The sequence below is a fragment of the Aquabacter sp. genome (assembly GCF_965279295.1).
Lineage (GTDB): Bacteria > Pseudomonadota > Alphaproteobacteria > Rhizobiales > Xanthobacteraceae > Aquabacter.
This window is the reverse complement of record NZ_CBDIHQ010000018.1, coordinates 563770-676191: the sequence shown is the minus strand read 5'-3', so window position 1 is coordinate 676191 and position 112422 is coordinate 563770. Positions and strand designations below refer to the sequence as shown.

At 64.3% G+C, this 112422-nt stretch carries 102 protein-coding genes, 3 tRNA genes and 1 pseudogene (2 of these 106 cut by a window edge); 50 read left to right on the top strand and 56 right to left on the bottom strand.

Annotation, left to right across the window (positions count from 1 at the left end; translation table 11 throughout):
- Both ADADO0_RS21095 and ADADO0_RS21090 read right to left on the bottom strand, forming a co-directional pair.
- On the bottom strand, positions 1–25 hold the 5' end (the start) of the coding sequence (locus tag ADADO0_RS21095) for a hypothetical protein (RefSeq protein WP_511307155.1). Its footprint begins 488 nt before the window's first position; only the first 25 of its 513 coding nucleotides appear in the window; its start codon is at positions 23–25; its stop codon lies off the left edge, out of view.
- Positions 26–37: 12 nt separating this feature from the next.
- Positions 38–1036: a P1 family peptidase gene (locus tag ADADO0_RS21090; protein ID WP_511307154.1), complete on the bottom strand. Its 999-nt coding sequence runs from the start codon at positions 1034–1036 to the stop codon at positions 38–40.
- A 195-nt stretch (positions 1037–1231) separates the two neighbouring features.
- Between ADADO0_RS21090 and ADADO0_RS21085 the strand changes: the two genes are divergently transcribed.
- Positions 1232–1963 (top strand): cytochrome c biogenesis CcdA family protein, encoded by a 732-nt coding sequence (locus tag ADADO0_RS21085; protein ID WP_511307153.1) that lies wholly within the window; start codon positions 1232–1234, stop codon positions 1961–1963.
- Positions 1964–1990: 27 nt separating this feature from the next.
- On the opposite strand, the gene ADADO0_RS21080 is transcribed toward ADADO0_RS21085, so the two are convergent.
- From ADADO0_RS21080 to ADADO0_RS21040, 9 genes are all read right to left on the bottom strand, one after another.
- Positions 1991–2611 carry a glutathione S-transferase family protein gene (locus ADADO0_RS21080; RefSeq protein WP_511307152.1) on the bottom strand — a complete coding sequence of 207 codons (621 nt, stop codon included), beginning with the start codon at positions 2609–2611 and terminating at the stop codon, positions 1991–1993.
- 154 nt (positions 2612–2765) lie between these two features.
- Positions 2766–3872: a branched-chain amino acid ABC transporter substrate-binding protein gene (locus tag ADADO0_RS21075; protein WP_511307151.1), complete on the bottom strand. Its 1107-nt coding sequence runs from the start codon at positions 3870–3872 to the stop codon at positions 2766–2768.
- 108 nt (positions 3873–3980) lie between these two features.
- Positions 3981–4448: a DUF6867 family protein gene (locus ADADO0_RS21070; RefSeq protein ID WP_511307150.1), complete on the bottom strand. Its 468-nt coding sequence runs from the start codon at positions 4446–4448 to the stop codon at positions 3981–3983.
- Positions 4445–5167 carry an ABC transporter ATP-binding protein gene (locus tag ADADO0_RS21065; RefSeq protein WP_511307149.1) on the bottom strand — a complete coding sequence of 241 codons (723 nt, stop codon included), beginning with the start codon at positions 5165–5167 and terminating at the stop codon, positions 4445–4447. The genes ADADO0_RS21070 and ADADO0_RS21065 overlap by 4 nt, the downstream gene beginning before the upstream one ends.
- On the bottom strand, positions 5164–6075 hold the full coding sequence (locus ADADO0_RS21060) for an ABC transporter ATP-binding protein (protein WP_511307148.1): 912 nt from the start codon (positions 6073–6075) through the stop codon (positions 5164–5166). The genes ADADO0_RS21065 and ADADO0_RS21060 overlap by 4 nt, the downstream gene beginning before the upstream one ends.
- Complete coding sequence (gene livM / locus ADADO0_RS21055; RefSeq protein ID WP_511307147.1) at positions 6072–7496, bottom strand: high-affinity branched-chain amino acid ABC transporter permease LivM; 1425 nt, start codon at positions 7494–7496, stop codon at positions 6072–6074. The genes ADADO0_RS21060 and livM overlap by 4 nt, the downstream gene beginning before the upstream one ends.
- Positions 7496–8413: an ABC transporter permease subunit gene (locus tag ADADO0_RS21050; RefSeq protein WP_511307146.1), complete on the bottom strand. Its 918-nt coding sequence runs from the start codon at positions 8411–8413 to the stop codon at positions 7496–7498. The genes livM and ADADO0_RS21050 overlap by 1 nt, the downstream gene beginning before the upstream one ends.
- Positions 8414–8557: 144 nt before the next feature.
- A complete protein-coding gene (locus tag ADADO0_RS21045; RefSeq protein WP_511307145.1) occupies positions 8558–9325 on the bottom strand; it encodes a COG3904 family protein in 768 nt (255 codons plus the stop codon).
- A 6-nt stretch (positions 9326–9331) separates the two neighbouring features.
- On the bottom strand, positions 9332–10609 hold the full coding sequence (locus ADADO0_RS21040; RefSeq protein WP_511307144.1) for a hypothetical protein: 1278 nt from the start codon (positions 10607–10609) through the stop codon (positions 9332–9334).
- 403 nt (positions 10610–11012) lie between these two features.
- Here ADADO0_RS21040 and ADADO0_RS21035 point away from each other — a divergent pair, with 403 nt between their 5' ends.
- The 3 genes from ADADO0_RS21035 to ADADO0_RS21025 are packed head-to-tail and all read left to right on the top strand — an operon-like array spanning position 11013 to position 14744.
- Positions 11013–11507, top strand: coding sequence for a (2Fe-2S)-binding protein (locus ADADO0_RS21035; RefSeq protein ID WP_511307143.1), 495 nt, complete (start codon positions 11013–11015; stop codon positions 11505–11507).
- Between the two features lie 53 nt (positions 11508–11560).
- Complete coding sequence (locus ADADO0_RS21030; protein ID WP_511307142.1) at positions 11561–13936, top strand: xanthine dehydrogenase family protein molybdopterin-binding subunit; 2376 nt, start codon at positions 11561–11563, stop codon at positions 13934–13936.
- Positions 13937–13946: 10 nt separating this feature from the next.
- A complete protein-coding gene (locus ADADO0_RS21025; protein ID WP_511307141.1) occupies positions 13947–14744 on the top strand; it encodes an FAD binding domain-containing protein in 798 nt (265 codons plus the stop codon).
- A gap of 26 nt (positions 14745–14770) precedes the next feature.
- On the opposite strand, the gene ADADO0_RS21020 is transcribed toward ADADO0_RS21025, so the two are convergent.
- Positions 14771–15250 carry an Lrp/AsnC family transcriptional regulator gene (locus ADADO0_RS21020; protein ID WP_511307140.1) on the bottom strand — a complete coding sequence of 160 codons (480 nt, stop codon included), beginning with the start codon at positions 15248–15250 and terminating at the stop codon, positions 14771–14773.
- A gap of 228 nt (positions 15251–15478) precedes the next feature.
- On the opposite strand from ADADO0_RS21020, the gene trxB reads away from it, so the two are divergent.
- The 4 genes from trxB (at position 15479) to ADADO0_RS21000 (ending at position 18809) form a co-directional block, all read left to right on the top strand.
- Positions 15479–16438 carry a thioredoxin-disulfide reductase gene (trxB, locus tag ADADO0_RS21015; RefSeq protein ID WP_511307139.1) on the top strand — a complete coding sequence of 320 codons (960 nt, stop codon included), beginning with the start codon at positions 15479–15481 and terminating at the stop codon, positions 16436–16438.
- Between the two features lie 112 nt (positions 16439–16550).
- On the top strand, positions 16551–17441 hold the full coding sequence (locus ADADO0_RS21010; RefSeq protein ID WP_511307138.1) for a LysR family transcriptional regulator: 891 nt from the start codon (positions 16551–16553) through the stop codon (positions 17439–17441).
- 453 nt (positions 17442–17894) lie between these two features.
- Positions 17895–18104, top strand: coding sequence for a hypothetical protein (locus ADADO0_RS21005; RefSeq protein WP_511307137.1), 210 nt, complete (start codon positions 17895–17897; stop codon positions 18102–18104).
- 21 nt (positions 18105–18125) lie between these two features.
- Entirely contained in the window at positions 18126–18809 is a 684-nt protein-coding gene (locus tag ADADO0_RS21000) for a M15 family metallopeptidase (RefSeq protein WP_511307136.1), read from the top strand.
- A gap of 12 nt (positions 18810–18821) precedes the next feature.
- Here ADADO0_RS21000 and ADADO0_RS20995 read toward each other — a convergent pair whose 3' ends face one another.
- The 11 genes and pseudogenes from ADADO0_RS20995 to fdnG form a co-directional block, all read right to left on the bottom strand.
- A complete protein-coding gene (locus ADADO0_RS20995) occupies positions 18822–19037 on the bottom strand; it encodes a SlyX family protein (protein WP_511307135.1) in 216 nt (71 codons plus the stop codon).
- 29 nt (positions 19038–19066) lie between these two features.
- On the bottom strand, positions 19067–19504 hold the full coding sequence (locus ADADO0_RS20990) for a hypothetical protein (protein ID WP_511307134.1): 438 nt from the start codon (positions 19502–19504) through the stop codon (positions 19067–19069).
- The gene (locus tag ADADO0_RS20985) at positions 19491–19946 is read right to left on the bottom strand and encodes a hypothetical protein (RefSeq protein WP_511307133.1); all 456 of its coding nucleotides are present in this window, start codon (positions 19944–19946) and stop codon (positions 19491–19493) included. The genes ADADO0_RS20990 and ADADO0_RS20985 overlap by 14 nt, the downstream gene beginning before the upstream one ends.
- A 41-nt stretch (positions 19947–19987) precedes the next feature.
- Positions 19988–20083, bottom strand: a tRNA-Sec gene (locus tag ADADO0_RS20980).
- Positions 20084–20239: 156 nt separating this feature from the next.
- Positions 20240–22060: pseudogene (selB, locus tag ADADO0_RS20975) on the bottom strand (selenocysteine-specific translation elongation factor); the annotation flags it as partial.
- Positions 22057–22851 carry a tetratricopeptide repeat protein gene (locus tag ADADO0_RS20970; protein ID WP_511307132.1) on the bottom strand — a complete coding sequence of 265 codons (795 nt, stop codon included), beginning with the start codon at positions 22849–22851 and terminating at the stop codon, positions 22057–22059. The pseudogene selB and the gene ADADO0_RS20970, both read right to left, overlap by 4 nt.
- Entirely contained in the window at positions 22838–24262 is a 1425-nt protein-coding gene (gene selA, locus ADADO0_RS20965) for an L-seryl-tRNA(Sec) selenium transferase (RefSeq protein WP_511307131.1), read from the bottom strand. The genes ADADO0_RS20970 and selA overlap by 14 nt, the downstream gene beginning before the upstream one ends.
- Before the next feature lie 6 nt (positions 24263–24268).
- Positions 24269–25186 carry a formate dehydrogenase accessory protein FdhE gene (fdhE, locus tag ADADO0_RS20960; RefSeq protein WP_511307130.1) on the bottom strand — a complete coding sequence of 306 codons (918 nt, stop codon included), beginning with the start codon at positions 25184–25186 and terminating at the stop codon, positions 24269–24271.
- Positions 25187–25326: 140 nt separating this feature from the next.
- Positions 25327–26016: a formate dehydrogenase subunit gamma gene (locus ADADO0_RS20955; protein ID WP_511307129.1), complete on the bottom strand. Its 690-nt coding sequence runs from the start codon at positions 26014–26016 to the stop codon at positions 25327–25329.
- A complete protein-coding gene (fdxH, locus tag ADADO0_RS20950; protein WP_511307128.1) occupies positions 26013–26954 on the bottom strand; it encodes a formate dehydrogenase subunit beta in 942 nt (313 codons plus the stop codon). Before fdxH ends, ADADO0_RS20955 begins: the two co-directional genes overlap by 4 nt.
- A 14-nt stretch (positions 26955–26968) precedes the next feature.
- Positions 26969–30055, bottom strand: a complete 3087-nt coding sequence (gene fdnG, locus ADADO0_RS20945; RefSeq protein WP_511307127.1) for a formate dehydrogenase-N subunit alpha — start codon at positions 30053–30055, stop codon at positions 26969–26971.
- Between the two features lie 461 nt (positions 30056–30516).
- Here fdnG and ADADO0_RS20940 point away from each other — a divergent pair, with 461 nt between their 5' ends.
- The 4 genes from ADADO0_RS20940 to ADADO0_RS20925 all read left to right on the top strand — a co-directional run bounded on the left by ADADO0_RS20940 (position 30517) and on the right by ADADO0_RS20925 (position 33856).
- On the top strand, positions 30517–31056 hold the full coding sequence (locus tag ADADO0_RS20940; protein WP_511307126.1) for a TlpA family protein disulfide reductase: 540 nt from the start codon (positions 30517–30519) through the stop codon (positions 31054–31056).
- Complete coding sequence (locus ADADO0_RS20935) at positions 31053–32153, top strand: transglutaminase-like domain-containing protein (RefSeq protein ID WP_511307125.1); 1101 nt, start codon at positions 31053–31055, stop codon at positions 32151–32153. The genes ADADO0_RS20940 and ADADO0_RS20935 overlap by 4 nt, the downstream gene beginning before the upstream one ends.
- Positions 32154–32372: 219 nt before the next feature.
- Positions 32373–33428 (top strand): selenide, water dikinase SelD, encoded by a 1056-nt coding sequence (gene selD / locus ADADO0_RS20930; protein WP_511307124.1) that lies wholly within the window; start codon positions 32373–32375, stop codon positions 33426–33428.
- 101 nt (positions 33429–33529) lie between these two features.
- Positions 33530–33856, top strand: coding sequence for a hypothetical protein (locus tag ADADO0_RS20925; RefSeq protein ID WP_511307123.1), 327 nt, complete (start codon positions 33530–33532; stop codon positions 33854–33856).
- An 11-nt stretch (positions 33857–33867) separates the two neighbouring features.
- On the opposite strand, the gene ADADO0_RS20920 is transcribed toward ADADO0_RS20925, so the two are convergent.
- Both ADADO0_RS20920 and ADADO0_RS20915 read right to left on the bottom strand, forming a co-directional pair.
- Positions 33868–35361 carry a carboxypeptidase M32 gene (locus ADADO0_RS20920; RefSeq protein WP_511307122.1) on the bottom strand — a complete coding sequence of 498 codons (1494 nt, stop codon included), beginning with the start codon at positions 35359–35361 and terminating at the stop codon, positions 33868–33870.
- A gap of 132 nt (positions 35362–35493) precedes the next feature.
- Positions 35494–35844 (bottom strand): hypothetical protein, encoded by a 351-nt coding sequence (locus tag ADADO0_RS20915; RefSeq protein ID WP_511307121.1) that lies wholly within the window; start codon positions 35842–35844, stop codon positions 35494–35496.
- Between the two features lie 262 nt (positions 35845–36106).
- Between ADADO0_RS20915 and ADADO0_RS20910 the strand changes: the two genes are divergently transcribed.
- Complete coding sequence (locus tag ADADO0_RS20910; RefSeq protein ID WP_511307120.1) at positions 36107–36811, top strand: outer membrane protein; 705 nt, start codon at positions 36107–36109, stop codon at positions 36809–36811.
- Between the two features lie 390 nt (positions 36812–37201).
- Positions 37202–37546 (top strand): hypothetical protein, encoded by a 345-nt coding sequence (locus ADADO0_RS20905; protein ID WP_511307119.1) that lies wholly within the window; start codon positions 37202–37204, stop codon positions 37544–37546.
- 838 nt (positions 37547–38384) lie between these two features.
- On the opposite strand, the gene ADADO0_RS20900 is transcribed toward ADADO0_RS20905, so the two are convergent.
- The 21 genes from ADADO0_RS20900 to tssH all read right to left on the bottom strand — a co-directional run bounded on the left by ADADO0_RS20900 (position 38385) and on the right by tssH (position 66693).
- Positions 38385–39944, bottom strand: coding sequence for a methyltransferase regulatory domain-containing protein (locus ADADO0_RS20900; RefSeq protein ID WP_511307118.1), 1560 nt, complete (start codon positions 39942–39944; stop codon positions 38385–38387).
- Between the two features lie 37 nt (positions 39945–39981).
- Positions 39982–41076, bottom strand: a complete 1095-nt coding sequence (tssG, locus tag ADADO0_RS20895; RefSeq protein ID WP_511307117.1) for a type VI secretion system baseplate subunit TssG — start codon at positions 41074–41076, stop codon at positions 39982–39984.
- Positions 41040–42863 (bottom strand): type VI secretion system baseplate subunit TssF, encoded by a 1824-nt coding sequence (gene tssF / locus ADADO0_RS20890; RefSeq protein WP_511307116.1) that lies wholly within the window; start codon positions 42861–42863, stop codon positions 41040–41042. Before tssF ends, tssG begins: the two co-directional genes overlap by 37 nt.
- Positions 42863–43309, bottom strand: coding sequence for a type VI secretion system baseplate subunit TssE (gene tssE, locus ADADO0_RS20885; protein WP_511307115.1), 447 nt, complete (start codon positions 43307–43309; stop codon positions 42863–42865). Before tssE ends, tssF begins: the two co-directional genes overlap by 1 nt.
- The gene (locus ADADO0_RS20880) at positions 43306–44106 is read right to left on the bottom strand and encodes a type VI secretion system accessory protein TagJ (RefSeq protein ID WP_511307114.1); all 801 of its coding nucleotides are present in this window, start codon (positions 44104–44106) and stop codon (positions 43306–43308) included. The genes tssE and ADADO0_RS20880 overlap by 4 nt, the downstream gene beginning before the upstream one ends.
- Before the next feature lie 21 nt (positions 44107–44127).
- Complete coding sequence (gene tssC / locus ADADO0_RS20875) at positions 44128–45690, bottom strand: type VI secretion system contractile sheath large subunit (RefSeq protein ID WP_511307113.1); 1563 nt, start codon at positions 45688–45690, stop codon at positions 44128–44130.
- Positions 45691–45723: 33 nt separating this feature from the next.
- Complete coding sequence (gene tssC, locus ADADO0_RS20870; RefSeq protein WP_511307112.1) at positions 45724–47214, bottom strand: type VI secretion system contractile sheath large subunit; 1491 nt, start codon at positions 47212–47214, stop codon at positions 45724–45726.
- Positions 47215–47217: 3 nt separating this feature from the next.
- Entirely contained in the window at positions 47218–47730 is a 513-nt protein-coding gene (gene tssB, locus ADADO0_RS20865; RefSeq protein ID WP_511307111.1) for a type VI secretion system contractile sheath small subunit, read from the bottom strand.
- Between the two features lie 89 nt (positions 47731–47819).
- Positions 47820–48971, bottom strand: coding sequence for a type VI secretion system protein TssA (gene tssA, locus ADADO0_RS20860; RefSeq protein ID WP_511307110.1), 1152 nt, complete (start codon positions 48969–48971; stop codon positions 47820–47822).
- Between the two features lie 98 nt (positions 48972–49069).
- Positions 49070–52585 carry a type VI secretion system membrane subunit TssM gene (gene tssM / locus ADADO0_RS20855; protein WP_511307109.1) on the bottom strand — a complete coding sequence of 1172 codons (3516 nt, stop codon included), beginning with the start codon at positions 52583–52585 and terminating at the stop codon, positions 49070–49072.
- Between the two features lie 57 nt (positions 52586–52642).
- A complete protein-coding gene (gene tssL / locus ADADO0_RS20850; RefSeq protein WP_511307108.1) occupies positions 52643–53992 on the bottom strand; it encodes a type VI secretion system protein TssL, long form in 1350 nt (449 codons plus the stop codon).
- Positions 53993–54263: 271 nt separating this feature from the next.
- Positions 54264–55595, bottom strand: coding sequence for a type VI secretion system baseplate subunit TssK (gene tssK, locus ADADO0_RS20845; protein WP_511307107.1), 1332 nt, complete (start codon positions 55593–55595; stop codon positions 54264–54266).
- On the bottom strand, positions 55592–56563 hold the full coding sequence (locus ADADO0_RS20840; protein ID WP_511307106.1) for a type VI secretion system-associated FHA domain protein: 972 nt from the start codon (positions 56561–56563) through the stop codon (positions 55592–55594). Before ADADO0_RS20840 ends, tssK begins: the two co-directional genes overlap by 4 nt.
- Entirely contained in the window at positions 56560–57162 is a 603-nt protein-coding gene (locus tag ADADO0_RS20835; protein WP_511307105.1) for a DUF6931 family protein, read from the bottom strand. The genes ADADO0_RS20840 and ADADO0_RS20835 overlap by 4 nt, the downstream gene beginning before the upstream one ends.
- Positions 57163–57175: 13 nt before the next feature.
- Positions 57176–59212 carry a type VI secretion system Vgr family protein gene (locus tag ADADO0_RS20830; protein WP_511307104.1) on the bottom strand — a complete coding sequence of 679 codons (2037 nt, stop codon included), beginning with the start codon at positions 59210–59212 and terminating at the stop codon, positions 57176–57178.
- Positions 59213–59359: 147 nt separating this feature from the next.
- Complete coding sequence (locus ADADO0_RS20825; protein WP_511307103.1) at positions 59360–59836, bottom strand: Hcp family type VI secretion system effector; 477 nt, start codon at positions 59834–59836, stop codon at positions 59360–59362.
- Positions 59837–59880: 44 nt separating this feature from the next.
- Complete coding sequence (locus tag ADADO0_RS20820; protein ID WP_511307102.1) at positions 59881–61896, bottom strand: hypothetical protein; 2016 nt, start codon at positions 61894–61896, stop codon at positions 59881–59883.
- A 27-nt stretch (positions 61897–61923) separates the two neighbouring features.
- Positions 61924–62400 carry an Hcp family type VI secretion system effector gene (locus ADADO0_RS20815; protein ID WP_511307101.1) on the bottom strand — a complete coding sequence of 159 codons (477 nt, stop codon included), beginning with the start codon at positions 62398–62400 and terminating at the stop codon, positions 61924–61926.
- Between the two features lie 184 nt (positions 62401–62584).
- Entirely contained in the window at positions 62585–63649 is a 1065-nt protein-coding gene (locus ADADO0_RS20810) for a methyltransferase domain-containing protein (protein ID WP_511307100.1), read from the bottom strand.
- Between the two features lie 2 nt (positions 63650–63651).
- A complete protein-coding gene (locus ADADO0_RS20805) occupies positions 63652–64035 on the bottom strand; it encodes a PAAR domain-containing protein (RefSeq protein ID WP_511307099.1) in 384 nt (127 codons plus the stop codon).
- 18 nt (positions 64036–64053) lie between these two features.
- Positions 64054–66693 carry a type VI secretion system ATPase TssH gene (gene tssH, locus ADADO0_RS20800; protein ID WP_511307098.1) on the bottom strand — a complete coding sequence of 880 codons (2640 nt, stop codon included), beginning with the start codon at positions 66691–66693 and terminating at the stop codon, positions 64054–64056.
- A gap of 268 nt (positions 66694–66961) precedes the next feature.
- Between tssH and tssJ the strand changes: the two genes are divergently transcribed.
- On the top strand, positions 66962–67507 hold the full coding sequence (tssJ, locus tag ADADO0_RS20795) for a type VI secretion system lipoprotein TssJ (RefSeq protein ID WP_511307097.1): 546 nt from the start codon (positions 66962–66964) through the stop codon (positions 67505–67507).
- 24 nt (positions 67508–67531) lie between these two features.
- On the opposite strand, the gene ADADO0_RS20790 is transcribed toward tssJ, so the two are convergent.
- Entirely contained in the window at positions 67532–68212 is a 681-nt protein-coding gene (locus tag ADADO0_RS20790; RefSeq protein ID WP_511307096.1) for a hypothetical protein, read from the bottom strand.
- A 185-nt stretch (positions 68213–68397) separates the two neighbouring features.
- Positions 68398–68473: transfer RNA gene (locus tag ADADO0_RS20785), tRNA-Ile, on the bottom strand.
- Positions 68474–68623: 150 nt separating this feature from the next.
- On the opposite strand from ADADO0_RS20785, the gene ADADO0_RS20780 reads away from it, so the two are divergent.
- Entirely contained in the window at positions 68624–69361 is a 738-nt protein-coding gene (locus ADADO0_RS20780; protein ID WP_511307095.1) for an SIMPL domain-containing protein, read from the top strand.
- Between the two features lie 3 nt (positions 69362–69364).
- Here ADADO0_RS20780 and mazG read toward each other — a convergent pair whose 3' ends face one another.
- Positions 69365–70195, bottom strand: a complete 831-nt coding sequence (gene mazG, locus ADADO0_RS20775; RefSeq protein WP_511307094.1) for a nucleoside triphosphate pyrophosphohydrolase — start codon at positions 70193–70195, stop codon at positions 69365–69367.
- A gap of 72 nt (positions 70196–70267) precedes the next feature.
- Between mazG and ADADO0_RS20770 the strand changes: the two genes are divergently transcribed.
- Both ADADO0_RS20770 and ADADO0_RS20765 read left to right on the top strand, forming a co-directional pair.
- Entirely contained in the window at positions 70268–70732 is a 465-nt protein-coding gene (locus ADADO0_RS20770; protein WP_511307093.1) for an SAM-dependent methyltransferase, read from the top strand.
- A gap of 29 nt (positions 70733–70761) precedes the next feature.
- On the top strand, positions 70762–71337 hold the full coding sequence (locus ADADO0_RS20765; protein WP_511307092.1) for a hypothetical protein: 576 nt from the start codon (positions 70762–70764) through the stop codon (positions 71335–71337).
- On the opposite strand, the gene ADADO0_RS20760 is transcribed toward ADADO0_RS20765, so the two are convergent.
- From ADADO0_RS20760 to ADADO0_RS20750, 3 genes are read right to left on the bottom strand one after another with little or no spacing between them, the layout of a single operon-like run.
- Entirely contained in the window at positions 71295–72371 is a 1077-nt protein-coding gene (locus ADADO0_RS20760; RefSeq protein ID WP_511307091.1) for a YcjF family protein, read from the bottom strand. The two genes, ADADO0_RS20765 and ADADO0_RS20760, sit on opposite strands and share 43 nt — an antisense overlap.
- A gap of 9 nt (positions 72372–72380) precedes the next feature.
- Entirely contained in the window at positions 72381–73829 is a 1449-nt protein-coding gene (locus ADADO0_RS20755) for a YcjX family GTP-binding protein (protein WP_511307090.1), read from the bottom strand.
- 4 nt (positions 73830–73833) lie between these two features.
- Positions 73834–74352 (bottom strand): SixA phosphatase family protein, encoded by a 519-nt coding sequence (locus ADADO0_RS20750; protein ID WP_511307089.1) that lies wholly within the window; start codon positions 74350–74352, stop codon positions 73834–73836.
- Between the two features lie 257 nt (positions 74353–74609).
- Between ADADO0_RS20750 and ADADO0_RS20745 the strand changes: the two genes are divergently transcribed.
- From ADADO0_RS20745 to ADADO0_RS20685, 13 genes are all read left to right on the top strand, one after another.
- On the top strand, positions 74610–75881 hold the full coding sequence (locus tag ADADO0_RS20745) for an NAD(P)/FAD-dependent oxidoreductase (protein ID WP_511307088.1): 1272 nt from the start codon (positions 74610–74612) through the stop codon (positions 75879–75881).
- A gap of 155 nt (positions 75882–76036) precedes the next feature.
- Positions 76037–76888 (top strand): MipA/OmpV family protein, encoded by an 852-nt coding sequence (locus ADADO0_RS20740; RefSeq protein ID WP_511307087.1) that lies wholly within the window; start codon positions 76037–76039, stop codon positions 76886–76888.
- A gap of 202 nt (positions 76889–77090) precedes the next feature.
- Positions 77091–77507, top strand: a complete 417-nt coding sequence (dksA, locus tag ADADO0_RS20735) for an RNA polymerase-binding protein DksA (protein WP_511307086.1) — start codon at positions 77091–77093, stop codon at positions 77505–77507.
- A gap of 141 nt (positions 77508–77648) precedes the next feature.
- Positions 77649–77954: an ETC complex I subunit gene (locus ADADO0_RS20730; RefSeq protein ID WP_511307085.1), complete on the top strand. Its 306-nt coding sequence runs from the start codon at positions 77649–77651 to the stop codon at positions 77952–77954.
- Between the two features lie 116 nt (positions 77955–78070).
- Positions 78071–78147: transfer RNA gene (locus tag ADADO0_RS20725), tRNA-Arg, on the top strand.
- A gap of 96 nt (positions 78148–78243) precedes the next feature.
- Positions 78244–78462 carry a hypothetical protein gene (locus tag ADADO0_RS20720; protein WP_511307084.1) on the top strand — a complete coding sequence of 73 codons (219 nt, stop codon included), beginning with the start codon at positions 78244–78246 and terminating at the stop codon, positions 78460–78462.
- Positions 78463–78698: 236 nt separating this feature from the next.
- Entirely contained in the window at positions 78699–78860 is a 162-nt protein-coding gene (locus ADADO0_RS20715; protein WP_511307248.1) for a hypothetical protein, read from the top strand.
- A gap of 10 nt (positions 78861–78870) precedes the next feature.
- The gene (gene kdpF / locus ADADO0_RS20710) at positions 78871–78957 is read left to right on the top strand and encodes a K(+)-transporting ATPase subunit F (protein ID WP_511307238.1); all 87 of its coding nucleotides are present in this window, start codon (positions 78871–78873) and stop codon (positions 78955–78957) included.
- Positions 78958–79006: 49 nt separating this feature from the next.
- Positions 79007–80716 (top strand): potassium-transporting ATPase subunit KdpA, encoded by a 1710-nt coding sequence (gene kdpA / locus ADADO0_RS20705; protein ID WP_511307083.1) that lies wholly within the window; start codon positions 79007–79009, stop codon positions 80714–80716.
- A gap of 18 nt (positions 80717–80734) precedes the next feature.
- Entirely contained in the window at positions 80735–82786 is a 2052-nt protein-coding gene (gene kdpB, locus ADADO0_RS20700) for a potassium-transporting ATPase subunit KdpB (RefSeq protein ID WP_511307082.1), read from the top strand.
- 177 nt (positions 82787–82963) lie between these two features.
- Entirely contained in the window at positions 82964–83527 is a 564-nt protein-coding gene (gene kdpC / locus ADADO0_RS20695; protein ID WP_511307081.1) for a potassium-transporting ATPase subunit KdpC, read from the top strand.
- A 149-nt stretch (positions 83528–83676) separates the two neighbouring features.
- Entirely contained in the window at positions 83677–86349 is a 2673-nt protein-coding gene (locus ADADO0_RS20690) for a DUF4118 domain-containing protein (RefSeq protein ID WP_511307080.1), read from the top strand.
- Positions 86346–87029 carry a response regulator gene (locus ADADO0_RS20685; RefSeq protein ID WP_511307079.1) on the top strand — a complete coding sequence of 228 codons (684 nt, stop codon included), beginning with the start codon at positions 86346–86348 and terminating at the stop codon, positions 87027–87029. The genes ADADO0_RS20690 and ADADO0_RS20685 overlap by 4 nt, the downstream gene beginning before the upstream one ends.
- A gap of 375 nt (positions 87030–87404) precedes the next feature.
- Here the strand turns inward: ADADO0_RS20685 and ADADO0_RS20680 are convergent, their stop codons facing one another.
- A complete protein-coding gene (locus tag ADADO0_RS20680) occupies positions 87405–87605 on the bottom strand; it encodes a hypothetical protein (protein WP_511307078.1) in 201 nt (66 codons plus the stop codon).
- Between the two features lie 248 nt (positions 87606–87853).
- Here ADADO0_RS20680 and ADADO0_RS20675 point away from each other — a divergent pair, with 248 nt between their 5' ends.
- The 10 genes from ADADO0_RS20675 (at position 87854) to ADADO0_RS20630 (ending at position 100375) form a co-directional block, all read left to right on the top strand.
- Positions 87854–89653 carry a potassium/proton antiporter gene (locus ADADO0_RS20675; protein WP_511307077.1) on the top strand — a complete coding sequence of 600 codons (1800 nt, stop codon included), beginning with the start codon at positions 87854–87856 and terminating at the stop codon, positions 89651–89653.
- Between the two features lie 57 nt (positions 89654–89710).
- Positions 89711–90013 carry a hypothetical protein gene (locus ADADO0_RS20670; protein WP_511307076.1) on the top strand — a complete coding sequence of 101 codons (303 nt, stop codon included), beginning with the start codon at positions 89711–89713 and terminating at the stop codon, positions 90011–90013.
- Positions 90014–90143: 130 nt separating this feature from the next.
- Positions 90144–91343 (top strand): aminotransferase, encoded by a 1200-nt coding sequence (locus tag ADADO0_RS20665; protein ID WP_511307075.1) that lies wholly within the window; start codon positions 90144–90146, stop codon positions 91341–91343.
- Positions 91344–91517: 174 nt separating this feature from the next.
- Positions 91518–92654 (top strand): efflux RND transporter periplasmic adaptor subunit, encoded by a 1137-nt coding sequence (locus tag ADADO0_RS20660; protein WP_511307074.1) that lies wholly within the window; start codon positions 91518–91520, stop codon positions 92652–92654.
- A gap of 4 nt (positions 92655–92658) precedes the next feature.
- Complete coding sequence (locus ADADO0_RS20655) at positions 92659–95778, top strand: efflux RND transporter permease subunit (RefSeq protein ID WP_511307073.1); 3120 nt, start codon at positions 92659–92661, stop codon at positions 95776–95778.
- Between the two features lie 246 nt (positions 95779–96024).
- Complete coding sequence (gene hemP / locus ADADO0_RS20650; protein ID WP_511307072.1) at positions 96025–96213, top strand: hemin uptake protein HemP; 189 nt, start codon at positions 96025–96027, stop codon at positions 96211–96213.
- 458 nt (positions 96214–96671) lie between these two features.
- The gene (locus tag ADADO0_RS20645; RefSeq protein WP_511307071.1) at positions 96672–98405 is read left to right on the top strand and encodes an ArnT family glycosyltransferase; all 1734 of its coding nucleotides are present in this window, start codon (positions 96672–96674) and stop codon (positions 98403–98405) included.
- Entirely contained in the window at positions 98402–99289 is an 888-nt protein-coding gene (locus ADADO0_RS20640; protein ID WP_511307070.1) for a phosphatase PAP2 family protein, read from the top strand. The genes ADADO0_RS20645 and ADADO0_RS20640 overlap by 4 nt, the downstream gene beginning before the upstream one ends.
- On the top strand, positions 99286–100044 hold the full coding sequence (locus tag ADADO0_RS20635; protein WP_511307069.1) for a glycosyltransferase family 2 protein: 759 nt from the start codon (positions 99286–99288) through the stop codon (positions 100042–100044). Before ADADO0_RS20640 ends, ADADO0_RS20635 begins: the two co-directional genes overlap by 4 nt.
- The gene (locus tag ADADO0_RS20630) at positions 100034–100375 is read left to right on the top strand and encodes a lipid-A-disaccharide synthase N-terminal domain-containing protein (RefSeq protein WP_511307068.1); all 342 of its coding nucleotides are present in this window, start codon (positions 100034–100036) and stop codon (positions 100373–100375) included. Before ADADO0_RS20635 ends, ADADO0_RS20630 begins: the two co-directional genes overlap by 11 nt.
- Positions 100376–100404: 29 nt before the next feature.
- On the opposite strand, the gene metC is transcribed toward ADADO0_RS20630, so the two are convergent.
- A complete protein-coding gene (metC, locus tag ADADO0_RS20625) occupies positions 100405–101583 on the bottom strand; it encodes a cystathionine beta-lyase (protein WP_511307067.1) in 1179 nt (392 codons plus the stop codon).
- Positions 101584–101747: 164 nt separating this feature from the next.
- Between metC and ADADO0_RS20620 the strand changes: the two genes are divergently transcribed.
- The 4 genes from ADADO0_RS20620 to ADADO0_RS20605 all read left to right on the top strand — a co-directional run bounded on the left by ADADO0_RS20620 (position 101748) and on the right by ADADO0_RS20605 (position 106369).
- Complete coding sequence (locus ADADO0_RS20620; RefSeq protein WP_511307066.1) at positions 101748–102767, top strand: amino acid ABC transporter substrate-binding protein; 1020 nt, start codon at positions 101748–101750, stop codon at positions 102765–102767.
- Between the two features lie 129 nt (positions 102768–102896).
- Positions 102897–104189, top strand: a complete 1293-nt coding sequence (locus ADADO0_RS20615) for an amino acid ABC transporter permease (RefSeq protein WP_511307065.1) — start codon at positions 102897–102899, stop codon at positions 104187–104189.
- A 10-nt stretch (positions 104190–104199) separates the two neighbouring features.
- Entirely contained in the window at positions 104200–105579 is a 1380-nt protein-coding gene (locus ADADO0_RS20610; protein WP_511307064.1) for an amino acid ABC transporter permease, read from the top strand.
- A 13-nt stretch (positions 105580–105592) separates the two neighbouring features.
- Positions 105593–106369: an amino acid ABC transporter ATP-binding protein gene (locus ADADO0_RS20605; protein WP_511307063.1), complete on the top strand. Its 777-nt coding sequence runs from the start codon at positions 105593–105595 to the stop codon at positions 106367–106369.
- Between the two features lie 566 nt (positions 106370–106935).
- Here ADADO0_RS20605 and ADADO0_RS20600 read toward each other — a convergent pair.
- Positions 106936–107460 (bottom strand): DedA family protein, encoded by a 525-nt coding sequence (locus tag ADADO0_RS20600; RefSeq protein WP_511307062.1) that lies wholly within the window; start codon positions 107458–107460, stop codon positions 106936–106938.
- A gap of 370 nt (positions 107461–107830) precedes the next feature.
- Here ADADO0_RS20600 and ADADO0_RS20595 point away from each other — a divergent pair, with 370 nt between their 5' ends.
- Both ADADO0_RS20595 and infA read left to right on the top strand, forming a co-directional pair.
- Complete coding sequence (locus ADADO0_RS20595; RefSeq protein ID WP_511307061.1) at positions 107831–109345, top strand: DEAD/DEAH box helicase; 1515 nt, start codon at positions 107831–107833, stop codon at positions 109343–109345.
- A gap of 181 nt (positions 109346–109526) precedes the next feature.
- Complete coding sequence (gene infA, locus ADADO0_RS20590; protein WP_127089831.1) at positions 109527–109802, top strand: translation initiation factor IF-1; 276 nt, start codon at positions 109527–109529, stop codon at positions 109800–109802.
- A gap of 96 nt (positions 109803–109898) precedes the next feature.
- Here the strand turns inward: infA and ADADO0_RS20585 are convergent, their stop codons facing one another.
- Positions 109899–110219, bottom strand: coding sequence for a hypothetical protein (locus tag ADADO0_RS20585; RefSeq protein WP_511307060.1), 321 nt, complete (start codon positions 110217–110219; stop codon positions 109899–109901).
- A 243-nt stretch (positions 110220–110462) separates the two neighbouring features.
- Between ADADO0_RS20585 and ADADO0_RS20580 the strand changes: the two genes are divergently transcribed.
- The 3 genes in view from ADADO0_RS20580 to ADADO0_RS20570 are tightly spaced (at most 22 nt apart) and all read left to right on the top strand, a layout consistent with a single transcriptional unit that may run on beyond the window.
- The gene (locus ADADO0_RS20580; protein WP_511307059.1) at positions 110463–111308 is read left to right on the top strand and encodes an ABC transporter ATP-binding protein; all 846 of its coding nucleotides are present in this window, start codon (positions 110463–110465) and stop codon (positions 111306–111308) included.
- Positions 111305–112114, top strand: a complete 810-nt coding sequence (locus ADADO0_RS20575) for an ABC transporter permease (RefSeq protein ID WP_511307058.1) — start codon at positions 111305–111307, stop codon at positions 112112–112114. Before ADADO0_RS20580 ends, ADADO0_RS20575 begins: the two co-directional genes overlap by 4 nt.
- A 22-nt stretch (positions 112115–112136) precedes the next feature.
- Positions 112137–112422, top strand: the 5' portion of a protein-coding gene (locus ADADO0_RS20570; RefSeq protein ID WP_511307057.1) for an ABC transporter substrate-binding protein. It continues 752 nt past the right edge of the window; only the first 286 of its 1038 coding nucleotides appear in the window; it begins with the start codon at positions 112137–112139; the stop codon falls past the right edge of the window.

The following is a 112422-nucleotide window of genomic DNA, read 5'->3' as shown; positions in this document are numbered from 1 at the left end:
GCTGGATCGGCGGCAAGGCGGGCATGGCTCGAAATCCTCAGGTGAAAAGGTCGCGCCAGGCGGGCTGCGCGTTCGGGAAGGGCAGGGACGTGGCGGCGTGGATGGCCCGCGCCACCGCCCGCGCCATGACATGGGCGGCGGCGGCGCCGAGCAGGCTTTCCGCAGCGAGCGTCGGCTCAAGCGGCTTTTGTCCGGTGGCGAGTGCAAAAACGCAGTCGCCGTCGAGCGGGGTATGGACCGGGTAGATCGACAAGGCAAAGCCGTCCTGCGCCATCACCGCCAGTCGCCTGGCCTGACGGGAAGACAGCACCGCATCGGTGGCAATGATTGCGATCGTTGTGCTGGTGCGCGCGGCGGTGCCCTTCAGCGGTGGGGCGGATGCCTCGTCAGGCCAGGATTGGGGAAACCCGAGCCCGCCGAATTCCCCATCACGCTCATAAGGTGCCGCGCGAAAATGTGGGCCGCCGCCAATCAGCGGCGAGCCCACGGGATTTGCCGCCACCAGCGCGCCCACCACATGGCCGGTCGCCGAAATCATCGAGGCCGAGCCGAGACCGCCCTTCACCCCGGCGCACGCGGCGCCGATGCCCGCGCCCACGGTGCCAAGCGGAAAGTCGCCGTAACGCGCGGCAGCGGCGGCCGTATATCCAAAGGCGCGGTAAGGAGGGTCCGCGCCCCATGCCTTGTCGCCGCCGTTCAGGAGGTCGAACAGGATGGCGGCGGGCACGATGGGCACGCGCGCCGCGCCCACCGCGAAGCCGCGCCCCTCGCTCGCGAGCCAGGCCATTGCGCCGCTCGCCGCATCCAGGCCGAAAGCCGATCCGCCGGAAAGAACGATGGCGTCCACGAGATCGACGCTGGCCGACGGGTCGAGCAGGTCGGTCTCGCGCGTCCCGGGGCTGCCGCCGCGGACATCCACCGCGCCGATGGTGGGCGCGTCGCACAGAACGACGGTGGTCCCCGACCCGAGCGCGAGGTCCCCGGCATGGCCGACGCGGATGCCCGGCACATCGGTGATGAGATTGTGGCGCACCATGATATCCGCGCGAGGGTTCTTTCCCCTGTGTGCACGAAGGCGGGGCTTGCGATCAATGGCTTCCTTGCGGGCTGCACATCAGGATTGGCCTTCACATAAGGGGGAGGGGGCTGCGGAAGGGTTGCCGCCGGCGTCACGAGAGGCCATGAAGCCTCATTGCCGTGGCCCCGCCACAGCTTCTCCTTCAGGGTCCAGATGGCCGACGTTACCCTTCCCGCCGCGTTTCTTGCCGGTCTCGCAAGCTTCCTTTCGCCCTGCGTCCTGCCGCTGGTGCCGCCCTATCTCTGCTTCATCGGCGGCACCACGCTCGAGGACCTGACCAATTCGCGCCCGCTGGAACGCGTGGCGGCGCGCACCTTTGCCGGCGCGTTGCTGTTTGTGGCCGGCTTTTCGACGGTGTTCGTGGCGCTGGGCGCCGGAGCGTCCGCCATCGGTGACGTGCTGCGCGCCCACATCGAGGTGCTATCGATCATCGCCGGTCTCGCCATCATCGTGATGGGATTGAACTTCCTCGGGGTCTTCCGCATCACCCTGTTGTCCCGCACCGCGCGCAAGGATGTGGCGCCGCCTACCGGCATCTGGGGCGCGTTCGTGATGGGGCTGGCGTTTGCCTTCGGCTGGACTCCGTGTCTCGGGCCGGTCCTCGGCGCGATCCTGGCGGTGGCCGGGTCCGAGGCGACCGTCGCCAAGGGGGCGCTGTTGCTCGCGGTCTATTCCGCGGGGCTGGGCGTGCCGTTCCTTCTGGCGGCCCTCGCCGTGCGCCCGTTCCTGAACGGGTTGCGGCACATGCGGCGATTCCTGCCCGTCATCGAGAAGGTGATGGGCGCGATGCTCGTGCTGACGGGCATCGCCTTCATGTCCGGCTGGATCGCCAACGCCTCCTATTGGCTTTTGGAGACGTTTCCGGCGCTTTCGACCATCGGTTAGATCATCAGCCGAACACGCCGTGGTGCGTCAGGTCAGCGGGAGAGCGACCGCCCGCTTGAAGGCCGGCCGCGCGCTGATGCGCGCGTACCAGGCGGCGAGGTGCGGCAGGTCGGGGCGCTCGATGGCCAATTCGAACCATCCATAGGCGAAGCACCCGACAGGGATGTCGCCCATGCGGAACGTGTCCCCGGAGAGATAGGGCTGCTCGGCAAGCGCCTGATCGACCCGTGCGAACAGCGTGCGGCAGATCGGCAAACACCGTTCCACCAATTCGTTGTCGCGGGTTTCCGGTGTCCGCCGCACGAGGTTCCAGAACACTTCGCGAAACGGTGACGCAAGTGTGGAGGGCGCCCAGTCCATCCATTTGTCGCCCACCGCGCGCAGCGCCGGGTCTTCCGCCCAAAGGCCGCCGGCATCGTGCTTGGCGCAGAGATAGCGGACGATGGCGTTGGATTCCCACATCAGGAGGTCGCCGTCTTTGATGAGCGGCACCAGCCCATTTGGATTCATGGCGCGGTAGGCCTCCAGGTCCACCAGCCCAAAGGCGCCGCCGGCATCCACCCGCTCATGGGGCAGGCCGAGTTCCTCGACCGCCCACATCACCTTCTTCACATTGACCGAATTGGTGCGGCCCCAGATCTTGAGCATGCTCGTCTCCCTGCTCCCGCTTCGGCCGGCGACGTAACGCACTGGACCGGCGAGTGGTTTTTGATTTCCGCGTTCAGGCGCTGCGCTCTCGCGGGTGCCCTCAAACAAAAGCCCGCGCCAAAGCGCGGGCTCTGTTCTTAATAAAAGGCGGGGCTCACAGTTCGCTGTAAGCGCCGTCCTTCCACACGTAGACCACATAGTCCTTCTTGGTGATGTCGCCCTTCTTGTCGAAGGCGAGCGGGCCAAGAACGGTCTGGAAGGTGGCGCCGGAGTGCATGTACTCGGCGACCTTCTTCGGGTCGTTGGACTTGGTGGCTTCCATCGCCTGCTTCATCACCTGAACGGCAGCGTAGGAATAGAGAACGTAGCCCTCGGGATCGACGCCCTTGGCCTTGAACTTGTCCACCACTTCCTTGGCGGCCGGGCTCTTGCGCGGGTCCGGGCCGAAGGTCATGAGGGTACCAGCGGCGCCGGGGCCGGCGATGGTCCAATATTCCTTGTCGGTAATGCCGTCGCCGGAGAACAGCGTGGCATTCACGCCCTGGTCGCGCATCTGGCGCACGATCAGGCCAGCTTCAGGGTGCAGGCCGCCGAAATAGACGAGATCGACACCGGCTGCCTTCAGCTTGGAAACGAGGGCGGAATAGTCCTTCTCACCGGGATTGACGCCCTCGTAGATGACTTCCTTCACGCCGGCCTTGTTCATGGCCTTCTGGGTCTCGTCGGCAAGGCCCTTTCCGTAAGGGGTCTTGTCGTGGACGATGGCAACCTTCTTGCCCTTGAAGTTCTTGGCGATGTAATCGCCAGCGACCGCGCCCTGCTGGTCGTCACGGCCGCAGGTGCGGAACGTGTTCCACAGCTTGCGCTCGGTGAACTGCGGGTTGGTGGAGGCCGGGCTGATCTGGAGGACGCCCGCCTCTTCATAGTCCGTCGAGGTCGGGATTGAGACGCCGGAGTTGAAGTGGCCGACCACGTATTTCACGCCGTCGGAGATGAACTTGTTGGCGGCCGACTTGCCCTGCTCGGGCTTGGACGCGTCGTCGCCGACAAACAGCTCGATCTTCTTGCCGTTGATGCCCCCGGCCGCATTGATATCAGCCACGGCCTGTTCGGTGCCGGTCTTCAATTGCGCGCCGAAGGCGGCATTGGCGCCGGTCATTGGGCCGCCGACGCCCATCTTCACGGTATTCTGGGCGTTCGCCGGGATTGCCATGGCGAGGCCCGCGCTCAGCGCGAGACCGGCCAGCAAGAGCTTTTTCATCGAGTTCTCCTCTGTCTGCCCTAGGGGGCGTGTTTGCTTGTTCCGCCGGTGAAGATGGTTCCCCGGGATATTCTGCCTGTTTTCCGCAGACTGTCGATGGTTGCCGGATCAGCGCGGCGCGCTCTCCCCTGCATCGCTGCGGCTGCGCCAGGAGAGCGGGCCGGCGGCCTCGTAGAGCCAGGCGTAGCGTTGGGTCATCTGCTGCTTGCGCACCGAGCGAAAACCCAGCGTGGCGATGGCGAAAAGCAGAACCAACTCAAGCAGATAATAGTCCAGCGCGCGCAGCGTCCCCTGGAAGAGGGCGAAGTGGCAGAAGCGGACCACCGCCGTCAGCAGGGCGGAGTAGACCAGCACCTGCCAGAACGGGCTCCAGCTTTTCGCCACCGACCGCCCGGTGAGCCAGGCCGTGCCGCCGCCGAGAAACAGCGTTACCAGCATGAAATCTCCGGTGGAGACCTCAACCACCGCGCGCGGCCGGATGATGAACAGCACCAAGATCGCGAGCAGTGTCAGGGCTGGCAGCACCACCATGGGCGCCGTGGACCGGCCGGGTTCGGCGGGCGTCGTGGCCATCATGCGCCCCCTTCCAGGTATGCGGCTTTCACTTCCGGATTCTCCAGAAGCGAACGGCCGCTGCCGGCCATGGTGATGTTGCCGTTGACCAGCACATAGCCGCGATGCGCCAGCTTCAGCGCATGATAGGCGTTCTGCTCCACCAGGAACACGGTGAGACCCTCGGTGGCATTGAGATCGCGGATCACATCGAAGATCTGCCGGACCACCAGTGGGGCAAGGCCGAGCGAGGGTTCGTCCAGCAACAGCAAGCGCGGCCGGCTCATCAGGGCGCGGGCGATGGCGAGCATCTGCTGCTCGCCGCCGGAAAGGGTGCCGCCGCGCTGGTGCAGACGTTCCTTCAGGCGGGGAAACATCTCGAACATGCGTTCGAGGTCGTCGGCAAAATGCGCATAGCCGTCCATGGCCGCGCCCATCTGCAGGTTCTCGTACACGCTCATTCGCGGAAAGATCCGCCGCCCCTCGGGGGACTGGGCGATCTTGAGACGCATGATATCGTGGGTCGGCAGATGGGTGATATCCTGACCCTCGAACAGGATGCGTCCTGCGCTGGCGCGGGGGGCGCCGCAGATGGTCATCATGAGGGTCGACTTGCCGGCACCGTTGGCGCCGATGAGGGTGACAATCTCGCCCTCGTTGACGTCCAGATCGACCCCATGAAGGGCGATGATCTTGCCGTATTGGGTCTTCACACCCTCGATATGAAGCATGGGCTGGCTCATACGCCGACCTCCGCCTCGACGGCCTCGACCGCCTCCTCGTCCACGCCAAGATAGGCGGCGATGACGCGCGGGTCGGTGCGAACTTCCATCGGCGTGCCGTCGGCAATCTTGCGCCCGTATTCCAGCACGATGACATGGTCGGAAATGCCCATCACCACCGACATGTCGTGCTCGATCAGCAGGACCGATGTGCCGAATTCGTTGCGGATCGACAGCAGCAGTTCGTTGAGCGCGTGGGATTCGCGGGGGTTAAGGCCGGCAGCCGGTTCATCAAGGCAGAGCAGCACCGGCTGCGAGCACATGGCGCGGGCAATCTCCAGGCGCCGCTGGTCGCCATAAGGCAGATCGCCGGCCGGGTCGTCGGCGCGGTCGATCAGGTTGATGCGCTCCAGCCATTCTACGGCGCGGGTGACGGCCTGGGCTTCGCGCCGGCGCCAGGAGGGCAGGTTGAGCAGAGCAGCGGGCGAGAGCAGGCCGGTCTCAGTGAGACCCATATGCTGGGCCACCAGCAGGTTTTCCAGAACCGTCATGCCCGAGAACAGGCGAATGTTCTGGAACGTGCGGGCCACCTTGGCGGCGGAGGCCACCTTGTGATCCGGCAGGCGCTCCAGCAGGTAAAGCGCGCCGGTGGATGTGCGGGCGGAAGGGCGACCTGCGCGGGTGAGGGCGTCCAGTTCACCGGGTGTGGCGGCGCTGCCTTGAGACAGCGCAATGCGACCTGCGCTCGGCTTGTAGAAGCCGGTGATACAGTTGAAGACCGTGGTCTTTCCGGCACCGTTCGGGCCGATTACGGCTGTCACCTCGCCGCGCCCGGCGTCGAAGGAGACATCGCCCACGGCGATCAGGCCGCCGAAGCGCATGCTGAGCCGGTCGACGGTGAGAATGGGATCGCGTTCCCAGGACTTCATCCGTGGCCCTCCCGGACCAGGTCGCCCGACACTTTCTTGCGCTCCTTCAGGAAGATGGTTGCGAGGCGGCTGGACACGAGGCCGCGCGGTCGCCAGGCCATCACGGCCACCATGGCAAAACCGAAAATCAGCATGCGGTAGAGGCTGGGGTCGAAATCCGGGCCGAGCAGCCAGGGGTCTTTCAGGAAGGTCAGGTTGCGCAGCATCTCCATGCCGCCGATGAGAAGGATCGCCGAGATGGCGACGCCGATCTGCGAGCCCATGCCCCCCAGCACCACGATCGAGAGGATGACGGCGGATTCCATGAAGGTGAAGGATTCCGGCGAGACAAAGCGCACGCGCACCGCAAAGAAGGCGCCCGCGAAGCCGCCGAACATGGCGCCGATGGCGAAGGCGGTGAGCTTGGTGAGGGTGGTGTTGATGCCGAGCGAACGGCAAGCGATCTCGTCTTCCCGAAGGGCTTCCCAGGCACGGCCCACCGGCATGCGCCGAAGCCGGATGGTGGCGAGCGCGGTGATGGCGGCGAGCACGAGGATGACGAAATAAAGGAAGATGTTGCGATGCATGGGGTCGAATTCGAGCCCGAACACGCTGGCAAACCCGCTATCGCCGTTTGAGAACGGAATGCCGAAGAAGGTGATGGGGGGAATCGAGGAGATGCCCGCGCCGCCGTTGGTCAGGTCAACCCAGTTGATCAGCACCAGACGGATGATCTCGCCGAACGCGAGTGTGACGATGGCGAGGTAATCACCCCGCAGCCGCAGCACCGGGAAGCCCAGGATCAGGCCCCAGAGCCCCGCCAGAATACCTGAAATCGGCAGGCAGACCCAGAAGCTCCAGGCTTTCCAGAAATCCTCTCCCAACGCGCCAGCGAAGAAATCCGAGATCGGAATAGAGGTGGAGAGCAGGGCAAAGGTATAGGCGCCGACCGCGTAGAAGGCGACGTAGCCGAGATCGAGAAGACCGGCGAGGCCGACCACGATATTGAGGCCCCAGCCCAGCATCACATAGGTGAGGATATAGATGCCAAGGTCGATCCAATAGCGGCTCGGACCAAGGCCACCGCTCGCGAGCACCGCGAACAGCGGGTAGAAAATCAGAATGGCGAAGAAAGCCGGCTTGGCGAACCCGCTCGCCGCCTCACTGAACTGCGTCATGGCCGGCGAGGGGGCCTTGCGCGCCTTGACCCGTCCCGGTCGCCAGAGGGTGAGGTTCAGCACCAGCCGCATCACGGCGACGATACCCGCGAAGATCGCGACCAGGCCGAACCTGTAGGTGAGGATCAGCGGCCCGCCGGAGGTCTCGGTGGCGCGCATGCCGACAAGCGGCGTCAGGAGCAGCGCGGTGATGGCGGCGCTGATGACCGCATCCTTCAAGGCCGGCAGAAGCGCACCAGCCGGGCGCGCCGCGTCGGCGGCCATCACACCTTCTCCACTTCCGGACGGCCGAGCAGGCCTTGAGGCATGAACACAAGGGTGATGGCAAGGATGGAGAAGGCGGCCACATCCTTGTATTCAATGGAGAAATAAGCGGACCAGAAGGTCTCGATGAGGCCGATCAGCAACCCGCCGAGCACCGCGCCGGGCAAGGAGCCGATGCCGCCGAGCACCGCTGCGGTGAACGCCTTCACGCCCGGCACGAAGCCGTCGGCGAAGTTTACGACGCCGTAATAGGTCAGGTACATGACGCCCGCGACGGCGGCGAGCGCGGCGCCGATGACGAAGGTGAGCGAGATGGTGCGGTCCACGTCGATGCCGAGCAGCGCGGCCATCTTGCGGTCCTGCTCGCAGGCGCGCTGGGCGCGGCCGAGCGGGGTCTTCTGAACCAGCCACCAGAACGCGGTGAGCAGCACCGCCGTGACCACCATGATGAGCAATTGCTTATAGGCCAGCGTCACCTGATAGCTGCCATTGTCCATCACCACGATGACATCCGTCACCATGGGAGGCAGCGCCTTGTTGCGCGGACCCTGGGCAACCTGCACGAAATTCGAGAGCAGGATCGACATGCCGATGGCCGAGATCATCGGGGCGAGGCGGAATGATCCGCGCAGGGGCCGATAGGCCACGCGCTCGATGCTCCAGTTCACCAGTCCGGTAAAGGCCATGGCGATGACCAGCACGATCGCCAGCACGAGGAAGATTGAGGTGATGCCAAGGACGGTGGTGATGAAGAGGAAAGCGATGAGCGCTGTGAAGGTGCCCACCATGAACACGTCGCCGTGGGCGAAGTTCACCATGCCTATGATGCCAAACACCATCGTGTAGCCGATGGCGATGAGGCCGTAGATGGAGCCAAGAGTCAGGCCGTTAATAAGCTGCTGGAGAAAAATATCCATGCGGCTTCAAACCCCTCAATCTGGAAGCGCCTATTGCTTGAACTTGCCTCATGAATGGGCGGCGCCTTATAATCGAGTCATAGCGCGGCCGGGGACGGGTGACAAATAGATGTCACCTCATGCTTTCGATGGGGGAGGGCGCCTTCAGGCCGTCGTCAGTTTCAGCCGCCGCATCTCTTCGGGGGTGAAATAGAACAGCTTTTCCTTCGGGGTCTCCATGGCATGCAGCCAGACCTCCTGGTCTACCCCCATATCCCTGAGATAACGCTGGCATTCCGCGGAAATTCGCTGGGCGCTGTCCATACCGTCTGGCCGGGTGCGACCCGCGGGGCGATCGGCGGAATAGACTTGATGCACGCCTAAAGCGCCCTTGGCACCCACCCGCCGTTCGGCACCACCTGAGAAGGTGAGCGGACAGGAGGAGGCGCAATAAGCGCCCGCTGCGACTTCCGTGCCGAAGCCCTTAGCGCGAATCAGCCGCCCCATGGCGAGTGCGTCCTGCACCGATCCGCCGGGCGAATGCAGCACCACGGTGCGCACGTAGGAGCCGCGCTTCTCGACTTCAGCGGCGAAGGCGGCGGCTGTTCCCGAAACGATGCTGCCGGTCGCATATAGCCGTCCGTCAGCACGCAACTCGAACGACATGGGTTCCCTCAGCGCGGTGTCGGACGCGGGCACGTCGTGCTCGGTGCCCGGTCGCGCCGGAGACAGCGGCGTTGCGGGCACATCGTCCGGCACGTTCCTGCGGACGGCGGGACGTGTCCCCCCATCCAGCTCGGCTGCGAAACGCTGCGCATCCTGGGCCAGCATGGCGGCGGTGAGGCACAGCAGGCCGGCGAAGACGAGGTGCAGCAGCGCCTCGTCGGGCCGCTCGCGCCAATTCCGTAGAGCGGAGATGAAGAGCGATGGCATGGGGCCTCAGTCGCGCAGGGCCAGCGGGCGCAAGGCGGTTACGTTCGCATCCTCGCTCGATAGCGTGGCGTCCGGTTCAAGTTCAGGAGCGAGAGGAGCGCGCAGAGCCGCATTCGCGGTCTCGATCTCGCGCGCCATGCGCAGCGCGGCGAGGAGTTCTCCGCTCGTCATACCCTCGGCGCTGGCCTGCGGCGCGCCCTCGCGACGAATGGCGGCGTGGACGATGCACAAGATCAGCACGAGAACGCCCGGCAAAAGATCGATGGAGACCGCACCCGCCCAGCTCGGAATGAAGTCGCCAGCATAGCGCAGCACAGCCTCGGCCGGGGATATCTGCTGATAACGCGGCGCGGTGACATGGGGGAGGGCGACCACGGCGTCCGCTGCCTTGGCCAGCGCCTTGGACTGGGCCGCGACCGCCGTCTGAACCCGGCCGACCACCTCGTTCTGCCGGCTGATGACGTCGGGCGTGCGCCCATCCGCGGCGGGAGCGATGAAGCTGCTGCCGAGATCGGAGGCGATGCGCTTCACCGATGGAGCGATGGAGGACTGCTGCATGGCAGTGATGAGCGTGGAAAGCTCCGCCGCCTCATTGCCGAAATCCTCCGTACGGGGCGCGATGGACCCGCCGGCGGCAACCAGTTCGCGCATCGCGGCGAGATGTTTGGCGCCTTTTTCTTGCAAGTCCGAGAGCTTCTCACCCGAAGCCGCGATCTCCTTTGAAAGCCCAGTCAACTGGCTCGACATCTGCCCCAGCAATTGCACCACGGTGCCCGAACCTGTGGTTCCAGTCAGCGACCCAGTGCGCTCGGCCTGCGCCAGTTCCGCGAACCTCCCGGCCGCAAGTTGGATATCCGGGGCGAGCCCCTGTGCAGCAAGGGCATTGCTGTGCGCGCGCTCAAGGTCGCGTTCGTATTGGGTGAGGGTGACGCCGAGATGCTGCTCCAGCGCGGCCGATCCGGCCAGGGCGCTGGCATTGAGCCAGGACGACATGGCCACGATCATCAGGCTGCCGAGCGCCATCGCGCCAAACATCATGAGCCTGCTGGTGGCATCCGTCATATGCGGCATGAACCGCATCAGGAACGCCCAGAATGCGTAGATCGCCACCGACACGGCGGTGGAATAGATGATCGCGGCGAAAAAGGTCGCCGCCGGGCTGCCGTCTAGCAGGTCGCGCACGCCAAGATAGGTGTAGACGCCGCTCGCGAGGGCGAGCACGAGCAACGAAACGCGGGCGGTGGTCTCGAGATGACGCACGCCGTCGCGCAAAGCGGTAGCCATGACTTGCTCCCCCGGGTCGCGAAGACCAGCTTGGAAAATTCGGACGATATTTTTGGGTTGATGGTGACCTAACGGAAAAATTCGACTGCAATTTGTTGAATTTGCGCCGTTTTGTGCATTGCAGCGTTCGCGCTTGACGGGCTCTCTTGCCAGTTGGCGATACGGGAGGAGGATGGGGCGCAGATCGGCGCGGGCTCAGCGTCGCCTTGAGCGGACGCTTCCATCGCCCGGCGCACGACCTGCCGATCGAAAAACGCACGCCTCTGTGCCTTGACCACGGCTTATGCGCGGCGTCAGACTGGAAATGATAAAATGAAGATCGGGGAGTTTGCCCGAGAGACCCGATAACTCACGACGCCATGTCGGTGGTTCGCGTCTCTCGCCACCCGAAGGGAGGTCGCGCATGACGCAGATTTCAATGAGCGTGAACGGCCGCGCGGTTTCTGCCGATGTGGAGCCGAGGACCCTGCTGGTCCAGTTTCTCCGTGAAAAGCTCTTGCTGACCGGCACGCATGTGGGCTGCGACACCAGCCAGTGCGGCGCCTGCGTCGTCCATCTGGACGGCGAGGCGGTGAAGTCCTGCACTCTGCTGGCCGTGCAGGCTGATGGCGCAGCCGTCACCACCATCGAGGGGCTTGCGATTGCGGGGCGGCTGCATCCCATGCAGGAAGCTTTCCGCGAGCATCACGGACTCCAGTGCGGCTTCTGTACGCCGGGCATGATTATGACTGCTGTAGATCTCGTCGGCAGGCTTGGACCGCACCTCGACGAGAAAACCATCCGCGAGAATCTCGACGGAAACCTTTGTCGCTGCACCGGCTACCATAACATTGTGAAGGCGGTCGCCGCAGGCGCCGAGGCCATGGGCACGCAGCCCGCGAAGGCGGCGGCGGAATAAATCCGCCGCATCTCCCGATAGAAAAAGACAGATCGTCCTTCAGGGAGGACACGATGAACGCCAGCAACGTCACCCCCATTGGCGCCGCCGTTCGGCGCAAGGAAGACCACCGCTTCATCACCGGCAAGGGCCGCTATACCGACGACCTCTCCCGTCCCGGTCAGGCGCATGCCTACTTTTTGCGCTCCCCCTATGCCCACGCCCGGATACGCAGCGTTGATATCTCCGCTGCCGAGGGCATGCCCGGCGTGGTGGGAATTCTCACCGGCAAGGAATTGGCGGAAGACGGGCTGGGCGGCCTCATCTGCGGGTGGATGATCAATTCCAAGGACGGATCGCCCATGAAGGCGGGTGCGCACCCGGCGCTCGCTCTCGATACCGTGCGCTATGCCGGCGACCATGTCGCTGTGGTGATCGCCGAGACCCTCAACCAGGCGAAGGACGCCGCCGCTGCGGTGCGCGTGGACTACGACGTGCTGCCGGCAGTCGCCGACCTTGCCCATGCGCAGGATGCAACGGCGGCGCAGATCCACGAGGTCGCGCCGCGCAACACCGTGTTCGAGTGGGAGTTGGGCGACAAGGCAGCCACCGACGCGGCGTTCGCCGGCGCCGCCCATATCACCGAGATCGATATCGTCAACAACCGCCTCGCGCCGAACCCCATGGAGCCGCGCGCGGCGGTGGGTGAATATGATGCGGGCGATGAAGCCTACACTTTATGGACCACCAGCCAGAACCCGCATGTGGCGCGGCTCGTGCTCTCGGCTTTCGTCGGCCTCGCGCCGGAAAACAAGCTGCGGGTGATCGCGCCGGATGTCGGCGGCGGCTTCGGCTCTAAGATCTTCATCTATGCCGAGGAGACGGTCTGCGCCTGGGCGTCCAAAAAGGTTGGGCGGCCGGTGAAATGGACCTGCGAGCGGGGCGAGGCTTTCCTGTGCGACGCCCACGGCCGCGATCACATCACCAAGGGCCGGATGGCCCTGGACAAGGATGGAAAAATCCTCGGCTTCAGGGTGAAGACCAGGGCCAACATGGGCGCCTATCTCTCCACCTTCGCCTCGTGCGTGCCGACCTATCTCTACGCGACGCTGCTCTCCGGCCAATACGCCATCCCGGCGATCTATTGCGAGGTGGACGCGGTCTACACCAACACCTCCCCCGTGGACGCCTATCGCGGTGCCGGCCGCCCCGAGGCGACGTTCCTGGTGGAACGCATCGTCGATAAAGCGGCGCGGGAGATGGGCATCGACCCGGCCGAGTTGCGTCGGCGTAATTTCATCACCGCCTACCCGCATCAGACACCGGTGATCATGTGCTACGACGGCGGCGACTATGCCGCCTCGCTCGATCTGGCGCTGAAGATGGCTGACTATTCCGGCTTCCCCGCCCGCAAAGCGGAAGCCGAGCGGCGGGGCAAGCTGCGGGGCATCGGCCTGTCCAACTACATCGAGGCATGCGGGATTGCCCCGTCCGCCGCGGTGGGCTCGCTGGGCGCGGGCGTCGGCCTCTGGGAAAGCGCCGAGGTGCGCGTCAATCCCACCGGCAACGTGGAGGTGCTCACCGGCTCCCACAGCCACGGCCAGGGGCACGAGACCACCTTCGCGCAACTGGTCTCCGCGCGGCTTGGCATTCCCATCGACCAGGTGACGATCGTCCACGGCGACACCGATAAGGTGCAGTTCGGCATGGGCACCTATGGCTCACGCTCCGGCGCGGTGGGCATGTCCGCCATCGTCAAGGCGCTCGACAAGGTGGAGGCCAAGGCGAAGAAGATCGCCGCCCATATCCTCGAAGCGAGCGAGGGCGACATCGAGTTTAAGGATGGTCGCTTCACGGTGGCCGGCACCGACCGCGGCCTCGCCTTCGCAGAGGTGGCGCTCAACGCCTATATCGCGCACAAATTTCCCACCTCGGAAATCGAGCCGGGGCTGAAGGAGGGGGCATTCTACGACCCCACCAACTTCACCTTCCCCGCAGGCTGCCATATCTGCGAGTTGGAAGTGGACCCGGACACCGGCGTCACGCAGATCGTCAACTGGGTCGCCGTGGATGATTTCGGCACCATCATCAACCCCATGATCGTAGAGGGACAGGTCCATGGCGGCATCGCCCAGGGCATCGGCCAAGCGCTCATGGAGAGCGTCAGCTATGACGAGGAGGGGCAATTGGTGACGGGATCTTACATGGACTACCAACTGCCGCGCGCGGAGGATCTTCCCTCATTCACCCTCGGTCTCACAGAGACGCGGTGTCCTTCAAATCCCCTGGGAATGAAGGGTTGCGGCGAGGCTGGCGCCATCGCCGCACCGCCAGCGGTCATCAACGCGCTGACCGACGCGCTGGGGACACAGGACATTTCCATGCCGGCCACGCCCGCCAAGGTGTGGGCCATTGCGCAGGCGCGTCTCGCGCGCCGCGCCGCAGAGTGAGGAGCATTCCATGTATGCCTTCGATTATCAGCGGCCCTCCGCCGTCGATGAAGCCATTTCGCTGCTTCAGTCCCTGGACGAGCCGAAACTGCTGGCCGGCGGGCAGACCCTGCTGCCGACCCTGAAGCAGAGGCTGGCACAGCCGGGCACCCTGGTGGACCTCTCCCGCATTCCCGGCCTCTGCGCCATCGAGCGCAGCGGGGAGGGAGTGCGGATCGGCGCCATGGCCCGCCACGCAGCCGTGGCGACCTCCGAAGTGGTGCAATCCGCCATTCCCGCGCTCGCCGAGCTTGCCTCGGTGATCGGCGACCCGGCTGTGCGCCATCGCGGCACCATCGGCGGTTCTGTCGCCAATAATGATCCGACTGCCGACTATCCCGCCGCATGCCTCGCCCTCGGCGCGACCATCGTCACCAACCGCCGGCGGATCGCTGCGGCGGATTTCTTCACCGGCCTGTTCGAGACTGCGCTTGGCGAGGATGAGGTAATCGTGGCGCTGGAATTTCCCAGGCCCGTACGCGCTGCCTATCGCAAGTTCCGCAACCCGGCCTCGCGATATGCCATGGCAGGTGTGTTCGTGGCCGAAACCGGAGATGGCGTGCGGGTGGCGGTGACGGGCGTGGGGCAGAGCGGCGTGTTCCGTTGGAGAGAGGCGGAAGCGGCGCTCTCCGCATCCTTCTCACCTTCGTCCATCGACGGTCTGACTCTCGACCCCGACAATGTCATGAGCGACCTGCACGGCAACGCCGTCTACCGCGCCCAACTCGCCAAGGTGATGGCCAAGCGCGCCGTTGAGGCGGCGGTCTGAGTCAGGGAGAGCAAGCGACGCCGGATTTAAGTCGGCGTCTTCGCTTCCAGTGGAACGATGGGTGCGTTCTTGGCCTGCTTGAGGCTCAGCGCGGTGCGTACGTTGCGCACGTTCGGGGTCGCGGTGATTTCGTGCACGAAGGTCTGGAACGTGCGCAGGTCCGGCGCGACGCAAAGCATCAGAAAGTCCACTTCGCCCGAAAGCATCCAGGCGCCGCGCACCAGTGGCCACCGGTCAATCTGCTCCTGGAAGGCGGATAAGTCCGTTTCCGCCTGGCTGATGAGATGCACCATGGCGAAGGCCATGAGGTCATAGCCCAGCCGCTTTTCTTCCAGCAGGGCGCGATATCCCTCGATGAACCCCTGTTCCTCCAGGTTGCGAACCCGGCGCAGACATGGAGGAGCGGAGATGCCCACGCGGCGGGACAACTCCACATTGGTCATCCGCCCATCGCGCTGGAGTTCGGTGAGGATTTTCCAGTCCACGGCGTCGAGATGAACGGGCAAGGGAATCCTCCAGCACAAGCGTGCGCACCATAGTTCAGCCTGACCGGGGCGCAACGAAATATTATTGCGCACTCAGTTGAGGATTACCCCGCCCGCGGGCCACTTCGCCTTGTGGCAAACGGCGCCGGTCCCTACATTGGCGCATAGCTCGCTACGGAAGGCATATAATGTCCTGGCCGGTGCAGCGCGAGCCGAGGCGTTGGAAGCGCCGCCTGTCTTGAGGTTTCCATGACCGCCCACCACGCCAAGGTCGTTATCATCGGGTCGGGTCCGGCCGGATATACGGCTGCTATCTATGCGGCTCGCGCCATGCTGGAGCCGATCCTGTTCGAGGGCATCCAGCCCGGCGGGCAGCTGACCATCACCACCGATGTCGAGAATTATCCGGGCTTCGCCGACGTCATCCAGGGACCCTGGCTGATGGAGCAGATGCGTGCCCAGGCGACCCATGTGGGCACCCGCATCATCTCCGACCATGTGTCGAGCATCGATCTGTCCCATCGTCCGTTCCGCATCGTCACCGATAGCGGCGCCGTCTACATCGCTGAAACAGTCGTGCTGGCAACGGGTGCTCAGGCGCGGTGGCTCGATCTGCCCTCGGAAGAGGTCTATCGCGGCGGCGGCGTTTCGGCCTGCGCCACCTGCGACGGCTTCTTCTATCGCGGCAAGGAAGTCGTGGTGGTGGGCGGCGGCAACACGGCGGTGGAAGAGGCGCTGTTCCTCACCAATTTCGCCAGCAAGGTCACGCTGGTTCATCGGCGCGACCGACTGCGCGCGGAGCGCATTCTTCAGGACCGCCTGTTCGCCCACCCCAAGGTGGAAACAGTGTGGAATGCCGAGGTCGAGGAAGTGGTGGGTGTTCCCGACCCCAACCGCGTCACCGGCGTCAAGCTAAGGGACGTGCGCACCGGTGCGCAAAGTGTCGTGAAGGCGGATGGCTTCTTCGTCGCCATCGGCCATGCGCCCGCCACCGCTCTGGTGGAAGGGCAGGTGCGCCTGAAGTCGAATGGCTATGTCTGGACCGCGCCGGATTCCACCTCAACCTCCGTGCCAGGCCTGTTTGCGGCGGGCGATGTCGCGGACGATACCTATCGCCAGGCGGTGACAGCTGCCGGGCGCGGATGCATGGCGGCGCTGGAGGCGGAACGCTTCTTGACGCTGAACGAGACTTCGCTGGCTGCGGAGTGAATGGACGGCGCTGTCACCGCCTCAAGCGGTGCTGGCGCCGGACGGGACAAACGGGACGGGATGACAACCGGGGACGCACGTCCGGGTCATCCCCTCCAGGGGCGGGCCAAAGATGGACTGGGACAAGCTTAAGGTCTTCCACGTCGCGGCGGAGGCCGGCTCATTCACCCATGCCGGCGAAACGCTTGGGCTGTCGCAATCCGCTGTCAGCCGGCAGGTGTCCGCCCTGGAACTGGAGCTTAAGGTTCCGCTGTTCCACCGCCACGCGCGCGGGCTCATCCTGACCGAGCAGGGCGAATTGCTGTATCGGACCGCGCACGAGGTCTTCCTCAAGCTGGAATCAGCCCGTGCGCAACTGACCGACAGCCGGGAAAAGCCGAACGGCGAATTGCGCGTCACCACCACCATGGGGCTGGGCACCCATTGGTTGACAGCCCGCGTGGGCGAGTTCGTGGACCTTTACCCGGATATTCGCATCCAGCTCATCCTCACAGACGAGGAGCTGGACTTGGCGATGCGCGAGGCTGATGTCGCCATTCGCATGCGCCAGCCGGTTCAGCCGGATCTGGTGCAGCGCAAGCTGTTCACTGTGCATTTCCACGCCTATGCCTCGGCCGACTACATCAAGCGCCACGGCCACCCTCGAAGCCTGGATGAACTCGACAAGCACCGAATCCTGCTGCTTGGCGGCCCCATACCCAGTTATTTCCAGGGGCTGAACTGGCTGGAGCATGCCGGCCGGGAAGGCGGCGCGCCGCGTGTCCCAGCCTTCGAGGTAAACAGTGTCCTTGGCCTGCGGCGCGCGGTGGAGCGGGGCGTGGGAATCGGCACGCTGCCGGACTATCTGACCGACGACGCCACCTCGCTGGTTCAGCTTTTCACCGATCGTGAAACGCCTCAATTGGAGGCATATTTCACCTATGCTCAGGAAATGCGCTCGGTTGCGCGTATCCAGGTGTTCAGAGACTTCCTGATCTCCAAAGCTCAACGGTGGAATTACTGATTTATGACGTTGGATGCGCCGATTTCGGCGTCCGGTGACCTTTAGCCAAGCGTCAGGCACATGCCTGATATGCAGTCAGTTTTGATTGTGTTCTGCTCAAAGAGGGGGCATCTTGCCTTTGCACTGCTTGCACCTTGTGCGGTGCAGCAGCTGTTCCCCTCTGGAAGGTTCGCCGCTCTGCGGCGATACTTGCCGGGCCTTGCAAAAGGTCCGGCATTTTTTTGTGCCGTCGCCAAACTGGGCGCATCATACTTCTGCACATACGATTTGCGGTCGTCACGGGGAACCCGAGGTGGCCTCGGCGCGTTTCAACGGATTGAAAATCCGGGAAAGCGGCAGATGGTTTCGTCACTCATGCGTGCAGAAAGAACTCGGGTCGAAACCCGGGTCGCAAAAATTTGGGTGCTGGGTCCATTTCCGGGGTCTGATCCTGTTCGCCCGCCTGAACCTCCTATGCTTCCTCCCGAACCGATCGAAGAACCCGGCCTTCCAGCACCCGGCCCCGACCTGCCGCCCCTGCCGGAAGGCGATCCCTCGCGCGAACCGCGCCGCGAGCCATTCCCGGACTTCCCTCCCGTTGACGATCCGCAGCCCGGGCGGCACGATCCGCTTCAACGCCTGTTCTATGCCGCCGCTTATCGGTCGGACCTCTGGATGGGCTGAGGCATCCAATAGGGTCATCGAATGGACCGTCAGACGGTGGGCGCGGCCTTTGCTTTGGGACTGGCCAGCCTTTCCCCGAGTCCCGCGCTGAGCGAGATGCCGGCGAGCTTCGTCGATGTTTCGAAGGTTGTGCCAAACGCCCGTTTCGACGTCCGCTATTTCACCTCCAATAATTTCGTCGGCGCGCGGATTGATGGATATGAGGCCCCGCGCTGCTTTCTAAGCTTGCCGGCCGCCACAGCATTGCGGGCTGTCGCTGCCGACGCAGAGCGGGCGGGGCAGGGTCTCCTGATCTTCGATTGCTATCGCCCTGCGCGGGCGGTGGCGCATTTCGCCCGCTGGGCGGCGGATCTGACCGAGCAGTCCACCAAGACGGCTTATTATCCTGACGTCGAGAAAAGCCACCTGTTCTCGGAAGGCTACCTCGCGGCGAGGTCCGGCCATTCGCGCGGTTCCACGCTGGATCTGACCCTGACCGACATGACGAGTGGGCATGAACTGGACATGGGGACGCCTTTTGATCTGTTCAGCCCGCGCTCCTGGCCCAATTCGCGGGCCGTCACGCCGGCGCAGCGCGCCAACCGGCTTGCTCTTTCCACCCTGATGGAGCGCAACGGCTTCAAGGCATTCGACAAGGAGTGGTGGCACTTCACCCTAGCGAACGAGCCGTTTCCCGACACCTATTTCGATTTCCCCATCCGCTGAAACTGGCGCTGTTCAATAGTGCGGGGGCGGGGGCTCCGGGCCGTCGCGGGAAGAGCCCATGTATTGGATTTCCTCCCGCAATTGCGCGAGCTTTCTGTCCAGCAGGTCGATCTTTCCCCACTGCGCGGTGATCACATCGTTCAGCTCCGAAATTGTCTTGTCCTGATGCGCGATGCGGATTTCCAGCGCATCGAGCCGGTCGCGGGTTTCAGGCTCATCGCCGCTCATCATGGGTTTTCCCAAATTCTCTTTCCCGGTCAGTTGGCCGGGACCTCCTCTATCTTAAGCCGCCGCCCCCAGGTGTCGAAGAACTGGCCCTCATTCAGGGTCAGCCGATCCTCACGCACCCGCGCCTCCAGTGCCCGGAGGCGGGTACGAGCTTCTGCATTCGGCAGCAGGCCCCCGGCATCAAGCGCCGGGAAGAACGCGGCACCGTCCCATGTCTGACCCGACCCCGCGAACAATGTCACGATTTCCGGCCAGCGAACCTCGTCGCCGATGATGTTCAGGAAGGTGGAGGCCAGAGGACTCACCTCCAATGCGCCGATGCGCACCAGAACCACAAGTGCCGTGAATGACCCCTCCACGGCGAAGGCTTCCGCCAGCCACGCATCGAAATCGGTGGCGGGGTCTTTTCCGCCCGGCTTCGGCTTCTTGAAGCGGGCCTGCTCGGGTTTGCGCCTAGAAGTCGACAAGCGGCGTCTCTTGCATGTAGTGCTGGAAAAGGTACCAGAACGGCGTTTCGCGGGTCTCTAAATACCACGCTTCAAAGGCCGCCATGGCAGTGGGCGCATCCTTCGCTTCGCCCTCGGGAGACACCTCCTTGAGAGCCGCGTGGATCGCCTGCGCGACCGGTGCGAAGCGCGCCAGAACCTCCTGGCGCGCCGGAGTGTCCTCATCCCACCCGAGCCGGGTCCGAAGGTAGGCCTGGGCATAGCGCACGGCCCCATCGGGGTCGTCGGCACCATTCAGCGTTTCTGCGAGGCTCCGCAGGAAATTCACACGGCGGTACGCCTCGGCCCGTCCCGCGGCCAATGCCTTCGCCTTTGCTTCCGCTTCGACACGGAATGCGCGCTCGGCCTCCTCGGCCGCCTCGGCGGTGGCCTGTAGGGATTGCAGATAGGTTGAGAGGCTCATCAGCGTGGTCCGCTTCGCGGTGCGGCCCGCGCGTGTGAATTTGGCGGAAGAGAGTGGGAGTCGAACCCACCAAGGACCGGCTCGCGGCCCCTCCCGGATTTGAAGTCCGGACGCCCCACCAGGGACGCTTCTCTTCCCTCGATCCCAGCCGGCGGTGGCGCCGTGCCGGGGATATCTTGCGCCGGCGCATCATCGGCCAGCGCGCGGAACAGGTCCAGCCTATGCGGGTTCACGCGGCGCAGATCTCCACGCCGCAGCGTCAATCCGTGGCGGTCGAAAAACTCCAGAATCTGGATTGCGACCTTGCGGCCGTTCTCCACTTCGTCCCGGAACTGGGCGGCGGTGAACTCGCCGTGAGCGGCGCCCAGCCGCACCAGTATTCCCACCATCTCCCCGACTGTATTTCGCAGGAAGAAGTGGTCGTGCGCCACCTCATCCACGCGCCCCAGGCGGCTGAGCAGTTTCATCATCCGGCGGATGTCGGTTTCCGGCTCGCCCAGCGTGCCAGCGATATCCCGCACACGGGGCGGACGGAACCGCTCCCCACCGCCAATGAACGGCTTGGTTCGCTGCCAGAGTGCTTCATCGTGCGCGGTGAGGCGCACCTCGAACCCGACCCGCCGCACCCAGGCGCCATCGAGCGCGATCTCCCCGTCGCGGGCCAGACGCTGAAGCGCCGTCGCGAACACGGCACCGGGAAGCCGGGGGAGCGACTGGAGGCGCAGGCGCTCGATCCCAACACCGGGAAGATCAGGATTTTCCGCGTGGAACGCATCTAGCCGGGCCAGCAGGGCGATGCGGAATGTGTCCCAGCGATCCGCCGAGAGCACATGGCAGGTTTCCCCGACATCCAGGCGCGCAAGTCCGAGACGGTCAGCGATGGCGTCTACCGCGTCCGGTGCCATCGCGCGGTCACGGGCGAAGGCGGTGAGGTCGAGAAAGAAGGGTGCCGTTTCCAGCAAGGCGGACACGGCCGCGCTGGGGTCCGCGCGCATATTCGCGGCGAGTTGTGCGAGGCGCTCCGGTGTGCGGCGCTTGCGAGCTGGGGCGCGCAGGTCGAGCAGCCGTCCCCCGCCGATGGTGCGTTGGGCGGAGGTATCGCGCACCACGAAGCGATCCCCCGATGCCACGGCGATGGGCTGTTCCAGCACCAGTTGCACAAGACCCATTTCGCCCGGCGCAATGGGGTCGCCCAGCAGGACGATGCGGGCGCCGACCTCGCACGCGGCGGTGTGCAGCCGCACCGGTAGCCATTGCGAGATCGCCTTGCGCTCGCTCGCGAGGACCCTGAGGGTGGCGTCGATGCGGTCCGTGGGCAGATGGAGCGCGGGATCGAGCACCACGTCGCCGCGGGCGATCGCCTCCTTCGATATGTCTTCGCCGGAGAGGTTCAGGCCGCAGCGGTCCCCCGCCTTGCCACTCTCCGCGGGGGTGTCCTGGGCGCGGATCGAGCGCACGCGGGCCTGGATGCCGGTGGGGCTGACGATAATCCGGTCCCCGGCCTTAACTTTTCCCGACAGCACGGTGCCCGTCACCACCGTCCCCGCGCCGGAGAGGCTGAAAGAGCGATCCACCGCCAGCCGGAAGCGGCCGGTATCGGGGCGCGCTGCGAGGATCCGCGCGGCGGTTACCAGGCGATCTCTGATCTCCGCGATACCCATGCCCGTGGCGCTAGAGGCGGGAATGACCGGCGCCCCCTCCATTGCGGTTCCGGACAGGGACCTAGCGATCTCGGCGGTCACGGCATTCAGCCGGTCTTCGTCCACGATATCGGCTTTGGTGAGGGCCACCAGAGCGTGAGAGATGCCCAAGAGATCGATGATCGCGAGATGCTCGCGGGTCTGGGGCATCACACCATCGTCGGCTGCGACCACCAGCAAGGCGAAGTCGATGCCGCTCGCGCCGGCCAGCATGGTGTGCACGAATTTCTCGTGCCCCGGCACGTCGATGAAGCCGAGCGTCGCGCCGTCCTCCTGGGGCAGGTAGGCAAACCCAAGGTCGATGGAGATGCCGCGCGCCTTCTCCTCCTTCAACCGGTCCGTATCGACACCCGTGAGCGCCCGCACCAGCGAGGTCTTGCCATGGTCGATATGTCCTGCGGTGCCGATAATCATGTGCTCGGCTCCGGCAACTTCTGCTTCGCATGCCGCTCGATGCGGGCAATCTCCTCAAGCGAAAGCGTCGCGCGCACGGCTTCCAGAAACGGACCTGCCAAACCGCTGCCGCCGGCATAGCCGCGCAGCAGCCACTCATAGGCCAGAGCCGGGTCGCGGGGCACGCCGGAGCCCAGGTGATAGGCCGCACCCAGCATGGCCTGGCCGTCGGGGTCTTCGCGCTCTGCGGCGGCGCGCCACCAGCGGGCAGCCGCCTCGGGGTCGCGCGAAACACCGAGAGCGTTGTGGTGGAGCATGCCAAGCCGGGTCATGGAGGATGCCACGCCCTGGTCGGCGGCCGCCTGTGCCCAAAGTCGTGCCTGTCCCATGTTGGCGGGGATGACCTCGCCTTCAAGCAGCATCCAGCTCAGCATGTCCTGAGCCGGCGCATCGCCCTGTTCGGCGGCGGCGCGGTAGAGTTCGGCTGCGTGGGCATAGTCCTGCGGGGCGCCTTCGCCTTTGAAGTAGAGCGCGGCGAGGTTGCGCTGGCCTACGGGGTCGCCGGCCTGCGCCGCTAGCGATAGCCAGCGTTGCGCCAAAGCGGGGGCGCGTTCGACACCGATGCCCTCGGCGAAGCAGGCGCCGATATTGTTCTGCGCCCGCGCCACCCCTTGCCGGGCGAGCCGTTCCCACAGATTGAGCGCGGTGATGTAGTCACCGGCCTGCGCCGCTGCGAGCGCCTGGGGCATGGCGACCTTTTCGTCGAGAACCTGCTCCGGCGGGGCCCGGCGCAGGCGGTCAAGCCAGCCCATGGGGAAGATCCAGGGCAGCGAGGGAGGCCAGGAAGGCGCCTTCATCCTCCAGGCAGCGCAGGTCAAGAACCAGCGCGCCATCCTCGATGCGTCCGATGATCGGAACGGGCACGGCGCGTAGGGCGCGGGCGAGGGCATCGAGCGCATGCCCGCCGCCCTCGGGGCGCAATGCGATAGCGAAGCTTTCCAGCGTTTCCGTCGGTAGCGCCCCCGATCCGATCTGGCTGCGGCAGGCGCGCGCGGTGACCGCCACGCGCGGGCCGAAACGCATCGCCAGCAGCGGCAGGAAACGGTTGGCCATGGCCTCCATCTCGGCCGCCTTGCGCGCCAGCAGGCGCAGGGTCGGCAGGCGGGCGGCGAGGCGATCGGGATCGCGATAGAGCTTCAGGGTGGCTTCCAGCGCGGCCAGGCGGATCTTGTCCACCCGCAGCGCCCGCTTCATCGGGTTCTTGCTGATCGCTGCCAGCAAATCCTTGCGCCCAACGATGAAGCCGGTCTGCGGGCCGCCCAGCAGCTTGTCGCCGGAAAAGGTGACGATGTCCGCCCCATCGGCCACCGCTTCCCGCACGGTGGGCTCGTGGGTGAGGCCGTAGCGGGTGAGGTCGCACAAGGTGCCGGAGCCGAGGTCGTGGAAAAGCGGCACGCCTCTCTCGTGAGAAAGCGCCGCGAGGTCGTTTGGCGCCACCTCTTTGGTGAAGCCCTCGATGCGGTAGTTCGAGGTGTGCACCTTCACCACCAGGCCGGTCTGCGGACCGATGGCACCGATATAATCTTTCGGGTGCGTGCGGTTGGTGGTGCCCACCTCCATAAGCTTGGTGCCAGCGCGGGCCATGATGTCAGGCATGCGGAAGGCGCCGCCGATCTCGATCAGCTCGCCGCGTGAAACGATGGACTCCTTGCCCAACGCCAGGGTGTTCAACACCAGCAGCACGGCGGCGGCGTTGTTGTTGACGACGGTCGCGTCTTCCGCGCCGGTCAACTCGCAGAGCAAGTCGCGCACATGGTCGTCCCGTTCGCCGCGCCCGCCCTCGACCAGATCATATTCCAGCGTCACCGCCTGCTGCATGGCACGGAGCGCCGCCTGCTGCGCCTCCTCCGCCAGCAGCGCGCGGCCAAGATTGGTGTGGAGCACGGTTCCGGTCAGGTTGAATACGGGACGCAGGCTCGGCTGCGCCTGTGCATCGAGCTGTGCGAGTGCCGCCGCCGCGAGGTCGTCGGCAGATGCGCCGCTTGTGCCTCCCGCGCGTGCGGCGCTGCGCGCGCTGTCAAGCACGTCGCGGACTGCGCCGGTAAACGGTTCGCGGCCGTGCTGCTCAATGCCGGCGCGCGCGACCGTGCATTTCAGCACCTGATCGACGGAGGGGAGGGCGCGAAGCGCCTCTGCGATGGTGTTCGGCTCGACGGCGGCCATGGGCGCTCAATAGCCAAGCAGGAAGGGATTGAAGGCGGCGCGGCGGTATGGGCCGTCTCGCATCAACAGGTCGAGGCCGAGAGAGGCGACATCATCCGCCAAGGGCTCTGCCTCCATGTCCTTGGCCTGGTAGAGCACCTTCACGTAGGAATGGCATTCGTCGCAGGTTTCCGCCTTCACCGTGCCGCTGTCGCCTTCGATCTCCTGGAGGCCGATGCCCTTGGTTTCGCCGCAGACCACACAGCGCACGCGCACATGGTTCCAGAGCGTGCCGCACAGGGCGCAGGCGCAATAGCGCGCGCCCGGCGCGGTCGGCCAGCTCACCACAAGGCTCGCCAGAGGCGGGCCACCGCAGGACGGGCAGGCGCCCTCAGCGACCCGCGCCAGGCGCTCCGCATCGAGGCCCGCCGCGAGGCGCGCGAAATGCACCTGAAGGGCGGCCGCCACATAGAGATGTTCCGCCAGCGTCTCGACGGGGAGGGAGTCCGCGAGCACGTTGCGCACCATGGCATCGCGCGATGCCGGGCCTGCTGAAATCACGCGCTCAAGCGCAGCTTCCGCAGCTTCCGGCTTCTCAACCGCACGGGCGGCTACCAGCAATGAGTCCAGCGTCACCTCGAACGCCGCATCGAGAGTGAACCGCCCACGGTCGAGAGGCGGCATAGCGAATTCCGCAGCGCGGGCGAGGGTTTCGTCGTCGGGCCCCTCAACCGGAGGCAGATCGGCGAGGACGCGATGCTGCGCATCCACCAGCGCGGACAGAAAGATCAGGTAAGGCTTCAATTCACTGCCCTGCGCCAGGGTGGCGAGGCGGCGGGCGCGATGGGCGAACAGACGATCGGGCTGAGGAAGCTGCGCATAGGGCGGTTGGGCAATGCCGCCGATCACGCTCGGATCGGGCAGGATACTGGAAGCATTCGACATGGTTTCCTCACGAACCCCACGGGTCACGCGGTGGGACAATCGTCACGCGCGGCAGCGTGTGAACGAAACGATTTAAACGGCATTTCACCGCCGGATTTGGGAGCGTGCAAGGTGGGACCCCCCCTTGCACGCCGGGCCGGCTATTCCGCCGGGGTTTTGCTCGAAGGCTTACGAGCGACCAGTTCGCGCAGCCACTTGCGGTGGTGGCGCCACGCCCACCCGCCAGTGACCTCGCCTTTGGTCATCGCGCCGATGGTGCCGCGCACCCAGATGGCGGCATAGACGTGCACGATCCACACGCAGATGATCGCGATCGCCGCCAGCGCATGCACCAGGATGGCGATGCGTTTCTGGGGGATGGTGGTGAACTGATAGAAATACTGATCCCACACAGCGAAGCCCGACGAAATCAGCACGATGATCAGAAAGGACATGCCCCAGAAGACGAATTTCTGGCCGGCATTGTACTTCCCCAGTTCGGGCAGATTTTCTTCATTCCCCGCCAACACGTCTCGGATGCGCCGCAGCCAGGTCCCGTCCTCGGATTTCCAGAGATTGGCTTTCCAGAAACGAAAGAACAGCCCGGCGAACGAGAAGAACAGCACCACACCGATCCAGGGATGGATGGCCCGCGTGGCCTGCCCGCCGCCAAACAGGGCGCTAAGGAAGAACAGCTTGGGGCTGAACAGCGCCATGCCGGAAATCGCCAGCAGAATGAGGCTGATGGCGGTGATCCAGTGGTTGATGCGCGCCGCCAGGGTGTAGCGGCTCACGACGACGGGATGCCCCTTGCGGACCCCGTCGCCCTTTTCCAGGTCGTAGGCGCTCATGTCCGGTCACTCCCGGTCAGCTTCTCGGCGTTCTCCTCATCCTCGGAGCTGACCTTGTTGGGGCCGGCAACGAGGTGATGAAGCACACCGGCCACGGCGGCGAGGCCGATGGCGGCAAAACCGAAATACTTGGTCGCGCCCTTCCAGATTTCCACGATGGGACTGATGCGCGGATCACTGGGGAGGTTGGCGTAGATCTCGGGCTTGTCGGCATGCTGGAGCACGTACATCACATGCGTGCCGCCGACGCCGGGCGGGTCATAGAGACCGGCGTTCTTGTAGCCGCGCGACTTCAGATCGGTAATGCGACCCTCCGCCCACTTCTTCATGTCGTCCTTGGTGCCGAAGGCGATGGCTTGGGTGGGGCATGCCTTGGCGCAGGCAGGCCACTGGCCTACCGCCACGCGATCCGAACACAGCGTGCATTTGTAGGCCTTGTTGTCTACCTTCGAGATGCGCGGAATGTTGAACGGACATCCCTTGATGCAATAGCCGCAGCCGATGCAGTTCTCGTGAACGAAATCCACGATACCGTTGGAATATTGCACGATGGCGCCGGGCGCCGGGCAGGCCTTCAGGCAACCCGGGTCTTCGCAATGCATGCAGCCGTCCTTGCGGATCAGCCATTCCAGATTGTCGGTCTCGGGATTCACCCATTCTGTGAACCGCATCAGGGTCAGACTCGCCGGGGTGAGATCCGGTGGGTTGGTATAGGAGCCGTTGAAGGTACCGATCTCCTCATGGAGATTGTTCCATTCAAGGCACGCCGCCTGACAGGCCTTGCAGCCGATGCACTTCGACACGTCGATGAGCTTGGCGACTTCGGTCTGGCGCGGTGACGCCGGCGTTATGGTGGACGCCGAGCGCCGGATCAGGTCCTTCTCCCCGAACTTTGTCGGGGTCGGAGCGATCGGGGGATTTGGGGCTGGAGGGAACATCTATTTCATCTCCCTCATGCCACCGGCCCGGTCGAGGGCTCGATATTGACCAGGAACGCCTTGAACTCCGGCGTCTCGATGTTGGCGTCGCCGACGAAGGGCGTGAGCACATTGGCCCCAAAGCCTTTCTTGGCGGCACCCACGAAGCCCCAATGAATGGGGATGCCGACAATGTGGACCGTCTTGCCGTCTACGGTGAGCGGCCGGATCCGCTTGGTCACATAGACCTTGGCGATCACCGAGCCCCGCTTGGACCAGACGCGGACCCAGTCGACATTCTTGATGCCCTTCTCCTTTGCCAGTTCCTCCGAGATCTCGACGAAGAATTCCGGCTGAAGGACCGAGTTCACATGGTTGTTCTTGGTCCAGTAGTGGAAATGCTCCGTGAGGCGGTAGGAGGTCGCCGCATAAGGGAATTCCGGCGAGGCCACGTCCGCGAACTGCGCAAAGTCGTCCTTGAACACCCGCGCCACCGGATTGCCGCGCACCTTGGGTGCGATGACGTTGGCGACCGGGGATTCAAAGGGCTCGTAATGCACAGGGAAGGGGCCTTCCCGCATCATGCCCCGGGCGAACAGGCGCGACACGCCTTCCGGGTTCATGATGAAGGGGCCGACATCCTGGGGCTTGGCGGTCGGCGCGATGTCGGGGACATCGTAGCCGATCCACTTGCTCCCATCCCACTCCAACAGCTTGCGTGAGGGGTCCCACGGCTTGCCGTCGATATCGCAGGAGGCGCGGTTGTAGAGGATGCGCCGGTTGGCAGGCCAGGCGAACGACCACTTCAGGAAGGCGCCGGTGTTGTCGGGATCGGAATTGTCCCGCCGGGCCATCATGTTGCCGGCCTCGGTGTACGAACCGGAATAGATCCAGTTCGCACACGCAGTGGTGCCGTCATCACGCAGCACGCCGAAGGTGGCGACCTGCTTTCCGGCTTCCAGCAGCTTCTTGGTGGGATCGTTCGGGTCAGCGACATCGGAAACGACGTAGCCGTTCAACTCCTTCGAGAGTTCCTCGGGGGAGGGCTCGTTGGTGTCTTTATAATTCCACGTCAGGTTGAGGATCGGACCGGGGAGGGCGCCGCCCTCCTTGCGATACAGCTCCTTAATGCGCAGGTGGATCTGCGACATGATCCAGATGTCGGTCTTCGCCTCGCCCGGAGGCGAGCCGGCGGGCCAGTGCCACTGAATCCAGCGTCCCGAATTCACCAGCGAGCCTTCATCCTCCGCGAAGCAGGTGGTGGGAAGCTGGATGACCTCGGTGTCGATTTTCGAAGGATCGGTCGGATTGTAGATGCCGTGGTTTTCCCAGAAGCGTGCCGTTTCGGTCTGAAGCGGGTCCATGATGACCAGCAGCTTCAGCTTGCTCAGTGCATCCGCAAGCTTGGCCTTGTTGGGAAATGCCTGGAGCGGGTTGAACCCCTGGCAGATGTAGGCCGTCATCTTGCCCTGCTTCATCAGCTCGAAAGCCCGCAGGATGTCGTAGGCCGGCACGTCGAGCTTGGGCAGCCAGTCGAAGGCAAAGTTGTTCTCCGCCGTCGCCGCCGGACCCCACATGGCCTTCAGGAAGCTCACCATGAACTTCTTGTAGTTCTGCCAATAGCTCATCTGGTTCGGCCGCAACGGCTTGAAGCCGCGGGTCGACATGTAGGTGGCGAAATCCGCCTCCCGTTCCGTGGGCAGGGTGAGATAGCCGGGGATCATGTTGGACATGAGCCCGACGTCTGTCAGTCCCTGAATGTTGGAGTGGCCGCGCAACGCATTCATGCCGCCGCCGCGCACGCCGATATTGCCCAGGATGAGCTGGAGCATCGCCATGGTGCGGATGTTCTGCGACCCCTTGGAATGCTGGGTCCAGCCAAGCGCATACATCGAGGTCATGGTCTTGGTCGGCGAAGAGCATTCGCCGATCATCTCCGCCACCTTCAGGAACTTGTCCTTTGGGGTGCCGGTGATGCGCGAGACCAGTTCAGGCGTGTACTGCGCGACATGCGCCTTCAGCAGGTTCCAGACGCACCGGGGATGCTGGAGCGTGTCGTCCACCACGGCAAAGCCGTCGGTGCCGATCTCGTAATCCCAGGTCGAGCGGTTGTAGTCCCGCTTGGTTTCGTCATAGCCAGTGAAGAGACCATCCTGGTAGGTGAAACCCTCCTTGACGATGTAATTCGCGTTGGTGAACGCCTTCATATACTCCCACTGCACCTTGTTGTTCAGGATGCAGTAATTGATCACGCCCAGCAGGAAGGCGATGTCGGAACCCTGCCGGATCGGCGCGTAATAGTCAGCAACCGCCGCCGACCGCGTGAAGCGCGGATCGACCACGACAAGCTTCGCTCCACGGGTGGCTTTCGCCTCCGTGACCCATTTGAAACCGCAAGGGTGCGCTTCGGCGGCATTGCCGCCCATGATGACCACGAGATCCGTGTTCTTGATATCGGTCCACGAATTGGTCATCGCGCCACGGCCGAAAGTCGGGCCCAAACTGGACACCGTGGGGCCGTGTCAAACCCGCGCTTGGTTGTCGAACACCAGCATGCCAAGGCTGCGGACAGCCTTGTAGGTACACCATGCCGTTTCATTGGTGGTTGCCGAAGCGGCGAGGAAACCGGTCGTCACCCACCGGTTCACGGTCACGCCGTCATTGTTCTTGGCGATCAAATTCTTGTCGCGATCGTCCTTCAGGACCCGCGCGATCTTGTCCAGCGCCACATCCCAGCTCACCCGCTCGAACTTATCGGAGCCGGCTTTGCGCATCATGGGGTAGTTGAGGCGCGTCTCGGAATGGACGATGTCCAGGAGGGCCGCGCCTTTCGGGCACAGCGTGCCGCGATTGGTCGGGTGGTCGACGTCCCCCTCGATATGGGTGATCTGCGCCTTCTCGCCCTTCTTCAGGTCGCCCTTTGCGAAGATCAGGATGCCGCAAGCCACGGAGCAATAGGTGCAGGTATTGCGGACTTCGGTTGTGTTGGTCAGTCTGAAGGGCCGGATCGCGTCCGCATATGCTTGCTCTACGCCGCCGAAGCCGAATGCTCCGAGCGATGTCCCCGCGATCCCCGCACCCGCCGTTCGCAAGAACTGGCGCCGCGAGAGTTCCATGTTCATCGAAGATGACCTCCGATTGGAGCCCCCAACGGGGGACGTGCAAAGGCAGACAAAGCCTTTCCGCCGGGATTCCGACTTGCCAAGAAGGCTATTTTGTAAATGGAATCATGTCAAACTGAGGCTGAGCAAAAGAATGTGTTCGCCAGCGTTTTCGTCTTATACTTTTGGGTGAATTTTCTTCCGGTCCATTGTCTACGCTGCGGAAGCGAAGGGAGTTGGAGAAGTTTATGCTGCAACTGCGAACAGGCAGATAGATTTGGCCGCCGGATTTTCCTGTCTTGTATTTCACGGGAACATCGATTGACCCCTTAAGCGTTGCAGCGCAAAGTCATCGTGTGAGCCCACGCCATGCTCCCGAGTTTCGGGGCGCATCATATCTAAGATCGACCCTCCATTCCGCACTCGCCTCAGGCGGGGCGCTGATAAGGCTCGCGAATTCGGACAAGGGGTGGCTGGCGGCTTTGGTCCTGGCTAGCTCGGCGACCGTGCTGGCCGCTTCGCCTGTCACGCCGAGCGCCTATGACGGACCGGTCCCAGCATTCACCCTTGATCGCCTCGTGCCGGAACAGGCGCCGCCCGCGCCGCTACACCTCGCCGTTTTGAAGGGCCGCGTGGTGCTCGTGCACTTCTTCGCCACCTGGTGCGAGCCGTGCCGCGAGGAACTGCCCTTGCTCGCGCGCCTTGCGGAGCGGTTCGCGGGCCGGCCGGTGACGATCATCGCCGTGGATGTGGGCGAGGTTGACGCGCGCGTGCGCCGCTTCCTCACTGAAACGCCCGTTCCCTTCGATGTGCTCATGGATCGCGACCGCGCGGTCTCCAAGGCTTGGCGGATTTCCGGGCTCCCCAGCACAGTGGTGCTCGACGCCAACCTGCGCTCGCGCCTGATGGCCGAGGGCGACGTGGACTGGGACGCCCAGGATGCGGTGCTCTCTGCTCTGGCAGGCGAAACAATCCCGAAAACCACCGATAAAATCGGTCAGACTGGAGGAAAGCTGCAATGATTAACCGTCGCTTGCTTCTCGCGGGAGGCGCCGCCTTGACCGGCGCCGCACTGCTGCCGCGTTTCGCCGCCGCCCAAACGGTGTTTGCGCCCACCCCCGGCGCGTGGCGCAATTTCCAGGTCGTGACCCGCCTGGAAGTGGTGAAGACCGGCGGCGGCGCGAAGGCTTGGGTTCCGCTTCCCGCCTTCAGCGAGGCGGACTGGTTCAAGCCCGCCGGCAGCACCTGGACCACCAATGCCGCTTCCGCCAAGGCGGTGGGCGACCCTGTCTATGGCGCTCAGATGCTGGAACTGGAATGGACGCCTGCCGAAGGCGCGCCGGTGGTTGAAATCACCAGCAAATTCGCCACCCGTGACCGCTCGGTAGATTTCGCCAAGCCCGGTATGGCGGCTGCGCTCGGCGACAAGGAGCGGGCCTATTATCTGGCCGCCACCGATTTCATCCCAACCGACGGCATCGTCAAGGAGACCTCGGACAAGATCACCACCGGAGCGGCGGGCGATCTGGAGAAGACCCGCGCCATCTATCAATGGGTGGTGGAGAACACCTATCGCAACGCCGCCACGCGCGGCTGCGGGGTGGGGGATGTGGGCTCACTGCTCAAGAGCGGCAATCTTGGCGGCAAATGCGCCGACATCAACGCGCTGTTCGTCGGGCTGGTACGGGCGGCAGGCATTCCGGCGCGCGATGTCTACGGGCTGCGCGTCGCACCTTCCAAGTTCGGCTACAAGAGCCTCGGCGCAAATTCAGACGTGGTGACCAAGGCGCAGCATTGCCGCGCAGAGGTCTATCTCTCCGGCTTCGGCTGGGTGCCGACCGATCCGGCGGATGTGCGCAAGGTGATCCTTGAGGAGCCCCCGGGAAAGCTCGCCGTGGACGATGCCAAGGTCACCGCCGCCCGTGCAGCCCTGTTCGGGAGCTGGGAAGGCAACTGGATGGCCTACAACACCGCCCATGACGTTTCTCTGCCGGGATCGAGCGGGCCGAAGCTGGCCTTCCTCATGTATCCCCAGGCCGAAACGGTGGCGGGCCGCCTGGACTGCCTGGATCCGGATACGTTCCGCTATTCCATCAAGTCGGCCGAGATTTCGGTGTGATGCTCTCGGCCTCTTCCCTGCTTGCAGTGCGCATTCCCTCTCCCGCTTGGGGGAGGGCTCGGGAGGGGAACGGGTGAGAAATGGCGGGGTGCGGAGCCTGCTATGAAGCTCCGACCCCCTCCCCAACCCTCCCCGGCAAGCGGGAGAGGGGGCCACCGTGCATGATGCTGCGGCTGGTCGGCCAACCATGATCATATCCACAGAACCGAAAGACCAAGCATGCCCGACCCCGCCTTCCGTCTCACCAGCCTGGCCCATGGCGGCGGCTGCGGCTGCAAGCTCGCCCCGTCCGTGCTCCAGGAGCTTCTCTCCGGCCAACCGGCGGCGGGGCCGTTCGCGCGGCTTCTGGTGGGCACCGAGACCGGGGACGATGCCGCCGTGTGGGATCTGGATGGCGACACCTGCATCATCGCCACCACGGACTTCTTCATGCCGGTGGTGGACGATCCCGACCATTTCGGGCGCATCGCCGCCACCAACGCGATTTCGGATGTCTACGCCATGGGCGGCACGCCGATCATGGCGCTTGCCATCCTCGGCATGCCGCTCGGCAAGGTGGAGACCACGATGGTCCGTTCGATCCTCCAAGGCGGGGCGGCGGTGTGCGCACAGGCGGGGATACCGGTCGCGGGCGGGCACTCCATCGATAGCGTGGAGCCGATCTACGGTCTTGCGGTAATCGGCACAGTGAAAAAGGCTGATATCCGCCGCAACAGCGACGCGCAGCCCGGCGACGCGCTGATCCTCACCAAGGCGCTGGGGGTCGGGGTGTATTCCGCCGCCTTCAAGAAGGAAGCCCTCTCGCCCGACGCGTATGAGGAGATGATTGCTTCGACCACGCTTCTCAACAAGGTCGGCGCCGCGCTGGCGCGCGATGCAGACGTGCACGCCGTGACCGACGTGACCGGCTTTGGCCTCTTAGGCCATGCGCTGGAAGTGGCGCGCGGCTCCGGCGTTGCGATCGAGCTTGATGCGGCGCGCTTGCCGCTTCTGTCCCATGCCCAGGCACTGGTCCGGCAGGGATTCGTCACCGGCGCTTCGCTTCGCAACTGGGCCAGCTACAGTTCCGGCATTCGGCTGCCCGACGACTGCCCTGATTGGCAAAGGCACCTGCTGACCGATCCCCAGACCTCCGGCGGCCTATTGGTTTCATGCACCGAGGACGCAGCGGACCGCCTTGTGGAGCAAATTCATGCGGCCGGATATCCGTTCGCGCGCCGCATCGGCCGGGTGATTGAGGGCCGGCCGCGTGTAGAGGTCTTCGGTACTCTTTGAGGCGAGGCGGCTCGTCCGCTTTCCTATCATTGACAAGGCAGCGGAACGGGCAAGCCACAGCAGCGTTTCCCTCGAAAGGAACCAGCGCCGAGGAAATGCTCATGCTCAACCGCCAAATCCGCTCCATCGCCTGCGTAGGGGCGGCTCTGCTCGTCCTCGGCACAATCCCCGCCGTGGCGCAAAAGCTGGGACCGGCAGCAGGCTGCGAGGCGACGCCCGACAAGGCGGCGCCCACGCCCGCCAAACAGGGGGGAAGCTCGGGCACGGATCCCGGAAATGCCGGCTCCACCGGATGGTCCGGCGGCACCGGCGGCTCCAACATCGGAACCACGCCGGGTTCGCCGACCCCCGGCTCACCGACCGAACATCCCGCCACCGTCCAGGGGGTCAACCCTTCAGTCGTAGGACCGACCCGCAAGGACTGCTGACGCGCGGATGATCAGTGTTCGCTGGTGTAACGCCGGCGAAGGTGGGCGATGAACACCGAGGCGTCGAGCGGGCGCCCGGTTGCGCGGGTGAGGAGTTCGTCGGTCTCGTAGAGCGAGCCGAGGCTGTGGATGTTGGTGCGCAGCCAGCGGACCAGCGGGGCGAAATCTCCCTTGGCAATGCTCGGCATCATCTCGGGATCGGCCCGCTTGGCGGCGTCGAAAATCTGCGCTGCCGTCATGGCCCCGAGGCTGTAGGTGGGGAAATAACCCCATCCCCCGCTCGGCCAGTGGATATCCTGAAGGCAACCTAGCCGGTCGTTCGGCGGAACGATGCCGAGCAGATCCTTCATCATGCTGTTCCAGGCGTGCGGCAGCTCGGCGAGCGGCAGTTCGTCGGCGATCATCGCCTTTTCCAGCCGATAGCGCAGGATGATATGGGCGGGATACGTCACCTCGTCCGCTTCCACGCGGATGAAGCCACGCTGCACCTTGGTGTAATGGCGCAGCACCGCGTCCGCTTCCCACGCCGGCCCGGTGCCGCCGAAAGTTTCGCGCATGCGGGGCGCGGCGAAAGTGATGAATTCGCGGCTGCGGCAGGCCTGCATCTCCATCAGCAGCGATTGGCTTTCGTGAACGCTCATGGAGCGGGCCGCGCCCACCGGCTGGTGGAGAAATGCCTGCGGGCGGCCCTGCTCATAAAGAGCGTGGCCAGTTTCGTGCATCACACCCATGAGGGCGCGGGCGAAATCGCTTTCGTCGTAGCGTGTCGTGATGCGCACATCATTGTCCGCCCCGCCGCAGAACGGATGGGCCGAGACATCAAGACGGCCGCGCTCGAAGTCGAAGCCGAGCACATTCATCATGGCAAGGCCGAGCGCCCGCTGGGAGTCCACAGGGAACGGACCTTCCAGCGGGGCCACAGCCGGTAAGCGGGCTTGATATTCCAAGACCTCCTCGGTGAACCCGGGAAGAAAGGCGGCGAGATCGTCGAAAATCCCGTCGATCCGCGCGGACCGGCCGCCCGGCTCGTAGTCATTCAGCAGGGCATCATAGGTGGAGAGGCCGAGCCGCTCGCCTTTGGCGCGGCCGATCTCCCGCTGAAGACGCAACACTTCGCCGAGATACGGCAGGAGGGCCGGGAAGTTGGAATCTGCCCGCGCCTGACGCCATGCCATTTCGCAGGCGGACACGGCCTTGCTGGAGGCTTCCACCAGATCTGCCGGCAGCACCGTATCCACGGTCCAGACGCGACGAATCTCGCGCAGGTTCGCGCGCTGCCAGTCGTCGAGGTTGGTATCCGCGTCGGCTGCTTCCAGCCAATCTCCGATGCGCGGGTCGGTAACGACGCCGTGCTGCATCACCCGCAGCAGCGCGAGGCTGTCAGCCCGTGTGCCGATGGAGCCTTTCGGCATCATCGTGTCGCTGTCCCATTGAAGAATGCCGATGGCGTTCGACAGCGCCGATGCGCGGCCGAAATGGGATGAAAGCTCGGAATAGGCGGTCATCATCTCTCCCCGCCGGCTTAAGCCGGACTGTCAGCCTCAGGCTGCTTTGTGGTTCCCTATGAGGCTGGGTGAAGCCTTTATCTGGATGCGCAGCCGGGCAGGGCGCCCGTCGCAGCCGGAATTGGTGTGTGTTCAGGCGGCCTTGGGTGACTTCGAAGCGAGCAAGGCCGCCTCGATGGCCTTGATGAGGCCGGCGAATGCCTCGGGGTTGGTGGCCGCGTTGGTGAGTTCCGTCGCCCAGTTCGGATTGCGCAATGTGTAGGTGGTGAACGCCGAATGCGCGCCCGTCTTGGTCAAAAGATGGTCGGACACGCGGGAGGGGAGCGCCTCCTGCACGAAGAACAGAAGGCTGTGATGCGCCTTAGCGAACTGCGCGATCGCCGCCGCGGCGCCCTCATAGTCGTCGGCGCGGATGAGATCCGAAACCTGATCGATGAACGCGAGGACCTCGGGCTTCCGCCCGGAGACGCTTGAGCCAGCCATTTCAATCTCTCCCACACATATTGGGCGCCGGCCGTTTATGGCGGCGCCAAAGCCTTAAGCCATGATGCGTCATAGCTGAAGGATTGTGCCAGCGCACTTACGCTCCCGGCAGGAGCCGCACGCCGGCTCCACCTAAGCTGTACGCGCTGAGAGTGTGGCAAAAATATCAACGCCCGTGAAAATGACATGGAAGGCATGAAACCAATGCGACCAACTTCCGTGCTAGGACGTTCCCATCATGATCGCACTTGAGGATCTCCAAATGAAAAAAATTCTTCTGTCTGGCGTCGCACTCGCCGTTCTCTCCTTCCCGGCCGCTGCCGCCGACCTCGCACGGGCCTATCCCGTGAAGGCTGCCCCTGTTCTGGTTCCGGTGTTCTCCTGGACCGGCTTCTACATCGGCGGCAACGTCGGTTGGGCATGGCAGAACAACGACCTTTCCATCTCCCCAGTCTTCGGCGCCCCCACCAACTCGGTGAACATCGGTGATGCCAACGGCTTCACCGGCGGCTTCCAGGCCGGCTACAATTGGCAGTTCGCCAACAATGTCGTGCTCGGCATTGAGGCTGACGTTCAGTGGGCCGATATCGGTTCCAACAGCGCCGCCATTGTCCCGTTTGGCCCGTTCGCGGCCGGCGTGACCAGCAGCAGTCTCGACACCTACGGCACGATCCGTGCCCGCGTCGGTTATGCCTATGATCGCCTGCTGCCCTACATCACCGGCGGCGCCGCTTGGGGCCGTTCGGATTACGGCAACATCTATGGCGTCAGCACCTCGGAGACCAACTGGGGTTGGGTCGTCGGCGCTGGCCTGGAATACGCCTTCACCAACAACTGGACCGCGAAGATCGAGTACCAGTACATCGATCTCGGCGGCAGCAACTATACCATTCCCTCCACGGGCGGTTCGATCAGCGCAGACAGCCAGCTGAACGTTCTGAAGGTGGGCGTGAACTACAAGTTCTGATCCTATCGCATTGCAGCAAACGCGACCGCCTCCGGAAACGGAGGCGGTCGTTTTTTGTGCATAGACTGAGTGGCGCATTCTTAGGCACAAGGATAATCAACCTAAACTGGACTTGGTCCACTGTAATCGGCTATGACGCGGAAATAGAGTTCACCGCTGCCTGTGTTTTTTCGCTGGCAGAGGGGAAACGTCGGTTTCGCTCATACAAACGAGGCCGAGGAATCGGACTTTGAAGACCATGGAATGACCATTCGGAACAGGCTGGAACTGCACGTTTTTCTGTGATCCGCACAGGTTGCGGCCGACCGAAAATCAGCACTCTTGCCGTGGCCGATTGAACGACATTTGACGTCTTCAAAAAACCAAGACTAGAACCTTAGGGGATAAGACATGAGTGAAGATAAGACGGCGGTTGACGCCATTGTTGATGTTTCGATCGATGTGGAGCGTGGCCTCGACCGGCTGAAAGACACCTTCCGTGATCGCAAGTTCCGCGAAGCGGTGGAGCTTCTGAACGACGAGCAGAAGGCCGAACTTCTGTCAGCCGTCACCACGCTTTCGGACGCACTGGCGGCCCGGAACACTGAGTTCTCGGCCCTGTTCGAGAATTGGGAAGCCTTTGACGCCGAGCGCGAGAAGCAACTCGCTGCCGAGCCCGAAGTGCCCGTCGCTGCCGCGCCCGAGCTTCAGCCGGAACCCGCGTTCCAGCCGGAACCGAACGTCCAGAATTCCTGAGACCAGGTTTCCGTCCTGGGGACGGAATGACCGCGAGTTTGTGATTAGTGCCCGGCCGGAAACGGTGTCGGGCACTTTTCATTTGCGAGGCAGCATATGCACGTCTGGCGTCTGTACGTGATTGCCTCCACGCGAGAGGGAGAGGGGACCACCTCGGGTTAGCCACGTTACGAGCCCGTATGTCAGACGTGCCAGCCGGGAGGGCGGAGGAAGGGGTCGGTACGCTCCGTCATCGCATCTGTCCCCCCAGAATGCCGCCTTCATTTTGCGGGGTGCCTAAGATCGCTCGAGCATGCCGTATTTTCTGGGAGCCCGGAACCAAGTCTTCGGCTTCAGCGTTTTGCGCGCGGTAAGCCGGGATATTGACGATGCAATCTGGACAGGACAGGCCGCTTTTCATGTCGCTTATGCAGCATCTGAGGATTGGTCGGGCCAAGAGTCTCGCGTCAGCCATCGCTGCATTTCTGGCGGCTCAAAAGGATCGCCCGATTTACGTGACGCAGCCCAATTCCCCTGTAAAGCAGCGCGCTCAAGTAAGCCGTTAGCTCACCGGTTCTAAGACGGAAGGGTGCTGGGCGAGGATGCGAAATCGCGTCATGCAATCCATACCACACGGCACAATAGCCACGCCCATGCTCGGTCCGCTATCCGTCATTTCAGCGACGAAGCTGCTCGGTTCCAACGCTGAACAGCATGGTGGCGGCGAACACGGCTGCGATAATGCCAAACGCTGCGATTTCCATTGGCAGACCCCATCGGCTTGTTGCCAATGCTTAACAATGGATTGACGCCTAAGTTCCGGCTTAGTTCAGGAAAAGATGAGGTAGAGCGGCGCCCCCTAGAAAACCTTTAGCTGGTCCCATAGGGGTAGCCGCCGGGCGAAACACCAGTCGACGCTTTCAGCCACGACCGCAAGCTGAGCTTCCGCGCTATCTATGGTCTTTCCATCCTTCTGCAGTGGCACGCCGCCTGCCCGCACTCGCGCGGCGACGTGGGATATAACGGCATCTGAGTTGCGCGCCGTCCCGGTGGCGATGGCGTCGAACACAAGGGCCTCCATGGTCTGCAAGGTCAGGCCTGAGCCCGTTAGCGGTGCAGCGATGGAGGCGAAGGCGGCTCTCTGCTCCGCCACTTCGCGCGTCGCCGCGCGGTTCAGTGCGCTGGCACCGGCGTTCCGTCCAGTTCCCAATCCCCATGGTACGATCTGGGCCTGGCCTGAGCCGACCAGGATGCCGGCGATTTCCAGGGCCGACGGGGCGCCCGTGAGGTCCGAGAGGGCCGGAAGGTCTACCAATTCCCCCAGAGTGTGCGGCCGCTGCGCGAGCGCGGTGAAGATCGGCTCGTAATGGTGTCTGGGCAGTTCGGCCTTGCCGACGGGAACGTCCAGCGAAAACTGGACGTCATCCGGCGGTATGGTCAAGACCATGGCAAAAGCCTTGAGCTTGGCATCCCGCACGGCATCGGACAGCTTGCGAGCCCCGCGAACATAGACATCGCGGCGAAACGGCTTGTTGACCAGATAGTCCTTCAACGTCTCGCGCAGCGGGCCGGGCGGAACCTGTTCAAGCGCCTGCTTCTGATCGGGACGGAAAGACAGGTCCGAAAAGGCATCCAGCACGCCGGACGAGCCGACATAGTTCAGTTTGGCCGGAATGAGCTGCTTTGCAGTGTCCATATGATACTGCGGTTGCCAGCCGCTGTTGATGTATTCATGCGCCAGATACACCGCGCGGTGAGGCCCTGCGGCTTTGCTGTTCGCGCCATTGCGTATGTAGTCGATGAGATCCTTGTTCCCCAGCGCGCCGGCGCCGCATTTCTGAAGCTCCTCGATCCAGTCCAGGCCTTTCAGAATGGCCTCGTCGCTGCGCGCGTGGCCAAGATTGGCGTGTTCGTAGAGCAGGCGCTGGATCGGGAGCAGCGTGGTCCACCCGGGCATAGCGTTGTAGGTAATCGAAACCAGTCCGCCGGGCTTGACCTTCTGTTTGAGAAACTGGGTGATCTGTGCCCGCTCGGCAGCGCCGATCCAGGACCAGACGCCGTGCATCGTGACCATGTCGAAATCCGGCAGGTCGCGTTTTTCCAGCATCTCCTCGAAACTGAGTTCGAGGAACTCGATGTTCGCAAGGCCGGCGTCGCGCGCCACCTGACTGCCACGCGCGATGTGGGCCGGATTGAAGTCCATGGCCACCACATGCGCCTTGGGGTTGGCGGCTGCGATGATGTTCGCGGTGACGCCCTGGCCGCACCCGAGTTCGCAATAGGAGAAGGGGCCGCCGATGTCAGGTGGTTCGACCCCGTTCAGAAGGCACGCAAGAGCAAGATGCGCGGGCGTCTGCTCGACATAAAGGCCCGGCAGATACTCGATATCGGAAACGTAACCGGACGCCCAATTGGCCATGGCGCTTCTGTCCCTTTGACGATGTTGTTTTGTGGGCTCAGCCGAGGCTGCCGATAGAAAAGATTGCGTCGGAGCGGTCCACGGGGCTGTCCGCGCTCAATATCCAAGCCATTTGCCCGAGCCTCGCACCGCCGAGATCGTCCTCGTCGACCGCGAGCCGAGCGGCTGGAACGTTCCTGGCCTTGACGATCACATTGACGTCGAAGCTGAACTCCAGCCCGCAGAACATCTGAACGAGATCCGCTACGAGGTTGGCGCGCGGCTGGCCGGGAAGCAGCGAAATGAGTTGCTCCTGGCTCACAGGCCCGACAGTGATGCGAAAATGGTCCTGCGCCACCCAACTGCGGTCGCCGACCATGGCGCTGGCGTCGAGCTGGGTGTGAAGCCCGCTTCCCTCATACGCGCCGCCGAGGCGGGTCTGTTCCAGAGGGGGCACGGACACCCAGCCGCCGACGAACGGGAGAACACGCACCTCTTGTCCCAGTTCGCTGGTCAGCAAGGCTTCCAGCGCGGCCAGCGACCGGGTCTGCGCGCTGAACAGTCCGGCATGGTGGACGATGGTGTCGTCGGAAATCGCCAGGCGGTTGGACATTCCGGGCGAAAAGATGCCGGCCAAAGCCTTCAGTGCGACGGTGAAGGAATTGGCCTCCTCGCTTGTCAGCGAATCTACGTGTTTTCGGGACAGGGCGATGCGGTATTTGGAGGAGGCGTTGCAGAACAGCGTCACCGCGCGGTGGTGGAAGATGTCGATGAAATTGCGCAGCGCCTCGTCGTTGTTGTGCGTCGAGGAGACCACATGCGTCGTGTAGCTGTAGGGCAGGACGCCCATCGGCCCGAGCAGGCCGATCAGCGAGATGGTGAGTTCCAGATTGCCCCGCGCCGTCTCCTTTGCCCGCGTGATCGCGCTGCCGGGATAACGTAACGAGGTGTCGCTTACAAACTTGACGGCATGCAGGTCCATGCGGCCGTCCTCGTCCGTGGGCGCCATGTCCTGCGGCTCCCCGGCCGCCTCGGATTGAAACGCCTGCACCCCCTCCAGCACCCGGACCGCCTGCACAAGATCGAAACTGTGCGGCGCCTCCAGGAGGGAGCGGATTACAGGAGAGGACGATAGCCTACGCGCGCCGGCCATGTGCGAAGCGTTCCTGGTTTCCCCTTCACCGTGGCGGTGAGCCGGGTGAAGGAATTGATGGATACGTGCAGCCCGAAGAACTGGTCCAGGACCATTCCGAACAGGAACAAGCTGCTGCCGGTGAAGTTCGCGGGATCGAACTCGACGGTGAGATCGATGCCACGGCAAATGGCGTCGCCCCAGGTGACGTCGCCCGGCCGGCGCGGTGCACGCGCGGTGCCACGGGTGGCGGACAGGGCTGTTATGCCCTGGATCATCCGCTTGGTCTCGGGAGAGCCACGGAAATCATAGAGCTGCAGAATTTCCTGCAACGCCTCCAGGCCCTCGGGCCCCACCAGCGACAGATGGTTTAGCAGCAGATGCGACATGAGGCGCCAGTTGCGCCCGCCGGCATCGCTCACGCGCAAGGTCGGGGTCAACGGGGATAGGCAGTGGACGCTTTCCACCGTGGCCCGTCCCTGGACCGGCACGAAGATGGGATGGCCGCCGCCATATGGCAGCTTGGAGGGCAAGTCACGGTTCAGGCAAAGGGTATCGGCCGAGACCACGAGATCGGTGCGCGTGAAGCCCGGATTAAGGTCGGAGAAGGAGAGATAGGCCTCCGTGCCGGGAATACGCCCCTCGGCACGGCGCCGGGACATGGACCAATAGGCGGGGCGCTCCGTCTCGTCGGTATGCAAGGAGCGGGAATAGAACGGCTGGATCGGCCGTCGCCGTCCGTCGGCATCGCTAGCAGTCACGCCGAGAAGAGAATGAACCTCCAACGCCTCCTGCCGGCGGGCGTCCGGCATGACGCGGTATTCCAGCCGGTTCTGGGCCGCGATGACCGGCTCCGCCCTTTGCCGGAACAGATTGACGATCGGCGTGCACCCGAGCGCGAACGCATCTTTCGAGAGGCCGCGCTCCAGCGTCATGTCGCTCTTGTTGAAATAGAAGAAGACGTGCAGCTCGGAGCCGGCACCGCGCAGCACCTTCGCCGAGAGGTCGATGTCGAAATACAAAAACTTGTCCGGGAAGACGAAGAACTCGGTGAGCGTCCGATACGCCGGCTGGGACTGCGGCGCGTAGGGCAGGATTGTCTCATCCGGCGCAAAACCCACAGGCTGAACAGCGCTGGGCGGCAGGAACACGGGATTGGGGTCGTTCGGCGAATCCGCGAGCGCGATCGAGATGGTGTGGTTGAAGATCATCTCGTGGAGGGTGTAGGCGTGCGACGCCTGCCCCCGCAGGAAGACCCGCAGGCGGTCCGGCTGAAGGTCCGAGAATGTGGTGTCCGGCGCGGTGCAAGTGAGTGAGAGGCGCAGCGTCGAATAGGCGCCCTGGGCCCTCGGATTGGGCGGCGCGATGATGGGACGTCCCCGCAGCGCCGCCTCTGAAATGGTGATTGGCCAGAGGGTGACGGGATATCGCGTCCTGAACCGGCAGGTCTCGCCGTCTACGGGTTCGGAATCCAGCTCTGTATCAACTGGGATCTCCTGCGGAACCGTGACTTCCGCCTTCTGCTTGAACTGCACCGTCGCCATGGACGGGATCGGCGCGAGATAATGGGGGTAGAGAACCTCCAGGAGCGTGTCGACCAGTTCGGGAAATTCGTCGTCCAGCTTGCGGGCAACGCGGGCGTTCAGAAAGGCAACGCCCTCCACCAAACGCGCCACATGCGGGTCGTCGATGGCATCTCCGCTCAGGCGCAGGTTTCCCGCGATCTTGGGATGGCGGGCCGCGAACTCCTCCGCCATTCGGCGCAGATAAAGCAGTTCCTTATTGTAGTACGGAAGCAGTTCGTCCATCAGGCCCCCGCAGTGGTCAGCGTGACCATATTGCTGATCGGGTCGATAATGGTGTTGAAGAACACGGGCTCGGCTTCCGACTCCACCATGATCTGAACCTCAATCCGCATGCGCAGCGAGCGGTCTGCAGGGTCCGCATTGGGGAGAGCGAAGATTTTCATGTCGGCCAGGCGTGGCTCAAGGCGCCGGATGGTTTCTCCGATCTGCTCCACCACCGCGGCCCGCATCTGTTCCGTCGAAAGGTTGGAGGTGGAGAGTTCGACAATGCCGTAATTGAACAGCGACGCGTCGAGTTCGCCCAGTTCCGCACCCCAGCCGATAACGCGCTGGGGTGTGTTCAGCAGGTCTTCAAGATCGCGTTTAAGCCCATCACGGACGCGCTTCACCACATGCCCGTCATCTCCGTAGAGGCGGTCGAGCAGCGAAGGGCCAATGGCGGGGCTCATGCGGCGTTGAATATGAGGTGGCGCAGTTCACCGATGCTCACGCTCTCGTCCCCCACCAGGAAGCAGCGCAGGCCCTCGCCGCGCACGCAATCCGGTGCGACGTCCAGCCAATTGCTCTCGCGGCCGAGAAGGATGGCATCGCGCGGAGCCGCCTCGGTCACGGGATAGATGGCGGGGATGACCACTTCACCTTCAGGGCCGCCACGCACGCTGATCTGCGCCGTGCACCATGCGGCGTCGAGGGCGCGCGCACGGGGTTTGAACTCGATTTCGTCGACCTGCTCCATCGGAACCCAATAATATTTGCCGGTGGTGGTCATCACCTCGAGGATGCCGGCGGTCAGGTCGTCGAGGTCGCGGAAGTCGCTGAAGGGCACATCATTGTGGGTTCCGGTGATCACGGGCCGGGCCGCCTCGGCACGGGCAAGGTTCGCGCCCGCTTCGGCGGTACGGCCCGCGCGCAGATGCATAAGCGCCTCAAGGCGGATCACCACATGCTCCGGCGGGGCGGCGAGCAATTCCGGCGCGCGGCCTTCGGTCCACACCTGGCGGCGCGCCTGGTCCGCCCGCACCAGTTGGCGCAGAGTGTTGACCTGAAGCGCGGTGGTCATGTCCTGCTGGGCGATCGCCTCGAACTGGCGCTCCGCGCGATCAAGCTCGCCGGCGACGCACAGCAGTTCGGCCAGCTGGCTGCGAAGCTGGATATCCAGCGGCGCGGCCTTGACGGCGTCGTTCAACGCCAGGATCGCATCGCGAAGCCGGCCTTCTTCAAACATAAGCTTGGCTTTTGCGGACATCTGAAGAGACCCTGTTTTGAGCTAGTTGCGCGCCGATGCGATTGCGATATCGGTGATGAGCTTGAAGGTTGTGAAAATCTGGTCGAGCTGGAAATGCGGCCTAAGGTGCAGGGAGCAGGAGAAGGCGCCGGGACGCCCCGGAACAGCTTTCACCTCCACCCTGGCCTCGCGAAGCGGAAACCGCGCCTTCATCTCAGGTCCTGCATCGTCGTTGCCGAGGCAATAGCTATGCAGCCACGTCTGGAGGTCGTTCTCGCACGCTTCGGCTGTGATGTAGCTACCGATCCGGTCACGGACCCGAACCTTGGCGAAATGGGCGAAGCGCGACACGCACAGAATGTAGCGCAGCATGGCGGAAATGCGGGCGTTCACATTGGCGATCGGGCTGTCGTAAGTGGGCACTGACTGCATGGACACGCTGGTCTGGAACACGAGCCGGGACGTGTCCTTGCAGACCTTGAGGTTCATCATCCCCAATTCCCAAAGGTCCTGCTCGATCTCGGCGGGGATAGCCAACTCACAGGCGAAGCGTTCCACCAGGCCGGGCGCATCGGTTTCCGCGCTTGGTGCGACGAGGCGGGCGACGATGCCGTGGTCCACCTCGTCGCGGCGGGAGCCGCAAATATCCGCGAACCAGCCATGCAGGTGGAACGAGCGGATCAGCACTTCGCCGAAGGCGTAAACCGCGCTGCCCCAGCACCATTGGTCATGGCTCAGCCCGTGCAGATCCTCCCGATAGCGGAAGGCGAGCCCGTGCGCGACATCATGGGTATAAGGCGCGCGCATCAGGACGCGCGGCAGAACCAACCCTAGGAAACGGGCGTCCTCCATCTGCCGCAAGCGGGCAAAGCGCAGGTATTCGGGGGAGCGAAACAGCCCGGAGAGCGTGGAAACGTGGTCGAGATCGCAGAAGCTGTCGAGGCCGAGAAGGCGAGGCGATGCCCCGAGAATGGCGGGCGCGAACGCGGCGGCGGCGACACCTGCGAGGCCCGTGAGCGTCGCGACGTCGTCCACCGGTAGTTCCTTCGTCGGGCGATGGCGAATTTCGTAGTCGCAGAGCAGCACTCCGAAGGGCAGACCGCCCGGCATGCCGAACTCGTTGCTGTAGACCTTCTGGAAAAGGTGGCTCTGGTCGAAATCCGCCGCGCGCTCGAAATCGACGGCAACTTCGTGCCACGAGATATTGAGAGCCTTGATCACGACCGACTGTGCCGCGCTCGCGCACGCCGCGAGATAGGACAGGCCGCGCCAGGAGGCTTCCAGCTTCTGGAACCGAGGCTGGTGGAGAACGGCATTGAGCTGCTCGGACAGCATTTCGTCGAGGAATGCGATGTCGCGCTCGATGGCACCGATCAGCGCATCGGTGTTGGCGAGGTTGTCGATATCCCCCTTGAACCAGTCGCGAAGCGCAACCAGCGGGTCCTTGCTTGAGAGAAAGGCGTCGAGCCTTTGAGACGGCAGGCGGCCGAGCGCCATGTCCACGGCCAAACGCCGCAAGGCGCGCCGGGGCGCGCCTTGCGGATCTTCGTTCTGCCCCCCCGGCACGAAGACATGCTCCGTGGTCCGGGAAGAGATGGACGTCATGTCCACAGTGTCATCCCAAACAGGCGACGCGGGCTAGGAGGCCGCAGGGATGCGCGCCACCATGCGCAGCGAGGTTGTCAGTTCTTCCATCTGCAGCCACGGACGCAGCCATGCGACCGCGTTGTAGGAGCCGGGCATGCCTGGAATCTCGCGCACTTCCACCTTGGCTTCCGCCAGCGGGTACTTGGCCTTCATTTCCTGACCTGCGTCGGGATTGCCGTTCACGTAATTGATGATCCAGCGGTTGAGCCAAGCCTCGCAGTCGCTCGCTTCCATGAACGAGCCGACCTTGTCGCGTCCCATGATCTTCAGATAATGGGCGAAACGCGAGGTCGCCATGATGTAGGGCAGGCGGGCGGAAATGGCGGCATTCGCCGTTGCTTCCGGCCGGTCGTACTTCTTGGGCTTCTGCGTCGTCTGGGCGCCGAAGAACACCGCATAGTCCGTGCCCTTGTAGTGGCACAGCGGCAGGAAGCCGAGCTTGGAAAGCTCTGCTTCGCGGCGGTCGGTGATGCCGATCTCGGTGGGGCACTGCTGGTCGGTGTCGCCATCATCCGAAACGAAGACGTGGCTGGGCAGGTCGCTGACCTTGCCGCCGCCTTCGGCTCCGCGAATGGCGGTGCACCAGCCGTACTGCGCGAACGCGTCCGTAAGGCGCGCACCCAGCACGTAGGACGAGTTCATCCAGCAATAGTCTTTGTGGCCCATACCGTGGGGCGCGCCGTCGACGATCGGGCTTTCCTCGTAGTCGAATGCCTCGACCGGCTTGGTGTCCGACCCATAGGGCAGGCGGGCCAGCGTGCGGGGCATCGTCAGCGTCACGAAGCGGGAATCCTCAGATTCCCGGAAGCTGCGCCACTTGGCATATTCGATCGAGTCAAAAATCTTCTCGAGGTCACGCGGCTTGGAGAGTTCCGTGAACTCGTCGAACCCGAACAGCTTGGGGCTCGCCGCCGTCACGAACGGAGCGAACGCCGCCGCCGCCACGCTGGACATCTGGGTGAGAAGCTCGATGTCCTCGGGATGGCTGGTGAATTCATAGTCGCCGATCAGCGAGCCATAGGGTTCACCGCCGGGGCTGCCGAATTCGGATTCGTAGATCTTCTTGAAGATCACGCTCTGGTCGAATTCAGACGCCTTCGTCAGGCTCTTGTAGAGTTCACGCTTGGTGCAGTTCAGGGCGCGGATCTTCAGGCTGCTGCCGGTCTCGGAGTTCGAGACCAGATACTTCAACCCCCGCCATGTGCCTTCCAGCTTCTGGAAGTCTGGATGGTGCATCACCGCGTTCAGCTGGGTCGACAGCTTGGCGTCGATCGCCGTGATCGCGTTGTTGATGGTCTGTGCGAAGTTCTTGGAATAGGTAACCGTACCCGACAAAGCTTCCTTCGTCAGGGTCTGGAGCAATTCCTTCGTGCGGTCGGGATCGGTCTGCTTGGTGGCAGCGATCGCCTGATCGAGGAAGGAGACTTCGGTCGTGCCGGTAGCAGCTTCTGCTGCCTGTCCTTGGGTTTCAACAGCGGCCATCGGTCAACCCTCCGTGGTTTCTTTGTTGACCCCGAGCTGCTCGCCCAACGTCTTCAACTGTTCTTCATTGGATAGAATCTGCTCGAGAAGAGCCTCGAGGTTTTCCGACCGGTCAGCTTTGGAAAGGAGGTCGCGCAACTGGTTGCGCACTTCCATCAGCTTGCGCAGAGGCTCCACGCGGGCCACCACGGCGGCCGGCTCGAAGTCGTCCATGGACTTGAAGCTGAGTTCGACCGACATTTGGCTTCCGTCGTCCGCCAGGGTGTTGTCCACCTTGAGCTTCAGGCCGGGGGTCATGCGGGCCAGGACCTGATCGAAATTGTCACGATCGATCTGGATGAACTTGCGCTCGCTCAGCGGCTTAAGCGGCTCGCTGGGGTCGCCGGAGAAATCACCCATCACACCGACGACGAAGGGCAATTCCTTTTGGACCACTGCGCCTTCGGTTTCGACGTCATATGTGATGTGGACGCGCGGCTTGCGCACCCGATTCAGCTTCTCGTGTATACTGGCCATGGTGCGAAGCCCCCTCTGGGCAAAATGAAGTGTTACAGAATTCAGATGACGGTCACATCACGAAGCACTTCTGCTACTTCGTCGTTCCTTTAGCTTTCCTCATCCTGCGTATGCGTAGGTACGCGCAGGCCGGCCGCTATATAGAAATAGCGGCGCGCATCGGCGTCCACAATGAGTTCTTCGAGCAGTTCTCCGAGTGGCATCCTCGCGCGCCGCACGATCTCATCAAGCGTATAAGAAATCGGTGAGTGTGGCTCGCTCTTTCGGAAGAAGGCGGCAATCTCCGATATTTGGCGCAGCGCCTGCTCGCGGGTCAGGCCCTTTTTGGCGCTTTCTCCGGAAATTTCGGCCTGATAGGGCGTATCGCTCGGGTCCGCCTCTTCATCCGCGCTGCTTTCGCTCGCCTCGTCGGACGTGCCGGCCCCTATGGCCCGCGCGGCTTGCTCCAGCTTGGCGGAGGCGAAGAATTTCACCGCCTCCAAAATTCCCGTCAGCAGTGCGCGAATCGCCCCGGCCGGTGGTGAATCCACGCCGACCCTGGCCGCAAACGCATCCGAGACGGAATGGACAGCCTCCAGGGACGCTTCGATGCTTTCCACAAGCCCGGCATAGAATTTCCACGGTGTCTGCTGCACGGCAGCATTGAATGCATCAATGCTGAGACCGCCGTTGGAGAGCCGTGCCTCGCGCTTGCCGGCATCGGAAATCTGGCTGATTTCCATGGCCTGCTCGTATTGCCAGAAGGAATACGCTTCGCCACCGCCAGTCAGGGGAATTTTGCGGATCGGCTGGATCAGAGTGCCGTCGGAGCCCGCGCCATTGAGCGCGATGAAGGGGCTCAGCCTGGGTTCGTTTCCATCCTCGTCCGGCAGTGGGAAGATGCCGTCCCAGAACGTGTTGATCAGCCCTTCGGCCGCGACATATCCGGTGTAGAGGCCGGCGAAGCCATCGACGCGGACCAAGCCCTCGATCATCCAGGCGCAGACCTCAAGATCCTTGCCCACGCCGGCTAGCGTCTCGATGGAATTGTTGGCGACTTCCGTCCAGTCGTCGGTCGCAGCCGCCGCGTCGGGGTCGATGTCCAACGCGCGTTCCTTGCGCCGTGCGTTGGTCCGCGCATCCTTGATCTGCAGGAATAGCGACTGGCCGGACATATCGGAGCGCGGATCGACACCGCACGGCGCGTCCTCGCTGATCGGCGTCAGGATATGGCCGGGATCGAATGTGAGTTCAACGGGCATGGAATTCTAACCGGTCGGGAATGCACGGGGGACAGGACGACGCGCGCACGCTGCCCTGACGGTGGCGGCCGCCCACGGGCAGGGTGTGCCATCTCGCATCATCTGACCAGCGAAGGCAGGCATCGGAACCCCGTCAGAGGCGACTTCTGGAATGGATTGTTCACGCTTGCCGCATCCAGATTGAAGGTCGCGGAACGCTCACCCAGGATGATGCTGAACACGAAACGGTTCGCGCTCTCGCGCTTCAGCGTCCGCGCGCCTAGGAAGCGGAACAGCGCCCATGGCCCGTCATAGCTGACCGACGAGGGCTGGCCCTCGCTGGCGGCGCCGAATTCCACGCGGACACCGCCCACATTGCCCGGCCATTTCATCTGCACGGTCTGTGGCGGGCCATATTGGTAGCTGATGCCCTGGCCGTCGATGTCCAGCCGCACACGCATGGCCCCGGGGTCGAGATCACGCGGGGTCAGGCTGAAGGCCACCTGGGGAGCGGTCGCACCGGGTGCGAAAAAGAAGGTGCGGATCTTCGCCGCCTGCTCGAAATAACCCAGCGCCAGCGTCGTGACATTGGTGCGCGCGCCGGCATTGGCGAGAGGACGCCAGGGGCTGGAAATGGTGTCCACGAACGGCTTGAGCTGGCGGTCGAAAAACTTGTCCAACAAGCCATCGGGGCCAAACATACGTGTGAAGTCCGCCAGCGTCACGTCATTGGTCGAGGTGGAGAACGGATACTTCCCGTTGATGGCCACCTGGCAGAACGGCAAAATCTGCGATTGCCAGGCCGCGTCGAGATCGGTGCGGACGCCGGCGTCGGTGATGGACGAGGTCTGCCGCACCAACCCGAGGATGGAATCGGTCAGCGCTGGAGGGGCGCTCAGGGTGTTGAGCTTAAGCTGGCTGAGCACCTGCTGGTATGCCGGGCCGGTGGAGAGGTCCGTGACTTGGGTCGGATTGTTGCCGCCGACGCTGGCGGCTGGGCCGAGCAGAGCGCGCAACTGGCTCAAGGATTTCAGCACCTCATCCAGCGGGCTCGGCGAACCCGCGACAAAGCGGTGCAGATCGGCGAAATGCGCGGTGACGGAGGCGCCCAAGGTGCGCAGCCGAGACGTCGCTGCGGACAGCTCCGTAATGGCGGCGGCGACCTTTCCATCTTCCCCTGGCTTGGCGGTGGCGGGCGTCAACGTGGTCTGCTGCACCACCGCCTGGAGATAGGTGGCAAGCGGCGAGGGGGGACCGAGCAGGGACTGGAGCACCGAAATTTCCGACTGAAGACTGTCGAAAGGCGCGATTGTCACGTCGCTGATGAGGTTCTGCCAGGAGGAAATGTAATCGTTGACGTACAGGTCGGTCATATCCCGGCGCAACTGTTCGGTGCGTGAGATGTTGGGCGCCGCTGCGGTATTGCTCGGGATGCGCACCCAGTCTTCTTCCGCCAGCTCGGCGGCGATCTTGGAGATCGCGGGAAGCACGGTGTCGAAGAAGGCTTCCGATGTATACATACCCTCAATCGGGTCCGACAGCGGGCGGCCGGAGCGTCGCACCAGCGCATAGGGGGCGAGTGGGCCGGTGACATCCGTCAGCCGCCATGGGGCGAGTTGCACGATTTCCGGTATCTGCTGGAGCATCGCCATGCCACGGTTTGCCGGGCTATAGGCGTTCAGAGCCGTGCGGGCCTGCACCACCAGTTGGTCGTCCAACTCGATCGGCGGAAGCTTGGCATTGAGCAGGTTGGCGACATGCTCCAGCAAGGCGGAGCGCAGCGGTGCCTGGGCAGGGCCGGGATAGATGCTGGCGAAATACCGCCTCATCCAGTCCAGCACGGTTGCCTGGTCCATGGGACCGGCGCCGCCAAGCATGAGATAGACTTTGAGGGCGCCATACAGACTGCCCGGAGAGTTCATGCTCTCGCCGATTTCGGTCTGTAGCGCCGCCTGAAGGCGTGGCTGGAGCAGGTTTTCAAGGGCGTCGACATATTCCTGGCGCGTGATCGTCGACAGAAGGGTGGTCTGCGAGAGGCCGCCGGTCAGGTGGAAGGGGGTCTTGAGATCGGGACCCTGGCTCCAACCCGTCGGCAAGGCTTCCATCGCGTTCAGCGTCGGTAGGATCGAGGCGATATCGGCGTCGGAGGCCGAGCGGTTGCTCAGCCTGGCTTCGAGTTCGTTGATTGTGTCTTTGGCGCGCTCAGAGGCATATCTGAGGTCGGTGATGAGATAGCTGTTGCCGATGAAGCTGGTGATCCACCACGACACCAGAAGGACGGCGACAAGCGCGCCAGCGCCGATGCTGGCCATGCGGAAGGTCTTGGCCCGGCGCTGGGAGGTGGGGTCGCTCTCCACCAGCCCGGATTCTTTGAAAATCACCTTGTTCAGCAGGTCGTGGATGAACAGGCCAGTGCGCCGCGCATCCGCCATCTCGTCCACCACACCCTGAATGGCGAGGGTGTCGGTCTCCCCACGCGCAGCCGCGTGACCGGAACTGGTGAAGTAGATGCCGCGCAGCAGCAGCGGCCGCTCGAACGTGGTGGGCTTGAAGACATCATCGATGAGGTCGGCGATCAGCGGCTTCAGCGTCGCGAGATGCGGCACGAACATGAAGCAGTCGAAGCGTTCATCGACGCGGAAGGTCTGGTTGACCTGACTGAGCATGCGCGGCATCTGCCACTGCAGGAAATTATCGTACTCGGTCGCGAAGGTCGCTGCGAGCGACTTGCCCTTGGTCGTCTGGCCATGCTCGTCATAGAGCGGGAACGTGACCCCGAACACGCCACGGCGCTCGGTCTGGGTGAGATCCGCGCAGAACTCGTTGAAGCCGACCAACTGGTCGGCCTTGGCGAGGACGATATAGACCGGAACGCGCATCTTCAGGGTGCGTTGGAAGAACTCCAACTGTTCGCGCAGATCGGCATGGAACGAGAAGCGTTGCACGTCCGTGGCGCGCAGGATTTCCGCCAGGCTGAGGACCAGTATGATCCCGTTGATCGGCTGGCGCGGGCGATGGCGTTTCAGCAGATTCGCGAAGATGCCCCAGGTGTTGGGTTCCGGTGCCGTTACCAGCGGTCCGCGCGTCTCCACCAGCACGGCGCGGTCGGTGAATGAAAAATGCAGCGATCCCGCATTGATGCGGCCCTCGCGCGCTTCATTGAGAGGAAATCGTAGGTCGGAGGAGTGGATGAACGAGCTTTTTCCTGAGCCCTCGCCACCAATGATCCCGTACCAGGGCAGCGCGTATTTGTAGCGTTTGCCAAAAAAGCCGGACGGGCGAATGCGGCGCAGCATGGCCAAGGTGAGCTGGAAGCCGCGCTCCATGCTGTCCCGCTGGGACTTGGGAATCTCTTGGGCGTCGGCGATCTGGCTGGCCAGTGCCAAGCTCTGGCGATCTTGCCTCTGGTTGTCTTCCTCTTCCTTCTCACCGAGCAGCCAGACCACGCCGATGACACCGGCGACCAGCACGCCGACGAAGCACACCAGCAGACGCGCCACCGAAGTGGCCAGCGGGGCAACGGAGCCCACGGCGACCAGCGGCCCCCCAAACCACATCAGCAGGATGAAGGCGAGGGTCAGCGCCGCCAGGAGCACCCAGCGCCAGAACTTCCAAGTCGTCAGTATCTTTGGCATGATCTGGTTTTGCTGCAACTCTACTTTGTCGTGAGACTGTTTCGGGTGTGCAAACGCCTATTTGGGCGTGAGAACGATTTCGACGCGGCGGTTCTTCTGCCGGCCTTCTGCGGTCGCGTTGTCGCCGATCGGATCGCTGTCGCCCATGCCTTGCGACGTGACCCGGCCCGCATCGCCAAGAGCGGCGCCGAGGGTGGTCGCGACCGCTTGGGCGCGGGCGGCGGAGAGCACCTGATTGTTCGGATAGGTCATGGTGTTGATCGGCACGTTGTCCGAATAGCCAAGCACCATCACAGGTCCCGGATATTTGGCGAGCGCGGCGGCGATTTTCTTCATGACGTCGGGATACGGCGGCCGCAGCGCGGTGCTTGCGGTGGCGAACAGCTCCGAGGTGGTGCGGATAACGATATTGCTGTCGCGTCCGGCAACCGTGAGAAGCCCCTGCTTCTGCTCCGGCTCAAGGAATGTGGTGATGGCCTGTAACGGCGTTTCCCTTGGCACCGCCGGTGCGGCAGGGATGACGGGAACTGCCGCCTTGGGCTGTGGCGCCGCCACCGCCTCGGGACGCGCCGCCACCACCACCGGCCGCGGCTTCGGCAGCAGCGGGTCGGCCATCAGTTCCTTCACCTGGACTACGGCGACCATGGATTCGCGATGCAGGATGACGAAAAAGCCGATGAACAGGAGAAGCAGGCACAGGGCGAGGCCGCCGGCGCCCAAGGCGAACAGCCGAAAGTCGCGGGGGCCGCGCCCCTCTGCCGAGATGCCGCGCCAGGTGGGGGCCATTTCCGGCTTGATGCTGCCCTTCACGCTGCGCAGGAACTGATAAATGTCTCCCTTGATGCGCGTCAGTTCACCCGAGCCGCTCCCCGAGAGACGGTATTTGCCCTCGAAGCCGAATTCCATGCAGAAATAGTAGAATTCGATTTCCCGCGTCACCGCGTGGGGTGCGGCCATCATCTGGCTGAGCAGTGTATAGAAACGCTCGCCGCCCCATGTTTCCTGGAACAGAGCGGAGATCAGGGTCTTGGAGGACCAGTCGCTTTCCTTGCCCCATGCGGTATGCAGGACGCAATCGTCGGCGGTCGCCGCCAGTGCGTAGAGGATCAGCCGGGTGTGGTTGTGAGACAGGCCGCACGCGATGGCCTGCGACTCGAATGAGCGCAATTCCTCCAGCATCATCGGATGAAGCGAATCCGCATCGGCTGTCGTCTCCATCTGGGCGCGAACCAGAAGATCGAAGATCGGGACCGCGAGTGCGAGGCCAGGATTGTCGCGGTAGACCTCGCGGGTCGTGCGCACCGCCGCTTCCCTGTGGCCGTTGCCATAGACCGGCGGAGGATGCTGTACGGACGGCGTCTGCGCGCTATCGCCGACCTTGTCCACCATCGGAGCGGGACGCTCCACCTGCCGACCCCCGGCGCGGGGAGAGCTAGGCGCACGCGGATAGGGGAGGGGCCCGGGCTTTGCTCCGCCGGAGGGCGCGGAAACGGTTCCACCCGAGCCAGCCCTTTGCGATCCCGACGCCGCAAGCACGGCAGCAGGTGCGAAGATGGTGGTCTCCAGATCGTCCTCTGCCTTAGGAGGGGGGCTCATCTCTCTGCTTTCGCCGATCGCTCCCTAGCTTTGCGGGCACGGTATTGCGCTCGGATGCCGGTTATCGCATTCGCTGGTAAGACTAGTTGCGTATCGCCCAAAGTTCCATGGAAACCTCAGGAAAATCGCCAGCTAGGTGAACGGCGATGCCGCCTGATGTCATCAAGGGTGCCCATAGGGCATTATCTGCTTCCAATTGAAAGTAGACAGAGCCCGCGTGGTAAGGAATCTGGCGCGGCGCCACCGCCATGGGTTGAACCCTGATTCCGGGAAGTTGTACGTTAACCAATTCTCGTATCTGTTCGACCGGACCGATTTTTATGAGCGCGGGAAGTGTGCGGCGAATGTTCTCGCTCGCCATGCTCGCCTTCACCACCAGGACGAAAATCGAATCCGTCAGCAGCTTGCGGTCGGCGATGGTGCCGACGCGGATGCCGTATTTGCGGTCCTGGAGCGGGATCAGCACCGCCGCCTGTTCCAGAACGGCGCTGAGTGCCGCGCGCAGTTCCGGCATGAGATGTCCATAGGACATCTCTAGGTCGTGATGGCGATAGGTGGGAAGTTCGCGGGGGCGCTTTTCGGCGCTGGTGAAGGTTGCGAACTCTCCGGACAATTCCAGAAGCGTGGAATAGAGCCGCTCGGGGTGCAGGTTCGGCAGGCTCGCGAGGTGCGACAGCAGGGGCTCCGAGCGGTTGATGAGCTGGAGCATCAGGAAGTCGGCGATCTCGGCGACGCCATGACTGGATGAGCCGGTCACGCGCGGCGCCAAGGCTTGGCCACGGTGATGCAGCATTGCCGTCACTTCGTTGATGAACCCCGTCAGCGCCGGCGAAACCGAGGTGGCAAGGCAAGGGGGAATATAGTTCACATCCAATTGCACCCGCCGGTCGGCCGTGACTTCTGCGACGCGGGCGACGCCGATGCACTGGAAGCCCGCCCGGTCCTCGTGCTCCAGCATGAGCGTCAGGCGAAGGTGGGCAGTGCGGATGCGGGCGACGCCTTGGGCGCCGCTGATGGAATCCACAACCTCCTGTTCCTCGGCAAGGAAGCGGGCGGCGGAATTGAATTGGGTTTCCACATCCACCTCCGGCGCGCCGCGCATGGCGATGGGGAGGCAGAGATAGATGATGCTGTTGGCGGTGCCGACGGGCAGGTCGAGGGGCGCGGGGTGCTGGTCGTCCTCAGGGATGGAGAAGGGCGTTCCGTCCTCGAAAATGCCATCGCAGCTATTGATTGCGAACTTGCCGAGGCCGAGCAGATTGCGGTCCAGCGAGAGCGAACGTAGGCCCCAGGGGTAGCAATTCAGCCCCTCGACCCGCTGCCGCACCAGGCGTTCCACATACCGGTCATGCTGCTGGAAATGCTGGGAGCGGAGAAACATGCCCTCCGACCAGACGACCTTATTGTTGGTCATGTCTTATCCCCTTCCTTCCCGACCGCATCGGCGGAAGGATCCCAGTCATCCAACAGTGGGTCATGCACGGCGTCCTGAGTATCGCCTGGGCTTTCCTCCAGCCTGGCCACGACCCGAAGCGCCAAGCCTTCCAGCGCCAGGGCCGTCCATTCCATATCACTGCTTTCAAGCCGCGCGAGAGCGTCATCGACGCTGCCGGATAAAAGCGCGGGTTCCCCCGGCCCGAGGACGGCCCGTTCGACGCGAGCCAGCGCCTCGACAAGAGCCAGGGTCACGTTCTTCGGCCCGACCGTGGGCTGCGGCGCCGAGGGCAGGACCGGCACGGGTCCTGCAAAACTGAAGGGCTCGGGGATGATGTCCCTGTCCCAGTCTTCGGGGATTTGCGAACTGACGGTGCGCACCGGGCTCAACGCCTGCTGCTCGGCCGGCACATGCTCCCAGTCCGGCTCCGCTTTCGCGGAAGGGAGAGGGCGCAGTGAAAAGGGCGGGGAAGCCGCCCCGCGCGCCTCAGGCGAATTCGTCGTCTGCCCTGAAGCGGGACGCAGGCCGAAACTGTCGAAATCCTCCTGCGGCGACATGTCGATGCCGTTATTGCGCAGGGGAGGAAGGATAGCGCGAAACGGGTCCGAGACCTCGCCGAAGGCTTCCGCCACCGACACCGCAATGCCGATGTGCCCGATTCGCAGAACGTCCCCCTCGCTGAGGATGGAGGAGTTGCCGCGACCCAGGGCCTGCTGCGCGTCGTTGATGAAAACGCCGTTGGCCGAGCTGTCGATGACGACGAAGACGCCCGCCGTGGATGTGATTGTGCAGTGGTAGCGGGAGATCAGCCGCGAATCGTCATCGAGGATCCAGTCATTGCTTTCATCCCGGCCGATCTTCAGCGAGCCGGATGTCAGCATGCGTCCCCGTTGGTCGGGAGGGGCGTCGGAGGGACCCATCAGGCTGAGGCGAAGGACCGGGCTCATGCGGGCGCCAGCTCCTTCGCAGATTGGCCAGACCCCCCATTGGCGATATCGGCGCCCATGGACAAGGCGGCTTTGTGACGCTCACCGATGGATTTTGCCGGCCCCGGCACGCAGCACAAGATGACCGAGGCCGCCACCATGCTGCCGGTCAAGGCATCGCCAGGCGGAATGATCAGGTTGGATTCCGGCGGTGCGAGACTGCCGCCAGACCAGAAGACACCCAGCGCCGCATAGGCGCCGGCAGTCTGGAATTTCAGGGCTTCCGAGAGGGGGTAGGCGGCGCGCCGGTTCGCTTCGCTCGGTTCGTAGACCCAGGCCTCCGTCGCCTGCCAGGCGGCGGCTTCCGGGTCTGGCAGCACCACCGGCAGCAAGCGCCGGCGCGCCGTGCATGCCCACCAGATCGCCTCCCGCCGGGGTAGCCCCACCGCGAGATAGCGGATGGCGTCGGTTGTCTCTCCGGCCTTGTCGAGTGCGGCGATGAAGGCGGCGGAGGTCATGCCGGGCGTAATCAGGCTCTGCGCCTCTTCGCTCGGCTCAAGGAGCAGGCGCAGATGCTCCGCATGGGAGAACCGCAGTTTGGGAAGGATGCCGAGCGTCATGTGACCGATCGCACTAGTTGATTGTAACCATACCGCCCTTGACTTGGACGGTACCGCTGCCGCTGACATTGACCATGGGACCGCTCACCTCGACCTTTGCATCGCCGGTGATGGTGATCTGAGTCGCCTTCAAGGCGATCCCGCTCTGGCTGATGGTGATCGAGTTGCTCCCCACCTTCAACGTAATGGTTTGGGCGGCCTGCAAGGTGATGCTTCCGCCATCGCACTGAAGCGTGGCATTGCCGGACCCGAGCTTGACCGTGTGGTTGCCGTTCGACACCGTGGTCGTGACATTGCCCTGTGAGACGGTGGTCGCCTGATTGCCCTGTGAGACCGTCACGCTCTGGTTTCCCTTGGAAACCGTCAGGGCCTCGTTGCCCTCGGTCACCGTCACGCTTCGATTGCCCTTCGAGACCGTGACGCTCTCGTTGCCTTCCTGGACGGTTTCGGTGCGGTCGTTCTTGATGGTGATGATCTGGTTGTGCTTCACATTATGCGTGTCGTCATTCTCGACATCACGCGTGAAATCCTTCTGCGCGTGCATATAGAGCAGTTCGCTGTCCTTCTTGTCCTCGAACCTGAGTTCGTTGAACATCGAGGAGGTGCCCTGGCTGCTCGACCGCGTCTTCACGCCGCTCTGGGTTTTATTATCCGGCAGGGTGTATGGTGGCATGTTCTGCCCGTTGTAGACGCTGCCAACCACCAGCGGCCGGTCGGGATCGCCCTCCAGGAAGGAGACGATCACCTCCATGCCGACCCGAGGCGTGAACTGGGAGCCCCAGGTCGCGCCCGCGATGATCTGGCCGACCCGCACCCAGCAGGAACTCGTGTCGTCCTTCTTGCCCAGCCGGTCCCAATAGAATTGCAGCCGCACGCGGCCATATTTGTCGCAATAGATCTCTTCGCCGGAGGGGCCGACAACCAGCGCGGTCTGCGGGCCGGGTATCAGCGGGCGGCGCGTGATCGGTGGTGGATGGAACGCCCGCGTGGCGGGCAAGGCGGTGAATGTGTTGCGGTAGAATATCTCGGCGTTTTCATTTCCGAGATGGCTTTCGTCGCGGCCGGAATGCTCCACCCGCTGCAGCACATATTGCTTGCCTTGTTCGCTCGAGACCTCGTGTTTGGACATGGTGAACTTCGCGCCGGGCACAAAGGTCGAATAGGTGGATTTTCCGCTCGCCACCGCATAATCCGCCTCCACCGCCTCCATGCGGGTGCGGGAGAGCGGCGTGCCATCGCCCTTTTTGGTGTAGTCGCCGGGATAATCGAACAGTTCCCAGCTCTTGAAGCTGGAATTGCTCAGCACCGTGGTGGTGCTGACCGTGAGGTCGGAGGTTGGCTGCTCGAAATCATAGTCCGTCAGCGTGACCTTGCCGGACTGGAAGGAATAGCCGCTCGCCCATTGCTTGACCGCGATGTAATTTCCCGTCTCCGCTGGAGCGTGCTCGACCGATTTGTCGGCGCAGTCGGTATATCCCGCCGTGCTGTCGCTGAGCACCAATGTGTGCTTGCCGTCCGCGTGCTGAAAATAGAAATAGATGCCTTCCTCCGCGAGGATGCGGAGCATGAAGTCATAATCGGTCTCGCGATATTGGACGCAATATTCGCGCGAAGGATGGGTGCCTGAAATGCCCTGTTTTTTGTAATCGGTCACGCCGCCGTCCGAGAACAGCGTCTCGGTGATCTGCACGACGGTCTGATTCTGGAAGATGCGGCTGTCGGTGGTACGGGTCAGAAGCCAGAGCTTGGGCTCCAGGATGACATCATAGCGCCTCATCCCGTCCACCATGCGGTCGGCCGCGGCGAAAGAGGTGACGATGCCGTTGATGCAGCGCGGGTCGCCCTCGGGGCGTGCGATCTTGACGGTCAGCGGCTTGCCCAGCAATTGGTCGGCGGTGATCGCCGTATTGGTGGACGCCATGGAGAGCGTGAAACGGAAAAGTGTCGAAAGATCCTCGACCCCGGAGAACGCAATTGCAATCAGCACGTCGCCGCCGAGCGGCGTCGTCAATGTCAGCAAGCGGTCCTTTTGGACCGGCGCGGTGCTCATCGGGCCAATCCTTTGTCTCCGGCGAGGGCGCCGGTCATGAAGCCCTCATCGTGTCGCTTCTAGCGGGCTCCCGTAATGAAATATCGCGGCACGCGCAGCCCGAAGGCTGCGTGTGCCGCGATGATAACAAAGCGGGATACCGTGCGATCACGCGCTCTTGGTCGTGGCGAGATCGTAGGAGACCGTGACCGGGGTGCCGGCCTTGTTCTTGTCGTCGTAGGGCGTGAATTTGAATTCAAGCTTGGTGAAGGAGATGGAGACGGACTCTGTGGGACGGTCGCCGCCGGTCGATACCGAATAGGATGAGATCAGAGCATTCGTGAGGGTGTAGGTGCAGAAGGTCACGCCGGGGCTGCCGGTGGTGACCAGATCGATCTTCACGGTCTTGCCGGCGCTGCCGGTGCACGCCTCGGTGAACAGCTTGGGAGAGGCGGCGTCGAACATTTTGACGATGGAGACTTCGCTCACCGACGGCTCGGAGGCTTCGCGGTTGTTGGTGGAGCCCGACGTCGTTGAGATCCCGCGACCTACGCCCCAGGATAGCGACATCACGTCGATCCACTTCTTGTGGTTCTCCTGGGTCGCTTCGCCCGGGATGCCGTCGTAATTCACATAGATGGCCATGTCATTCTTCCTTGGATTGACCTGTTTATTTTGACTGCGCGTACTTAGTCTTTTTCAGCGTTGTTAATTTCATGAATGAGTTCATGCAATTTTTCTTTGGTCTTTTCCCAATCCTGATAGCCCATAACGACCTTCCCAATATCGACGTAAGCTACAACGCAGCAGGCAAAAAGATAAACCATGGTTCTTTCGGCCTCGCTCGCGCTTGTCGAAAGGCGCCCCGGTTTTGGATAGCGCAACCTCGCTGACGCGCCGACCCCGGTCAGTTTTGCCTTCGAGCTTTCCGTAACAATGAGTATTTTTGTGTATAAATTAACGAAATCGAGCGACGCGAGTATGGCGACGTATCTATCGTTGATTTCAATTTTCTTACCTTTGGTAGTCGATGCCACCATTACTTGATTGACGATCAGCGATGACGCAACCGTCAGCTGAATCATCTCTTCAAGACCTTTTCTATTATTCAGGCTCTTAGAAAATTCCTGGGCCATTTCATTTACGAGGGCGGCTTTAACCAGCGAGACATAAGTGCTCGATTTGCTCTGCACCTGACTCCAGTCAATCAAAACCCCACCGACCGTCAACTGCCCGGCTTTTTGGGTGAATTTGAAGGCCTGAATGATCGCCTCGGATCCTTCGTTTTTGGAAACCAGGCCAAAACTGGCTTTGGGGCCAAATGCCGGTGCCGGCTTATTGGCACCGAAAAGAGGCGTTCTGTAATATCGTTTTGCTTCCCCTGCGAATTCCGTCTGAAGTTTCGTGTTCGTCTTTATAATACGATTGAAATAATACCCCATGATCAGAAGCGCGACGATATTCGCATCGCGTGTCAGCGGGTTGTCAATCAATGCAGTGGCAAGCCGTGGATTCTTCATTGAGATCGCCATGTCGTCCACACGGGCATCGAAAGCCGCGATCATCGGACTGAAAGAATCGACCGTGTTCGCATACGCGATGGTCATAAGGTATTTTTTATATGCGTCGAAGACGTCCGGGATCTTATCAAAGAAACCCGTCAAGGTCTGATCTTCAAGTTGAAGTTTAGACTTAATCGTTTCACCCGCGGCAGCAACTGCAGGGGGTTCTTTTCGAGTGCCTCGGGCATTTCCAACTTGAAGATTGACGGCGACTTGGTTTTGCGTCAATGGATTTTGAATATAATTCAAGCCAATAGCCAAACGTAGAGCGGCCTCGTCGTTCGTCTGGAGATTTCCGACGCGTTTTTTCTCGCCGCGCGCGCTTCTGTTCGCGTGAAGGTAGTATATGAAGCTTGCAACCCCCGTCGCGCTGGTGGCGGCCTTTGAGACGTCCGCCCCGATCCCGCTGCCGCCCTTGCCGCCGCCGATGGATTCGACCGCCCCCTGGATCGTTCCTGGGCTGCCCTTGGTGAAAACCGTGTCCTTCGCCAAGGCGCCCGACACACCCTTGGTGATGCCCTTGGCAGTCGTGTTTGCAAAGCCCTGAAAATTGTCACCCACACCGGTGGTGGGGTTGATCGGGTTGGCGACTTTGGTGTCCTGAACCTCGAATAGATTGCCGATGGCCGTTCCACCATAGGTGAAGCCGGCGCCTATGGCCGTCGCCATGCCGCCCAACGCACCTGACAACCCCGGCCCGATGATGGGAATGGCCGCCACCGACTGAATGATCAGAACATCCAGGAGTTGCACGAGAATAGGCGCAGTTGTGACCACCGTGGACTTTACGCCCGAGACGGTGGCAGCAACGGCGATCCGCAGATTTTCCGTGTTGAAATTCAGAGTCATCGAGGCGTCGGTCGTGCCGCTGGTTCCTTGCACAGCCGATCCCACCAGCGTGTTTCTCACCGCCTCCAAGGCGGTCAAAAACGTCTGGTCCGTCTTTGCCACCGTGCAAGCGAGCATCACTGCCGCATCCACGGTGCTGTCCTGCATGGTCTTTTCAGTGAGCGGCCCCAGCTCGGTCATAAGGCGGGGGGAGGGCGCCGAGAGATTTCCGGTTATCGTGTTCCAGTTCCCGGTCTGTGCCCGGTCCATGATCCTTTTCGCGGCCCGGTCGATGTCCGCCGACGTGATCGCCATGTCTTAACCCTGGGTTCTTGAGATGACTTAAGAACTTTTCGTCGTGGCAAGATCGTATGAAACTGTGACAGGCGTACCAGCCTTGTTTTTGTCGTCGTAAGGCGTGAACTTGAACTCAAGCTTGGTGAACGAGATGGAGACGGACTCCGTCGGCCGATCGCCGCCGCTCGACACCGAATAGGACGACACCAGCGCATTGGTGAGCGTGTAGGTGCAATAGGTGGCGCCGGGGCTTCCCGTGGTGACGAGATCGATCTTCACGGTCTTGCCGGTGCTGCCCGTGCACGCTTCGGTGAACAGTTTGGGGGACGCCGAATCGAACGATTTAACGATCGAGACTTCGCTCACGGAAGGCTCGGAGGCCTCGCGGTTATTGGTGGAGCCCGAAGTGGTGGAAATGCCGCGTCCAACGCCCCAGGAGAGGGACATCACGTCGATCCACTTCTTGTGGTTCTCATGGGTCGCTTCGCCCTGGATACCATCGTAATTCACGTAGATTGCCATGATCGTGTCCCCCTATGACGCCGCGAGGCGGTCAATTCAGACGTCGGCGCAGATGCCTTTTGCGCGAAACGAAGCGCGGCGCACCATGTCACAGTATCAGCGCGCTTCCTACGCCCGCCTGGCCTGCCGTCCCCGGCCGCCGGCCAATAATTCATGCACGCTCTTCCAGGTCGGTCATGCGGTGCTACCCTTGGTTGACGGCGCATCGAAATGTGAGGATTTGGCTCATGTAATGGACCGCCGCGCGGTCATGGAGGCGCACGCGCCAAGGCTGCTCGGCCGGTGGTGCGATCTGAAATAGGCGGCGCCCTCCGTCCTGTGCCAAAGCGTGGTTGACGCCGGCCAGCATGGCTTCGATCGCCGCGGTGCTGTCCAGCCATCCGGCCGGGTTGGTTGCGTGCGAGGCCCAGTCGAACGGTGTTGCCAGGGCAAGGCATCCGCCATCGCAGAGCGCGCGGCTCATCTCGCGGACCAACCCTGCCGGGTCGGTTACGCAGTCGAGCACATTCATGGCGAATGCCTGACCAAAGGTGCCGGCGCGAAACGGGAGGGCCAGGGCGTCCGCGATCCAGAAATCTGCGCGCTCGGCGCCCGCGAAAGATGCGTTTTTGGACCTGCGCTCGAAGCGATTGCCGATCCGGCGCAGCGGATAAGTTACCACCCCCTTGTCGATCACTTTCCTGGCGATCTTCAGCAATTGCCAATTCAGCTCGACCCCGAGCACCGGCGCTGCGGACGTTGCGGCGAGTTCCAGCGTGGTGCGGCCGACCGCGCAGCCGATATCCAACACCGGACCGTCCGCCGGTTGCAGCAGTGCGCGCGCCGCCCCGAGCAGGCGGCAGATGCTTCCCGTCGCGCCCATGTCGGGGGCGTCTGAGACGGGGGGGAAAAGATCACCGTAATGGTCGTGGCCGTAGGTGGATTGCTGCTGCCGGGCGATGTTGAAAGCCGCGTCGGGTCCCACCGCCGCGCCGATGATGGCTTCCGCGTCCGCGTCTTCCACCTCGGTTTCCAGCACGAGGTGCAGATTGGCTGAAAGCCAGGACGAGAGATCCGGCACAAGAATTGGGGTGCCGGCGATGATCGGATAGGCGCGGGCGCAATCCGGCGCGGTACAGCGCAGCACGCCGGAGCGGACCGCATCGTCCTGCATCATGGCGCCGGGGGCGAGTTCGACAACCCCTTCGCGTCCGCGCAGGCGGCAGGCCGGGCAGACCGGCTTCAGCGCCTCGAAATGCAGACGGCGCACGCCTATCCGCCGATCATCACGGTGGGGCAGCCGGGCGGGAGGATCGACCCGCTCGGGCTCGGCAGGGGCGCGACACAGGCCGCATGCAGCGTGCTATCCCCCACGCGCGCGGCCGGCATGCTGCCGATGAGCACCGTGGCGGAGCCTTTCAAGATCATGCCTGGCCCACCGGGCACGCAGCCGGCGAGCATGCAGGGCGCGGTGGTGTCCGTCATGCGCGCCGCCGGCATATTGCCGATCAGCACGGTCGGGCACCCCTTCATGATGGCGAGCGGCATCGCCGGGTGCGGCACCGGGGTCGGCACCGGCGCGGCCGGATGCATCGGCGCATGGCAGTGCGGTGCCGACTGGAGCACATTGTCGCCCATTCGGGCCGCTGCGGGCATCGTGGTGTCTCCCAGCTGTCAGGCGACAATATAGGTGAATTGCCCGTCCTCGCCGATGCCGACGGCAGTGCGTGTGATGGTGGTGCCTTCCGCCAAGGATTCCAGGACGCGAACGGAAAGCTCCGGCAGCAGGGTGCGCGAGAGAATGTTCTCGATATTGCGCGCGCCGGAGGAGCTTTCCGTGCACCGCGCCGCGATGGTTTCCACCAGTTGCGGATCGTATTCGAACGTCGCCTCATAGGCGTTCGCGACCCGCTGGCGGATGCGCTCAAGTTGCAGCACCACGATCTTGCGGATCATTTCGTCCGAGAGCGGCAGATACGGCACGAGGGTGACGCGCCCAAGGAAGGCGGCCTTGTAATATTTTTGCAGCTCGGGCCGCAGGGCGTCGGCGAGCACGCTCGGGTCGGGCGCGGTCTCGGGATCGGCGCACAGCTTCACGATGAGGTCCGAGGCGGCGTTGGATGTCATGATGATGACCGTGTTCTTGAAGTCGATGTCGCGGCCTTCGCCGTCCTTCATCTGCCCCTTGTCGAACACCTGGAAGAACACGTCCTGCACGCCCTGGTGGGCCTTTTCCATCTCGTCCAGCAGGACCACGGAATACGGCTTGCGGCGCACCGCCTCGGTGAGGATGCCGCCCTCGCCATAGCCCACGTAGCCGGGAGGACTGCCCATGAGCAGGCTGACCTTATGCTCTTCCTTGAACTCGGACATGTTGATGGTGGTGAGGTTGTGCTCGCCGCCATAGAGCAGGTCGGCCAGCGTCAGCGCGGTCTCGGTTTTTCCAACGCCCGAGGGGCCGACCATCAGAAACACACCGAGCGGCTTGCGCGGATCGGTCAGCCCGGCGCGCGATGTCCGCATGGCCTGGGCCACGGCGGCGATGGCGTGGGACTGGCCGACGATCCGCTTCTCCATGGTGTCCTGGAGGGTGAGGATGCTGCGGATCTCGTCCGTGCGCATGCGGCCGGTGGGGATTCCGGTCCAGTTCTGTACCACTTGGGCGACGGCCTCGGCGCCCACCAGCGGGAACACCAGCGGGGTCTCGCCCTGAAGGGTTGTAAGGCTGGTGCTGATGTCGCGGAAGTCCTGCACCAGCGCCTCGCCGTCGGGCGGGGGCTCCTTGGCTTCGAGCTGGTCGCGCAGGCCGGCAAGGCGCTCCACCAGGGCCTTTTCTTCTTCCCAGCGGGTGGTCAGCGCGTCGTGCTCCTCGCGCAGCTGGATGCATTCCGCTTCCAGTTTGGCGATGCGCTTGGCGTGGTCCGCGCCCACCGTGGTCTCACGGCGCAGCAGGTCCAATTCCGCTTCGAGGATGACCAGCCGCCGGTCGCGGTCATCGATGGCCGAGGGAATGGTGGTCTGGCTCACCGCCACCCGCGAGCAGGCGGTGTCGAGCAGCGAGACCGCCTTGTCGGGAAGCTGGCGCGCGGGGATGAAGCGCGCGGAGAGCCGCACAGCCTCGCTCACCGCCTCATCCAAGATGCGCACCTTGTGATATTTTTCCAGCACCGGAACCAGGCTGCGCAGCATGGCGATGGCGATCGGCTCGGAGGGCTCCTCGATCTTCACCACCTGGAAGCGGCGGGTGAGGGCGGCATCCTTCTCGAAATATTTCTTGTATTCTGCCCAGGTGGTGGCTGCGATGGTCCGCAGTTCGCCACGCGCGAGAGCCGGCTTCAGCAGGTTCGCAGAATCACCGCCCGCCCCGCCGCTGCCCGCTCCGACCAGCGTGTGGGCCTCGTCGATGAACAGGATGATCGGGATGGGTGAGGCCTTCACCGCATCGATCACCGAACGCAGGCGCCCCTCGAACTCGCCCTTCATGCTGGCGCCGGCCTGGAGCAGGCCGAGGTCGAGTGAGCGCAATTGCACATTGCGCAAGGCCGGCGGCACGTCGCCGGCGACGATGCGCAGGGCAAAACCCTCCACCGCAGCGGTCTTTCCTACGCCCGCCTCGCCGGTGAGGATCGGGTTGTTCTGGCGGCGCCGGATCAGGATGTCGACGATCTGGCGGATTTCCTCGTCCCGGCCAAGCACCGGATCGATCTTGCCGGCCTTTGCCTGCGCGGTCAGGTCCACCGTGAAGCGGGTGAGCGCGTCCTGGCCCTGGGTCTGGCCGGGGGCGCCCGGCACGTCGCCGCCGGGGCTTCCCGCGTCCGGCAGGGAGCCGGTTTTCTGCTCGGACGATGTCGAGGTGATTGCGGCAAAGTCCTTGCGCAGGGCATCCGCTGAAAGACTGCGAAATTCGGCCGACATATCGTTGAGCCGTAATTTCAGGGAATCGTCCGCCAGCAAGGCCCACAGCACATGGCCGGAGCGCACCTGGTTCAGGCCCGTCTCGATCGAGCACAGCAGCCAAGCTTCCTTGGCGGTCTCGATGATGTCGGGCGAAAGGCCCGGCGGCCGGCTGTTTCCGGCGCGTAGGCGGTCGAGGCTGCGGTTGATGTCGAGCTGCACCCGGCCGATCTCCAAGCCGTAGTGGCCGAGGATGAGCGCGATGTCGTTGGTGCTGTCGCCGACCAGCTTGGCGAGCCAATGCTCAAGCTCGACATTGTAATGGGTCCGCATCAGGGCGAAGCCGGCTGCGCTCTCAAGGCTGCTGCGGCAGACCTCATCGAGCCGGGACATGAGGGACTTAAGGTCGACCGATGCCATGTGTTTCCGCCCCAGTTGCCCGCTACGTCGGATGCAATGACGTCGCCGCGCGCACGCAGTCCTGCTTTCAAACAGGTTCGTGCCTCGCCTTCAAAGCCCTTAAGCGCCGCCACCGCAAGCGGTTTTAAGCATCTTTATAACGAGGTGGCCTCGCGGTGCCGGCAATCTGATAAGACTTGCCTGGAGAACGGCCTGTCGGGATGCGCCCGGAGGTAGGTTGGTGGTGAGGTGGCCTTGGGAGTTGAGGTCGCGGGGGATGCCAATTCGCATGGATAAAGCCCGGACCTTGGCCTCGCGGCGAGACTTCCTGCGTCGGGGCGGCCGAAGCCTGCTCGTTGGCGGTGCCGGCCTCTGGGCGCTTTCCGCCTGCTCGAACTTCAGCGCGCTCAAGGTGACGATCGCAGGCGTGCGAATCCTATCCGACCTCAGCATCAATCCGTCGCCCACCGGGCAGGCCTCGCCCGTCATGGTGCGCGTCTACGGCCTGCGCAACGACCAGATGTGGCAGCAGGCGGATTTCCAATCCCTGTTCACCGATGACGCAACGGCGCTCGGCACCAGCCTGGTCACCAAGCGCGAGGTCATCGTGCCGCCCGGCGCGAATCTTCCCATCAGGATCGATCTGCCGCTCGATACGGCCTTCATCGCGGCGGCGGCGTTTTTCCGCTCGATCGATGCCGCGCAGTGGCGGGCCATCCTGCCCCTGGAAACTGCGATGGTGAACAACGTGCAGATCAATCTATCGACCACGCAGCTCACCCTTATTCAGGTGCTGGTCGGCGACAAACCTTTCGATCCGAAGCCTATCCTGTAGGTCTTCGGGACTGCCCCGCGCCGCTCAGTTGATCTTGACCAGTTCCATCAGGTTGCGCAGGGCGGAACCGTCCGACTGTGTCCTCTGGTAGTAAAAATCCCAGGTGGATTTGGTGCGCAGGCCGACGATCACGGCGGTGCGCTCGGTGCCGTCCCGCTCATGGTCTCTGTAAGCCGCCGGCTGGACGGTGTGCGCGTCGGCGCGAGCCATCGTCAGCATGCGATTTTGCTCTTCTCTCTGCGGCTCGTAATTGGCGGTGAAATTCCGGCCGGTGGCTTTCAGTTGCGCATTCGCGTGGGCAACGCGCACGCCGCCCTCGCGATTTGGTATCCCAACGCCGAACGTGCAGCCGTCCATTTCGCCGGTAAACATGATCTGCGCCGCCTGTCCGAGCATCAGGCTGTGAACCGCATTGTCGGTATAGGGGCATATATAGGCTGGAAAGGCGGTCCTGCTCCCAGGCGCCGCCGCAGTCACCCGATAAACGGTGGCAGGTGTATCCCAGAATGATTTCTTGGCCTTTGAAACAAGAAAGCGGGCCACCGCATTTCTCTGCTTCGTGCGTTTGACGACTTCAAATTCTCTGGTCACGTCGACAAATTCAACCATGACCGTATTGTCGGATCGCTTCAATTGCTGGGCGGGATTCCACAGAGGCTGGTCGATAACCAATAGATTCTTACGAATGAATTCTACGTCGGCCATAGCGTTCGCCCCGATTTTATTGTGTTGTCCAAGCGGACCTACGCGATCTTAGGTGTTTCACCACCGCACTAAAAGGCTCATCTTCAGCTCGGCATTACGCGGCTATCTGGCCGGCTCGCCCGCTCGCAGCACCGCGCATTGGCCTGGATGCAGACCGTAAATTCGCGCTAACTCATTGAAAAAATTGGTGGGCCCGGTAGGACTTGAACCTACAACCAGACCGTTATGAGCGGCCGGCTCTAACCATTGAGCTACAGGCCCCACCGGGAACGACGCGCGCTGTGCGCGAGTGCACCAATGGCGCTCTAGCAATTCTGGAGGCGGGGAACAACCGGGCGTCGTCAAAGCGCCCCATTGGCGCCGCGTTCGCGGGATGGTGTGTGCGCGCATTTTGTCCGAGCGGAGAACTCCATGATTGCCCAAAGGCCGCGTCAGCGGACCATTGTCGTGTGCCTGATGTCCCTCGCGTTCGCATGCGCTGCCCTCGGGCCGGCGCGGGCGCAGGAGGTCGCGCGTGCGACACTGAGCGTTGTCGGGGAAGGGCAGGTGAGTGCCGTGCCTGACATGGCGACCTTCTCCACCGGCGTCGTCGCCTCCGCCAAGACCGCCGAGGAGGCGTTGGCGGCCAATTCCAAGTCCATGTCGGACCTGATCGCCGCCGTGCGTGATGCCGGGATCGAGCAGAAGGACATTGCTACGTCCGGCTTCTCCATCCAGCCGCAATATTCGCAACCCACCCAGAACAACCGGGAGCCGCCACGCGTGGTCGGCTATGAGGTGCGCAACACCGTGACGGTGAAGGTGCGCGATCTGACCCGCCTCGGCACGCTGCTGGATCGCATGGTCCAGGCTGGCGCCAATCAGGCCGGGGGTCTGCATTTCGGGGTCGCCGAGCCGCGCGTGCTGGAGGAAAAGGCCCGCATCGCGGCCCTTCAGGATGGCATCGCGCAGGCCAAGACCCTCGCCGAAGCCGCCGGCGTTCGCCTGCTGCGCCTGCGCCGCATCGCGCCTGGCGAGCGCGGCGGTGTGGCCTTCCCTGCGCCGCCGATGATGATGATGAAGGCGGACGCCCGCGCCGTGCCGGTGGAAGCCGGCGAGATCAGCGCTCAGTCCCAGGTTACGCTGGTCTACGACATCGAGCCGCTCTGAGGCTCAGGCCTTACGTTCAAGCAGTTTCGCCTCGGTCCACAGGGCTTCCATCTCGTCCAGGCTTGCCTGGGCGGGGTGGCGGCCTGCGGCTTCGAGCCGATCTTCCACATGGCCGAAGCGCCGGGTGAACTTTTCGTTTGTGCCCCGCAGTGCCGCTTCCGGGTCAACGCCGGCATGGCGCGCCAGATTGACCACCGCGAACAGCAGATCGCCGACCTCGTCCTTGATGGCGTCGGTCCCGCCCGCATCGAGGGCTTCGCCCACCTCCTCCGTCTCCTCTCGGATTTTGGCGAGCACCTGCCGGGCATCGCGCCAGTCGAAGCCGACTTTTCCAGCTTTCTCCTGAAGCTTCAGCGCTCGGGTCAGCGCCGGCATGGTGACAGGCACGCCGTCCAGCGTCCGCCCGGTGCCTTCCGCGGGGAGGCCGGCCTGCGCGCGGCGCGTCGCCCGCTCGGCCTTTTCCTGCGCCTTGATCTGTCCCCACAAAGCCTTCACCGCCTCCGGCGCCAAGTCTCGCGTGTCGCCAAAGACGTGGGGGTGTCGACGCACGAGCTTCGAGGTGATGGCCTGCACCACATCGCCGAAATCGAACTTGCCGGCCTCCTGACCCATCTGCGCATGGAACGCCACCTGGAGCAGCAGGTCGCCCAGTTCGTCTGTGAGATCGTCCATGTCATCGCGTGCGATGGCGTCGGCCACCTCATAGGATTCCTCAATGGTGTAGGGCGCGATGGTGCTGAAATCCTGCTCCAGGTCCCAGGGACAGCCGGTGCCGGGGGTGCGCAGCGCGGCCATGATTTCGAGGAGGCGCGCGATGTCACGGGATGGCTGCATGGGGAACTCCGTCGTGCGGCGTGGGCGATGCCACTCTTTCCTCTATGATGCGGGCGAGGGAGAGTGCAAAGCATGAGTGCGGAAACCAGCGATATCCGGCCTGGAGAGGTGGGCGTCATCCTCCCCGAAGCGTTCGACGCCGGGCTCTATTTCATCGGCCGCATCCGTACGCCCTGGACGCGGCGGCAGGATTGCCCCCGGCGCGGCGCCGCCGATGGGCCGGTGTGCCGGCTGGAGATCGATCCACGCTGGGCCGCGGCGTTGCAGGACGTGTCGGCCCTTGCCCGCCTTCAGGTGCTCTATTGGATGGACCGGGCGCGGCGCGATCTGGTGCTGCAAAGCCCGAAGCGGGAGGGCACGCGAGGTACCTTCTCTATCCGCTCGCCGGTGCGGCCCAACCCCATCGCCTCCTCTGTGGTCGATTTGGTGGGGGTGGAGGGATTGGTTGTGTCGGTGCGCGGGCTCGACTGCCTGGACGGCACCCCGCTGATTGACTTGAAGCCGGAATATTGCGCCTTCGCGCCGCCATCCCCTTAACCACAGCCTCGGGTCACTGGATGCCAGACATGAGCGATACCGACGGTCCCAATGGGCTCGTCTATTCCGCTAAGACGCGGCTGATTGGGCCGGGCACGCGATTTCACCTGCACGACGGGATGCTGGACTGGATCATGGGCACGCGCGCCGGATCGCTTGCCCTCGCGGACGTGGTGTCGGTGCGCCTGACCTTTAGCCTCGGCCAGCTCGGTGCGGCGCATTATTACATGCAGGTGCGCGGCAAAGCCGGGGAACACCTGAAGGTCGGCTCCATGTCGCGCAAGTCGGTGACGAGCTTCGAGGATAACGGCGCCGCCTACGCGGCCTTCGTGCGGGCATTTCACGCCGCGCTGCCGCGGACGGTGCGTTTCGAGGCGGGCCTGCCGACCTGGCGCTGGCGGCTGACGGGACTGGTGGGTGCAGTGACGGTCGGCTGTCTGCTCTGGTTGTTCGGCAAGGCGGCGGTGAACGGGCAATGGGCGATGATCGGCCTTCTGCTGCTGCTTTGCCCTATGCTGGCATGGCCGCTGGGCCAGACCTTGTGGCGCAACAGCCCGGCGCTCTATTCCCCCAGCAGCTTGCCGGCGCGCTTGCTTCCCGGCTGAACGCCGGCCTCTTCCTCCGCCTTGCGCAGCAGCCCGGAGGCGACATCGCCAAGCCGGGGGGCGGGCAGGGCGGCGAAGGGCATGGGCCGTGTTACCGCAATGGTGGCGAGCCCGAATCGGGCGGTGAGTAGACCGTTCACCACCCCTTCGCCGAGCCTGGCCGAGAGGCGCGCGGCGATGCCGTGCCCCACCAATTGCTGGACGATGCTGTCCCCCGCCGCCATTCCGCCGGTGACGGCGAGGTGGCTCACCACATGACGGATCAGCCGCACCGTGCCGAGCGCCCCCGGCCGGCCGCCGTAAAGCTGGGACAGACGCCGCATCAGCGACAGCGCGGTGAAAAGCACGAACAAAAGATCGACGATCGCGCGCGGCGATACCGCCGTCACCACCGAAACCCGCTTTGCGGCGTCCGAGACCATCTGGCGGGCGCGCGCATCCAGCGGCGCCATGAGCGTACGCTCGGTGAGGCGCACGAGGTCGGCACCATCGATGATCGCCCCAAGATGCGAGGACAGCTCGGTGCGGGCGCGCGCCAGGGTGGGCGTGGATTTGGTGAGGTGGAGAAGCTCGCGGGTGACGATTTCCGCCTCCGGCCGGTCGTCGGACGCCAGAGCCGCCATGGCGCGGTCGCGCGTCGCATCAAGGCTGGAGAGGCGGGTGAGGGCGAGAATCTCCCGCCCGGCAATGGAAAACGCCGCCACCGCCAGCAACCCGGCCAGGCACAGCCCGAGATATCCGAGCCATTCGGCACGCGCGAACAAATCCTCCACCAGCTTGGAGACCGCAAGGCCGATGCCGAGGCTGACAAGACCGCCCAGCGCGGACCAGAACAGGGTGCCGAGGCCGAAACGCGTGCGTGGCGCCGCCACGGCGGAGGCCGCAACCGGCACGCCGGCCTCGAACTCTTCGGCGATGTCTTCCGGCGTCTGGGCATCCGCGAAGGTGATGCCGGCCTCGTCGAGGCGGAACACCTGCGGGCGGGCGCCGTCGCCGAATGGTGCCGTGCCTGTCTTGCCTGCGACCTTTACCATTGCGTGTCCCTAGCCGAGCCGGTCGCCCAGCAGGAATTGGAGCGCCCGATCCAGCCGGATATGGGGAAGGGGCGTCTGAAGGCCAATGCCTGCGGGTGGGCGGAAGCGCAGAAAGCGGAAATCCGAATCTCCGCTGGCGAGGCCGCGAAAGCCGCCCATGTCAGGAGCGAAAAGAGCGTCGGGAGAGGCCGGCAGTTCGCCTGGAAACAGCGCCACCTCCTCCAGGCCATCAAACACATGGTTTCCCGTGTGCTGGCCCTTTTCCGGGGTGCCGACGATGGCGGCAAGGCGGCGCCCGTCCCGCGTCACCTGCGCTTCGCGCGTGGCGCGAACGGCGGCGATGGCGGCGATGTCCATGTGCGCGCCGCTCTGGCGTGCGCGGGCATAGGCGCGCTCGACCAAGCGGCGCAGGATCCCCTCGAGCCGGTCGTGGCTGGTGTGGTGGAGATGGTCGGCCTTGGTGGCGGCGAACAGCACCTTCTCGATGCGCGGTCGCCAAAGCGAGGAGAACAGATTGTTCCGGCCCACCCGGAAGGCGAGAAGGATCGCGTCCAGCGCCCGCTCCAGATCGGCAAGCGCATCCGGTCCCGCGTTCAGGGCCGCCAGCACGTCCACCAGCACGATCTGGCGGTCGAGCCGGGCGAAATGATCGCGGAAGAAGGGGCGGACCACGGCGTTCTTATAAGATTCAAATCGCCGCTCCATCATCGCCGCCAGCGATCCCGAGGGACTGGCGCCGGGCGGAATATCCAACGGCGCGAAGGTGAGGGCGGGTGAACCGTCCAGGTCGCCGGGCAGCAGAAACCGGCCCGGCGGCAGCAGGCTCATGGCGACCCGCTCGCTGCGGCAGGCGGTGAGATAATCCTTGAAGCGCGCCGCCAGCTTCTGGCCCACCGCCTCGTCGGCGGGCGCGCGGGGATCGATGCCGGAGAGCTCGGCGAGCATCTGCGCCGCCTGTTCGACGCGGGCGGGCGCGCGGGCAAGCCCCAAGCTGTCGCGGCTGAAGTCAGCATAGCTCATGTCCAGCAGCGGCAGGTCGAGCAGCCATTCGCCGGGATAGTCCACGAGGTCGAGCGTCAGCGAGCGCATGGTGCCGCGCTTGGAGGCGTAGCGGATCGCGAGGCGTAATTCGCTGACGCGCGAGGTCGAGGCGGGCCATTCGCGCGCCTCCGACAGGGTGCGGAAATGGTCCTCGAATGGAAAGCGCGGCACTACATCGTCCGGCTGAGGCTCCAGCACGGCGGAGGCGATGCGGCCGGAAGACAGCGCCTCGAACACCGGCATGCGTCCGCCCTGGGTGAGGGCCTGGATCAGGGCGGTGGTGAAGACCGTCTTGCCGGAGCGGGCGAGACCGGTGACGCCGAGGCGCAACGTGGGATGCGCGAAGTCATCAAGGCGGTCGGCGAAGGCACGCAGGCCGATCCGCGCCTCGTCCAGCAGGCGCGTTGAGGTCGCCATGGGCCTAGGCAATGTCCGCAAGCATGCGCGGCATCACGAAGCGGTCGAGCCGCCCGCTCTGGGGGGCGACGGCAGACCAGTCATCCACCGGAAGGTCGATGACCGCCAAGGCGCCGGTGGGAAACTTTTCGCCCATGTTGTCCCGCGCCGTGGCCGTCCCGTGCTGTACCAGCATCTCCGCAAGATCCTCCATGCCGGGGTTGTGGCCGACTAGCATCAAAGTGTGAACCTGGCCCGGCTGTTCCCGCACGACGCCGAGAAGCTGGCTGGCACTGGCCTCATAGATGCGCGGCTCGGTGGTGGCAGGCACAACGGGCAGTTGCCCGGAGACAAACTCCCAGGTCTCGCGGGTGCGCAGGGCCGGTGAAACCAACACAAGGTCCGCGATCAGGCTTTCCTGTGCCAGGTAGCGGCCCATGCGCGGCGCGGCCTCGCGGCCCCGAGGGGCAAGCGGCCGCGCCTGATCGGCGACATTCTCGGGCCAATCGGATTTGGCGTGGCGAAGCAGAAGCAGACGACGCATCGCACCATCGAACGACATTGAGGGGAAAGACCACCTTAAAGCCCGCGCCCCTCCGAGGGAAGCAAGACGGGCGGCGATGAGATCGTGGCGTTATGCGCGGTGACCCCCTCTCGCGATTGCCGGGAAGGGTTGGCGAGGGGGCCGGAAGCGGGAGAGGGAACAACGCGCCGCCCCGCGCCGCGCCCGCACAGTGCTGCTTTCGCTTCTGGCGCAACTCTCGCCTTTCTGCCAAAGATTGAGCAGGGGCAGGAGGTTTCATGGGGGCGACCGGGGCATTGGCGCGGGAAGATCTGGACTGCGACGTCTGCATCGTCGGCGCCACCCTGGCGGGGCTTTGGCTCGCCCTGTCGCTGGCGCTGCGCGGACGCACGGTCGTGCTGCTGGAGGCGACGCGGATCGAGCCTTATCGCGGCAGCGGCCTCGTGCGGCCCGGTCTCGGCCTCTCGGCCGTGGCGTTGTGCGCCCTCGCCGACCGGGACAGCGCCCGGCGCATTTATGACCTCTCCGCCGCCGCCGCGCGCGGTGCCGGGCGGGTGCTGGATGTGGTTGGGCTGGCGCCGCATTCCACCGGTATGCTTGCTTTGGCCGGTCCCCTGGGAAAACCGGATCTTCTGGAAGAGGTGGCGGCGCGCGATGTGCTGGGGCTTCCCGAACTCACCCACCTGAGCGCCCATCGGGTGCACGACACGCTGGGCATCGATGTTCCCGGCGGGGCGCTCCATGATCCCGATGCGGCGTCCTATGACGCCGCCGGGCTTCCGCAAATTCTCGCCTCCGCCGCGCGTGCGGCAGGGGTGCGGATTTTCGAGGCGGCGCCGATCCAGGGCACCGATCTAGACGGCGTGCGCAAATATCTCCACACCAAAGATCACCGGGTCCGTGCCGAGCATGTGGTGATCTCCACCGATCGCGGCCTTGGCCGTATCGCGCCCTGGCTCTCGCGGGGCCTCGGGGAAGCATGCTTCATCCAGGGCTCGTTTTCCCTCGATGGCGGCCGGTCGATGCCCTCCGAGGATGTCGTGGAAGGGGGCCGGCGCGGCGCGCGGTTCGCCTGGGACGGCACGACGCTGGACTTCACCGCCCAGGTCGCCTCGCTGGTTTCCCGCGAGGTGGCGGCAGCCTGCGTGCTTCGTCGGCACGCCGGGCGGCTGTATCCAGGGTTGAGGCATGCGGTCGCGGGGGATGCGCGCGGCTTCCGCCTGCGCAACGCGCATCACGGCCTGCCGCTGATCGGCGCGTTCCGGCCTGGCGTGTGGTTCGGCATCGCGCTGGGGGCGGAGCCGCTGGCCAATGCGGGCCTCGCCGCCGACCTGATCGGCGGCGCTATTATCGAGCGCGATGACCGCATCGAGGTTTTCCAGCGGTTCGCGCCGCGCTTTGCGTGGGGATGGCCGGGACGCGTCGCCCGGCAGGCGGGCTATTGGCTGGGGCGCACGGCAGATGCCTCCAGACGCGCCGAGGCGCGGCGCGAGGCACGGGCCGAGACGCTGGACGCCACGCAGGTGCCCATCCCGGTCGGGGACACTTGATTACGTTGCTGGAAAGGATGATTGCGGAAGCATTCTTGCAAATCCTTCGGCCATCTGCACTGTGACGTTCGGTTCGCATTGTGTCTTCCGGGCAACCAAGTGGCGGCGCGGAACTGCTATTCTGTCACTGATTTCAAGTTGAGGTATTGTGCGTCATGGGACAGCGGAGACTGTTGGGGCTGTGTGTCGGCGGCGCGCTCGCCCTGTCCAGCCTGCCTGCTTTGGCGCAGGAAAACTCCCTGTTTCCCGGCTTCAAGGCGCCTGATTTCGTCTTCGTCGAAGACAATTGGTACCTGACGCTCGGCGTCGGCGTACGGGTCGAGCCCACCTATCCCGGTAGCGACCGGTACCTCGGGGTTCCTTATCCGGTCATCAGCCTCTCCAAGGGCCGGGAACTGTTCAACTTCCAGAGCGTGGACGACAGCTCCTCGATCGCCTTCTTCGACCTGAACGGCCTCTCGGCCGGTGCCGCCTGGAGCGTGAGCCTCGGGCGTGACGAAGATGATTCGCCCCGTCTCGCGGGCCTTGGTGATATCGATCCCACGCTGGAAGCCGGCGGGTTCGTGCAATGGTTTCCGGTGTCCTGGTTCCGCCTGCGCGCTGAACTCATGTACGGCATGGGCGGCTTCAGCGGCTTCGTCGGCAATGCCGGCGCGGACTTCATCGCGCCCTACGGCCCCTGGCGCTTCGCCATCGGCCCCCGCGTGAATTTCGCCGGGTCGAACTATATGGAGTCGTTCTACGGCGTTACCCCGACGCAGTCGCTCTTCGCCGGCATCTTCAACAACAATGTCCCGGTCTATACCGCCGGCAGCGGCATCGAATCCTGGGGCCTGACGACACAGGTCACCCGCGATCTCGGCAAGGGCTTCACCTGGGGCATGTATGCCAGCTACGAGTATCTGGTCGGCGACGCCGCGAACTCTCCGCTGGTCTCCAACAAGAATCAGTTCTCAGGCGGCATGTCTCTGAGCTACGCGTTCAACCTCGGCAAGGCGTGGTGGTGAGCCTGAGGCAGCGGGAGCTTCGCTGTCTGACGCTGCTATTTGCCGAGAAACGCTTCAGTGCGAGCACATTTAGCGTGCAATACGCCTATTGAATCGTCCCGTCGCGCGTTCGTGGTCGCTCCCCTGTTGTCGGCGGGCGAGGGGATGGCTATAAGCGCGGCGACCCGACGGGATCAGCGAAGCTGTATCGAGGACATTGCTGATGTCGATCCAAATCGACCAGGACTATCGCCCCCGCGAGGACGAGCCCTTCATGAACGACAGGCAGCGGGAATATTTCCGCATCAAGCTGTTGAACTGGAAGGACGACATCCTGAAGGAGGCGCGCGAAACGCTGCAGCACCTTCAAGACGAAAACCAGAACCATCCGGATCTGGCGGACCGGGCCTCTTCGGAGACCGACCGCTCGATTGAGCTGCGTGCGCGTGACCGCCAGCGCAAGCTCATTTCCAAGATCGATGCTGCCCTCCAGCGCATCGAGGATGGCAGCTATGGTTTTTGCGAGGACACGGGGGAGCCCATCTCCCTGAAGCGGCTTGAGGCTCGCCCGATCGCGACCCTTTCCGTGGAAGCGCAGGAGCGCCACGAGCGGCGTGAGCGGGTCTATCGCGACGACTGACGCGTTCTGCGTGTTGGAGATGCTTGCGTGCGGCATCGGCTGCGTTGCCTTTGGCGCGCGGCCTAAGCTAGAATTGTTGCAATGATGGAATTTGCGGCGTCGGCGATGTTCCTCCGGTGCGCGAACGAGGGCGGGCGAGTGATGGTGGCACGCATCTTCAAGCCGGCACGCAATGCGATGCAGTCCGGCTTTGCCAAGACCAAGCACTGGACCTTGGAATATGAGCCCGAGCGGCCGCGCAGCATCGATCCGCTGATGGGCTACACCTCCTCCGGTGACATGCGTAGCCAAGTTCACCTCCAGTTCGCCACCAAGGACGAGGCTGTCGCCTATGCCGAGCGCCATGGCATCGCCTATCAGGTGATTGAGCCGCACGAGCCGGCGCGTCGTCGCATGGCCTATTCCGACAATTTCACCTTCCGCCGCGCCGGGCAGTGGACCCACTGATCCATTTCGCCTGTAGTGCGTGCGAGCATCATTTCGTGCGGCTTCACCGGCGACTTTGCCGATCAACACGGACATGGTTTTGCAGCCGCGTCGCGTTACGGTAGAAGCAGCCCGCTGGCCCCGTAGCTCAGCCGGATAGAGCAGCCGCCTTCTAAGCGGCAGGTCGCAGGTTCGAGCCCTGCCGGGGTCGCCAAAGATAATTGAGCCCACGGACACACAGGCTTGGTTTTCGACATCGCGACGTCAAGCGTAGTCTTTGCGCTCAGCGATTGATTCTCGGGACACGACATTGGCGAACAAACCACAGGACTTGAAGGCACGGGCCGAGGCGGTGTTCAACCGGCCGGCGGCGCCATCCCCGGTCGTCCCGGAGGCCGATGCCGCCCAGGTCAAGATGGCGCGCCTGAAGGCCCTGCGGGAGGCCAGTGAAAAGGCCGAGGCAGAGCGGGCGGAGATCGCACGCGAGAAGGCCCGCCGCGCTCGCGAAGCACGCGAACTGAAGCGGTAAGAGCGCCACCGCCCGCGTCTGCGCGCGCGCAGACGCGGGCGCCTCGACCGGACAACGCCGGGCGGCAGTGCCTTGAGCCCTGTCCTTGATATATTGCGCCGCGATTTTACGGATTCCCCGCGCCGAAGCGTCCCCGCTTGTGCGCGAATGCCGAGCTTTCGGCCGCTGCCGGCGGGGCGGATGATGGATCCGCAAGCCAAACGCGGGTGCTCCCGAGCGGCCCTTATGAATTCCTTATGCGGCTCCCGCAAACCCATATCGCCCCTTTACGGGATCAGCGGCTAGCGTCTGAGGCCTCGAACGAGGTCTTTCCCATGCTCGACATTCTCTATCTGACCATCGGCCTTTTCTTCTTTGCGCTCATGGCGGTCTACGCCCGCTGGGCAGCACAGGCGTGAGGGCGGCACCATGATCGATCTCCTTCTGGCTGCCGCCGTTTCGCTGGGCCTTGCGGCCTATCTGGTCGTCGCTCTGCTCCAGCCCGAGCGGTTCTGAGCGCGCGCGCTCGTCCCTCCTTCTCTCCTGACATTCGGAACAACACGCCATGACCTCCAACGGCTGGCTTCAAATCGCATTGATCTTCGTGGTGGTGATTGCCACCGCGGCGCCGCTCGGCCTGTTCATGGCGCGGGTCTATGCGGGTGAACGCACGTTTCTCACGCCGGTCTTCGGGCCGGTCGAACGCCTGATCTACCGGGCCGCCGGCATCAACCCGGCCGCCGACCAGGGGTGGGTCGGCTATACCCTCGCCATGCTGGCGCTGAACGCCGCCGGTTTCGCGCTGCTCTACGGCATCCTGCGTCTGCAACACCTGCTGCCGCTGAACCCGCAGGGCTTCGCCGGCACCTCGCCGGACCTTGCCTTCAACACGGCGGTCTCATTCGTCACCAACACGAACTGGCAGTCCTATGTGGGCGAAGCCACCATGAGCACCTTCACCCAGATGTTCGGGCTGGCGGTGCAGAACTTCCTGTCGGCCGCCACCGGGCTTGCGCTCGCCGTTGCTTTGGTGCGCGGCTTCTCGCGCTCCAACGCCGCCGGGGTCGGCAATTTCTGGGTCGACGTCACCCGCTCCACCCTCTACGTGCTGCTGCCGCTCGCCTTCGTCACGGCGATCGCGCTGGTGGCGCTCGGCATGCCGCAGACCCTTCAGGGCTCGGTAGCGGCGACCACGCTCGATGGCGCGCAGCAGACCATCTCGATCGGGCCGGTGGCGTCCCAGGTCGCCATCAAGCAGCTTGGCACCAACGGCGGCGGCTTCTTCAACGCCAATGCCGCCCATCCGTTCGAGAACCCGACCGCGCTCGCGAACATGCTCCAGGTCTGGCAGATGCTCGTCGTGTCGGTGGCGATCGTGTTCGCCTTCGGCAAGATGATCGGCTCGCCGCGTCAGGGCTACGCCATCCTGGGGGTCATGATGATCCTTCTGGTGGCGGCCTGCGGCCTTGCTTATTGGGCCGAAGCCTCGGGCACGCCGATCCTGCACGCGGCGGGCCTCGACCCAACCGGCGGCAACATGGAAGGCAAGGAAGTGCGTTTCGGCGTCGCCCTGTCCGCCATGTGGGCGGCTGTCACCACCGGCCTGTCGTGCGGCTCGGTGAACGCCATGCTCGGTTCCTTCACGCCGCTGGGCGGGATGGTACCACTGGTCATGATCAAGCTCGGTGAGATCCTGCCCGGCGGCGTCGGGTCCGGCCTCTACGGCATGCTGGTCATGGCCATCATCGCGGTGTTCGTGGCGGGCCTGATGGTCGGCCGCACGCCGGAATATCTCGGCAAGAAGATCGAGGCCAAGGAGGTGAAGATGGCGGTGCTTGCCACCCTCATCCTGCCGGTCTGCGTGCTGGGCTTCTCGGCGGTCGCGGCGGTGTTGCCGGGTCCTCTGGCGGGCGTCGGCAATGGCGGTCCCCATGGCCTGAGCGAGGTGCTTTACGCCTATGCTTCCGGCACCGGCAACAACGGTTCGGCCTTCGCGTCGCTCTCCGCGAACACGCCCTGGTGGAACACCACGATCGGCATCGCCATGCTGCTCGGCCGCTTCGCCTACATCATTCCCATGATGGCTATCGCCGGCTCGCTTGCGGCCAAGACGCGCCTCGCGCCTTCGAGCGGGACGTTCCCGACCGATGGTCCTTTGTTCGTGGCCCTGCTGATCGGCATGATCCTCATCCTCGGTGGCCTGCAATTCTTCCCGGCGCTCGCCCTCGGCCCGATTGCCGAGCAGGTGCAGATGCTCGCCGGCAAAACCTTCTGATTTCGGGAGATTGGTCCCATGTCCACGAAAAGCGTCGCCTCCGTCGCGACCCCTGAAATCTTCTCCCGTGCCGCCGTCGATGCCCTGAAAAAGCTCGACCCGCGGCTGCTGGTGAAGAACCCCGTCATCTTCGTCACCGAGGTTGTGGCGGCGCTGGTCACGGTCTTGTTCGTCCGCGATCTCGCGGCCGGCCATCCCGTGGCCTTCACCGGCCAGATCATGGCCTGGCTGTGGTTCACCGTGCTGTTCGCCAATTTCGCCGAGGCGGTGGCGGAAGGGCGGGGCCGCGCCCAGGCGGAAAGCCTGAAGCGCTCCCGCACCGATGCGGTGGCGAAGAAGCTGGACAATCCGGCGAACCGCAATGCCTTCACCAAGGTGTCGGCCCTCGACCTGAAGGTGGGGGATCACGTCCTGGTGGATGCCGGCGACCTGGTGCCCGGCGACGGCGAGATCGTCGAGGGCATCGCCTCGGTGAACGAGGCGGCCATCACGGGTGAATCCGCCCCGGTCATCCGCGAAAGCGGTGGCGACCGTTCCGCCGTTACCGGCGGAACGACCGTGGTGTCGGACTATCTCATCGTGCGCATCACCGCCGCGCCCGGCTCCTCCTTCATCGATCGCATGATCGCGCTGGTGGAGGGCGCCGAGCGGCAGAAGACGCCGAACGAGATCGCCCTGACCATCCTTCTGGTCGGCATGACGCTGATCTTCCTGATCGCCGTCGTCACGCTCTATGGCCTCGGCCTTTATGGCGGCACGGTACTGGCGATCCCGGTGCTGGTGGCGCTGCTGGTCACGCTCATCCCCACCACCATCGGCGGGCTGCTCTCGGCCATCGGCATTGCAGGCATGGACCGTCTGGTGCGGCAGAACGTGCTCGCCATGTCCGGCCGCGCGGTTGAGGCGGCGGGCGACATCGACACGCTGCTGCTTGACAAGACCGGCACCATCACCTTCGGCAACCGCATGGCCACCGAGATCGTGCCCGTGCCCGGCGTGTCCGAGCGCGAGGCCGCCGAGGCCGCCGTTCTGGCATCGCTTGCCGACGAGACCGCGGAGGGGCGCTCGATTCTCGCCCTGGTGCGGGAGAAGCACGGCCTCGACGTGCAGACCATCCCGGATGGGGCGAGCTTCGTGCCGTTCTCGGCGCAGAGCCGCCTCTCCGGTGTGGATCTGAATGGCCGGCACCTGCGCAAGGGCGCGATCGATTCGGTGCGGCGGTTCGCCTCCGAGTCCTCCGGGCACAAGGTGACCGAACCCGCCGAGTTCGCGGCGGCGGTGGACCGCATCGCACGCTCCGGCGGCACGCCGCTCGGTCTGGTGGACGGCGGACGCATCATCGGCGTCATCCACCTCAAGGACGTGGTGAAGCCGGACATCAAGGAGCGCTTCGCCGAGCTTCGCCGCATGGGCATCCGCACGGTGATGGTGACGGGCGACAACCCGATCACAGCCGCCGCCATCGCCTCCGAGGCGGGGGTCGACGATTTCATCGCCGAGGCCACCCCGCAGGACAAGCTCAGCTACATCAGGAACGAGCAGCGCCAGGGCCGCCTCGTCGCCATGTGCGGCGACGGCACCAACGATGCCCCCGCGCTCGCCCAAGCCGATGTCGGCGTCGCCATGCAGACCGGCACCCAGGCGGCGCGCGAGGCGGGCAACATGGTGGATCTCGACAGCGATCCGACCAAGCTGATCGAGATCGTCGGCATCGGGAAGCAACTCCTGATGACGCGTGGCGCGCTGACCACCTTCTCCATCGCCAACGACGTGGCGAAGTATTTCGCCATCATCCCGGCGCTGTTCATCGTCGCCATCCCCGAGTTGAACGTGCTCAACATCATGGGTCTCTCGACCCCTGAGAGCGCCATCCTCTCGGCGGTGATCTTCAACGCCCTCATCATCATCGCGCTGATTCCGCTGGCGCTGAAGGGGGTGAGCTACACACCCGGAAGCGCCTCCGCGGTGCTCGGGCGGAACCTCGTCATCTATGGCCTCGGCGGTGTGGTTGTGCCGTTTGTCGGCATCAAGCTCATCGACATGGCCGTCACGGCCCTCGGCCTCGCCTGAGACCGTCGCGATATGCGCGGTCGCTCCCTCTCCCGCTTGCGGGGGAGGACTGGGGAGGGGGCAGGAGCCTTAAGAGAAGCATTGCAACTCGCCGGTCCTCACCATTCCCCCTCCCTAACCCTCCCCCGCAAGCGGGAGAGGGAATAACGCAAAGGCCCCCTGAAGGGAGATCATCACATGCTCAGTCAGCTTCGCTCCGCACTCGTGGTCCTGATCGCAGTCTCCGCGATCACCGGCCTCGCCTATCCCTTGGCCGTCACCGGCATCGCCCAGACGGTGATGCCGGGCCCGGCCAACGGAAGCCTCCTGGTCCGCGACGGCACGGTGGTGGGCTCCGCCCTGATCGGTCAGGCGACCACGGGGGAGGGATATTTCCACCCCCGGCCGTCCGCAGCCGGAAACGGCTATGACGCGGCCAATTCCTCCGGCTCCAACCTTGCGCCCACCAGCGCCAAGCTGAAGGAGCGCATCGTCGCCGACGTCGCAAGCCTGCGCGATGCCGGCGCCACCGGGCCGATCCCCGCCGACGCGGTGACGTCATCCGGCAGCGGGCTCGATCCGGACATCTCGCCGGATTTCGCCCAGCTTCAGGTGGCGCGCGTGGCCAAGGCCCGGAACCTGCCCGATGCGAAGGTCGCGGCCCTTGTGTCCGCGCAGACCCAGGGCCGGGATCTCGGTGTGTTCGGAGACCCCAAGGTGAATGTGCTGAAGCTCAACCTTGCGCTCGACGCGTTGAAGTGAGTGCCTGGCCGGCACCTGTCGCGCCGGACTTGGCGCGGTCCACAGCGTGCTGCTTCGTGTAAAGTCACGAGACGGCGTTGACGCCCGAGCCGCCGGCTCGGGCGCGACGTCATTCCGAAAGACCCGTTTTTCCCGCCACCGGACCGCACATGAACCTGGAGGACAAACCGCGCGCCTCTCCCGATGCCCTGCTCGCGATGGCCGAGCGGGAGGGCCGGGGAAAGCTGCGTGTGTTCCTCGGTGCGGCACCGGGGGTGGGCAAGACCTTCGCCATGCTCCAGGCCGCCCGCGCCGCCAAGGCCGGGGGCGTGGATGTCGTGGCCGGCATCATCGAGACCCACGGGCGCCACGACACCGAGGAGGCGATGGCGGATCTTGAGGTGCTGCCCCGCCGACCGATTCATTATCGCAGCCATCTGGTGCCGGAGTTCGACCTCGAAGGCGCGCTCGCCCGCCGCCCCGGCCTGCTGCTGGTGGACGAATACGCCCATTCCAATGTGCCCGGCGCCCGCCACCCCAAACGCTGGCAGGATGTGCGGGATCTGCTGGACGCCGGCATCGACGTCTGGACCACGCTGAACATCCAGCATCTGGAAAGCCTCAACGAGGTGGTCCAGCGCATCACCGGCGTGCGGGTGCGCGAGACGGTGCCTGACACAGCTTTGCAAGATGCCGACGAGGTGCTGCTCGTCGACCTGCCGCCGGAGGAACTGCTGAAGCGGCTCGCCGAGGGCAAGGTCTATGTCCAGGACACGGCCGCGCGCGCCATCGAGCGGTTCTTCAAGCCCTCGAACCTCACTGCCTTGCGCGAGCTTGCGCTGCGCCGCGTCGCTGCGCGGGTGGACAGCGACCTCATGGAGCATATGCAGGGCGGCGCCATCGAGGGGCCTTGGGCCGCCGGCGAGCGCATCCTCGTGTGCGTCGGCCCCGATGTGTCCGCCGAGCGGGTGGTGCGCGAGGCCAAGCGGCTCGCGGATCTGGCCGACGCTCCCTGGTTCGCGGTGACGGTGGAGCGGCCCGGAACCACACTGGATACGGCCGGCCGCAAGCGCGTGGACGCGGCTCTGCGGCTCGCCGAAAGCCTGGGCGCGGAAACCCGCTCCCTGGTGGGGCCGGACCTGGTGGACGAATTGCTGCGCATGGCGCGGTTCGAGAATGTCACGCAGGTGGTGGTGGCGCAGGCCCATCCCGCCCGTCTCAAGCGCATGTTCGTGCGCACCCTCGCCGACGCGCTGGTGCGCAAGGCCAGCGGCATCGCCGTGCATGTGGTCACGTTCTCCGACGGCATGAGCGGCCCCACCGCGCTGCGCCGCTTTCCCCCGCTGGGAGAGCCGGCAAGCTATCTCGCATCGCTGGTGTTCGTCGCCCTGGCGACGTTGGCCGGAGAAAAGCTCACCGAGATCGTGCCGCTCCCTAACGTTTCGATGATCTATCTTCTGGCGGTGGTGATGCCGGCCATCATGTATGGCGTCTGGCCGGCCATCTTCGCCTCGGTGGTCTCGGCGCTGGCATACAATTTCTTCTTCATCGACCCGGTCTACACCTTCACCATTGCCAAGCCCTACGAGGTGCTGGCGCTGGTCGTGTTCCTGGTGATCGCGGTGCTCATGTCGGCGGTGGCGGGACAATCACGCGAGCAGGCGAAGGCCGCGACCGTGCGGGTGCGGGCCTCGCGGCGGCTGTTCGAGTTCACTCGCAAGCTCTCCTCGCTCGCCGATACCGGCTCCATCGCCGAGGCGGCTGCCTCCGAGATTCACGCCATCATCGGCCGCCCGGTCACTTTGCTGGTGCCCAACGGCCCTGACCTGAACCTCGCCGCCGCCTGGCCGCCGGAGGACCGGCTCGACACCGCCTCGCTCAGCGCCGCGCGCTGGGCGTTCGAGCGCAGCGAGCCGGCTGGGGCACGCACCGCCACCCTCCCGAGCGTGCCCTGGCTGTTCCTGCCGCTGCGGGGGCAGGCGGGGAACGTGGGCGTGCTGGGCGTGGAGAGCCTCGCCAGCCGGCCGGATCTGGACCCGGAGGCGCGGGTGCTGCTCGACACGCTGGCGGATCAGACCGCCTCCGCTTTGGTGCGCGCCGCGCTGGCGGACGAAATGGCCGGGGTGAAAAGCGCCGCCGAGGCGGAGCGGGTGCGCAACATCCTGCTGGCCTCCATCAGCCACGATTTTCGTACCCCGTTGTCCTCGATCCTCGGCGCCGCCTCCAGTCTTTCCGACTATGGCGACATCATCGATCCCGAACAGCGGCGCGACCTGCTGCTTCAGGTGCGCGAGGAGGCCGAGCATCTGGACGGGATGGTGCGCAACCTGCTCGCCATCACCCGCCTGGAGGCCGGAGCCCTCGACCTGCGCCGCGACTGGACCGACCTTGCCGAGGTGGTCCACCAGGTGGTGGGCGCTGCCCGCCGGCGCGGGGCGCACCAATTGATCTCGGTGCGCCTGGAGCCCGACCTGCCTCTGATTATCGCCGATCCCATCCTGATCGGGCAGGCCCTGACCAATGTGCTGGGCAATGCGGTGATCCATGCGGGAAATACCGTATCCATCGAGGTCGCGGCGCGGCGCGAGGGCGAGAGTGTGGCGCTTTGCGTGACCGACGATGGCGTCGGCATTCCCCCCGATCTGCTGCCCCACGTATTTGAGAAGTTCGTCCGCTCCAGCCGCGAGGCGGACGGCGGGGAGGGGGCTGGGCTCGGCCTCGCCATCGCCAAGGGGATCGCGGAGGCCCATGGCGGCAGCGTGCGCGCCGAGAGCCCCGTGCCGGGGACCAACCACGGGCTGCGCATCACGTTCATCCTGCCCATTGGGGAGGAGGCGCCATGAGCGACCCGCTGGTTCTTGTGGTGGATGACGAGGCCGCGATCCATCGCTTCCTCAGTCCCGCGCTCACGGCGGCAGGCTATCGCGTGGCGCGCGCCGACGATGGCGCCGGCGGGCTGCGGCAGATCGCGACCCATCCCCCCGAAGTGGTACTTCTGGATCTTGGCCTGCCCGACATGGACGGGAAGGACGTGATCCGCCGGCTGCGGGAATGGTCCAGCGTTCCCGTCATCGTCCTCTCCGCCCGTGACAGGGAGGCCGAGAAGATCGAGGCGCTCGATCTCGGCGCGGATGATTTCGTCAACAAGCCCTTCAGCGTCGGCGAGCTGATGGCGCGCATCCGCGCCGCCTTGCGCAACGCCGCCGGCCAGAGCCGCGAGGAGCCGGTGCTGCGGGTCGGCGCGGTCGAGATCGACCGGGCGCGCCACCGGGTGACGCGCGACGGCACCGACGTGAAGCTCACCCCGCGCGAGTTCGACCTTCTGGCCTTCCTGGCGCGCCACGCCGGGCGGGTCGTGACCCACCGCCAGATTTTGCACGCGGTCTGGGGACCGGCGCATGTGCAGGACACGCAATACCTGAGGGTCTATGTGGGCCAGCTTCGGCAGCGGCTGGAAACCGACCCCGCCGTGCCCACTCTGATCGTCACCGAGCCGGGAATAGGCTACCGCATCGGCGAATGACGTGACGTTCTTTTGGGCAGGGCGCCGCATGCCTCATTCTGCGCGTCTTTGGTCTGTCTAGTGACGCTTATGCTTTGCGCCGAATGCCCCCGCTGCCGCCGCCGGTCCATCATTGGGCTCGGCAAGATGCATCTTCCCATCCCCGATGAGCCGGAAGCGGAGACAATCCGGCTAAGGTGCGACCTCTGCGGCAGCAAATCGGTGCGTGTTCTGCGCTTTCGCTCGCCGATCGAGGCCATGCGATTCGCGAACGCACGCGGCTGATCGCAGCTGGCATCGACCGCTCAGGTGGCATGAGCGGAGGATAGACTTTCAATCCGGATCATTTGCGCGCCTGACCGAGACCGCCTCCCGGTATCGGTCAGGCGAAGGCGCTTAAGCCGCGTAGGCGGTGTCCGCGTTGAAGGCGCGTTCGGCGGGAACCGTCACGCCGTGGCTCACGAGGGGGTAATCCGCCAGCAAGCCGCCATCCACGCCGAGCGGGTAAACCGCAAGGCCCGCAGCATAGGTGCGATCGCTTTCCGCGATCTCCAAGGCGAGATCCAGGTCAAAGCAGATGGTGTCGGGTTCTGCCAAAAGCGCGCCCGATGAGGTAAGTAAGTAAGCCCTTACGAGGTAAGCATAAGCTGAGAAATTCGAAGGCATGGCTTCAGTTCCCCGCCCTGTCATGACCGCGTTCCCCCCGGAACGACTTTCGAGCACATGACAGGCCAAGAACAGCATACGCCGCGAGCGGGGGAGCGGCTACAGTGGAATGCCCGCAAAATTTGATCGCCACCTGATACCTTCCCGACACCGAATCCGACACTTGGAACGACCTCCTGATGGCTGCAGTGTCCCTTTCCAATCTGGTGTTGTTGATCTGCGCCGCGCTGATCGTCGTGGGGACGCTGTCGAGCCTCGTGGCTGCGCGGTTCGGTGCGCCGATCCTGTTGGTGTTCCTTTTGGTGGGCATGGCGGCGGGTGAGGACGGGCCCGGAGGCATCCACTTCAGCGATTTCGGCGCCACCTACACGGTGGGGTCTGCCGCCCTTGCGGTGATCCTGTTCGACGGCGGCCTGCGCATGCGATTCTCCACCATGCGCGGGGCATTGGGGCCGGCGACGCTGCTTTCAACTGTTGGGGTGGTGGGCACCGCCGGTCTGGTGGCGTTAGCCGCCCTGCCGCTGCTGGGGCTTTCCCCGCTCCAGGCGATGCTGGTGGGGGCGATCGTGGCCTCCACCGATGCGGCGGCGGTGCTTTTTCTGGTGCGGGCGCAGGGGCTGCGGCTGGGCCGCCGGCTCGGCGCCGTGATCGAGATCGAATCCGCCACCAACGATCCGGCAGCGGTGATTCTTACCGTGCTTCTGGTTGAATTACTCTCCACCGGCACCGGCGATTTCGGATGGGCCATCCTGAGCGCGGTCGCCAGCGAAATGGTGGTCGGCGCGGTCTTCGGCGTGGCGTCGGGATTCGCGCTGTCGATGTTCCTCAACCGCATCGATCTTCCCGGCGGCCTCCAGCCGGTGCTGGTGGTGGCGTGGGCCATCCTGACCTTTGCCTTGACCGCGCTGCTTCACGGGTCCGGCTTCCTGGCCGTTTATCTCGCCGGGCTTATCCTTGGGAACCGTCCAGTTCGGGGCATCGCCGGCATCACCAGCTTCCACGATACCGTGACCTGGCTCTGCCAGATCGTCATGTTCACCATGCTCGGCCTGCTGGTTTCGCCGCATCGCCTGCTGGAGATTTTGCCGGCGGGCCTCGCCATCGCCGCCGTGCTGTTCCTGCTGGCGCGTCCTGCATTGGTCGCGGCGTGCCTCGCCCCGTTTCGCTTCACATTGCGGGAAACCGCCTTCATCTCCTGGGCGGGGCTGCGCGGCGCGGTCTCGATCTTCCTCGCCACCATTCCGATGCTGGCCCACCTGCCGCAGGCGGAAATCTATTTCAACATCGCTTTCATCGTCGTTCTGGCCTCTCTGATGCTGCACGGTTCGACCTTGGCGTTCGCCGCCCGGCGGCTCGATGTTGCGCTGGCGGAGCCCATGCGCGAGCCTCGGCGCTTCGAGATCGATCTGCCGGGACAGAGCGAGCATGAGCTTGTCGGATATCCCGTGGCGCCGAACCTGCCACCCATCACGCCCGCGCTTCTGCCCGATTGGGCAAGGCCCGTCCTGGTGGTGCGGGAAGGCCATATCCTGACGGCGGACGAGGCCGGCCCCCTGGTGGAGCGGGACTATGTCTATCTTCTCGCTCCCCCCGAACGGGTTCAGCAACTCGACCGGGTGTTCATCGTCGAGCCGGCGATCTGGGCGGCCGACGCCGCCTTCCCCTTCGAGGGAGACGTGCGCATCGGCGATATCGCCGATCTCTATGGTCTTCCCGCGCGCGAGAACGACCGCAACCTGACCATCGCCGACGCCTTCGCCGATCGCACCGACAACCGTCCCGCGCCGGGCATGCGCATGCCGCTCGGCCATGCCTCGATCGAAGTGCGGACGGTGGAGCATGGCCGGGTCACGCGGGTGGCACTGCGCTTTGAAAGCGCCGCCGGTGTGGAAGGGCGGGGCAAGACAAGCGGGTTCGCGCGGCGTATGCGACGCATTCTGTTGGGCGGTCCCTCGGACATCAACGATGTCCTGAAGTGATCACCGGCCGTCTTTAAGGCGATATTTTCGCCGAGCGTGGGCTTCACGGAGGTTCTCATGCGTTTGTTCACTCGTGGACGTGGCGACGACCCAAGCGCCCGCGCGGCGGCGCGGGATGCGGCGCGCGACCTGTCCGATAAGGTTCGCCGCTTGCTTGAACTCGATGATGAGGCGACCGTCTCCGTCACCGAGATCGCGTGTGGCGATCCCGCCTGCGGCGGTGCGGAAACGGTGATCCTGGTGATGCGGGCGGGGCAGCGCACGCAAGCCGCGAAGCTGATGAAGCCCCCATCCACCGTCACCGACGCGGAATTGCTCAGCGCGCTCGAACCACTGGGCGCACGCGGCACCCCAGCGTAACCCGGCCACGCCGCTTGAGATGTTCTCGCACCAAGCTTTCGACCAACCGTTCGCCGCTTTTATCCCTGCGGCAAAACGGCTAGATATTCGCCGCCGAGACACTTCATCAGACACCCTTAGATCCGACGCCATGACATTTGCCGCAGCATCGGCGCGCCAGAGCGCGCGCACCTTCAATCCGGTCTTCTCCAATTTGCCGACAACCGTATTCGAGGTGATGTCGGCATTGGCCCGTGAACATCAGGCGATCAACCTCGGGCAGGGCTTTCCTGACGATCCTGGCCCGGCCGACGTGCGCGCCAAGGCGGCCGAGGCTGTGGTGGATGGCTGGAACCAGTATCCGCCGATGATGGGCCTGCCGGAGCTGCGCCGCGCGGCCGCCGATCATTATCGCCACTGGCAGGGCGTCGATCTCGACCCGGATGCCGAGGTTATGGTGACCTCGGGCGCCACCGAAGCCCTGGCCGGCGCGCTGTTCGCGCTGATCGAGCCGGGCGACGAGGTGGTGCTGTTTCAGCCGCTCTATGACGCCTACCTGCCGCTGGTGCTGCGGGCGGGGGGCATTCCGCGCCTGATCCGGCTTGAGCCACCGCATTGGCGCATCACCGCCGAGGCGCTGGAGAAGGCGTTTACCCCGTGCACCAAGCTGGTGCTGTTCAACAATCCGCAAAACCCGACCGGCGTGGTCCACAGCCTGGAGGAGATGCAGCTTCTGGCGGACCATTGCATCGCGTTCGACGCCATCGCGGTGTGCGACGAGGTGTGGGAGCACATCGTGTTCGACGGCCGGCGCCACCAGCCAATGATGAGCCTGCCCGGTATGCGCGAGCGCACGGTGAAGATCGGCTCGGCGGGCAAGATTTTCGGCATGACCGGATGGAAGGTCGGCCTTGTCTGCGCCGCGCCGCCTCTGATGAAAGTGCTCAGCAAGGCGCACCAGTTCCTCACCTTCACCACTCCCCCGAACCTCCAGGTGGCGGTGGCCTATGGCCTGGGCAAGGACGATGGATATTTCGAGAGCATGCGAGCGGAGCTTCAGCGCGCCCGCGACCGGCTTGCCGGCGGGCTGACCAGCCTCGGCTTCTCCGTGCTGCCGAGCGCCGGCACCTATTTCATCTCCATCGACCTTTCGGCAATAGACCCAAAGCTCGACGACGAGGCATTTTGTCTCGATCTGGTCCGGCGCCACGGTGTCGCTGCTATTCCGGTGTCAGCTTTCTATGCGCAGGACGCTGTGCGCTCTGTTGTTCGTTTTTGTTTCGCCAAGCGCGACGCGACCCTCGATGGTGCGCTGCAGCGGCTGGCCCTGGCCTTACGTCAACCGCGTTAACCGCCGGTTGCGGGTAATTTTCGCTGTTCAAGTCAGATGATAATGCTTTTTGTCGACAAAATCGTGATCGCACCCAGCCGCGTGCGTGTGTAATTTAAGCTGGGGCGCATGTCGCATTGCGATGTGCATGAAAGGGTTTGAGGGACAATGGCAGCGGGGAAAAGATCTCGTGGGTTGAGGGTTACCCTCACCGTTGGTGTATTGGCGATCCTGGGCGCGGCGGGCTGGGCTTGGTCCACGGGCGTCTGGACCGGCAAGAGCGCCACCGCCGCCAATGCTCAGACACCTTCGGAGCGCGGTGTTCCCGTGGTTGCGGCCACGGCGGTGCGCAAGGCGGAACCGGTGCGGGTGACGGCCCTGGGCACGGTCGAGCCGATGGTGACGATCACCATCCGCACCCGCGTCGCCAGCCGTGTCGAGCAGGTCCGCTTCGAGGACGGCGCGGCGGTCAACAAGGGCGACCTGCTGTTCGTGCTCGATGCCCGCGACATCGACGCGCAGATCCTCAACTCTCAGGCGACGCTGACCAAGGACAAGTCGCAGCTTGAGAAGGCCATTCGCGACGTGGACCGCTACACCGGCCTGCTGGCGCGGAGCGCGGTCTCCCAGGTCCAGGTGGACGATTCCAAGACCACGGCGGATATCCAGCGCGCGGTGGTTCAGCAGGACGAGGCGAACCTTCAGTCGCTTCAGGTGCAGCGGTCCTATTACGAGATCAAGGCGCCTGTGACCGGGCGCATGGGCGTGTCCGGCGTGCGCCCCGGTGCTATTATTCGGGTGGACGACACGCTCGCCACCATCAAACAGATCAAGCCCATCTACATCGCCTTCGGCGTGCCCGAGCGGTATCTCGCCGAACTGCGCGCCAACATGGCGCAGGCGACGGTTCAGTTCCGCCTTCAGGGCAGCTCCGAGAGCGTGGGCGGCGGCAAGCTGTTCGCGCTCGACAACACCATCGACCCGCAGACCGGGACCTTGATGGTCCGGGCGATGTTCGAGAACGCCGACGAGCGGCTCTGGCCCGGCACGCTCGGCGACATCACGGTGACGCTGCGCATGGAGCAGAACGTGGTGGCGGTGCCGGCCGAGGCAATCCAGAGCGGGCAGAACGGCACGTTCGTGTTCCTGGTCGACAACGGCGTTGCCAAGGTTCAGCCGGTCACGGTCAGTCGTACCGTGGACGGCGATGCCGTGGTTGCGGCCGGGCTGTCCGGCGGCGAAACCGTCGTCACTCAGGGCCAGCTCGCGCTGCGGGCAGGGGCACGGGTCGATATAAAACGCCAAAGCGGTGCGGCGACAGCCGGGAGCTGACCTCATGTTCTCGGAAATGTGCATCCGCCGCCCGGTCATGACGAGCTTGATGATGCTCTCATTGATCGTGGCCGGCTTGTTCGCCTACCGCCTCCTGCCCGTCGCGGCGCTGCCCCGGGTGGATTTTCCCACCATCAACATTTCCGCCACCCTGCCGGGCGCCAGCCCTGAGACCATGGCCTCGGCGGTCGCGACCGTCATCGAGCGCCAGCTCTCCACGATTTCCGGCATTACCTCGCTGACCTCGTCGAGCACCCAGGGCTCGACCTCCATCACCATCCAGTTCGACCTGTCGCGCAACATCGACGATGCGGCGCTGGATGTTCAGTCGGCGCTGTCGGTCGCCCAGCGGCAATTGCCCGACGAGATGACGACCCCGCCGAGCTTCCGAAAGGTAAATCCTGCGGATGCCCCGGTGATACTGCTGGCGGTGTCGTCCGCCACGCTGCCGCTTTCGGCGGTCAACGAATATGCCGACACCATCGTCGGCCAGCAGATTTCCCAGCTTCCCGGCGTTGCCCAGGTGCAGATCTTCGGCACCCAGAAATACGCCGTGCGCATTCGCGTCGATCCCGCGGCGGCCGGCGTGCGAAACATCTCGGCGGCCGACATTCAGTCCTCGATCCAGGCGGCCGCGTCGAACACGCCCATCGGCCAGCTCTCCGGTCCCAAGCAGAGCATGACCATCGACATGGGAACGACCACGGCTTCGGCCGAGCCGTTCCGCCGCATCGTCGTGGCGTTCCGCAACGGCGCGCCGGTGCGGCTCGACGAGATCGCCCGCGTCACCGACGGCATCGAGAACGAGCGGGTGGCGAGCTGGTTCAACGATGAACGCTCCATCGTGCTGGCCGTGGTGCGCCAGCCGGACGCCAATACGGTGGCGGTCGTGGACCAGGTGCGCGCTCATCTCGACCAGTATCGCGCCCAGGTGCCCGGCGCGGTGAACATCGAGGTGCTGAACGACCGCTCGGTCTCCATCCGCGATGCGGTGCACGACGTTCAGAAGACCTTGTTCGAGGCGATCGTCCTCGTCGTGCTGGTGATTTTCCTGTTCCTGCGCAACGTGCGGGCCACCCTCATTCCCTCGCTGGCGCTGCCGCTGTCGATCGTCGCGACCTTCGCGGCCATGTGGGTGCTGAACTTCTCCATCAACAACATGACGCTGCTGGCGCTCACCTTGTGCGTCGGCTTCGTCGTCGACGATGCCATCGTCGTGCTGGAGAACATCTACCGGCATATCGAAGGCGGGATGAAGCCGTTCAAGGCGGCGATCCTGGGATCGCGCGAGATCGGCTTCACCATCATCTCCATGACGCTGTCCCTGGTGGCGGTGTTCATCCCGGTGCTGTTCATGGGCGGCGTGGTGGGCCGGGTGTTCCGCGAGTTCGCGGTGACGATCTCGATCGCCATCCTGCTGTCCGGCTTCGTTTCGCTCACGCTCACGCCCATGCTGTGCGCGCGGATGCTCAAGCCGGTGGATCACAACAAGAAGCCCAACGTCTTCTTCCGGGCCAGTGAGCGGGCGTTCGACCTCTGGCTCGCCGGTTATCGCATCAGCCTGGATTTGGTGCTGCGCCATCGGCCGTTCATGCTGATCGTGACCTTCCTGACCATCGGTCTGGCAGGCTATCTCTACGTGGTGGTGCCTAAGGGCTTCTTCCCCACCGAGGACACCGGCTTCATCACCGGCACCGTCGAGGCCGCCACCGATACCTCGTTCGACGCCATGGTCGAGCGGCAGAAGCTGGTTGCCGCCGCGGTTCGGGGTGATCCCAATGTCGCCTATCTGGTGTCGACCGCCGGCGCGACCGGCGTCAGCCGCACCACAAATTCCGGTCGCTTGTTCGTTGCGCTTAAGCCCTATGAGGAGCGCGGCCAGAGCGCGTTCCAGATCATCCAGGACCTGCGCAAGCGCGTGGCCGGCATCCCCGGCGTGAAGGTTTTCTTCCAGCCGGTGCAGAACATCAACATCGGCGGCGTGGCGTCCAAGAGCCAATATCAGTTCACGCTCCAGAGCAGCGATTCCGCTGCGCTCTATCCCGGCGCATCGAAGATGGAGGAGATGTTGACCCATGTCCCCGAACTGCGGGACGTGACCTCGGATCTTCAGATCTCCAATCCCCAGCTCACCATCGACCTCAACAAGGACAAGGCGGCGGCCCTCGGCGTCACCGAGGAGCAGCTTCGCAACGCGCTCTATACCCAGTTCGGCACCCGGCAGGTCGCGACCCTCTACACCCCCACCAACCAATATGCGGTGATCGTCGAGGCTCAGCCGCGCTTCCAGCAGGACGCCTCCGACCTCGGCCGGGTCTATCTGCGCACCTCCAGCGGCGGCGTGGTGCCGCTTGAAAGCGTGGCGGATATCCGCCGCACCGTCGGGCCGCTCCAGATCGCCCATCAGCAGCAACAGCCCGCCGTGACGATATCCTTCAACCTCGCGCCCGGTGTTTCGTTGGGGCAGGCGGTGGAGGCGATCGGTGTCGCGCAGCGAAATGCCAATCTTCCGCCGTCCATCTCCACCGGCTTCCAGGGCACGGCCCAGGTGTTCCAGGATTCGCTCTCGAACCAGCCGATGCTGATCCTCGCCGCCGTGGTGGTGATCTACATCGTGCTCGGCATCCTGTACGAGAGCTTCATCCACCCCATCACCATCCTGTCGGGCATGCCTTCTGCCGGCATCGGGGCGCTGCTGACCTTGATCCTCTTCAAGGTCGAGCTGTCGGTGATCGCGTTGATCGGCATCGTCATGCTTGTGGGCATCGTCAAGAAAAACGCGATCATGATGATCGACGTCGCGCTGGAGCGGCGACGGCAAGGCGCCGATGCGGTGGACGCGATCCGCGAGGCGTGTCTGCTGCGTTTCCGCCCCATCATGATGACGACGCTCGCGGCCATCTTTGGCACCCTGCCGATCGCGCTCGGTGGCGGCGCCGGCGCGGAGCTTCGCCAACCCCTGGGCATCGCCGTGGTCGGTGGCTTGTTGGTTTCGCAATTGCTGACGCTCTACATCACGCCGGTGATCTATGTGTATCTCGACCGCTTCGACCGGGTCGTCTCCCGCGCGATCGCGGGCGATTCGTCGGACGCGCCCGTTCCCGCACCGCACCCTGCGGAATGACGCTTCCAGAACGTGCTAATTTCGCCTGAAACGGGCGCCGGCGCATCTCGCCGGCGCCCGTTTCCGTCTGAGAGCCCATGCGCTGACGGCTGGGCTGTAATGCGATGCGCGCCCGTGCGTTGATTTCTGTTTCCGTGTGTATTACTCAACGTCTAGAGCAAGAACAGATAATATTGAACTGTTCTAAAAGACCTCGATAGCTTGGCCTTATAGATTTTTCGGCCAATTTAATTTGGAGTCATTCAAATGACCAAGCATGAGCACGGAGTGACCGCGTGGTCATCGCGCGACAAGGCCCGCGTCATCCCGATGGTTGAGGAGCAGATGAACAGCCGCGACCTGTTCGCTGCATCCCGCGTCATCACCATTTCCCACGGTTCCCAAGTCTACCAGCTGCGCCTGACGGCCCAGGACAAGCTCATCCTCACCAAGTGAGGGGAGGGGAGTCTTATGTGCTCCCACTCCCTCTCCTGCTTTCGGGAGCTGTGCGGCACGCATGGCAGGCGCGGGATCGGTGGTGCTTCTCGAATGACCGCGGCATGCCCCCTCTCCCCCTCGGGGAGAGGTGGAAACGGCCCGGCCTTTGCACCTGATGACCCGCTATAGCTTGCGAGGTCTATTTCGCAGCGCTCTCGCTTGCGGGGGAGGGAATGACGCGACGTTCTGCGTTTGAGCGCGAGCCCGCACCGTTTTCCCAGAGCCCCCCTAAGCCAGAGGAATAACGCAGCGGTCACCCTAGGGGAGGGCGTGCGCCGCCATCTTTCCGCCCAGCTCCCTCTCCAGTTGTCCGCTCTCGCCGGGACACGGGCGGAAGCGATCCGGACGGGCACCTTTCCGGCCGGTTGGTTTCTGTTATTGTCCCGCGCCCAAAACGACCGGACCTGAAACCACGCATGGCCATATCCGAGCCCGCCGGACGCACGGCATCGAGCCCGTCCGCGCTGGACCGTGCAGCGCGCGGCCTGGATTACGCCAGTGCCAGCCACCTTCGCGCCAGCCTGCTTCTGGTGGTGGTGGCGTTGATCGCCTTCCTGCCCGGCATCTACGCCCTCTCGCCCATCGACCGCGACGAGGCCCGCTTCTCGCAGGCCACCAAGCAGATGCTGGAAAGCGGGAATTTCGTCGACATCCGCTACAAGGATGTCGCGCGGCACAAGAAGCCGGTGGGCATCTATTGGCTTCAGTCGGCAAGCGTCGCGGCCGCCGAGGCGGTGGTCGGCCCCTCGGCCCTGACCACCATTTTCTATTATCGCATCCCCTCGCTGCTTGCCGCCATCGGCGCGGTGCTGCTCACCTATTGGACGGCACTGTGCTTCGTCTCACGGCGCGGCTCCTTGATCGCCGGCCTGATGATGGCGAGCTGCGTGCTGCTCGGCGTCGAGGCGCGCCTCGCCAAGACCGATGCGGTTCTGCTGTTCACCGTCCTCGCTTCCATGGGCGCCCTGGCGCGGGCCTATATGTCCCGACCCTTGCCATCCAAGGGCGAACTGGGCCTTTCCGCGATCTTCTGGACTGGCCTTGCCGCCGGCATTCTGGTGAAGGGTCCGCTGGCGCCGATTTTCGTCGGCCTGCCGATCCTGGTTCTCGCCATCGCCGACCGTTCGGTCGCGTTCATGCGCGTGCTGAAGCCGCTGCCGGGCCTGCTGTGGTGCGCGCTGCTGTGCCTGCCCTGGTACATCGCCATCTATTTCGTCACCAGCGGTGCCTTTTACGAGCATGCGGTGGGCGTCGACATGCTGGGCAAGGTTGCTGAAGGCGCTGAGGGGCATTGGGGCCCGCCGGGCACCTATCTGCTCGCCATGTGGGGCACCTTCTGGCCGTCCGTGGTGCTGGTGGTCATGGCGGTGCCGTTCGCGTGGCGGAACCGGCGCGAACGGAGCGTGCGCTTTCTCCTGGCGCTCATCGTTCCGTCCTGGCTGGTGTTCGAGATCGCCGTCACCAAGCTTCCCCATTATGTACTCCCGCTTTATCCGGCCCTGGCCATCCTCACCGCCCTGGCGCTTGAGCGCGGCGAGATTGCCCAGGTCGGCCGCCGCCTGAGGGACTTCAGGGGGTTCTGGCCGATCATCGGTGCGCTGATCGCGGTCGCCATGCTGGTGGGCCTCATCTGGTTCGGGGGCGCCCCGGTCTATGCGCTTGCGGCGGCGCCCTTCCTGCTTAGCGCGCTGTTCCTGCTCTGGATCGCCAGTCAGCGCATCGTCTCGGCGGGGCCGGAGGCCGGTTTCGTCGCGGCTGTTGGCGGCGCGCTGCTGCTGTATGTCGGTGCCTATCAATTCCTGCTGCCGCAGATGAATGCGCTGTGGATTTCGCAGCGCCTTGCCGTGATCGCGCGTGAAAGCGGGTGCCCGGCGGCCAATATCGCGACGGTCCCCTACCAGGAGCCGAGCCTGACTTTCCTCGTCGGTACGGACGTGCGCTTCACCGATCCCATGCAGGCGGCGGACCTCCTGAAGACCGGCGGCTGCACCATGGCCTTCATCGGCGCCAATATGCTCCCGCAGTTCGAGCTGCGCGCGCGGGAGATCGGCCTGCGCTATAAGGCGACATCGAGCATCGCCGGCTTCACCTATAATGGCGGGCGCAATGTCGTAATCACCGCGTTCCGGCCGGAGGAGGGCACGAATTGACGAGCCGCGCCGCCAGCATCGGTGCAAGCGCCACCACTATGGTGGGCGCGACGCTCAGTGGCCTGTGGGCGGCATGGACCTATTTCAAGATGCGGCCGGCGCGTGGCACACGCGCGCGCGTCAGCAGTGCGGGTGTGGTCGAAATCGCAACCCTCTTCATTCTGTTCGCCAGTCTGATCATCGCATCCATGATCCTCATTGATCCTTTGGTGCCGCAATTGCGGTTTCACATGCCGGCGGGCGTGGTGATGATTTCCGAACGCGTCACCAAGCTGGGGCTTGGCGGCGTGGTCCTGGTTCCTCTCGCTTTTTGCCTCCTGGCCGTGCTGGCGGTGAAGCCGTATCTGGATGATATGGGCCGGCGGATCGCGGCCGCGACGGTCGCCCGGCTGGGCTTCCTGTTCATCTCCATCGCAGGCGCGGGCCTGATTGTTTTGGTCGTGAAATACGCGCTCGGCCGCGCGCGCCCCTACGTGGCGCTGCACCTCGCCGGCCCGAACCCGACCATGACCTTCGACTGGCTGTCGACTTCAGCCGGCTTTGCCAGCTTTCCCTCCGGCCACAGCACCATCGTGTTCGCGACGGCGGTGGCGTTTGCCGCCCTGTTTCCGCGGGCGCGGGTGATCCTGATCATCCTCGCGGCCCTGGTGGCTTCGACGCGGGTGGTACTGGGGTCGCATTATCCCAGCGACGTGCTCGCGGGCGGCGCCCTCGCCACGGCTTTCACGCTTTCCATCGTGAAGGTGTTCGCGGCCCGCCGCCTGGTTTTCTCGGTTGCCCCCGACGGCACCATTTCCCCCATGTCCGGGCCGACGCCCCGGCGCCTTGCGCGCCTCGTGCCGCCGTCCTCCCCGGCGCCCGCCTTTGAAGAGGCCAGATCTTGAACACTGCTGCTTTCGACGCGTCCGCCCCGGCGCGTCTCTCGGTCGTCATCGCCGTGCGGGACGAAGCCGACAACATCGCCCCGCTGATCGCCGAAATCGACCAGTCGCTCGGCGCAGGTGCCTATGAGTTGATCTTCGTGGACGACGGCTCGGGCGACGGCACCCCGGCGGCGCTGCGCGCGGCAGCGGAGACCCGCCCCTATATGCGCATCCTCACCCACGGAACCTCGTGCGGAAAATCGGCGGCGGTGGCGACCGGCGCCTGGGTCGCCCAGGGCGATATCCTCCTGCTGCTGGACGGCGACGGGCAGAACAACCCCGCCTATCTGCCGCCGATGGTGCGCCTGCTCGATGACGGCGGTCCGATGGCCGGCATGGTCCAGGGCGAGCGCCAGGGCCGCAAGGACACGACGTTCAAGCGGTTTCAGTCCCGCCTCGCCAATGCGGTGCGACGCTCGCTGCTGCGCGACGGCACGAAGGACACCGGCTGCGGCCTCAAGGTGGTGAAGCGCGACATTTATCTGCGACTGCCTCATTTCGATGCAGTTCACCGTTTCACCCCTGCGCTGGTCGCCCGGGAGGGGTATGAGGTGCTGACATTTCCCGTGGTCGACCGGGCGCGTTGGCACGGCGTGTCGAAGTATGGCTTCTGGAACCGCCTGTGGGTCGGGATCGGCGACATGCTCGGGGTCTGGTGGCTGACGCGGCGGCGCAATGTTCCGAAAGTGGTGAAGGTCTATCCGGATGCTCGTTGATCTCGCCCATCTCGTCGGAGATTATCTCCACGACGTCTTCATCAACCAGCTCGACTGGTGGGTGATCCTGGGCTTCGTCGCGCAGATCGCCTTCACCATGCGGTTCGTGGTGCAGTGGATCGCCAGCGAGCGGGCCGGCAAGACCGTCATTCCCTTCGCGTTCTGGACCTTCTCGCTGGGCGGCGGCACGCTGCTGCTGGTCTATGCGCTCTATCGCCGCGATCCGGTGTTCATCGCCGGGCAGGCTCTCTCCACCTTCATCTATATCCGCAACCTCCAGTTCGCCTTGCGCGAGCGCAGGCAGAACCGGGAAGCGGCAAAGTCCCAATAACCGGGGCGCGGACGCCCCGGTGCTTTCACTCAGGCCGCGTCGAGCTTCGCCAGGCCCTGGGCGAGATCGGCGATTAGATCGCCGGGATCTTCCAGGCCGATATGCAGGCGAATGGCAGGGCCTTCGGCCTGCCAGGTGGTGGCGGTGCGATACTCCGCGCAATCGAACGGAATGATCAGGCTCTCGAAGCCGCCCCACGAATAGCCCATGCCGAAATGGGTGAGCGAATCGAAGAACGCCCCCACCGACGCGTCCGACGCCGGCTTGAGAATGGCCGCGAACAGGCCTGAGGCGCCGGAGAAGTCGCGCTTCCAGATGTCGTGGCCGGCATCCCCGTCGAGCGCCGGGTGTAGGATGCGCGACACCTGCGGCTGGTTGCGCAGCCATTGCGCCACAGCGAGTCCCGAGCGCCAGTGCCGCTCCAGCCGCACCGCCAGCGTCCGCAGCCCGCGCGAGCCCAGCGCGGCGTCATCGGGGCTGATGCAGATGCCGAGATCCCCGTGGGTGTCCTTGATCTTGCGCCAGGCAGTGCCGGTCGCCGCGATGGTGCCGAGGTTGAGGTCGGCGTGGCCGCCGAGATATTTCGTGCCAGCCATGATCGAAACATCGACCCCGTGCGCCAGCGGCTTGAAATAGATCGGCGTCGCCCATGTGTTGTCGATGAGCGTGGTGACGCCGCGCGCCTGCGCGACGCGGGTGATCGCCGGCACATCCTGCATCTCGAAGGATTGCGAGCCGGGTGATTCCAAGAAAATGGCCCGGGTGTTGTCTTTGAGCAGGCCGGCGATGCCAGCCCCGATCAGCGGGTCGTAATAGGTGACCTCGACCCCAAGGCGCGCCAGCACGGTGTCGCAGATGCGCCGGGTGGGACGATAGGCCGTGTCCACCATCAGCAGATGGTCGCCAGCTTTCAGCACCGAGAGCAGCGCGATCGAGATGGCAGAGAGGCCGGAGGGGGTCAGCACCGTGCCGTCCGCGCCTTCCAGCGCCGAGATCGCGGTTTCCAGCGCCTCGCTCGAGGGATTGCCCCGGCGCCCGTAGGTATAGCGCCCGCGGTGCGCCACGAGGTCATCGTAAGTGGGGTAAAGCACGGTGGACCCACGCACCACCGGCGGATTGACGAAGCCGTCGAAGCGGAACGGATCGCGACCCAGCCGGACCACCTCAGTGGCCGGCGCGAAACTTGCTTCGGGGGAGGGGGACTTCATCCTGGACTCCGGTTAACGATGGTTGAATGCCCAAAGGTTGGGCGAGCTATTGACCACCCGCTCGCAACAGACTGAGATACATCCATACGACGTCCCGGACGATGGCGTCGATCCCGCATCGGGAACATGCCAGTTCGTCCGTATAGGCCTGGGAGATAAGAACAATGGGACCTTCCTTTAAACGCATCCTGCTCGCTGCCGGAATGCTCGCGCTCGGCGTCGGCGCGGCCGGTGCGGGGACCCTTGACGATGTGAAGGCACGGGGCGCGCTCAATTGCGGCGTGTCGCAGGGCCTGCCCGGCTTCTCCAACCCCGACGACAAGGGCAATTGGACCGGCCTGGACGTGGACTTCTGCCGCGCCATCGCCGCCGCGATCTTCAACGACGCGAACAAGGTGAAATTCTCGCCGCTTTCGGCGAAGGATCGCTTCACGGCGCTCCAGTCGGGCGCCATCGATGTGCTCTCGCGCAACACCACCTGGACCATGTCCCGCGACACCACGCTGGGCTTCAACTTCGCCGGCGTGATGTATTACGACGGCCAGGGCTTCATGGTGCGCAAGTCGCTCAATCTGAAGTCGGTCACGGAGCTTAACGGCGCCTCGATCTGCGTGCAGACCGGCACCACCAACGAACTGAACGTCGGCGACTACTTCCGCACCAACAATCTGAAGTATGAACTGATCGCCTTCGCGACCATCGACGAAACCATCAAGGCGTACGATTCCGGCCGCTGCGATGCCTTCACCTCCGACCAGTCGCAGCTCTACGCCGTGCGCCTCAAGCTCACCAACGCCAGCGACCATGTGGTGCTGCCAGAGGTGATCTCCAAGGAGCCGCTCGGCCCGCTGGTGCGCCATGGCGACGACAGCTGGTTCGACCTGGTGAAGTGGACCTATTACGCGCTGCTCGATGCCGAGGAACTGGGCGTCAGCTCCAAGAACATCGACCAGATGGCCAACACCCCCAACCCGGAAATCAAGCGGCTGCTCGGCGGCGACAGCAAGTTCGGCGAGGCCATCGGCATCTCCAACGACTGGGTTGCCCGCATGGTCAAGCTGGTGGGCAATTACGGCGAAATCTTCGACCGTAACCTCGGCCCCTCCACTCCTCTCGCCATCGACCGCGGCTTGAACAAGCTGTGGAGCAAGGGCGGCATCCAATACGGCATGCCGGTCCGCTGACCGACTAGGGAGCCCGGCACCGAATGGTGCCGGGCTCTTTCACTTTCAGGGGTATGTGCCGGCAGCGGGGGCGTCGGCATTGCTCGTGTTTCAGAGGGGCCGCAGAGCCTCTGGGGATAGAGGGGCCTTATGACAGACGCACGCTGGTCGGAGCCTGCCCCGACACGCCGCCGATGGTCTTGGACAGACCCGGCGCTGAGATCCGCAGTCATTCAGGTGACGTTGGCCATTGTCCTTCTTTGGATGGCCTGGTCCTTCTTCGCCAACGCCCAGGCCAACCTTGCCCGCCAGGGCATCGCCTCCGGCTTTGGCTTCCTCGATAATCCCGCCGGCTTCGGCATCACACAGACGCTGATTCCCTATTCGGAATCCATGAGCTACGGCCGGGCCTTTCTGGTCGGCCTGCTGAATACGCTGCTGGTCGCCGGGCTCGGTATCGTCCTTGCCACCATCATCGGCTTCCTGGTGGGCGTGGCGCGGCTCTCCAACAATGTGGTCGTGAAGGCGCTGGCCTCCGCCTACGTGGAAGTGACGCGAAACCTGCCGCCGCTGTTCCAGATTCTGTTCTGGTATCTGGCGGTGCTCTCCACCATGCCGAACCCGCGTCAGAGCTGGGGCTTCGGCCTTCAGCCGTTCCTGAATTTTGTGTCCTCCAGCGCCGCGAGCCTCGGCTTCGGTTCGGTGGCGGAAACCTTCAAGTCGTGGGCCGGCAGCGTCGCCGGGCCCGGCGTCTTCGTCAGCAATCGCGGCCTCGTGGTGCCGCGCCCGGTGTTCGAGCCCGACTTCACCATCATCGGCGGCATCTTGGTGGTTTGCATCATCGCCGCCTTCCTGGTGTCCCGATGGGCGCGGCTCCGGCAGGAGAAGACCGGACAGCAATTCCCCTCCTTCTGGGCCGGGCTCGCGCTGATCGTCGTGCCGGCCACCATCGCCGGCTTCGTGCTGGGCTGGCCGGTGACGTTCGAGCGGCCGGAACTGCGCGGCTTCAATTTCGCGGGCGGCATCCGCGTTATCCCCGAATTCGTCGCCCTGCTGCTGGCGCTCTCGATCTATACGGCGGGGTTCATCGCCGAGATCGTCCGCGCCGGCATCCTTGCGGTCTCGAAGGGGCAGAGCGAGGCGGCCCACTCGCTCGGACTTCGGAACGGCCACACGCTGCGCCTGGTGGTGATCCCCCAGGCCATGCGGGTGATCATCCCGCCGCTCACCAGCCAGTATCTCAACCTCACGAAGAACTCGACGCTCGGTGTCGCCGTGGGATACCCGGACCTGTTCGCGGTGTTCGCAGGCACGACGCTGAACCAGACCGGGCAGGCGATCGAGATCATCGCCATTACTATGGCGGTCTACCTCGCCATCTCGCTGATCACGTCGACCCTCATGGGTTGGTACAACAAGCGCGTCGCGCTTGTGGAACGGTGAGGAGGCGATAATGGACGCTCGAACCGTTTCCTACGTCGCTCCCCTGGAGCTTCGCCCGCAGGAACCCGCGCCGGCCTCGGCGCGCGGCATCTTCGGCTGGGCCCGCGCACACCTGTTCGGCTCGGTCGGCCAGGTGCTTCTCACCCTGTTCGGCATCTGGGTGGTCTATGCGGTCGTACCGCCGATGGTGAAATTCTTCATCACCGACGCGGTGTGGACCGGCATGACGCGGGAGGCCTGTCTTCCCGAGAATGCCGGCCATCCGGTGGGGGCCTGCTGGCCGTTCATCGCCGCCAAGTTCAACCAGATCCTCTACGGCTTCTATCCCGCCAGCGAGCGGTGGCGGGTCAATGTGGTCTACGTGCTCGGCATCATCCTGTTGGCGCCGCTGCTCATTCCCCGCTTGCCCTACAAGCGCGCCAATGCGCTCGCCTTCTTCGTCCTCTATCCCATCCTCTCCTTCGTGCTGCTGACCGGCGGCGCGCTGGAACTGCGCAACTTCGTGCTGGGCGGTTTCGGGCTGGATTTCGGCCTCACCGCCTCGGCGTTTGGCTTGCGTGCCTCGTTCTGGCTCCAGTTTGTCATCGTCGCGGCGATCGTCACCGGCCTCGCGATGCTGGTGGCGCCGATCTTCGGTGGGGAGCGCAGCGGCGCGGCGCGGGGGACATTGAAGACCTTCGCGGTGATCGGCGCCGTGATGCTGTTCGTCGATGTCGACTTCGGCCTGCCGGAGGTCGAGACGCGGCAATGGGGCGGATTGCTGGTGACGCTGGTCATCGCCGTCACCGGCATCACCGCCTCGCTGCCGCTCGGCATCCTGCTGGCGCTTGGGCGGCGCTCGCAACTGCCGCTGGTGAAGTACGCCTCGATCATCTTCATCGAGTTCTGGCGCGGCGTGCCCCTCATCACCGTGCTGTTCTTCGCCACTTATATGCTGCCGCTGTTCCTGCCCGGTCGCTTCACCATCGACGGGTTGCTCCGCGCGCTGGTGGGCGTCGCCCTGTTCGCGTCCGCCTATATGGCGGAAGTGGTACGCGGCGGGCTCCAGGCGATCCCCAAGGGCCAGTATGAAGGCGCCATGGCGATGGGGCTGCGGTCCGGGCTCATGATGCGGCTGGTGGTGCTCCCGCAGGCTTTGAAGCTGGTGATCCCCGGCATCGTCAACAACTTCATCGGCCTGTTCAAGGACACCACTCTGGTTCTGATCGTGTCGATCTTCGACCTGCTCGGCATCCTGCGCGCCTCCTTCACCGATCCGACATGGGCGACGCCGACGACGCTGTTCACCGGTTTCGGCTTCGCCGGCATCGTCTATTTCGTCTTCTGCTACGGCATGTCCCGTTATTCGATGGCGCTGGAAAAGCGTCTCGATCGCAACCACCGTCATTGAGGGAGGGCTACCCATGAGCACGCAAACCCAGACGCAGGGCCAGACCTCCCCCGAACCCGAATACGCGGTGGAACTGGTCAACGTGAACAAGTGGTACGGCGACTTCCACGTTTTGCGGGAGATTAATCTCTCCGTGAAGCGCGGCGAGCGGATCGTCGTCTGCGGCCCGTCCGGCTCGGGCAAATCGACCATGATCCGCTGCATCAACCGGCTGGAAGAGCACCAGAAGGGGCGGATCATCGTCGATGGCATCGAACTGACCAACGACCTGAAGCGCATCGACGAGGTGCGCCGCGAGGTCGGCATGGTGTTCCAGCATTTCAACCTGTTCCCGCACCTCACCATTCTTGAGAACTGCACCCTGGCGCCCATGTGGGTGCGCAAGATGCCGAAGCGCGAGGCGGAGGAAACCGCCATGCACTTCCTCAACAAGGTGAAGATCCCCGAGCAGGCCAACAAATATCCCGGCCAGCTCTCGGGTGGTCAGCAGCAGCGCGTCGCCATCGCCCGCGCCCTGTGCATGCGTCCGCGCATCATGCTGTTCGACGAGCCGACTTCGGCGCTCGACCCGGAAATGGTCAAGGAGGTGCTCGACACCATGGTCAGCCTCGCCAACGAAGGCATGACCATGCTGTGCGTGACCCACGAAATGGGCTTCGCCCGCCAGGTGGCCGACCGGGTGATCTTCATGGATGCCGGGCAGATCATCGAGATGAACGAGCCCAACACGTTCTTCGCGAATCCCCAGCACGAGCGCACCCGCCTGTTCCTGTCCCAGATCCTGCACTGAGCCGTCTCTCCGGAGGCGGGGAACGGCAGGCACCTCACAGTCGGTTCGTCATGGCCGGGCTCGTCCCGGCCATCCACGCCGCTCCGCTGGACCTAGACGGGAGGATTGGGTCGACAGCTATTTGCCGTCGGCCTCTGCAACCCAGATTTTTGTGCCGACTGGAACATCCGTTTTCGTGAGGCTTCTCAACAGACAAGCCCAACGAGGCTCCTTCGGTGGGGCAGAATGAAGGATATGTTCGAGCGTGAGCGTAGCGCTCTGCTCGCTTCCACAGGGGAGCCTGAGCATCACCGTTAATTGGCGCGGTCCTTCGTATTCAGCCTGCAACGGACCGGGGACAACGATCACCCCACGCCCGGCAATATCGAACGCGCCATCTACGGTAAGGAGCATTCTAGCCATAGTCTCCTTTTTATCGCGATTGCCTGATGCTCGCTACCGAAGCGTTGTTTCAACGGCAGCTTTCATGTGTGTCGGTTGCTGGTGCCGACTGCCGTCATAAGCCAATATGACCTGGCTGCGGCGACAGCCTAAAATCGCACGCCAAAGCCTTTTGCCGCGCTCCCCTAATACCCCAGTAGCTTCAGGGCGGCGGCGCCGGGGGCCAGCATGGCGAAGGCCCAGATTGCGGCGCTGGCCACATTGGCCACCTGAAACGGGAGCTGCCGCATGGAGAGCACGCCGGCGATCAGCGGCACGACCGCGCGCAGCGGCCCGAAGAAGCGGCCGACCGCAATGCTCCAGATACCGAAGCGCAGGAAGAAGACTTCGGCGCGCGCCACCAGATCGGGACGGCGCGAGAGCGGCCACACGCGGCGCGCCCGGTCCTTATAATAGCTGCCAAACCAATAGGATACGGTATCGCCCAGCGATGCGCCGAGCGTCGCGGCCAGCCAGACCGGGCCGAGCGGAATGCCGCTCGCCTCGATCAGCGCGCCGATGGCGAGCAGCAGGACGGTGGCGGGAATGAAGATCGAGATCAGCGCCAGCGATTCCCCGAATGCCAGTCCGAATACCAGCAGCGGCGCCCACCTTTCATTGTCCCGGACGAAATCCGTGGTGGCGGTGAGCAGCGAACTGACGTCGAACATGAGACCTCCGGCCCGGTCCATTTCGGCACGCAGAGGCGGTCGCGCAAGGCCGGGCGCGCGGCGCCAAACGGCCGCAGGGCAGGGGCTTCTGAGCCGCCAAACTGGCAAACTCAAGGCTTTCTCTTGAAAACTCCATCGATTTGAGCCATATGAAGCCCGCAGCAATCGGCAGTGCCCCTCGGGCCGGAGCGATTGCTCTCGGGCCGCGTAGCGGAAGCGGTGGAATGCCAGAGAGGCGTTCCCGTCGATTTTGCCCGATTTTCGATGATTGTATGCGACACCCCAGGCCACGCGGGATGTCATCCCTCGCGATTGCGCGGCGCCGGTAAAACCGATGCGCCGGCGGCTTTCGCCGCATGAAAGACAGAGCTTGACCTCTTTTACCGATCTCGGCCTCGCCGAGCCTATCGTCCGTGCCCTCACTGAAGAGAAGCACATCACGCCGACGCCGATCCAGGCCCAGGCCATCCCCCAAGTCCTCGCCGGCCGCGATCTCATCGGGATTGCCCAGACCGGAACCGGCAAGACCGCAGCGTTCGCGCTGCCGGTTCTCGACCACATGGTTCGCAACCCCGTCGTCCTTCAGCCGAAGGGCGTGCGGGTTCTGGTGCTCTCGCCGACCCGCGAACTGTCCGGCCAGATCGTCGATAGCTTCACCAGCTACGGCCGCTACACCGGCACCTCGGTCACGCTCGCCATCGGCGGCGTGCCGATGGGTCGTCAGATCCGCGCCATGCACCGCGGTGTTGACGTGCTGGTCGCCACGCCCGGCCGCCTCATGGATCTCGTCGAGAACCATGCGGTGAAGCTCGACGCGGTGGAAGTCCTCGTCCTCGACGAAGCCGACCAGATGCTCGACATGGGCTTCATCCATGCCATTCGCGCCATCGTGCGTCGCCTGCCGCCCAAGCGCCACACGCTGTTCTTCTCGGCGACCATGCCGAGCGCGATCGCCGAACTCGCCAATTCCATGCTGCGCAACCCCGTCACCGTCTCGGTGACGCCGGCTGCCAAGACGGCGGACCGGGTCGACCAGCGGGTGATGCTGGTGGACAAGTCCGCCAAGCCCGCACTGCTGGCCGAACTGCTCGTCGCCGAGCCGATCGACCGCGCTCTGGTCTTCACCCGCACCAAGCATGGCGCGGACAAGGTCGTGCGCGCCCTGGAGAAGGCCGGCCTGAGTGCCGAAGCCATCCACGGCAACAAGTCTCAGAACCAGCGTGACCGGGTTCTCGCCGGCTTCCGCGACGGTTCTGTGCGCACCCTGGTCGCCACCGATATCGCCGCGCGCGGCATCGACGTGACCGGCGTGAGCCATGTGTTCAACTACGACCTGCCGAATGTGCCGGAATCCTACGTGCACCGCATCGGTCGCACCGCCCGCGCCGGCCGGGAGGGGATTGCCATCTCCTTCTGCGACGGTGAGGAGAGGGCTTTTCTGAAGTCCATCGAGAAGCTCATTCGCCTGACGCTTCCGCAGACCGACCGCCGCATGTCGTCCGGGACAGCGCCTGCCGTCCTGCCGGTGGATACGACGGCCGGCCGCGACCGCAATGAAGGCTCCCGCGAGGGCCAGCGCCGTCCCGCGGGCCGGCCGTTCCATGGTGGAGGCCGTTCGCAAGAGGGCCGCTCCCAGGAAGGGCGCTCCCAGGAAGGCCGCTCCGGCCAGGGTCGCCAGGACGGACGGACGGACGGGCGCCACGGCGCTGCCGGTGCCGGCCGCACAGGCGATGTCCGCAAGACCGGCGCACGCCCGGACGCCCGCGGCGGCGGCGGCAAGCCCGCGCCTGCCAATGCGGGTGCCGGCATCGGTGCCGTCGGCTTCCTGCGCACGGCTCCGGCCCGCGCTGCGAAGCCCGATGCCGGGTCGCGTCGCCCGCGCTGAACAGTCAAATCCGCGCGCCGGGACGGTCGAACCGCTTCCCAGCGCGCGGATCACGCTTTAGAGGACGTCCCCAACGCCCGGTTCTCGGGTGATGCGTGGACAATGCGCGATTGGAGAGGGTCAGGGGGCTATGCCCCGGATCGGTCCGGTCTCGGATATTGGGGTAGCCGGAGAAGAATATATGGCGAAGGAAGAACTGCTGGAGTTTGAAGGAACGGTCACGGAAGTCCTGCCGGACGGCAACTTTCGTGTGCGGCTCGACAATGATCACCAGATCCTGGCCTACGCGGCCGGCAAGATGAAGAAGAACCGCATCCGCACCATCGAAGGTGATCGGGTCGTGGTCGAGATGTCGCCTTACGACCTCGATCGCGGACGCATCAATTTCCGCCACAAGGCGGAAGGCTCCATGCCGCCTCCCGGCGCGCGCCGCCAGCAGAACTTCCGTCGCCGCTGACGCACCTTGCCTCTCGGGGCGTTGCGTCGCGTTAGGTTGCCGAATGGCCGGGTTCGACCCGGCCATCGCTGCGATCAACACGGCCGTGCGTGGGCTTCAAATGTTCTGGGCGATGTCCAGCACCATTTCCAGCGTGGTCTCGCGCAGGTCCACCACGAAGCGGCGGCGCATCAGGTAGAGATCCAGGTTTGGCGTGTCGGACAAAGCGATGCGGTCGCCCACCATCATGCCCTCCATGCCATCGATCTGCTCCATAAGCACGGCGAGGCGCGGCCGCAGTCCGTTCCGCACCACATGATTTTGTGCGGCGGTCGTGAGCGCCACGACCTTTCTCACGCGCGCCTGCTGGACCGGCACGGGCTCGTCGTAGCGCGATGCGGGGACCGAGCCCGTGCGACCACGAAAATGCGAATTCATACGTTCCGCCAATCCCTTGAGGGATGCCCCACCCGGCCGTGACGTGTGGTGCGCTGCAATAATTTGTCCGCTGGTTAGAGAAGTTTTGCAACGCACAAAAAGTCTGAATTGGCGTTGACGCTTTCCCCTGTGGCAGCCAGAACACAAAAGTCTCGATGCAGCGCCTCTTTGCGCTGTGGCGGCAGACCGCTACCCTTTCTACGGGACAAAACAGCCGTCTAAAGGCTGAGGCTGATGGGAGGAATGATGGAAGCGCGCGCGGCACAGTCCGCTGCGGGGGACCCGCCCGTCCCGGCGGTTTCGCTCGCCGGGCTGCGGATCACGTTCGCCGGCCAGGGCAAGGAGAGCTTCACCGCTGTCGAGGGCGTCGACCTTGATCTGGCGGATGGGGAGTTCGTCGCCATCGTCGGCCCCACCGGCTGCGGCAAGTCCACGCTGCTCAACGCGACCGCCGGCCTCCTGGTGCCGAGCGCGGGAACCGTAAAGATTTTCGGCGCGCCGCTGACCGGACTGAACAGCCGGGCCGGCTATCTCTTCCAGGCCGAGGCGCTGTTTCCCTGGAAGACCGCGATCGAGAATGTCGCCATCGGCCTGGATGTGGCCGGCGTGCCCTCCGCTGAAGCCCAGGAGCGAGCACGGGCCTGGCTTGCCCGCGTCGGCCTCGCCGCCTTCGCCGCGCGCTACCCGCACCAGCTTTCCGGCGGGCAGAGAAAACGCGTCGGCCTCGCGCAGGTGCTGATCCGCGATCCCAAAATCCTGCTTATGGACGAACCGTTCGGCCCGCTCGACGCCCAGACCCGCCAGATCATGGGCAATCTGCTGCTGGACCTGTGGAATGCCGAGCGCAAGGCGGTGATGTTCGTGACCCACGACCTGGAGGAGGCGATCGCGCTGGCAGACCGGGTGGTCATCATGGGGGCGGGGCCTGCGTCCCGCATCATTGGGGAGTGGCGGGTGGATCTTCCGCGCCCCCGCGATATCTCCGAAGTGCGGCTCGATCATGCGTTCCACACGCTGCACCGGGAAATCTGGTCGGTGCTGCGCGACGAAGTGCTGAAGGGCTACCGGCAGGCGGAGGCGCTGGCATGAAGCGGCGGTTCAGGCTCACCCTGCTTCAGGTGTTGGTTGGCGTCGTCATTATCGCCATCTGGCATTTCGGCTCCACCATCAAGATCCCGGCGGGCGTCCTCACGCAGAAGGCGTTCTATCCGCTGGATCCATTTTTCTTCTCCACGCCGCTCGCGGTGTTCCAGCGCACCTGGCGGGATTTCTACACCGGGGTCATCTGGTATCACCTTGGCATCACGCTGCTTGAAACCGCGCTCGCCTTCGTCATCGGCGCGGTCGGCGGGGTGGTCATCGGCTTCTGGTTCGCGCGCCAGCAGCTCGTCGCGGCGATCTTCGATCCCTATGTGAAGATGGCCAATGCGCTGCCGCGCGTGGTGCTGGCCCCGATCTTCATGCTGTGGCTGGGCCTGGGCATCTGGTCGAAGGTGGCGCTGGGCGTCACCCTGGTGTTCTTCATCGTGTTCTTCAACGTCTACCAGGGCGTGAAGGAGGTGAGCCCCACAGTGCTGTCCAACGCCCGCATGCTGGGCATGAGCGAGCGCCAGCTGATGCGCCATGTCTATTGGCCCTCGGCGCTCTCCTGGATGTTCTCCTCGCTGCACACGGCGGTCGGCTTCGCCTTGGTTGGGGCCGTCGTGGGGGAGTATCTTGGTTCCGCGGCGGGTCTTGGGTATCGCATCCACCAGGCGGAAGGGGTGTTCGACACCACCGGCGTGTTCTCCGGAATGTTCGTGCTCGCGGTGTTCGTCATCATCATCGACGCTGGCGTCACCGCTATCGAAAACCGCCTCATGGTGTGGCGCCCCACACCCTCGGCACAAACATAACAAGCAATCAGGAGGAAGACCCATGAAGACGCTCGCAAGGAGGACCTTCACACAGGCCGCGCTGTTCGCGGTGCTCGGCGCGCTCGCCGTCACGCCGGCTCTGGCGCAGAAGGCGGAGAAGCCGAGCCTGACGCTCGGCGTCGGCGGCAAGCCGCTGCTGTATTATCTCCCGCTGACGATTGCCGAGCGGAACGGCTACTTCAAGGACGAGGGGCTGGACGTCAGCATCAACGACTTCGGCGGCGGCGCCAAATCGCTCCAGGCGCTGATCGGCGGCTCCATCGATGTGGTGACGGGCGCCTATGAGC

What these genes read in the sequence shown, in the direction of transcription:
- ADADO0_RS20955 (WP_511307129.1), bottom strand. Translation starts at nt 26,016, where the DNA reads ATGAGCGCCTACGACCTGGAAAAGGGCGACGGGGTCCGCAAGGGGCAT.
- ADADO0_RS20730 (WP_511307085.1), top strand. Translation starts at nt 77,649, where the DNA reads ATGGTGGCACGCATCTTCAAGCCGGCACGCAATGCGATGCAGTCCGGC.
- ADADO0_RS20585 (WP_511307060.1), bottom strand. Translation starts at nt 110,219, where the DNA reads ATGAATTCGCATTTTCGTGGTCGCACGGGCTCGGTCCCCGCATCGCGC.
- ADADO0_RS20770 (WP_511307093.1), top strand. Translation starts at nt 70,268, where the DNA reads ATGAGTGCGGAAACCAGCGATATCCGGCCTGGAGAGGTGGGCGTCATC.
- kdpF (WP_511307238.1), top strand. Translation starts at nt 78,871, where the DNA reads ATGATCGATCTCCTTCTGGCTGCCGCCGTTTCGCTGGGCCTTGCGGCC.
- ADADO0_RS20645 (WP_511307071.1), top strand. Translation starts at nt 96,672, where the DNA reads ATGGCCATATCCGAGCCCGCCGGACGCACGGCATCGAGCCCGTCCGCG.
- ADADO0_RS21080 (WP_511307152.1), bottom strand. Translation starts at nt 2,611, where the DNA reads ATGCTCAAGATCTGGGGCCGCACCAATTCGGTCAATGTGAAGAAGGTG.
- tssE (WP_511307115.1), bottom strand. Translation starts at nt 43,309, where the DNA reads ATGAGCCCCGCCATTGGCCCTTCGCTGCTCGACCGCCTCTACGGAGAT.
- livM (WP_511307147.1), bottom strand. Translation starts at nt 7,496, where the DNA reads ATGGCCGCCGACGCGGCGCGCCCGGCTGGTGCGCTTCTGCCGGCCTTG.
- fdxH (WP_511307128.1), bottom strand. Translation starts at nt 26,954, where the DNA reads ATGTTCCCTCCAGCCCCAAATCCCCCGATCGCTCCGACCCCGACAAAG.
- ADADO0_RS20690 (WP_511307080.1), top strand. Translation starts at nt 83,677, where the DNA reads ATGAACCTGGAGGACAAACCGCGCGCCTCTCCCGATGCCCTGCTCGCG.
- ADADO0_RS21075 (WP_511307151.1), bottom strand. Translation starts at nt 3,872, where the DNA reads ATGAAAAAGCTCTTGCTGGCCGGTCTCGCGCTGAGCGCGGGCCTCGCC.
- ADADO0_RS21040 (WP_511307144.1), bottom strand. Translation starts at nt 10,609, where the DNA reads ATGGCTACCGCTTTGCGCGACGGCGTGCGTCATCTCGAGACCACCGCC.
- ADADO0_RS21035 (WP_511307143.1), top strand. Translation starts at nt 11,013, where the DNA reads ATGACGCAGATTTCAATGAGCGTGAACGGCCGCGCGGTTTCTGCCGAT.
- ADADO0_RS20740 (WP_511307087.1), top strand. Translation starts at nt 76,037, where the DNA reads ATGGGACAGCGGAGACTGTTGGGGCTGTGTGTCGGCGGCGCGCTCGCC.
- ADADO0_RS20935 (WP_511307125.1), top strand. Translation starts at nt 31,053, where the DNA reads ATGATTAACCGTCGCTTGCTTCTCGCGGGAGGCGCCGCCTTGACCGGC.
- selD (WP_511307124.1), top strand. Translation starts at nt 32,373, where the DNA reads ATGCCCGACCCCGCCTTCCGTCTCACCAGCCTGGCCCATGGCGGCGGC.
- ADADO0_RS21060 (WP_511307148.1), bottom strand. Translation starts at nt 6,075, where the DNA reads ATGAAGTCCTGGGAACGCGATCCCATTCTCACCGTCGACCGGCTCAGC.
- ADADO0_RS20920 (WP_511307122.1), bottom strand. Translation starts at nt 35,361, where the DNA reads ATGACCGCCTATTCCGAGCTTTCATCCCATTTCGGCCGCGCATCGGCG.
- hemP (WP_511307072.1), top strand. Translation starts at nt 96,025, where the DNA reads ATGACCAAGCATGAGCACGGAGTGACCGCGTGGTCATCGCGCGACAAG.
- trxB (WP_511307139.1), top strand. Translation starts at nt 15,479, where the DNA reads ATGACCGCCCACCACGCCAAGGTCGTTATCATCGGGTCGGGTCCGGCC.
- tssC (WP_511307112.1), bottom strand. Translation starts at nt 47,214, where the DNA reads ATGGCCGCTGTTGAAACCCAAGGACAGGCAGCAGAAGCTGCTACCGGC.
- kdpB (WP_511307082.1), top strand. Translation starts at nt 80,735, where the DNA reads ATGTCCACGAAAAGCGTCGCCTCCGTCGCGACCCCTGAAATCTTCTCC.
- ADADO0_RS21010 (WP_511307138.1), top strand. Translation starts at nt 16,551, where the DNA reads ATGGACTGGGACAAGCTTAAGGTCTTCCACGTCGCGGCGGAGGCCGGC.
- tssH (WP_511307098.1), bottom strand. Translation starts at nt 66,693, where the DNA reads ATGGCATCGGTCGACCTTAAGTCCCTCATGTCCCGGCTCGATGAGGTC.
- ADADO0_RS20825 (WP_511307103.1), bottom strand. Translation starts at nt 59,836, where the DNA reads ATGGCCATCTATGTGAATTACGACGGCATCCCGGGCGAAGCGACCCAG.
- ADADO0_RS20685 (WP_511307079.1), top strand. Translation starts at nt 86,346, where the DNA reads ATGAGCGACCCGCTGGTTCTTGTGGTGGATGACGAGGCCGCGATCCAT.
- ADADO0_RS20905 (WP_511307119.1), top strand. Translation starts at nt 37,202, where the DNA reads ATGAGTGAAGATAAGACGGCGGTTGACGCCATTGTTGATGTTTCGATC.
- ADADO0_RS20615 (WP_511307065.1), top strand. Translation starts at nt 102,897, where the DNA reads ATGACAGACGCACGCTGGTCGGAGCCTGCCCCGACACGCCGCCGATGG.
- ADADO0_RS20970 (WP_511307132.1), bottom strand. Translation starts at nt 22,851, where the DNA reads ATGGGCTGGCTTGACCGCCTGCGCCGGGCCCCGCCGGAGCAGGTTCTC.
- ADADO0_RS20670 (WP_511307076.1), top strand. Translation starts at nt 89,711, where the DNA reads ATGCGTTTGTTCACTCGTGGACGTGGCGACGACCCAAGCGCCCGCGCG.
- tssA (WP_511307110.1), bottom strand. Translation starts at nt 48,971, where the DNA reads ATGCCCGTTGAACTCACATTCGATCCCGGCCATATCCTGACGCCGATC.
- ADADO0_RS20780 (WP_511307095.1), top strand. Translation starts at nt 68,624, where the DNA reads ATGATTGCCCAAAGGCCGCGTCAGCGGACCATTGTCGTGTGCCTGATG.
- ADADO0_RS20765 (WP_511307092.1), top strand. Translation starts at nt 70,762, where the DNA reads ATGAGCGATACCGACGGTCCCAATGGGCTCGTCTATTCCGCTAAGACG.
- ADADO0_RS20745 (WP_511307088.1), top strand. Translation starts at nt 74,610, where the DNA reads ATGGGGGCGACCGGGGCATTGGCGCGGGAAGATCTGGACTGCGACGTC.
- ADADO0_RS20755 (WP_511307090.1), bottom strand. Translation starts at nt 73,829, where the DNA reads ATGGCGACCTCAACGCGCCTGCTGGACGAGGCGCGGATCGGCCTGCGT.
- ADADO0_RS20835 (WP_511307105.1), bottom strand. Translation starts at nt 57,162, where the DNA reads ATGACGCTCGGCATCCTTCCCAAACTGCGGTTCTCCCATGCGGAGCAT.
- tssB (WP_511307111.1), bottom strand. Translation starts at nt 47,730, where the DNA reads ATGGCCAGTATACACGAGAAGCTGAATCGGGTGCGCAAGCCGCGCGTC.
- ADADO0_RS20665 (WP_511307075.1), top strand. Translation starts at nt 90,144, where the DNA reads ATGACATTTGCCGCAGCATCGGCGCGCCAGAGCGCGCGCACCTTCAAT.
- ADADO0_RS20605 (WP_511307063.1), top strand. Translation starts at nt 105,593, where the DNA reads ATGAGCACGCAAACCCAGACGCAGGGCCAGACCTCCCCCGAACCCGAA.
- infA (WP_127089831.1), top strand. Translation starts at nt 109,527, where the DNA reads ATGGCGAAGGAAGAACTGCTGGAGTTTGAAGGAACGGTCACGGAAGTC.
- ADADO0_RS20620 (WP_511307066.1), top strand. Translation starts at nt 101,748, where the DNA reads ATGGGACCTTCCTTTAAACGCATCCTGCTCGCTGCCGGAATGCTCGCG.
- fdhE (WP_511307130.1), bottom strand. Translation starts at nt 25,186, where the DNA reads ATGTCGAATGCTTCCAGTATCCTGCCCGATCCGAGCGTGATCGGCGGC.
- tssM (WP_511307109.1), bottom strand. Translation starts at nt 52,585, where the DNA reads ATGCCAAAGATACTGACGACTTGGAAGTTCTGGCGCTGGGTGCTCCTG.
- ADADO0_RS20830 (WP_511307104.1), bottom strand. Translation starts at nt 59,212, where the DNA reads ATGAGCACCGCGCCGGTCCAAAAGGACCGCTTGCTGACATTGACGACG.
- ADADO0_RS20600 (WP_511307062.1), bottom strand. Translation starts at nt 107,460, where the DNA reads ATGTTCGACGTCAGTTCGCTGCTCACCGCCACCACGGATTTCGTCCGG.
- ADADO0_RS20880 (WP_511307114.1), bottom strand. Translation starts at nt 44,106, where the DNA reads ATGTCCGCAAAAGCCAAGCTTATGTTTGAAGAAGGCCGGCTTCGCGAT.
- ADADO0_RS20840 (WP_511307106.1), bottom strand. Translation starts at nt 56,563, where the DNA reads ATGAGCCCGGTCCTTCGCCTCAGCCTGATGGGTCCCTCCGACGCCCCT.
- ADADO0_RS21030 (WP_511307142.1), top strand. Translation starts at nt 11,561, where the DNA reads ATGAACGCCAGCAACGTCACCCCCATTGGCGCCGCCGTTCGGCGCAAG.
- ADADO0_RS20715 (WP_511307248.1), top strand. Translation starts at nt 78,699, where the DNA reads ATGCGGCTCCCGCAAACCCATATCGCCCCTTTACGGGATCAGCGGCTA.
- tssC (WP_511307113.1), bottom strand. Translation starts at nt 45,690, where the DNA reads ATGACGTCCATCTCTTCCCGGACCACGGAGCATGTCTTCGTGCCGGGG.
- ADADO0_RS21065 (WP_511307149.1), bottom strand. Translation starts at nt 5,167, where the DNA reads ATGAGCCAGCCCATGCTTCATATCGAGGGTGTGAAGACCCAATACGGC.
- ADADO0_RS20655 (WP_511307073.1), top strand. Translation starts at nt 92,659, where the DNA reads ATGTTCTCGGAAATGTGCATCCGCCGCCCGGTCATGACGAGCTTGATG.
- ADADO0_RS20900 (WP_511307118.1), bottom strand. Translation starts at nt 39,944, where the DNA reads ATGGCCAATTGGGCGTCCGGTTACGTTTCCGATATCGAGTATCTGCCG.
- ADADO0_RS20820 (WP_511307102.1), bottom strand. Translation starts at nt 61,896, where the DNA reads ATGGCGATCACGTCGGCGGACATCGACCGGGCCGCGAAAAGGATCATG.
- ADADO0_RS20750 (WP_511307089.1), bottom strand. Translation starts at nt 74,352, where the DNA reads ATGCGTCGTCTGCTTCTGCTTCGCCACGCCAAATCCGATTGGCCCGAG.
- metC (WP_511307067.1), bottom strand. Translation starts at nt 101,583, where the DNA reads ATGAAGTCCCCCTCCCCCGAAGCAAGTTTCGCGCCGGCCACTGAGGTG.
- ADADO0_RS20915 (WP_511307121.1), bottom strand. Translation starts at nt 35,844, where the DNA reads ATGGCTGGCTCAAGCGTCTCCGGGCGGAAGCCCGAGGTCCTCGCGTTC.
- ADADO0_RS21045 (WP_511307145.1), bottom strand. Translation starts at nt 9,325, where the DNA reads ATGCCATCGCTCTTCATCTCCGCTCTACGGAATTGGCGCGAGCGGCCC.
- ADADO0_RS21000 (WP_511307136.1), top strand. Translation starts at nt 18,126, where the DNA reads ATGGACCGTCAGACGGTGGGCGCGGCCTTTGCTTTGGGACTGGCCAGC.
- ADADO0_RS20995 (WP_511307135.1), bottom strand. Translation starts at nt 19,037, where the DNA reads ATGAGCGGCGATGAGCCTGAAACCCGCGACCGGCTCGATGCGCTGGAA.
- tssF (WP_511307116.1), bottom strand. Translation starts at nt 42,863, where the DNA reads ATGGACGAACTGCTTCCGTACTACAATAAGGAACTGCTTTATCTGCGC.
- dksA (WP_511307086.1), top strand. Translation starts at nt 77,091, where the DNA reads ATGTCGATCCAAATCGACCAGGACTATCGCCCCCGCGAGGACGAGCCC.
- ADADO0_RS21090 (WP_511307154.1), bottom strand. Translation starts at nt 1,036, where the DNA reads ATGGTGCGCCACAATCTCATCACCGATGTGCCGGGCATCCGCGTCGGC.
- selA (WP_511307131.1), bottom strand. Translation starts at nt 24,262, where the DNA reads ATGGCCGCCGTCGAGCCGAACACCATCGCAGAGGCGCTTCGCGCCCTC.
- ADADO0_RS21050 (WP_511307146.1), bottom strand. Translation starts at nt 8,413, where the DNA reads ATGGATATTTTTCTCCAGCAGCTTATTAACGGCCTGACTCTTGGCTCC.
- tssG (WP_511307117.1), bottom strand. Translation starts at nt 41,076, where the DNA reads ATGGCCGGCGCGCGTAGGCTATCGTCCTCTCCTGTAATCCGCTCCCTC.
- tssJ (WP_511307097.1), top strand. Translation starts at nt 66,962, where the DNA reads ATGGATAAAGCCCGGACCTTGGCCTCGCGGCGAGACTTCCTGCGTCGG.
- ADADO0_RS20985 (WP_511307133.1), bottom strand. Translation starts at nt 19,946, where the DNA reads ATGAGCCTCTCAACCTATCTGCAATCCCTACAGGCCACCGCCGAGGCG.
- ADADO0_RS21005 (WP_511307137.1), top strand. Translation starts at nt 17,895, where the DNA reads ATGCTTCCTCCCGAACCGATCGAAGAACCCGGCCTTCCAGCACCCGGC.
- ADADO0_RS20815 (WP_511307101.1), bottom strand. Translation starts at nt 62,400, where the DNA reads ATGGCAATCTACGTGAATTACGATGGTATCCAGGGCGAAGCGACCCAT.
- kdpA (WP_511307083.1), top strand. Translation starts at nt 79,007, where the DNA reads ATGACCTCCAACGGCTGGCTTCAAATCGCATTGATCTTCGTGGTGGTG.
- ADADO0_RS20675 (WP_511307077.1), top strand. Translation starts at nt 87,854, where the DNA reads ATGGCTGCAGTGTCCCTTTCCAATCTGGTGTTGTTGATCTGCGCCGCG.
- ADADO0_RS20925 (WP_511307123.1), top strand. Translation starts at nt 33,530, where the DNA reads ATGCTCAACCGCCAAATCCGCTCCATCGCCTGCGTAGGGGCGGCTCTG.
- ADADO0_RS21025 (WP_511307141.1), top strand. Translation starts at nt 13,947, where the DNA reads ATGTATGCCTTCGATTATCAGCGGCCCTCCGCCGTCGATGAAGCCATT.
- tssK (WP_511307107.1), bottom strand. Translation starts at nt 55,595, where the DNA reads ATGACCAACAATAAGGTCGTCTGGTCGGAGGGCATGTTTCTCCGCTCC.
- ADADO0_RS20790 (WP_511307096.1), bottom strand. Translation starts at nt 68,212, where the DNA reads ATGGCCGACGTAGAATTCATTCGTAAGAATCTATTGGTTATCGACCAG.
- ADADO0_RS21070 (WP_511307150.1), bottom strand. Translation starts at nt 4,448, where the DNA reads ATGATGGCCACGACGCCCGCCGAACCCGGCCGGTCCACGGCGCCCATG.
- ADADO0_RS20630 (WP_511307068.1), top strand. Translation starts at nt 100,034, where the DNA reads ATGCTCGTTGATCTCGCCCATCTCGTCGGAGATTATCTCCACGACGTC.
- ADADO0_RS20580 (WP_511307059.1), top strand. Translation starts at nt 110,463, where the DNA reads ATGATGGAAGCGCGCGCGGCACAGTCCGCTGCGGGGGACCCGCCCGTC.
- ADADO0_RS20610 (WP_511307064.1), top strand. Translation starts at nt 104,200, where the DNA reads ATGGACGCTCGAACCGTTTCCTACGTCGCTCCCCTGGAGCTTCGCCCG.
- ADADO0_RS20805 (WP_511307099.1), bottom strand. Translation starts at nt 64,035, where the DNA reads ATGCCCGCAGCGGCCCGAATGGGCGACAATGTGCTCCAGTCGGCACCG.
- ADADO0_RS20910 (WP_511307120.1), top strand. Translation starts at nt 36,107, where the DNA reads ATGAAAAAAATTCTTCTGTCTGGCGTCGCACTCGCCGTTCTCTCCTTC.
- ADADO0_RS20760 (WP_511307091.1), bottom strand. Translation starts at nt 72,371, where the DNA reads ATGGTAAAGGTCGCAGGCAAGACAGGCACGGCACCATTCGGCGACGGC.
- ADADO0_RS21085 (WP_511307153.1), top strand. Translation starts at nt 1,232, where the DNA reads ATGGCCGACGTTACCCTTCCCGCCGCGTTTCTTGCCGGTCTCGCAAGC.
- kdpC (WP_511307081.1), top strand. Translation starts at nt 82,964, where the DNA reads ATGCTCAGTCAGCTTCGCTCCGCACTCGTGGTCCTGATCGCAGTCTCC.
- ADADO0_RS20575 (WP_511307058.1), top strand. Translation starts at nt 111,305, where the DNA reads ATGAAGCGGCGGTTCAGGCTCACCCTGCTTCAGGTGTTGGTTGGCGTC.
- mazG (WP_511307094.1), bottom strand. Translation starts at nt 70,195, where the DNA reads ATGCAGCCATCCCGTGACATCGCGCGCCTCCTCGAAATCATGGCCGCG.